At 69.3% G+C, this 112,327-nt stretch carries 108 protein-coding genes, 1 tRNA gene and 2 pseudogenes (1 of these 111 cut by a window edge); 34 read left to right on the top strand and 77 right to left on the bottom strand.

Features of this window, described 5'->3' with window-relative positions; translation table 11 throughout:
* Window positions 1–1,057 carry the 5' portion of a beta-ketoacyl synthase N-terminal-like domain-containing protein gene (locus ACRWNM_RS26120; RefSeq protein WP_431970731.1) on the bottom strand. 119 nt of this gene lie to the left of the window's left edge, so the window shows 1,057 of its 1,176 coding nt (coding positions 1–1,057); the start codon lies at window positions 1,055–1,057; the stop codon falls past the left edge of the window.
* A 261-nt stretch (window positions 1,058–1,318) separates the two neighbouring features.
* Between ACRWNM_RS26120 and ACRWNM_RS26115 the strand changes: the two genes are divergently transcribed.
* From ACRWNM_RS26115 to ACRWNM_RS26105, 3 genes are all read left to right on the top strand, one after another.
* Window positions 1,319–2,656: a diguanylate cyclase domain-containing protein gene (locus ACRWNM_RS26115; protein WP_431970730.1), complete on the top strand. Its 1,338-nt coding sequence runs from the start codon at window positions 1,319–1,321 to the stop codon at window positions 2,654–2,656.
* A 14-nt stretch (window positions 2,657–2,670) separates the two neighbouring features.
* The gene (locus tag ACRWNM_RS26110; protein WP_431970729.1) at window positions 2,671–3,018 is read left to right on the top strand and encodes an antibiotic biosynthesis monooxygenase family protein; all 348 of its coding nucleotides are present in this window, start codon (window positions 2,671–2,673) and stop codon (window positions 3,016–3,018) included.
* 76 nt (window positions 3,019–3,094) lie between these two features.
* Window positions 3,095–5,404 (top strand): HelD family protein, encoded by a 2,310-nt coding sequence (locus ACRWNM_RS26105; protein ID WP_431970728.1) that lies wholly within the window; start codon window positions 3,095–3,097, stop codon window positions 5,402–5,404.
* A 141-nt stretch (window positions 5,405–5,545) separates the two neighbouring features.
* Here ACRWNM_RS26105 and ACRWNM_RS26100 read toward each other — a convergent pair whose 3' ends face one another.
* Together ACRWNM_RS26100 and ACRWNM_RS26095 are read right to left on the bottom strand one after the other, a co-directional pair.
* On the bottom strand, window positions 5,546–5,998 hold the full coding sequence (locus tag ACRWNM_RS26100; protein WP_431970727.1) for a universal stress protein: 453 nt from the start codon (window positions 5,996–5,998) through the stop codon (window positions 5,546–5,548).
* Between the two features lie 535 nt (window positions 5,999–6,533).
* Window positions 6,534–7,394, bottom strand: coding sequence for a DUF6597 domain-containing transcriptional factor (locus ACRWNM_RS26095; RefSeq protein WP_431970726.1), 861 nt, complete (start codon window positions 7,392–7,394; stop codon window positions 6,534–6,536).
* A gap of 70 nt (window positions 7,395–7,464) precedes the next feature.
* Here ACRWNM_RS26095 and ACRWNM_RS26090 point away from each other — a divergent pair, with 70 nt between their 5' ends.
* Entirely contained in the window at window positions 7,465–7,935 is a 471-nt protein-coding gene (locus ACRWNM_RS26090; protein WP_431970725.1) for a VOC family protein, read from the top strand.
* 24 nt (window positions 7,936–7,959) lie between these two features.
* Here ACRWNM_RS26090 and uvrB read toward each other — a convergent pair whose 3' ends face one another.
* Window positions 7,960–10,125: an excinuclease ABC subunit UvrB gene (uvrB, locus tag ACRWNM_RS26085; RefSeq protein WP_431970724.1), complete on the bottom strand. Its 2,166-nt coding sequence runs from the start codon at window positions 10,123–10,125 to the stop codon at window positions 7,960–7,962.
* A gap of 410 nt (window positions 10,126–10,535) precedes the next feature.
* Between uvrB and ACRWNM_RS26080 the strand changes: the two genes are divergently transcribed.
* On the top strand, window positions 10,536–11,162 hold the full coding sequence (locus ACRWNM_RS26080) for a DUF402 domain-containing protein (protein ID WP_431970723.1): 627 nt from the start codon (window positions 10,536–10,538) through the stop codon (window positions 11,160–11,162).
* Between the two features lie 57 nt (window positions 11,163–11,219).
* Window positions 11,220–11,744 carry a DUF402 domain-containing protein gene (locus ACRWNM_RS26075; protein WP_431970722.1) on the top strand — a complete coding sequence of 175 codons (525 nt, stop codon included), beginning with the start codon at window positions 11,220–11,222 and terminating at the stop codon, window positions 11,742–11,744.
* A gap of 103 nt (window positions 11,745–11,847) precedes the next feature.
* Here the strand turns inward: ACRWNM_RS26075 and ACRWNM_RS26070 are convergent, their stop codons facing one another.
* Both ACRWNM_RS26070 and coaE read right to left on the bottom strand, forming a co-directional pair.
* On the bottom strand, window positions 11,848–12,129 hold the full coding sequence (locus tag ACRWNM_RS26070; protein WP_431970721.1) for a hypothetical protein: 282 nt from the start codon (window positions 12,127–12,129) through the stop codon (window positions 11,848–11,850).
* Window positions 12,130–12,304: 175 nt separating this feature from the next.
* Window positions 12,305–13,495, bottom strand: coding sequence for a dephospho-CoA kinase (coaE, locus tag ACRWNM_RS26065; RefSeq protein WP_431970720.1), 1,191 nt, complete (start codon window positions 13,493–13,495; stop codon window positions 12,305–12,307).
* 303 nt (window positions 13,496–13,798) lie between these two features.
* Between coaE and ACRWNM_RS26060 the strand changes: the two genes are divergently transcribed.
* On the top strand, window positions 13,799–14,011 hold the full coding sequence (locus ACRWNM_RS26060; RefSeq protein WP_431970829.1) for a hypothetical protein: 213 nt from the start codon (window positions 13,799–13,801) through the stop codon (window positions 14,009–14,011).
* 61 nt (window positions 14,012–14,072) lie between these two features.
* Here ACRWNM_RS26060 and ACRWNM_RS26055 read toward each other — a convergent pair whose 3' ends face one another.
* The 3 genes from ACRWNM_RS26055 to ACRWNM_RS26045 form a co-directional block, all read right to left on the bottom strand.
* Window positions 14,073–14,516, bottom strand: coding sequence for a MarR family winged helix-turn-helix transcriptional regulator (locus ACRWNM_RS26055; RefSeq protein ID WP_431970719.1), 444 nt, complete (start codon window positions 14,514–14,516; stop codon window positions 14,073–14,075).
* 49 nt (window positions 14,517–14,565) lie between these two features.
* Window positions 14,566–15,561: a zinc-binding dehydrogenase gene (locus ACRWNM_RS26050; protein WP_431970718.1), complete on the bottom strand. Its 996-nt coding sequence runs from the start codon at window positions 15,559–15,561 to the stop codon at window positions 14,566–14,568.
* A gap of 160 nt (window positions 15,562–15,721) precedes the next feature.
* Window positions 15,722–17,134 carry an SPFH domain-containing protein gene (locus tag ACRWNM_RS26045; RefSeq protein ID WP_431970717.1) on the bottom strand — a complete coding sequence of 471 codons (1,413 nt, stop codon included), beginning with the start codon at window positions 17,132–17,134 and terminating at the stop codon, window positions 15,722–15,724.
* A gap of 263 nt (window positions 17,135–17,397) precedes the next feature.
* On the opposite strand from ACRWNM_RS26045, the gene ACRWNM_RS26040 reads away from it, so the two are divergent.
* A complete protein-coding gene (locus ACRWNM_RS26040) occupies window positions 17,398–19,665 on the top strand; it encodes an MMPL family transporter (RefSeq protein ID WP_431970716.1) in 2,268 nt (755 codons plus the stop codon).
* Here the strand turns inward: ACRWNM_RS26040 and ACRWNM_RS26035 are convergent.
* Together ACRWNM_RS26035 and ACRWNM_RS26030 are read right to left on the bottom strand one after the other, a co-directional pair.
* Window positions 19,611–20,183, bottom strand: coding sequence for a TetR/AcrR family transcriptional regulator (locus ACRWNM_RS26035; protein ID WP_431970715.1), 573 nt, complete (start codon window positions 20,181–20,183; stop codon window positions 19,611–19,613). The genes ACRWNM_RS26040 and ACRWNM_RS26035 overlap by 55 nt on opposite strands.
* Before the next feature lie 56 nt (window positions 20,184–20,239).
* Window positions 20,240–20,938 (bottom strand): TetR/AcrR family transcriptional regulator, encoded by a 699-nt coding sequence (locus tag ACRWNM_RS26030; RefSeq protein ID WP_431970714.1) that lies wholly within the window; start codon window positions 20,936–20,938, stop codon window positions 20,240–20,242.
* 89 nt (window positions 20,939–21,027) lie between these two features.
* Between ACRWNM_RS26030 and ACRWNM_RS26025 the strand changes: the two genes are divergently transcribed.
* Window positions 21,028–21,708 (top strand): NAD(P)-dependent oxidoreductase, encoded by a 681-nt coding sequence (locus ACRWNM_RS26025; RefSeq protein ID WP_431970713.1) that lies wholly within the window; start codon window positions 21,028–21,030, stop codon window positions 21,706–21,708.
* Between the two features lie 186 nt (window positions 21,709–21,894).
* Here the strand turns inward: ACRWNM_RS26025 and rpsA are convergent, their stop codons facing one another.
* Window positions 21,895–23,361 (bottom strand): 30S ribosomal protein S1, encoded by a 1,467-nt coding sequence (gene rpsA, locus ACRWNM_RS26020; protein ID WP_067793196.1) that lies wholly within the window; start codon window positions 23,359–23,361, stop codon window positions 21,895–21,897.
* 313 nt (window positions 23,362–23,674) lie between these two features.
* On the opposite strand from rpsA, the gene ACRWNM_RS26015 reads away from it, so the two are divergent.
* The 3 genes and pseudogenes from ACRWNM_RS26015 to ACRWNM_RS26005 all read left to right on the top strand — a co-directional run bounded on the left by ACRWNM_RS26015 (window position 23,675) and on the right by ACRWNM_RS26005 (window position 26,433).
* A complete protein-coding gene (locus ACRWNM_RS26015; RefSeq protein WP_431970712.1) occupies window positions 23,675–24,529 on the top strand; it encodes a class I SAM-dependent methyltransferase in 855 nt (284 codons plus the stop codon).
* A 25-nt stretch (window positions 24,530–24,554) separates the two neighbouring features.
* Window positions 24,555–25,330: pseudogene (locus tag ACRWNM_RS26010) on the top strand (aspartyl/asparaginyl beta-hydroxylase domain-containing protein).
* Between the two features lie 56 nt (window positions 25,331–25,386).
* Entirely contained in the window at window positions 25,387–26,433 is a 1,047-nt protein-coding gene (locus ACRWNM_RS26005) for a LuxR family transcriptional regulator (protein WP_431970711.1), read from the top strand.
* A gap of 46 nt (window positions 26,434–26,479) precedes the next feature.
* Here ACRWNM_RS26005 and ACRWNM_RS26000 read toward each other — a convergent pair whose 3' ends face one another.
* Window positions 26,480–27,070, bottom strand: a complete 591-nt coding sequence (locus tag ACRWNM_RS26000; RefSeq protein WP_431970710.1) for a TetR family transcriptional regulator — start codon at window positions 27,068–27,070, stop codon at window positions 26,480–26,482.
* Between the two features lie 43 nt (window positions 27,071–27,113).
* Here ACRWNM_RS26000 and ACRWNM_RS25995 point away from each other — a divergent pair, with 43 nt between their 5' ends.
* The gene (locus tag ACRWNM_RS25995) at window positions 27,114–28,010 is read left to right on the top strand and encodes an SDR family NAD(P)-dependent oxidoreductase (RefSeq protein ID WP_431970709.1); all 897 of its coding nucleotides are present in this window, start codon (window positions 27,114–27,116) and stop codon (window positions 28,008–28,010) included.
* A gap of 55 nt (window positions 28,011–28,065) precedes the next feature.
* Here the strand turns inward: ACRWNM_RS25995 and ACRWNM_RS25990 are convergent, their stop codons facing one another.
* The 3 genes from ACRWNM_RS25990 to ACRWNM_RS25980 all read right to left on the bottom strand — a co-directional run bounded on the left by ACRWNM_RS25990 (window position 28,066) and on the right by ACRWNM_RS25980 (window position 30,577).
* Window positions 28,066–28,224: a toxin-antitoxin system HicB family antitoxin gene (locus ACRWNM_RS25990; RefSeq protein WP_141812733.1), complete on the bottom strand. Its 159-nt coding sequence runs from the start codon at window positions 28,222–28,224 to the stop codon at window positions 28,066–28,068.
* Between the two features lie 9 nt (window positions 28,225–28,233).
* Window positions 28,234–29,118, bottom strand: a complete 885-nt coding sequence (locus ACRWNM_RS25985) for an SPFH domain-containing protein (RefSeq protein ID WP_431970708.1) — start codon at window positions 29,116–29,118, stop codon at window positions 28,234–28,236.
* Between the two features lie 85 nt (window positions 29,119–29,203).
* Window positions 29,204–30,577 carry an FAD-binding oxidoreductase gene (locus ACRWNM_RS25980; protein ID WP_431970707.1) on the bottom strand — a complete coding sequence of 458 codons (1,374 nt, stop codon included), beginning with the start codon at window positions 30,575–30,577 and terminating at the stop codon, window positions 29,204–29,206.
* A gap of 71 nt (window positions 30,578–30,648) precedes the next feature.
* Between ACRWNM_RS25980 and ACRWNM_RS25975 the strand changes: the two genes are divergently transcribed.
* Window positions 30,649–31,560 carry a LysR family transcriptional regulator gene (locus ACRWNM_RS25975; RefSeq protein ID WP_431970706.1) on the top strand — a complete coding sequence of 304 codons (912 nt, stop codon included), beginning with the start codon at window positions 30,649–30,651 and terminating at the stop codon, window positions 31,558–31,560.
* Window positions 31,561–31,873: 313 nt separating this feature from the next.
* On the top strand, window positions 31,874–32,392 hold the full coding sequence (locus ACRWNM_RS25970; protein WP_431970705.1) for a hypothetical protein: 519 nt from the start codon (window positions 31,874–31,876) through the stop codon (window positions 32,390–32,392).
* 84 nt (window positions 32,393–32,476) lie between these two features.
* Here the strand turns inward: ACRWNM_RS25970 and ACRWNM_RS25965 are convergent, their stop codons facing one another.
* From ACRWNM_RS25965 to ACRWNM_RS25945, 5 genes are all read right to left on the bottom strand, one after another.
* Window positions 32,477–33,229: an amino acid ABC transporter ATP-binding protein gene (locus ACRWNM_RS25965; RefSeq protein WP_431970826.1), complete on the bottom strand. Its 753-nt coding sequence runs from the start codon at window positions 33,227–33,229 to the stop codon at window positions 32,477–32,479.
* Window positions 33,230–33,267: 38 nt separating this feature from the next.
* Window positions 33,268–34,227 (bottom strand): amino acid ABC transporter permease, encoded by a 960-nt coding sequence (locus ACRWNM_RS25960; protein ID WP_431970704.1) that lies wholly within the window; start codon window positions 34,225–34,227, stop codon window positions 33,268–33,270.
* 3 nt (window positions 34,228–34,230) lie between these two features.
* The gene (locus ACRWNM_RS25955) at window positions 34,231–35,094 is read right to left on the bottom strand and encodes an ABC transporter substrate-binding protein (RefSeq protein ID WP_431970825.1); all 864 of its coding nucleotides are present in this window, start codon (window positions 35,092–35,094) and stop codon (window positions 34,231–34,233) included.
* 565 nt (window positions 35,095–35,659) lie between these two features.
* Entirely contained in the window at window positions 35,660–38,107 is a 2,448-nt protein-coding gene (locus ACRWNM_RS25950) for a molybdopterin oxidoreductase family protein (protein WP_431970703.1), read from the bottom strand.
* A 79-nt stretch (window positions 38,108–38,186) separates the two neighbouring features.
* Window positions 38,187–39,026 carry a TetR/AcrR family transcriptional regulator gene (locus tag ACRWNM_RS25945; RefSeq protein WP_431970702.1) on the bottom strand — a complete coding sequence of 280 codons (840 nt, stop codon included), beginning with the start codon at window positions 39,024–39,026 and terminating at the stop codon, window positions 38,187–38,189.
* A 49-nt stretch (window positions 39,027–39,075) separates the two neighbouring features.
* On the opposite strand from ACRWNM_RS25945, the gene ACRWNM_RS25940 reads away from it, so the two are divergent.
* Window positions 39,076–39,411, top strand: coding sequence for a hypothetical protein (locus ACRWNM_RS25940; RefSeq protein ID WP_431970701.1), 336 nt, complete (start codon window positions 39,076–39,078; stop codon window positions 39,409–39,411).
* An 18-nt stretch (window positions 39,412–39,429) separates the two neighbouring features.
* On the opposite strand, the gene ACRWNM_RS25935 is transcribed toward ACRWNM_RS25940, so the two are convergent.
* Window positions 39,430–40,515, bottom strand: a complete 1,086-nt coding sequence (locus ACRWNM_RS25935) for an isocitrate/isopropylmalate dehydrogenase family protein (RefSeq protein WP_431970700.1) — start codon at window positions 40,513–40,515, stop codon at window positions 39,430–39,432.
* Window positions 40,516–40,594: 79 nt separating this feature from the next.
* Here ACRWNM_RS25935 and ACRWNM_RS25930 point away from each other — a divergent pair, with 79 nt between their 5' ends.
* Window positions 40,595–41,116, top strand: coding sequence for a 2'-5' RNA ligase family protein (locus ACRWNM_RS25930; RefSeq protein WP_431970699.1), 522 nt, complete (start codon window positions 40,595–40,597; stop codon window positions 41,114–41,116).
* Between the two features lie 49 nt (window positions 41,117–41,165).
* A complete protein-coding gene (gene trxA, locus ACRWNM_RS25925; protein ID WP_431970698.1) occupies window positions 41,166–41,537 on the top strand; it encodes a thioredoxin in 372 nt (123 codons plus the stop codon).
* Window positions 41,538–41,606: 69 nt separating this feature from the next.
* Here the strand turns inward: trxA and ACRWNM_RS25920 are convergent, their stop codons facing one another.
* The gene (locus tag ACRWNM_RS25920) at window positions 41,607–42,032 is read right to left on the bottom strand and encodes a 2-keto-3-deoxygluconate kinase (protein WP_431970697.1); all 426 of its coding nucleotides are present in this window, start codon (window positions 42,030–42,032) and stop codon (window positions 41,607–41,609) included.
* A gap of 413 nt (window positions 42,033–42,445) precedes the next feature.
* Here ACRWNM_RS25920 and ACRWNM_RS25915 point away from each other — a divergent pair, with 413 nt between their 5' ends.
* Window positions 42,446–42,760 carry a DUF6191 domain-containing protein gene (locus ACRWNM_RS25915; RefSeq protein WP_431970696.1) on the top strand — a complete coding sequence of 105 codons (315 nt, stop codon included), beginning with the start codon at window positions 42,446–42,448 and terminating at the stop codon, window positions 42,758–42,760.
* A gap of 968 nt (window positions 42,761–43,728) precedes the next feature.
* Here the strand turns inward: ACRWNM_RS25915 and ACRWNM_RS25910 are convergent.
* Window positions 43,729–45,033, bottom strand: coding sequence for a DUF3533 domain-containing protein (locus ACRWNM_RS25910; protein WP_431970695.1), 1,305 nt, complete (start codon window positions 45,031–45,033; stop codon window positions 43,729–43,731).
* A gap of 65 nt (window positions 45,034–45,098) precedes the next feature.
* On the opposite strand from ACRWNM_RS25910, the gene ACRWNM_RS25905 reads away from it, so the two are divergent.
* The gene (locus tag ACRWNM_RS25905; protein ID WP_431970694.1) at window positions 45,099–45,698 is read left to right on the top strand and encodes a TetR/AcrR family transcriptional regulator; all 600 of its coding nucleotides are present in this window, start codon (window positions 45,099–45,101) and stop codon (window positions 45,696–45,698) included.
* 90 nt (window positions 45,699–45,788) lie between these two features.
* On the opposite strand, the gene polA is transcribed toward ACRWNM_RS25905, so the two are convergent.
* The 9 genes and pseudogenes from polA to ACRWNM_RS25860 form a co-directional block, all read right to left on the bottom strand.
* A complete protein-coding gene (gene polA, locus ACRWNM_RS25900; protein WP_431970693.1) occupies window positions 45,789–48,515 on the bottom strand; it encodes a DNA polymerase I in 2,727 nt (908 codons plus the stop codon).
* 117 nt (window positions 48,516–48,632) lie between these two features.
* Entirely contained in the window at window positions 48,633–49,592 is a 960-nt protein-coding gene (locus ACRWNM_RS25895; protein ID WP_431970692.1) for a neutral zinc metallopeptidase, read from the bottom strand.
* Window positions 49,593–49,691: 99 nt separating this feature from the next.
* Window positions 49,692–51,362, bottom strand: a complete 1,671-nt coding sequence (locus ACRWNM_RS25890) for a DUF885 domain-containing protein (protein ID WP_431970691.1) — start codon at window positions 51,360–51,362, stop codon at window positions 49,692–49,694.
* Between the two features lie 504 nt (window positions 51,363–51,866).
* Window positions 51,867–52,562 carry an ABC transporter ATP-binding protein gene (locus ACRWNM_RS25885; RefSeq protein ID WP_431970824.1) on the bottom strand — a complete coding sequence of 232 codons (696 nt, stop codon included), beginning with the start codon at window positions 52,560–52,562 and terminating at the stop codon, window positions 51,867–51,869.
* Window positions 52,563–52,736: 174 nt separating this feature from the next.
* A pseudogene (locus ACRWNM_RS25880) lies at window positions 52,737–53,762 on the bottom strand (ABC transporter ATP-binding protein); the annotation flags it as partial.
* Window positions 53,759–55,162, bottom strand: a complete 1,404-nt coding sequence (locus ACRWNM_RS25875; protein WP_431970690.1) for a branched-chain amino acid ABC transporter permease — start codon at window positions 55,160–55,162, stop codon at window positions 53,759–53,761. The pseudogene ACRWNM_RS25880 and the gene ACRWNM_RS25875, both read right to left, overlap by 4 nt.
* Window positions 55,159–56,196: a branched-chain amino acid ABC transporter permease gene (locus ACRWNM_RS25870; RefSeq protein WP_431970689.1), complete on the bottom strand. Its 1,038-nt coding sequence runs from the start codon at window positions 56,194–56,196 to the stop codon at window positions 55,159–55,161. Before ACRWNM_RS25870 ends, ACRWNM_RS25875 begins: the two co-directional genes overlap by 4 nt.
* An 86-nt stretch (window positions 56,197–56,282) precedes the next feature.
* Entirely contained in the window at window positions 56,283–57,359 is a 1,077-nt protein-coding gene (locus ACRWNM_RS25865) for a branched-chain amino acid ABC transporter substrate-binding protein (protein ID WP_431970823.1), read from the bottom strand.
* A gap of 359 nt (window positions 57,360–57,718) precedes the next feature.
* Window positions 57,719–58,336, bottom strand: coding sequence for an ANTAR domain-containing response regulator (locus ACRWNM_RS25860; RefSeq protein WP_431970688.1), 618 nt, complete (start codon window positions 58,334–58,336; stop codon window positions 57,719–57,721).
* Between the two features lie 300 nt (window positions 58,337–58,636).
* On the opposite strand from ACRWNM_RS25860, the gene ACRWNM_RS25855 reads away from it, so the two are divergent.
* A tRNA-Leu gene (locus ACRWNM_RS25855) sits at window positions 58,637–58,723 on the top strand.
* Window positions 58,724–58,988: 265 nt separating this feature from the next.
* Here ACRWNM_RS25855 and ACRWNM_RS25850 read toward each other — a convergent pair.
* Window positions 58,989–59,345, bottom strand: a complete 357-nt coding sequence (locus ACRWNM_RS25850) for a hypothetical protein (protein ID WP_431970687.1) — start codon at window positions 59,343–59,345, stop codon at window positions 58,989–58,991.
* Window positions 59,346–59,923: 578 nt separating this feature from the next.
* On the opposite strand from ACRWNM_RS25850, the gene ACRWNM_RS25845 reads away from it, so the two are divergent.
* The 3 genes from ACRWNM_RS25845 (at window position 59,924) to ACRWNM_RS25835 (ending at window position 61,815) form a co-directional block, all read left to right on the top strand.
* On the top strand, window positions 59,924–60,436 hold the full coding sequence (locus ACRWNM_RS25845) for a monooxygenase family protein (RefSeq protein ID WP_431970686.1): 513 nt from the start codon (window positions 59,924–59,926) through the stop codon (window positions 60,434–60,436).
* A gap of 226 nt (window positions 60,437–60,662) precedes the next feature.
* Window positions 60,663–61,283, top strand: coding sequence for a low molecular weight phosphatase family protein (locus ACRWNM_RS25840; RefSeq protein ID WP_431970685.1), 621 nt, complete (start codon window positions 60,663–60,665; stop codon window positions 61,281–61,283).
* A gap of 124 nt (window positions 61,284–61,407) precedes the next feature.
* Entirely contained in the window at window positions 61,408–61,815 is a 408-nt protein-coding gene (locus tag ACRWNM_RS25835) for a hypothetical protein (protein ID WP_431970684.1), read from the top strand.
* A gap of 48 nt (window positions 61,816–61,863) precedes the next feature.
* Here ACRWNM_RS25835 and ACRWNM_RS25830 read toward each other — a convergent pair whose 3' ends face one another.
* The 11 genes from ACRWNM_RS25830 to ACRWNM_RS25780 all read right to left on the bottom strand — a co-directional run bounded on the left by ACRWNM_RS25830 (window position 61,864) and on the right by ACRWNM_RS25780 (window position 73,334).
* Window positions 61,864–62,676 carry an acyl-CoA thioesterase gene (locus ACRWNM_RS25830; RefSeq protein WP_431970822.1) on the bottom strand — a complete coding sequence of 271 codons (813 nt, stop codon included), beginning with the start codon at window positions 62,674–62,676 and terminating at the stop codon, window positions 61,864–61,866.
* Window positions 62,677–62,770: 94 nt separating this feature from the next.
* Window positions 62,771–64,192 carry a pyruvate kinase gene (gene pyk, locus ACRWNM_RS25825; RefSeq protein ID WP_431970683.1) on the bottom strand — a complete coding sequence of 474 codons (1,422 nt, stop codon included), beginning with the start codon at window positions 64,190–64,192 and terminating at the stop codon, window positions 62,771–62,773.
* A 70-nt stretch (window positions 64,193–64,262) separates the two neighbouring features.
* The gene (locus tag ACRWNM_RS25820) at window positions 64,263–64,931 is read right to left on the bottom strand and encodes an amino acid ABC transporter permease (RefSeq protein ID WP_431970682.1); all 669 of its coding nucleotides are present in this window, start codon (window positions 64,929–64,931) and stop codon (window positions 64,263–64,265) included.
* Between the two features lie 6 nt (window positions 64,932–64,937).
* A complete protein-coding gene (locus ACRWNM_RS25815; RefSeq protein ID WP_431970681.1) occupies window positions 64,938–65,693 on the bottom strand; it encodes an amino acid ABC transporter substrate-binding protein in 756 nt (251 codons plus the stop codon).
* Window positions 65,694–65,862: 169 nt separating this feature from the next.
* Window positions 65,863–66,324, bottom strand: a complete 462-nt coding sequence (locus ACRWNM_RS25810; RefSeq protein ID WP_357459972.1) for a TM2 domain-containing protein — start codon at window positions 66,322–66,324, stop codon at window positions 65,863–65,865.
* Window positions 66,325–66,553: 229 nt separating this feature from the next.
* A complete protein-coding gene (lgt, locus tag ACRWNM_RS25805) occupies window positions 66,554–67,771 on the bottom strand; it encodes a prolipoprotein diacylglyceryl transferase (protein ID WP_431970821.1) in 1,218 nt (405 codons plus the stop codon).
* Between the two features lie 94 nt (window positions 67,772–67,865).
* Window positions 67,866–68,666: a tryptophan synthase subunit alpha gene (trpA, locus tag ACRWNM_RS25800; RefSeq protein ID WP_431970680.1), complete on the bottom strand. Its 801-nt coding sequence runs from the start codon at window positions 68,664–68,666 to the stop codon at window positions 67,866–67,868.
* Complete coding sequence (gene trpB, locus ACRWNM_RS25795; protein ID WP_431970679.1) at window positions 68,663–69,925, bottom strand: tryptophan synthase subunit beta; 1,263 nt, start codon at window positions 69,923–69,925, stop codon at window positions 68,663–68,665. Before trpB ends, trpA begins: the two co-directional genes overlap by 4 nt.
* Window positions 69,925–70,743, bottom strand: a complete 819-nt coding sequence (gene trpC, locus ACRWNM_RS25790; RefSeq protein ID WP_431970678.1) for an indole-3-glycerol phosphate synthase TrpC — start codon at window positions 70,741–70,743, stop codon at window positions 69,925–69,927. The genes trpB and trpC overlap by 1 nt, the downstream gene beginning before the upstream one ends.
* A 183-nt stretch (window positions 70,744–70,926) precedes the next feature.
* A complete protein-coding gene (locus ACRWNM_RS25785; protein WP_431970677.1) occupies window positions 70,927–71,778 on the bottom strand; it encodes a TIGR02234 family membrane protein in 852 nt (283 codons plus the stop codon).
* Window positions 71,775–73,334 (bottom strand): anthranilate synthase component I, encoded by a 1,560-nt coding sequence (locus ACRWNM_RS25780; protein WP_431970676.1) that lies wholly within the window; start codon window positions 73,332–73,334, stop codon window positions 71,775–71,777. Before ACRWNM_RS25780 ends, ACRWNM_RS25785 begins: the two co-directional genes overlap by 4 nt.
* A gap of 133 nt (window positions 73,335–73,467) precedes the next feature.
* Here ACRWNM_RS25780 and ACRWNM_RS25775 point away from each other — a divergent pair, with 133 nt between their 5' ends.
* From ACRWNM_RS25775 to ACRWNM_RS25765, 3 genes are all read left to right on the top strand, one after another.
* The gene (locus tag ACRWNM_RS25775; protein WP_431970675.1) at window positions 73,468–73,929 is read left to right on the top strand and encodes a peroxiredoxin; all 462 of its coding nucleotides are present in this window, start codon (window positions 73,468–73,470) and stop codon (window positions 73,927–73,929) included.
* A gap of 96 nt (window positions 73,930–74,025) precedes the next feature.
* Window positions 74,026–74,622: a permease gene (locus tag ACRWNM_RS25770; RefSeq protein ID WP_431970674.1), complete on the top strand. Its 597-nt coding sequence runs from the start codon at window positions 74,026–74,028 to the stop codon at window positions 74,620–74,622.
* 202 nt (window positions 74,623–74,824) lie between these two features.
* Complete coding sequence (locus tag ACRWNM_RS25765; RefSeq protein ID WP_431970820.1) at window positions 74,825–75,274, top strand: MarR family winged helix-turn-helix transcriptional regulator; 450 nt, start codon at window positions 74,825–74,827, stop codon at window positions 75,272–75,274.
* 90 nt (window positions 75,275–75,364) lie between these two features.
* Here the strand turns inward: ACRWNM_RS25765 and hisI are convergent, their stop codons facing one another.
* The 6 genes from hisI to ACRWNM_RS25735 all read right to left on the bottom strand — a co-directional run bounded on the left by hisI (window position 75,365) and on the right by ACRWNM_RS25735 (window position 78,926).
* Window positions 75,365–75,709 (bottom strand): phosphoribosyl-AMP cyclohydrolase, encoded by a 345-nt coding sequence (hisI, locus tag ACRWNM_RS25760; protein ID WP_431970673.1) that lies wholly within the window; start codon window positions 75,707–75,709, stop codon window positions 75,365–75,367.
* Between the two features lie 7 nt (window positions 75,710–75,716).
* Window positions 75,717–75,971 (bottom strand): hypothetical protein, encoded by a 255-nt coding sequence (locus ACRWNM_RS25755; protein ID WP_431970672.1) that lies wholly within the window; start codon window positions 75,969–75,971, stop codon window positions 75,717–75,719.
* Window positions 75,972–76,061: 90 nt separating this feature from the next.
* Complete coding sequence (hisF, locus tag ACRWNM_RS25750) at window positions 76,062–76,835, bottom strand: imidazole glycerol phosphate synthase subunit HisF (protein WP_431970671.1); 774 nt, start codon at window positions 76,833–76,835, stop codon at window positions 76,062–76,064.
* 4 nt (window positions 76,836–76,839) lie between these two features.
* Window positions 76,840–77,667, bottom strand: coding sequence for an inositol monophosphatase family protein (locus ACRWNM_RS25745; protein WP_431970670.1), 828 nt, complete (start codon window positions 77,665–77,667; stop codon window positions 76,840–76,842).
* Between the two features lie 11 nt (window positions 77,668–77,678).
* Window positions 77,679–78,410 carry a bifunctional 1-(5-phosphoribosyl)-5-((5-phosphoribosylamino)methylideneamino)imidazole-4-carboxamide isomerase/phosphoribosylanthranilate isomerase PriA gene (gene priA / locus ACRWNM_RS25740; protein ID WP_431970669.1) on the bottom strand — a complete coding sequence of 244 codons (732 nt, stop codon included), beginning with the start codon at window positions 78,408–78,410 and terminating at the stop codon, window positions 77,679–77,681.
* A 63-nt stretch (window positions 78,411–78,473) separates the two neighbouring features.
* A complete protein-coding gene (locus ACRWNM_RS25735; protein WP_431970668.1) occupies window positions 78,474–78,926 on the bottom strand; it encodes a MarR family winged helix-turn-helix transcriptional regulator in 453 nt (150 codons plus the stop codon).
* Between the two features lie 101 nt (window positions 78,927–79,027).
* On the opposite strand from ACRWNM_RS25735, the gene ACRWNM_RS25730 reads away from it, so the two are divergent.
* Complete coding sequence (locus tag ACRWNM_RS25730; protein ID WP_431970667.1) at window positions 79,028–79,549, top strand: nuclear transport factor 2 family protein; 522 nt, start codon at window positions 79,028–79,030, stop codon at window positions 79,547–79,549.
* Window positions 79,550–79,711: 162 nt separating this feature from the next.
* On the opposite strand, the gene hisH is transcribed toward ACRWNM_RS25730, so the two are convergent.
* The 9 genes from hisH to ACRWNM_RS25685 all read right to left on the bottom strand — a co-directional run bounded on the left by hisH (window position 79,712) and on the right by ACRWNM_RS25685 (window position 89,134).
* Window positions 79,712–80,347 (bottom strand): imidazole glycerol phosphate synthase subunit HisH, encoded by a 636-nt coding sequence (gene hisH, locus ACRWNM_RS25725; protein WP_355004130.1) that lies wholly within the window; start codon window positions 80,345–80,347, stop codon window positions 79,712–79,714.
* A complete protein-coding gene (hisB, locus tag ACRWNM_RS25720; protein ID WP_431970666.1) occupies window positions 80,344–80,976 on the bottom strand; it encodes an imidazoleglycerol-phosphate dehydratase HisB in 633 nt (210 codons plus the stop codon). Before hisB ends, hisH begins: the two co-directional genes overlap by 4 nt.
* A gap of 20 nt (window positions 80,977–80,996) precedes the next feature.
* Window positions 80,997–82,130 carry a histidinol-phosphate transaminase gene (locus ACRWNM_RS25715; RefSeq protein ID WP_431970665.1) on the bottom strand — a complete coding sequence of 378 codons (1,134 nt, stop codon included), beginning with the start codon at window positions 82,128–82,130 and terminating at the stop codon, window positions 80,997–80,999.
* Entirely contained in the window at window positions 82,127–83,464 is a 1,338-nt protein-coding gene (gene hisD / locus ACRWNM_RS25710; protein ID WP_357410261.1) for a histidinol dehydrogenase, read from the bottom strand. The genes ACRWNM_RS25715 and hisD overlap by 4 nt, the downstream gene beginning before the upstream one ends.
* Before the next feature lie 108 nt (window positions 83,465–83,572).
* Entirely contained in the window at window positions 83,573–84,175 is a 603-nt protein-coding gene (locus tag ACRWNM_RS25705) for a maleylpyruvate isomerase family mycothiol-dependent enzyme (RefSeq protein ID WP_431970664.1), read from the bottom strand.
* A 74-nt stretch (window positions 84,176–84,249) separates the two neighbouring features.
* On the bottom strand, window positions 84,250–85,776 hold the full coding sequence (locus ACRWNM_RS25700) for a protein kinase domain-containing protein (protein ID WP_431970663.1): 1,527 nt from the start codon (window positions 85,774–85,776) through the stop codon (window positions 84,250–84,252).
* Window positions 85,777–86,011: 235 nt separating this feature from the next.
* Complete coding sequence (locus ACRWNM_RS25695; protein WP_431970662.1) at window positions 86,012–87,757, bottom strand: penicillin-binding transpeptidase domain-containing protein; 1,746 nt, start codon at window positions 87,755–87,757, stop codon at window positions 86,012–86,014.
* 60 nt (window positions 87,758–87,817) lie between these two features.
* Window positions 87,818–88,681 (bottom strand): arylamine N-acetyltransferase family protein, encoded by an 864-nt coding sequence (locus ACRWNM_RS25690; protein WP_431970661.1) that lies wholly within the window; start codon window positions 88,679–88,681, stop codon window positions 87,818–87,820.
* 72 nt (window positions 88,682–88,753) lie between these two features.
* The gene (locus ACRWNM_RS25685) at window positions 88,754–89,134 is read right to left on the bottom strand and encodes a hypothetical protein (RefSeq protein ID WP_431970660.1); all 381 of its coding nucleotides are present in this window, start codon (window positions 89,132–89,134) and stop codon (window positions 88,754–88,756) included.
* A 347-nt stretch (window positions 89,135–89,481) separates the two neighbouring features.
* Between ACRWNM_RS25685 and ACRWNM_RS25680 the strand changes: the two genes are divergently transcribed.
* Complete coding sequence (locus tag ACRWNM_RS25680; RefSeq protein WP_431970659.1) at window positions 89,482–89,976, top strand: tellurite resistance TerB family protein; 495 nt, start codon at window positions 89,482–89,484, stop codon at window positions 89,974–89,976.
* A 199-nt stretch (window positions 89,977–90,175) separates the two neighbouring features.
* Complete coding sequence (locus ACRWNM_RS25675) at window positions 90,176–91,354, top strand: winged helix DNA-binding domain-containing protein (protein ID WP_431970658.1); 1,179 nt, start codon at window positions 90,176–90,178, stop codon at window positions 91,352–91,354.
* A 357-nt stretch (window positions 91,355–91,711) separates the two neighbouring features.
* On the opposite strand, the gene ACRWNM_RS25670 is transcribed toward ACRWNM_RS25675, so the two are convergent.
* Window positions 91,712–93,346: a DHA2 family efflux MFS transporter permease subunit gene (locus ACRWNM_RS25670; protein WP_431970657.1), complete on the bottom strand. Its 1,635-nt coding sequence runs from the start codon at window positions 93,344–93,346 to the stop codon at window positions 91,712–91,714.
* 104 nt (window positions 93,347–93,450) lie between these two features.
* Here ACRWNM_RS25670 and ACRWNM_RS25665 point away from each other — a divergent pair, with 104 nt between their 5' ends.
* Window positions 93,451–93,900 carry a MarR family winged helix-turn-helix transcriptional regulator gene (locus tag ACRWNM_RS25665; protein WP_431970656.1) on the top strand — a complete coding sequence of 150 codons (450 nt, stop codon included), beginning with the start codon at window positions 93,451–93,453 and terminating at the stop codon, window positions 93,898–93,900.
* Between the two features lie 411 nt (window positions 93,901–94,311).
* Here ACRWNM_RS25665 and ACRWNM_RS25660 read toward each other — a convergent pair whose 3' ends face one another.
* The 4 genes from ACRWNM_RS25660 to nadA form a co-directional block, all read right to left on the bottom strand.
* A complete protein-coding gene (locus ACRWNM_RS25660) occupies window positions 94,312–94,809 on the bottom strand; it encodes an aminoacyl-tRNA deacylase (RefSeq protein ID WP_431970655.1) in 498 nt (165 codons plus the stop codon).
* A 185-nt stretch (window positions 94,810–94,994) separates the two neighbouring features.
* Complete coding sequence (gene nadC / locus ACRWNM_RS25655; protein WP_431970654.1) at window positions 94,995–95,855, bottom strand: carboxylating nicotinate-nucleotide diphosphorylase; 861 nt, start codon at window positions 95,853–95,855, stop codon at window positions 94,995–94,997.
* A 58-nt stretch (window positions 95,856–95,913) separates the two neighbouring features.
* Window positions 95,914–97,599, bottom strand: a complete 1,686-nt coding sequence (locus ACRWNM_RS25650) for an L-aspartate oxidase (RefSeq protein WP_431970653.1) — start codon at window positions 97,597–97,599, stop codon at window positions 95,914–95,916.
* 100 nt (window positions 97,600–97,699) lie between these two features.
* Window positions 97,700–98,776, bottom strand: coding sequence for a quinolinate synthase NadA (nadA, locus tag ACRWNM_RS25645; RefSeq protein WP_431970652.1), 1,077 nt, complete (start codon window positions 98,774–98,776; stop codon window positions 97,700–97,702).
* Window positions 98,777–98,852: 76 nt separating this feature from the next.
* On the opposite strand from nadA, the gene ACRWNM_RS25640 reads away from it, so the two are divergent.
* Together ACRWNM_RS25640 and ACRWNM_RS25635 are read left to right on the top strand one after the other, a co-directional pair.
* Entirely contained in the window at window positions 98,853–99,605 is a 753-nt protein-coding gene (locus ACRWNM_RS25640; protein WP_431970651.1) for an NUDIX hydrolase, read from the top strand.
* Window positions 99,606–100,035: 430 nt separating this feature from the next.
* Window positions 100,036–101,118, top strand: coding sequence for an ATP-binding protein (locus tag ACRWNM_RS25635; RefSeq protein ID WP_431970650.1), 1,083 nt, complete (start codon window positions 100,036–100,038; stop codon window positions 101,116–101,118).
* A gap of 212 nt (window positions 101,119–101,330) precedes the next feature.
* Here the strand turns inward: ACRWNM_RS25635 and ACRWNM_RS25630 are convergent, their stop codons facing one another.
* From ACRWNM_RS25630 to bioB, 5 genes are all read right to left on the bottom strand, one after another.
* A complete protein-coding gene (locus ACRWNM_RS25630; RefSeq protein ID WP_431970649.1) occupies window positions 101,331–101,513 on the bottom strand; it encodes a hypothetical protein in 183 nt (60 codons plus the stop codon).
* A gap of 114 nt (window positions 101,514–101,627) precedes the next feature.
* Window positions 101,628–102,161, bottom strand: coding sequence for a DUF1353 domain-containing protein (locus tag ACRWNM_RS25625; RefSeq protein WP_431970648.1), 534 nt, complete (start codon window positions 102,159–102,161; stop codon window positions 101,628–101,630).
* Between the two features lie 93 nt (window positions 102,162–102,254).
* Window positions 102,255–102,923, bottom strand: coding sequence for a DUF2567 domain-containing protein (locus ACRWNM_RS25620; RefSeq protein ID WP_431970647.1), 669 nt, complete (start codon window positions 102,921–102,923; stop codon window positions 102,255–102,257).
* The gene (locus tag ACRWNM_RS25615) at window positions 102,923–103,150 is read right to left on the bottom strand and encodes a hypothetical protein (protein WP_068068416.1); all 228 of its coding nucleotides are present in this window, start codon (window positions 103,148–103,150) and stop codon (window positions 102,923–102,925) included. Before ACRWNM_RS25615 ends, ACRWNM_RS25620 begins: the two co-directional genes overlap by 1 nt.
* A gap of 9 nt (window positions 103,151–103,159) precedes the next feature.
* Entirely contained in the window at window positions 103,160–104,173 is a 1,014-nt protein-coding gene (bioB, locus tag ACRWNM_RS25610; protein ID WP_431970646.1) for a biotin synthase BioB, read from the bottom strand.
* Window positions 104,174–104,305: 132 nt separating this feature from the next.
* Here bioB and ACRWNM_RS25605 point away from each other — a divergent pair, with 132 nt between their 5' ends.
* On the top strand, window positions 104,306–104,887 hold the full coding sequence (locus ACRWNM_RS25605; RefSeq protein ID WP_431970645.1) for a TetR/AcrR family transcriptional regulator C-terminal domain-containing protein: 582 nt from the start codon (window positions 104,306–104,308) through the stop codon (window positions 104,885–104,887).
* A gap of 51 nt (window positions 104,888–104,938) precedes the next feature.
* On the opposite strand, the gene ACRWNM_RS25600 is transcribed toward ACRWNM_RS25605, so the two are convergent.
* The 7 genes from ACRWNM_RS25600 to ACRWNM_RS25570 all read right to left on the bottom strand — a co-directional run bounded on the left by ACRWNM_RS25600 (window position 104,939) and on the right by ACRWNM_RS25570 (window position 112,278).
* Entirely contained in the window at window positions 104,939–106,189 is a 1,251-nt protein-coding gene (locus ACRWNM_RS25600; protein WP_431970644.1) for an MFS transporter, read from the bottom strand.
* Window positions 106,190–106,298: 109 nt separating this feature from the next.
* Window positions 106,299–107,651, bottom strand: coding sequence for an LLM class flavin-dependent oxidoreductase (locus ACRWNM_RS25595; RefSeq protein ID WP_431970643.1), 1,353 nt, complete (start codon window positions 107,649–107,651; stop codon window positions 106,299–106,301).
* Window positions 107,648–108,433, bottom strand: coding sequence for an ABC transporter ATP-binding protein (locus ACRWNM_RS25590; RefSeq protein WP_431970642.1), 786 nt, complete (start codon window positions 108,431–108,433; stop codon window positions 107,648–107,650). The genes ACRWNM_RS25595 and ACRWNM_RS25590 overlap by 4 nt, the downstream gene beginning before the upstream one ends.
* A complete protein-coding gene (locus ACRWNM_RS25585) occupies window positions 108,409–109,272 on the bottom strand; it encodes an ABC transporter permease (protein ID WP_431970641.1) in 864 nt (287 codons plus the stop codon). Before ACRWNM_RS25585 ends, ACRWNM_RS25590 begins: the two co-directional genes overlap by 25 nt.
* Window positions 109,272–110,363, bottom strand: coding sequence for an ABC transporter substrate-binding protein (locus tag ACRWNM_RS25580; protein ID WP_431970640.1), 1,092 nt, complete (start codon window positions 110,361–110,363; stop codon window positions 109,272–109,274). The genes ACRWNM_RS25585 and ACRWNM_RS25580 overlap by 1 nt, the downstream gene beginning before the upstream one ends.
* 66 nt (window positions 110,364–110,429) lie before the next feature.
* On the bottom strand, window positions 110,430–111,596 hold the full coding sequence (locus ACRWNM_RS25575) for an alpha/beta fold hydrolase (protein WP_431970639.1): 1,167 nt from the start codon (window positions 111,594–111,596) through the stop codon (window positions 110,430–110,432).
* 211 nt (window positions 111,597–111,807) lie between these two features.
* On the bottom strand, window positions 111,808–112,278 hold the full coding sequence (locus ACRWNM_RS25570) for an SRPBCC domain-containing protein (protein WP_431970638.1): 471 nt from the start codon (window positions 112,276–112,278) through the stop codon (window positions 111,808–111,810).
* Window positions 112,279–112,327: the final 49 nt, after the last annotated feature.

Raw genomic sequence — 112,327 nt, 5'->3', positions numbered from 1 at the left:
GACCGTCCAGCAGCCGCGGATGCGCCGGGGCCACGATCGGCGGTGCGGGCAGCACGCCGCGCTGGTAGGCCATCGCCGCGACGGCCACCTCCACGCCCGCCGCGGCGCCCTGGCTGTGTCCGGTGAGCGGCTTGAGCCCGTACACGTGCGGACGATCGCCCAACACCTGGGCGACCAGATCGCGCTCGGCCAGCTCGCACTGCCGCGTTCCGGTGCCGTGCGCGTTGAAGTACGCGATCTCGTCCGGGCTCACCCCGGCCTGGGCCAGGGCGCGGCGCGCGCAGTCGATGATCTGCGCGTGCTCCGGTTCCACCGAGACCACGTGGTAGCCGTCGTTGGTCATGCCGCCGCCGAGCACCGCCGCGTACGGCCGATCAACAGCGCGGGTCAGCACGAACGCCACCGAGGCCTCCGCGAAGCCGAAGCCGCGGCTGCCCTCCTGGAAGGGGCGGCACGCGTCGAGCGGTTCGGCGTCGGTGATCGCGGCGCCGAGCTGGACGAAGTGCTCGACCATGTCCGGCGTCGCCGACATGTCGGTGGCCACGCAGATCACGTCGTCGGCGATGCCGCTGTCCAGCCACAGTTCGGCGGTGACGATCGCGACGTTGGCCGAACTGCACGCCGCCGACACGTTCATCGACGGACCGTGGAAGCCGAACTCCTGCATCAGCACCGAGATCGGCGTGGACGGCAGCAGCCGCAGGTAGTCGCGGGAGCGGCGGTGGCCCTCGTCGATCTGGTAGAAATCGCGCCAGTTCACCACGTCGCCGAGCACGATCGCGTGCAGCAGGCCCACCGTGCGGCCGGGCCGCCAGCCACGCGCGCAGGCGTCGGCGATCGCCTCGCGCGCCGATTCGTGCATGGCGCGGCCGTAGCGACTGGGGCTGACGGCTTCGTCGCCGCCGTTCGGCACCAGCGTCACCCACGCGTGCTCGTCGCGGCCCGGCCCGTACCCGGGTTGCAGCTGCGCGGCGGACTTGCCGCTGAGCAGGCCCTGCCACAGCGACTCGCGCCCCCACCCGTAGCCGGTCACCGCACCGACCCCGGCGATGGACATATGATCTCGAGACCGATCTCTGTGCTCCGGAATGGCGCCCGGCATGGCATCGCTCCTTCACCGGATCCCCGGGCCGAACACCCTCGGTCGGGCCTGTTCCGGGAGGAACCGGAGTCTGTCATGATCACCGGATAGAGCCCGATGGAGTGCCCGAACCGTGATCGAAGCAAGTGCGTCGACGCTGAGAGCTCGCGCGCGTCGACACCAGAATAATCCCATGTTCCAATGGCCATAGGTCGGTCGACGATCGGGGGTTTGCGAGTGGGTGAGGAGACGACGGGCGTCACCGTCGACGCCGAGCAGCTGGCGCAGCGCTACCGGTCACTGGTCGAGCACACGCCGGACGGGATCTGCGTGCACGAGAACGGCGTCATCGTCTACGTCAACCAGGCCACCGTCCGGCTGCTCGACGCGCACAGCGCCGACGAGGTCGTCGGCCAGCCGCTCACCCGCTTCGTGCATCCCGACTCGATCCCGGCGATGCGCGAACGCATCGAACTGCTGACCAGCAAGGGCACCGCCTCCGTGCCGACCGAGATGCTGCTGATGCGCGCCAACGGCGAGACAGTACCGGTCGAGACGGTCTCGGTGCTCACCCCGTGGCACGACCACTTCGCCTACCAGGTGGTCATCCACGATCTGACCGCGCAGCGGGCCGCCGAGGACGCCCAGCGCCGCGCCGAACAGCACTTCACCACGGTGGTCTCCCAGCTGGAGGAGGGCGTGGTCGTCATCGACCGCGGCGGGCGCATCGAGTCGGCGAATCCGGCCGCCCGGCGCATCTTCGGCACCGACGAGCGGCACGACGACATCGTCGGCCGCACCATCGGCGAGCTGCCGATGGTGCTGCTCGACGCCAACGCCCAGCCGCTGCCGCCGAGCAGGCATCCGATGGCGCGCACGCTGGCCACCGGGGAGACGGTCACCGGCTACATCTTCGGCGTCGACCGCAGGGACGGTCAGCGCCGCTGGCTCTCCGGCAGCAGCAGGCTGCTCAACCCCGGCGACCCGGACTCCCCCGCGGTGTCCTCCTTCGCCGACATCACCGAATTCCGCGCCAGCCGACGCCAATTGGAGTACCAGGCGACGCACGACTCGCTGACCGGCCTGGCCAACCGCTCGCTCATCCTGTCCCAGCTGGCTGGCGCGCTGGCCACCAGCGCGGACCTGCCCTACTCGACGGTGCTGTTCATCGATCTCGACGGCTTCAAGTCCATCAACGACACGCTCGGCCACGCCATCGGCGACACCGTGCTGCAGATCGTGGCGCAGCGCCTGCAGCGCGCGCTGCGCGCCGACGACCTGGTCGGGCGGCTCGGCGGCGACGAGTTCCTGGTCCTGCTCTCCGGCCGCGGCCGCCACGTCGACGTGGACGGGCTGGTCCATCGGCTGCGCTCCACCATGTCCGAGCCGATCATCGCGCGCGGGCACCGGATCGCGGTGGACGCCTCCATCGGCGTCACCGAACTCGATCCCGGCGACCGCCGCACACCCGAAGCCGTACTGCACGACGCCGATGTCGCCATGTACCGCGCCAAGCCGCCCCATCGCGACACCGGTGTCGGCAAGGGCCGCACCAACAACACGCACGCGTCCTGAATGAAAGTCACCGCATGATCGTCGAACACGCCCTGCTGCCCGTCCGCCCGGAACTCGCCGCCGCCTTCGAGGCCGCCTTCGCCGAGGCGAGGCCGCTCATCGCGGGGATGCCCGGCTTCCGCTCGCTGTCACTCTCGCGCTGCGTCGAGTCGCCGGGCGTCTACCTGCTGCTGGTGGAATGGGAGCGGCTGAGCGACCACGTCGACGGGTTCCGCGGGTCACCGGAGTACCAGCAGTGGAAGGCGCTGCTGCACCACTTCTACGAACCGTTCCCGGTGGTCGAGCACTTCGAACCGATGCTCACCGACCCCACTTATGGGGCCCCACCTGCGGTTACGGCGGGCGTGCCGAACTCGCAGTAGACTCGACAACTCTGTTTTCCGACGCGCGCACGGGATCGGCGCGCGTTCGCCCCATCGCGGTGACAAGGAGTCCAGTTTGCCCGACCGCCTCGCCCACGACCGTGCCGTCACCGACGGCGCGGTCGCGCGGACCCGCGAAATCGAGAAGGAGCAGGCCTACCTGTCGGTGCTCTACGACCGGCTCGACGGAATGCGCGCATACGCCAAGAACCGGCTGCGCACCGTGTTGCTGGAGACCGGGGGCACCCCGCAGGCGCGCAGCGAGCGCGAGTCGTTCAGCCAGCTGTACTCCGAGGATCTGGCCAAATACGATGCCGCCGAACACGGTCTGTGTTTCGGCCGCATCGATCTCGACGGCGACGAACCGCGCTACATCGGCCGTCTCGGCATTCTGGACGAGAAGGACGACTACGCGACCCTGCTCCTGGACTGGCGCGCGCCCTTGGCCCGCCCGTTCTACCTGGCCACCACCGCCACGCCGGACGGTGTGAGCCGGCGCCGCCACATCCGCACCCGCAACCGCCGGGTCACCGCGGTCAACGACGAATACCTGAACCTGACGGCGGCCGAACAGGCGGGCAGGGTCGAGTCCGACGGCGGCGTCGGCAGCGAGAGCGCCCTGCTCGCGGCGCTCAACGCGGCCCGCACCGGTCACATGAACGACATCGTCGAGACCATCCAGAGCGAGCAGGACGCGATCATCCGCTCCGAGCACAAGAGCGTGCTGGTGGTGCAGGGCGGGCCTGGCACCGGCAAAACCGCCGTGGCACTGCACCGGGCCGCCTACCTGCTCTACACCTACCGCCAGCAGCTGGCCAAGAGCGGCGTGCTGATCATCGGCCCGAACGCGACCTTCCTCGACTACATCGGCCAGGTGCTGCCCTCGCTCGGCGAGACCGGCGTGCTGCTGTCCACCATCGGCAACCTGTACCCAGGAGTGAAGGCGACCCGCGAGGATTCGCTGCGCGCGGGTGAGATCAAGGGCGCGTTGAGCATTCTCGACGTGCTCAAGCAGGCCGTGCGCGACCGGCAGGAGGTGCCCGCCGAACCGGTCCGCCTGAGTTTCGACGGCTATCCGGTGACGCTGGACAAGAAGATCGCGACCAAGGCCCGCGGCCGGGCTCGCTCGTCGCGCCGCCCGCACAACCTGGCCAGGCCGATCTTCGCCAGTTCGGTGATCGACGCGCTCACCGACCAGCTGGCCCAGACCATGGGCGCCGATCTCTCCGGCGGTCCGAGCCTGCTCAGCCGCACCGATCTCGCCGAGATCCGCGACGAGATGAAGTCCGATCCCGGGGTGCAGGCGGCCATCGGGCGGCTCTGGCCGATCCTGACCCCGCAGGAGGTACTGGCCGATCTGCTGGCCGACCCACAGCGGCTGGACCGCGTGGCGGCGAGCCTGTCTCCCGAGGACCGTGCTGAGCTGGTCCGCCCCGACGACGGCGAGTTCAGCGCCGCCGACGCGCCCCTGCTCGACGAGCTGGCCGAGTTGCTCGGCGTCGACGACGCCGAGGAGCGGGAGCGTGCCCGCCGCCGCTGGCGCGCTCAGCTGGCCGAGGCGCAGGACGCGCTGGACATCCTCACCGGCTCGGCGCCGCAGGATCTCGAGGACGAGCTCGACCCCGAGATCCTGATGGCCTACGACCTGATCGACGCGAGCCAGCTGGCCGAGCGCCAGGACGTGCGCGCCAGGCAGACCACCGCCGAACGCGCCGCGGGCGACCGCACCTGGACCTACGGGCACGTCATCGTGGACGAGGCGCAGGAGCTCTCGGAGATGGCGTGGCGCATGGTGATGCGGCGCATTCCGAACCGGTGGATCACCGTGGTCGGCGACGTGGCCCAGACCGGTGACCCGGCGGGCGCGTCGTCCTGGCAGCGGATGCTGGAACCCTATGTGGCGCAACGGTGGAAGCGCACCGAGCTGACGGTGAACTACCGCACCCCGGCCGAGATCATGGCGGTGGCCGCCGAGGTGCTCGCCGTTATCGACCCGGAGGCCAAGGTGCCGCGCTCGGTGCGCGAGTCCGGGAATCCGCCGCGAGCCAAGCGAGTCGGCGCGGCCGAATTGCCCGGCGTGGTGGAGAGTTTGGTGGCCGCAGAGCAGGGACCGGGCACCACCGCGGTGATCGCGCCGCACCCACGGGTTGCCAAGCTGGCCGAACTGGCCGCGGAATCGGTGCGGGTGCTGACGGTGCACGACGTGAAGGGGCTGGAGTTCGACGCGGTGATCCTGGTGGAACCCGCACGGATTCTCGCGGAATCACCGCGCGGGATGAACGACCTGTACGTGGCGCTGACGCGGGCCACCCAGCGGCTCACGGTGGTGCACAGCGAGGACCTGCCCGAGGTGCTGGCGACGCTGGAGCGGTCGGTCCAAGGCTGATCGGCGCGGGCGGGTTTCGCGGGTCGTCGCCGGATCGGGAAGGGCGGCGACCGGCGGACCGCAACGCTTACGGCCTCGGCCGAATGCGCGAAAGCTCCGCATCGCGCCGGAGGGGCGATACGGAGCTCTCGCGAGGAATTCCTATCGGACGGTGTGCACGATCAGTACATCCGAGCGGGACTTGCGCGCCACGTCGGAAGGCACCGAGCCGAGCAGGCGACCCGCGAGGGTGTTCAGGCCGCGGTTACCGACGACCAGCAGGTCCGCCTGGGTCTCCTTGATCAGGCCCAGCAGCGACTCCACCGGCTCGCCGACAATGGCGCGCTCGACGATCTCCTCGGCGCCCGCGGCGGCCGCCTTGTCCCTGGCGGTGCGCAGGATCTCGTTGGTGGGGGCGGAGCCGCGCACCTGGTAGGCCTCGTCCTTGAGCACATCGGCCGCGGCCGCGACGTCGCGATCATCGGTCGGATAGTAGGCGCAGGCCACGATCAGGGTGGCGCCGGCATCGGCGGCCAACGACGCTGCCTTCTCGACGGCTACGTACGACGACTCCGATCCATCGGTACCGACGACAATGGTCCGGTAGGCGGTCATGCCTCCACCTCGCTAGCGCTCGGCGCCGGCATGGCCGGCTGTGGCGCTGTGTCTTTGGTTCGCTCGCTTCGCTCGCTCACGGTCTTTCCTCCAACTATGCGGGTCGGGTGCCTGCGTCCGGCGTCCCGGCATGTCGGGCACCGGCGCGGCGACTGCGCTCGACCATAGCCGCAATCACGGCGGAAACAGCAGAAATCGCAACACATCACACTCGCCGATGTCGGGCTTTCCGCCCAGCGTTCGCACATCGAATGTCGCAGGGCCTTACCGACCAGCGCGGATTCTATTTCGCGCCGGTAAACCTGTGATACGTCACAACAGCGGTGAACGTTCTTCTGTGCCTGGGATATTCATCACAAGATACCGTTCTCGGCGCGCCGCCGCGCCGCAACGCGGCGCCGCACGGGCGCGGCTACGGCTCTGATGAGCCCTTGACCAGTTGCGTTGCAGCCAGCCACGGTGGGCTCCCCGCCGTGGAGCCGATATCCGTCCGCGGCCCGGCACCTTCCGAATAACGACCGTTTATCGGCCGGATTCACCCGGCGGGCCCGGACGCCGCGACCAAATCGGACGCCGCACGCGAATGCCGCGCGTACTCCAGCGGCGCCATTCCGATCTCCGCGGTGAACTCGTGGGAGAAATGCGCCTGATCGAAATAGCCGAGTTCGACGGCCAGCGCGGCCAAATCCGCGTGCCGCCCGTTGGCGAGCAGTTCCGCGCCGTCCTGCAACCGGTAGCGGCGCAGCACCCACTTCGGCCCCGCGCCGACATAGCGCCGGAACATCCGCTGCAGGGTGCGGACAGGGACGCCGAATCGCTCGGTGACCTGATCCACCCGGGTGAGCGACCGGTCGTGCTCCATGTCGTGCACGATCTGCGTCACCAGCAGGAACGTGGGGTCGTGACCGCCGGCGCGCGGCGCGAGGAACTTCTCGACCAGAGCGCGGCGGTCCTCGGCGGACGCGGCGGCGAGCACCCGTTCGGCGAGGTCGGCGGCGTCCGGAAACACCTCGGCGAGCGGCAACGACCGGTCGCGCAGGGACGCGACGTCCAATCCGGTGAAGGCGCCGAACCCGCCCGTCCGAAACCGGGCGCCGAAGGTCATCCCGAGCCCCGCCAGCTCACGGGTGAATTTCGTGGTGCACACGCCGGTGACGAAGCCGCCGGTGCGCTGCTCGGACTGTTCGAAAGTGACGTTCACGCACGGAAAAGGCAGCACCTCCGCGACATACGGAGGGCAGCCGCGCAGATCCCAGCGCACCACCCAGTACCAATCCACGAACTCGCCGACCCCCGGCCCCGCCGTGAGCCGGGCCAGGCTCCGGTGCCGGGACTGCTCCCTCGGGTGCAGAATTCCCTTCTCGCTGTCGGGCGGTGTCCGTCCCTCAGTGGCCATCACGCCTTCTCCTCGACGGGTGTCGCTTTCTTACAAGATCGGGCGCGCCCGCCCTGACAGGGTGGAAGCCATGACGACATCGGTGAATCCCATCCCCTCCGGCTACCACTCGATCACCTGTTTCCTCGCGGTCGCCGACGCGAACAAGGCCATCGAGTTCTACTCCTCGGTCTTCGGCGCGAAGGTGGTCAGCCGCAGCGACCTGCCCGACGGCCAGCCCGCGCACGCCGAACTCGAGATCGGCGATTCGACACTGCAACTCGGTATGCCTATGCCCGCCAACGGGGTCCAGGCCCCGAACGGCGAGTGGGTGCACACCTCGATCGTGCATTACTGCCCCGACGTCGACGCCGTCATCCAGCGCGCGGTCGAGCACGGCGCCCGCAGCGCCGAGGAACCGCAGACCTTCGTCACCGGCGACCGCTTCGGCGTCGTGATCGACCCGTTCGGCCACCGCTGGGCGGTGATGACGCGGGTCGAGGACGTCTCGCGCGAGGAGGCCCAGCGCCGGGTCGACGAGTGGATGGCGACGCAGAGCTGAGGCCACGGCGGACGCCACCGCGACTCAGCTCAGTCCGGCGGCATCCATGCCGCGCAGTTCCTTCTTCAGGTCGGCGATCTCGTCGCGCAGCCTGCCCGCCAGCTCGAATTGGAGTTCGCGGGCCGCGTTCATCATCTGCGCGGTGAGTTCCTTGACCAGATCGGCGAGTTCGGCGCGCGGCATCGCCTTGATGTCGCGGCCCTCGTAGACGCCCGCGCTCACCGCGCGGCCCGGCTCGCCCTGGGCGCGGCGGCCGCGGCTGACGTTGCGGCCGGAGCCGCCGACCTCGACCTCGTCGGCCTCGCGGTACACCTGGTCCAGGATGTCGGCGATCTTCTTGCGCAACGGCTTCGGGTCGATGCCCATCTGCTCGTTGTAGGCGACTTGCTTGGCCCGGCGTCGCTCGGTCTCTTCGATCGCGTGGCGCATGGAGTCGGTGACTTTGTCGGCGTACATGTGCACTTCACCGGAGACGTTGCGCGCCGCGCGACCGATGGTCTGGATGAGGCTGGTGCTGCTGCGCAGGAAGCCTTCCTTGTCGGCGTCCAGGATGGCGACGAGGGAGACCTCGGGCAGGTCGAGGCCCTCGCGCAGCAGGTTGATGCCCACCAGCACGTCGTACTCGCCGAGGCGCAGCTGGCGCAGCAGCTCGACGCGGCGCAGCGTGTCGATCTCCGAGTGCAGGTACCGCACCCGCACGCCGAGCCCGAGCAGGTAATCGGTGAGATCCTCGGCCATCTTCTTGGTGAGCGTGGTGACCAGCACCCGCTCGTCGCGGTCGGTGCGCTGCCGGATCTCGTGCACCAGGTCATCGATCTGGCCCTTGGTCGGCTTCACCACCACCTGCGGGTCGACCAGGCCGGTCGGGCGGATGACCTGCTCGACCACCTCGCCGCCCGCCTGCCCCAGTTCGTACGGGCCGGGGGTCGCGGACAGGTAGACCGTCTGCCCGATGCGATCGGCGAATTCCTCCCAGGTCAGCGGGCGGTTGTCGACGGCGGACGGCAGCCGGAAGCCGTATTCCACGAGGTTCCGCTTGCGCGACATGTCGCCCTCGTACATGCCGCCGATCTGCGGCACGGTGACGTGCGACTCGTCGATGACGAGCAGGAAGTCCTCGGGGAAGTAGTCGAGCAGCGTCGCGGGGGCCGATCCGGCCGGGCGGCCGTCGATGTGGCGCGAGTAGTTCTCGATGCCGGAGCAGAATCCGACCTGCCTGATCATCTCCAGGTCGTACTGGGTGCGCATGCGCAGTCGCTGCGCCTCCAGCAGCTTGCCCTGACGCTCCAGCTCGGCGAGGCGCTCCTCGAGCTCCTGTTCGATGTCGCGGGTGGCGCGCTCCATACGTTCCTGGCCCGCCACATAGTGGGTCGCCGGGAAGATGCGCACCGTGTCCACCTGGCGCACCACGTCACCGGTCAGCGGGTGCAGATAGTAGAGCGCCTCGATCTCGTCGCCGAAGAACTCGATGCGCACCGCGAGCTCCTCGTAGGAGGGGATGATCTCGACGGTGTCGCCGCGTACCCGGAACGAGCCGCGGGTGAAGGCCATGTCGTTGCGGGTGTACTGCACGTCGACCAGCAGCCGAAGCAGTGCGTCGCGGTCGATCTCGGTGCCGACCTCGAGCTGCACCGAGCGGTCCAGGTAGGACTGCGGCGTGCCGAGGCCGTAGATGCACGACACCGAGGCGACCACCACCACGTCGCGCCGGGACAGCAGGCTCGAGGTCGCCGAGTGACGCAGCCGCTCCACGTCGTCGTTGATCGAGCTGTCCTTCTCGATGTAGGTGTCGGTCTGGGCGATGTACGCCTCGGGTTGGTAGTAGTCGTAGTACGAGACGAAGTACTCGACCGCGTTGTGCGGCAACATCTCACGCAGTTCGTTGGCCAGCTGCGCGGCGAGCGTCTTGTTCGGCGCCATCACCAGCGTCGGGCGCTGCAACTTCTCGATGAGCCAGGCCGTGGTGGCCGACTTGCCGGTGCCGGTGGCACCCAGCAGTACGACGTCGCGCTCGCCCACCTTGATCCGGTGCTCCAGTTCCGCGATGGCCGCGGGCTGGTCGCCCGCGGGCCGATGCTCGCTGACCACCTGGAAGCGCCCGTCGGCGCGCTCGATGGCGCCGACGGGACGGAACTCCGAATGCGCGAGGGGCGTCTCTCCCTCGGCGGGAATCTCGGTAGCGAAAGCCATGACAACCAGCGTAGGCGCAGGCACCGACAGATTTCGCGGCTCGGTGACGCGGCAGGCGGGACGGCCCTGCAAGTGGGGCCGAACTCCCCTCCTGCTCGGCCCCACTCCCGGCGGAGCGGAAACCGAACGGAACACTCGTGCCTGGGCCGCCGTCCAGAATATCGACAGCAGCTATCCATTGGCAAATCTTGTAATTTCAATTTTCAATTACCCGCCGACGGCCGACACGGCCGCTGGCGTGCCCCGCTCCACGAAGGCCGCGGACCGCGCCGCCGCCGGACCTGTCACCGATGTCCGAATTGCCCATTCCCGCAGGGTAATTGGGCATCGAACCGCAACTTTTCATGCCGAGCCGAGCCCGCGACCCGGGTGTAACCTGATCTGGCGCTGCACTAGGTAAGGACGTCGCCATGAGCACTTTGCTGCCGCTGTTCGTCGCCGCTCCCGCCGTCACGGGTATCGCCGGATACCTCGCTCGCGATCTGCGAGCGGCCGTGCCGGCCGCCACACCCGCCACGTCCACAGGAACCGCCGCGCCGCCGCCGCACCGGCCGCTGGTGGAGTACTTCAACCTCGCGGAGCTCACCGTCACCGACGCGAAAGGCTTCGTCCGGCCGGTCGAGCGCTTCCAAGTCGAGCCGTGGGGCCTGTACATGGCGCGCATGGTCGACGGGTCTCGTTATCTGCAGTCCTGGCTGCTGCCCGACCTGTCGGTACGGGCGACCGTGATCCACACGCGGGCCGGACAGCACCGCAGCCGCGATTACCTGCTCGATGTCGGCGAGTTCACCAAGATCGCGCCGCGGCGCTGGAAAGCCGTCGATCAGTACCTGGATGTCGTTGTCCGCCATCGTCGTTCGACGCGCCTGCGCGGCGTCGGCGACCTGCTCGCCGCGCACGCGGCGGGCCTGGTGGACACCGCGCAAGCGCACCGCGCTGTCGAGCGGGCCACCGCCGCGCTGGACGGACTCGCGGCGCACGACCACGACGTCGAGCTCTGGCTCGCCGCCCACGACATCACGTTGACCTGGATGTGACCACCGCACTTCTCGCCAGCGCTCGACGGAACGGCCGCGACGGTAGATTCTGACTGCATGACACAGGCACCAGCAGTGAACGTGCACCGACCCAAGGTCGAGTACTTCGACGTCGCGAGCCTGACCAACACGGATCCCAAGGGATACGTGCGGCCGGTCGAGCGCTATCGCGTCGAGCCGTGGGGCCTGTACATGGCGCGTACCGCCGACCACCCGCAGTTCCACTACGTGGAGTCCTGGCTGCTACCCGAACTCGGGCTGCGCACCACCGTTTTCCACTACAACCCGGCCCACCGCCGCGACCAGGACTACTATCTCGACCTCGGCGAATTCACCAGGGTCGAACCGAAGAAGTGGCGGTCGGTCGACCACTATCTCGACATCGTCGTGCGCTCCGAGCGCGAGACCGAGCTCCTCGACGTGGACGAACTGCTCGCCGCGCACGCCGCGGGCCTGATCGGCACGGCCGAGGCGCAGGCCGCCATCCACCACGCAACCGCCGCGATCGACGGGATCGCGGCGCACGGCCACTCCCTCGATCGCTGGCTCGCCACCCACGACATCGAGCTGACCTGGCTCTGACCGCGCAGACCCCGAAACGCCGATCGCCCGGCGGGAGTATTCCCGCCGGGCGATCGCCCTCGACTGTGCGTAATGCCGGTACGCAGCCCGGCAGCGGCGACGCTCAGCCCGCAAGACCGGGGAGCAGCCCGCCGAGTCCGCCGCCGCATCCGCCCGCGCTTCCGGTGCCGCCGCCGCGTTCGGCGACGTTCACCGTCACCGAGCCGCTGATCAGCAGCTGACTGGCCTCCCGTTTGTGCCTGCCCTCCGGCTGTGCCGCGCCGTTTGCGGCGCGCTTGCCCGCCCGTCGCCGGGGGCGCGATGCCGAGGTGGCGCGCTCACTTCGAGGAGAAATGCCGGAAATTCTGGGACGGCCGTTCGGTCGGCTGAGACGTGCACCGATCAAGATCGAAAGAATGGCGTCCGCCCATCGGAATCCGATACCGCACCGCGGCATCGATACCAACCAGCCACCCGATATGACGGCCGCCACTCTCCGATCCCGAAGCACGCCTCTCGGTATTCCGAAATATTTCCGGCGAAATCGTCCGAAATGGGTGGTTCGCGCCCAATCGGGCGGGTCAGTCGAGCACCCTCAGGTAGACCCCGTCGAACCACGGCTCCTTCACCGCGTAGTACGCCTCCGACGCGGCCTCTCCGGTGAGCCCGCTCGCCTTGGCCTCGGCCTCGCGCTTCACCGCGAGGTACTCCGCACGCGCCGCCGCGTCGCCGCGCAGCCAGTCGCGGAAGGCCAGCGCGAACCGCTGGCCGGGCGACCCGTCCACGCGGATGTGCACGTTGGCGAGACGGCCAGGGTCGGCGTTGCCGTGCAGCCGCTTGGCCCAGCGGGCCAGGTCGGTCCCGTCCGGGTCGCCCTCGGTCGGCTTCGGATTGTCGTGTGCGACAACGGCTTTCACCGGGAACCCGGCCGCGCCCAGCGCGTCGCGCAGCCCGTCGGCCGCCGCGAGATCGGCCACGGTGATCTGCAGATCCAGCACGTCCTTGGCGGGCAGGCCAGGCACCGCCGTGGAACCGATGTGGTCGATGCGGGAGGCCGCGGCGCCACAGGCCACCCACAGTCGCGCGATGAGCCGCTGCGCCTGCGCGACCCATTCCGGATCGTGCGGCGCCAGCCGCAGCTCCCGCGGACCCGCGGGCGTCCCGGTGCGCAGGTTGCGCTCGAACGGCCTCAGCCGCTCTTCCCACAGCCGGTGCACCGCGGCGTCGATCACGCCAGCGGGGCCGCTGTTGTCCAGCAGGACGTCGGCCACCGCGCGCCGCTGTTCGTCCGTCGCCTGCGCCGAAATTCGGGCCCGCGCATCGGATTCCGAAACGCCGCGAAATTCCGCGAGACGGCGAATTCGAGTTTCCGCGTCGACGTCGACGATCACCACCAGATTCATCAACGGCGCCAAGCCGTTTTCCACCAGCAGCGGAATATCCTGCACCACAATGGCGTCCGCCGGGGCCGCCGAAATCAATTCCGCGGTGCGCTTTCCGACGAGCGGGTGGGTAATGTAATTCAGGGTTGCGCGGGCTGCGTCGTCGGCGAACGCGACGGCGGCGAGCGCGGGCCGATCCAGGCTGCCGTCCGCGGCGAGTATGCCGGGGCCGAACGCCTCGACCAAGGCCGCGAGCCCCTCGGTGCCCGGTGCGACCACCTCCCTGGCGATCAGGTCGGAATCGATGATCACCCCGCCGCATTCGGCGAGGATCCGCGCCACCGTCGACTTGCCAGCTCCCATGCCTCCGGTGAGGCCGATCCGCAACATTCGTTCAGTTTCGCATCCGCCGCCCCCGGCCGGCCGCCCGCCCGGCCTCGGCTCCCGGGGTGGCGCGCCAATGCCATCGATTACCCACTCGCCCCTCGCATTCCACGCGCGACGGCCCCAATTGCCCGTTCCGTGACGCGGTCGAGACCAATTCGCAACATTTACAGTCGGACCGCACAGCGGCCCGACAAGTTTCCGACACGCCGAGGCAATTACTTCCGCAAAATACTGTGTTCGGCAGTTTCGTTCCGCTAATCTTCGCCGTGGCGATCCAGGCCAATACCAGCAAGCAAAGGAAGACCATTGGGCACCAGAATCAACCAAACGGGTCGCCACCGTTTGGGTATGGCGGGCGGCGTGCACTGCACCCAGATCCCCGCCGTCGCGGCCGCGCTCGCCGAGCACCGCCGTACATGGTTCACCGCACTGATCAGTCCCGCCCGGCACAGTTTCGCGGCCATGCGAAAACGCTCCACCATGGCCACGGCCTACTGGGTACCGGCGACCGCCGGCTGAGCTTGCCAGACGATAATGGCCCAGCCTCCCGGCTGGGCCATTATCGTGCGCCGGGCACGGCTCAGAGCTGGGCGCTCTCCACGACCGCGGTGAATTCCCGCACCTCGGCACGGAATCGGGCGAGGCCGTCCCGGTCGAGGCCGGTGGCGTCGGCCACTCGCCGCGGGACGTCCCGCGCGCGCTCGAGCAGCGCCGCACCCGCTTCGGTCGGTCGCACCAGCACCGACCGCTCGTCCTCCGCGGAGCGCACCCGGGTGATCAAACCCGTCGTCTCCAACCGTTTCAGCAACGGCGACAACGTCCCCGAGTCGAGGTCGAGCGCCTCGCCCAGCTCTTTCACCGTCACGGTTTCGCGCTCCCACAGCACCAGCATCACCAAGTACTGCGGATAGGTCAGCCCGAGGTCGTCCAACATCGGCCGATAGAGCCGCGTGAGCGCCCGCGAGGCGGCGTACAGCGCGAAGCACACCTGGTTGTCGAGCTGGAGCTCGGTCGTCTGTGTCATGGTCACCACCTCTTTTTCGAAGGTAGTAGCCGATTCAGTGGCCTGCAATTCACCCGGCGCGATCGGGTGCGGGCGCCAAGGCGATCTTGGCGTTGCGCCCGGGGCGTTCGCTGGCGGCCGCCGCCTCGGCCGCACGGTCGAGCGGGTGGACCGCCGCGACCGCCAGTCGCAGTTCGCCGCTCGCGGCCAGCTCCACCAGTTCGCGCAGCACCCGGATGCGCTCGGCGGCGCCGATCTCCTCGGCCCGCTTCGCTCCCCAAAAGCCCTTCACGACGGCTTGTTTGAAGATGAGCGTGCCCGGCGAGAGAGTCCACGGCTGACCGGAGAGCGCACCGAACGAGACCAGCTCGCCGTTCGGCGCGAGCAGCTCGAGCAGGTCCGCGCCCGCGCGTCCGCCGACCTGATCCACGGCGCGCACGATGGGCGCACCCGAGGTGGCCGCGGCTGCCTGTGCGAGCCAGTCGTCGGCCTCGGTGTCGACGACCGGTTCGTAGCCGAGATCACGCAGCGCCCGCACCGACGCCTGGCCGCGCACCAGATTCAGCACCCGCACGCCGCGCCGCCGGGCCAGCAGGTTCATCAGCCGTCCCACCGCGCCGTTCGCGGCGTTGATCACCAGCCAGTCCCCTGCCGCAACGCGCAGATCGTCCAGCAGCACCGCGGCGCTGAACGGCATCGCGAGCAACTGGGCCGCGGTCTCGTCGTCGACCGAGTCGGGCACCGGCAGCGCCTGCGCCGCCTTCGCCACGAAGTACTCGGCCCACACCGCAGTCGCGCCGGAGACCGCCACCCGCTGGCCCACCGCCCGGTCGGTCACGCCCGCGCCGACCGCGTCGATCCGCCCGACGCCTTCGGTGCCCGGGATGGCGGGCAGCGACGGCCGGTAGCCGTAGACGCCGCGGATGATCGCGAGATCGTGGTTGTGAATCGGGGACAGATCCAGGGCGATCCGCACCTCACCGGGTCCCGGTTCGGGCACCGGCCGATCCGCCGTGGTCAGCACGTCCTTCGGCTCTCCGAATTCCTCGATGACGACCGCTCGCATCATGCCTCCTCTGCTCGTTCGACGGCGATACCGCATCCAGAGTAGAACGCAACTGAATTGTGTCCAATCAAATTGGGCGTGCGTTATGTCACGCGCTCGTGACAGGTCCGCAGGCCGTGTCACCCGGGAGCCCGGCGCGGGTGACGCGACCGAAGACCGATCAGTCCGCGGCCGAATCCCCGGCGGCCCGGCGCGCGGTCCACGCGTCGACCACGCCGTTCAGCTGGGCCACCACGGACGCCAGTCCCGACAGATCGCCGCCGATCTGGTAGGACCGCAGCTCGGCGGGCGCGGGCAGTTTCTCGACGATCTCGGGCAGGCTGGCCACCAGGTTCGCCTGGATGCTCGCGTCGTTCTGCGCGTTGGCGGTGGCGACCCGTTCCCGCTCCAACTGCACGATCAGCAGCTCGCCCTCGTGCTCGGCCCGCTGCCGCGCCGTGGTCAGCGCCAGTTCGCCGTCCACCTCCTTGCTCCGCAGCTCTTGGCGCCTGCGCAGGTTCTCGAGCTGTTCGGCGTGCTGTTCGCGTTCCAAGCGCACGGCGTGCAGCGCGGTCTGCTGCGCCAGCTCGGCGACCGCGCGCTCGTCGTCGTGCTCGCGGGTGGTGCGCCGCATCCTCTCCGCCGTCTCGCGATCGAAGCGCTCCGCGTCGTTCCGGTCGCGCAGCTGCGCGAGTTCGCGCTCGTTCTCGATGCGGCGTTCCTCGCTCGACCGCTGCGCGGCGGCCTCCCTGGCCGAAATCGCTTCCTGCGCGGTGAGTTCCGCCAGCCGGGCGACCTGGTTCTGTTCGGTGCGGTAAGGCTTCTGCAGGTTCTCCCACAGCGTCGACGAGCTCACCACCGCCTCCTTGATCTGCACGGTGACGATGCGCAGCCCGAGACCGCGATCGGCGTCGCCGGTCCGCGCGTCGCCGCTACCCTCCGCGACCGCGCGCAACCGGGCGGTGAGTTCCTCGATGATCGGCTGTTTGTCGCTGAGCACATCGCGCACGCCCATCGTGGACACCTTGTCCTTGATGGCCGCCTCGGCCTGTTCGCGCAGCTGAATGTTGACCAGCCGCATGGGATCCTCATCGTCGGAGAAGTCGAGTTTGCGGTACGCGGTGCCGAAATCCTCGATGATCCACTGCACGTAGCCCTGCACCAGCACACCCTGCAATTCCCGGCAGATGCAGTACGCGTTGATCAGGATGGTCTGCATCGCGCCGGGCACCACGAGGTAGGAGTCGGTGGCCGGGTTGTACCGGAACGACACACCGAGCCCGATGTGCAGCGGTTGCGCGCGCCCGCGCCTGGTGTGCACCACGAAAGCGTTGGGCGGCACCAGAACCGTGCGCCACCGCCAGAAGCCGGTGACCCGGACTTCCACCGGTCCCGGCCCCTGCCCCTGCGCGCTCTGGCCGACTCGCTCGGCCCGTTTCGCCAGCGCGCCTCGAGGCAGCGGCGGAGCGCCCGGAGCCTGCGGCGCCGGGGCGGCCGCGGCGAGCGGCTTTCGCGTGCGCAGATCGTCCTCCAGCGCCGCCTGCTGGGCGACGACCTGATCGAGATAAGTGTTCTTGCCCGGATTGCTCCCCATGGCCGGGCACACTACCGGCGAATGCCGCCGCCCCCAACAGCTTTCGCCCGCGCGGAGCCGGGCTCGGCTCGCCGCGGACAGCGCCCTCCGGCGTGCGCTCGCCCACCGCACCGACGCACCGCCGGAAGCTGCGCTGGACCAGCGCCGGGTGCACGTGACCACCCCCACACCTGACAGTCACTTGCAGAAGCCGGTTGTAGGAACTTACAGTTGCAGACAGATCTGATAGTGACTTTCAGGTACTCGACGCCCCCGGAGGGGACATGACGCTACCGACCCTGACCAAGGAGCCGAGCCGCCCCGCCGCCCCGCCGCCGCCGCTGCGCACGCTCGGGCGCTGGGGCGCGACGATGGCGCGGCACCGCAGAATCGTGCTCGGCGTCTGGCTGCTGCTCGCGATACTCGGCGCCGCCGCCTATCCCCTGCTGCACGACCGGCTCGGCGCGCCTGACTACACCGTGCCGGGCTCGGCGTCGAGCGAGGTCGATCGCCTTGCGGCGCAACACTTCGCGCAGTTCGGCGCGGAACAGGAGTTGCTGGTCTTCCACTCGCAGCGCTTCACCGCCGACGCCCCTGAATTCCGCGCCGCCATCGATCGGGCGCTCGTCGCCACGCGCGAGACGTCGGGCGTCACCGGCGCGCTCGGACCGTTCCAAGGCAACGCCGCGGCGCAGATCTCCGCCGACCGGCACACCGCGTTCGGCATCGTCGGCCTCGAGGGCGACATGTCGGAACGGGTCGCCATCGCCACCCGGTTGCAGTCGGCCGTCACGGCGATCTCCGACGCCGACATCCGCGTCGCGGTCACCGGATACGGTGCGGCGCAAGCCGATCTCATGGACATCGAAACCGCCGACATGCAGCGAGCGGAAGCAATCGGCCTGCCGGTCGCCGCCGCCGTACTGGTCTTCGCCCTCGGCGCGGTGGCCGCGGCGACCCTGCCGATCACGATCACCGCCGCGGGCATCGCCCTCGCCGTCGGCGGCCTGTTCGGCCTGACCACCTTCCTGACCTTCGACTCGCTGGTGCTCTCGGTCGCCACCATGATCGCCACCGGCACCGCGATCGACTACGCCATGTTCATCGTCAGCCGGTTCAACGAGGAACTGACCCGGCGCGGGGTGCGAGACCGTTCGGCGCGCGCGGAGATCGATGCCGCGGTCGCCGTCGCGCTGGACACCACCGGGCGGACCGTGCTCGCCTCCGGCCTCATCGTGCTGATCTCGCTGTGTTCGCTGGCCGCCGTGGGTATTCCGATGCTCGACGGCGTCGCGATCGGCGTGGTGACGGCGGTGCTCGCCACACTCGGCGCGGCCGTCACGCTGCTGCCCGCCTTGCTGGCGACTCTCGGGCCCGCCGTGAACCGCGGAGCCTTGCCCGCGCGGTGGCGTCCCGCGGAGACGCGCTCGACCGCGGCGTCGAGCGCGTGGGCGCGCTGGGCGCACCTCGTCATGCGCAGGCCGGTCGTGTTCGGCTTGGTCGGCGTCGCCGTCCTCGCCGTCGCCGCGGCGCCGATCACCGGCATCCGGTACGGCATCGACATGGGTCTCGGTTCGCTCGGCGATCGGCCGAGCGGTGCGGCGACCCGCCTGGTGGAGGACAACTTCGGCCCCGGATTGCTCGCCCCGCTGTCGGTGCTCGCCACCGGGCCCGACGACGGGCCCCTGCTGAGCGCGGCGCAGTCGGAGGTGCGCGCGTTCGCGGACGAGATCTCCCACGACCCGCGCGTCGCGACGGTGCTGCCCCAGCAGTCCGAGGGGCGCATCATGATCGCCGTCGTGCCGCGGGAATCCTTCGACTCCACCGCCGTCTCCGAGCTCACCGACGAGATCCAGTCTCGCGCAGCGGAAGTCGAGGGCGCCGAGGTGCGCGTCGGCGGTACGCCCGCGACCTTCGCCGAGGTCTCCGAACGGATCACCGGCCGCTTTCCCTGGGTGGTCGCCCTGGTGCTCACCATCTCGCTGGCCTTCCTGATCCTGGCGTTCCGCAGCATCGTGCTCGCGGTCAAGGCGATCCTGCTGAACCTGCTGGCCACCGGTGCGGCAATGGGCATCACCGTGGCCGTATTCCAGGACGGCATCGGCGAATCCGTGCTCGGTTTCCAGAGCACCGGCTTTCTCCAGGTGTATCTGCCGATGCTGGTGTTCGCGGTGCTCTTCGGCCTCTCGATGGACTACGAGGTGTTCCTCATCCGGCGCATGAAGGAGGCGTGGGACCGTCACCCGGACAACGCCGCCGCGGTCGCCGAGGGATTGCAGCGCACCGCCCGCCCGATCACCGCCGCCGCGGCCATCATGGTCGCCGTGTTCGCGAGCTTCGTGACCGCGGAGGTGTTGGAGCTCAAGCAGATCGGGTTCGCGCTGGCGGTCGCCATCACCATCGACGCCCTCGTGGTGCGGCTGATCCTGGTGCCCGCCTTCATGCGGCTGTTCGGCCGGTGGAACTGGTGGCTGCCGCGGTGGCCTCGCGGCCCGCGTCAGCGGATGATCGCCTCCAGCGCGTCGATGATCGATTCCACCGCCGGGGCGTAGATCTCGCTCAGCCGTCCGGCGAAACCTTCTCCCGCCCAATGGTCGAGGACGGCCACCCCGCCCCAGATCGCGGTGGACGCGGCCATCCGCATCCGCAGATCGTTGGGCTCGCGCCCGCAGCGCTCGGCGAACAGCAGCCGGAACTGTTCCTCCAGCTCGCGCATCTGCCGGGTCTGGCCGTCTCGCACCTCGGGGAACGCGCGCACGTACCGGAGCCGTCGCGCGATGCGGCGTTCGGAGTCCGGGGTGACCAGGGCGGCGATCATCACCGGCACCAAGGGGCGTGCCACCGCGAGAAGCGCTGCGGGACCGAGGGTTTCGCGGTCACCGGCAGTGCGCAGCACCTCCAAGAGCTGCGGGTCGGCCTCGTCGTAGAGGACGAGCATCTCCTTCGTACCGAAATAGCGGTAGACCGAACTCGGCGACACCCCGGCCGCGGCGGCCACCCGCTCGACGGTCACCTCGCGATATCCGTGCTCGTCGAACAGATCCAGCGCCACCCGCTGGATCCGGCTCATGGCCTCGACTCTCCTTCGCTCCCAGACGGTGGCGGGAAGCCGGCCGTGCGTAGCTGTCACAAGCCCACCGCCCGCACCAGATCGAGCATCTCGATGCGGAAAAGCTTTGCCGGGTCCTGCGATTGAGGGCGCAGGTGGCCGTAGACCTCCAGCGCGATCGGGCCGTGCATGCGGCCCCACATGCGCAAGGCCAGGGCAAGCGCGGCGGGCGGCAAGTCGGGGAAGTCGGCGCGCACGTGCTCGACCAGTGCCGGGTCGAAGTCCGACCACGTCGAATCCCCGAGAGTCTGCGCCGCGGCGGCGCGGGGCCACGCGGCCGCGGCGAGTCCGACGAGTCCGTCGCAGGCGCGCAATTCCGCCTCGCGCGCCGGGCCTTCCGGCGGTGGCTGGTAACCGGGCACCGGGTCGCCGTAGATCAACCGGAACCCTTCGGGATTCGCGACGGCCCATTCCCGGACGGCCTCTCCCCAGGCGACGATGCGTCCGCCGGGGTCGTCTTCGGGCACCGTGTCCCGCGCGGCCTCCACTTGGTCGACCAGTCCGGTGTAGACGTCGGAGATGAGGGTGGTGATCAGCTCGTCGCGAGTGGCGAAATAGCCGTACAGCGCGCCCGCGGTCATGCCCATCTCGCGGGCGATGGCGCGCAGCGAGATCGCGTCCGGACCGCCCTCGGCGAGCAGGCGCAACGCGATGGCTTTGATCTCTTCCGTCGCCTCCTGGCGCAATCGTTCCCGACGGCTCTTCACCTCGACCACGGTTGACACTCTACAGCGTTTGACTACTATCGGCCGTGTCGTTACTGAACGGCGTGTAGTAAACGAACAGCGTTTAGAAGGTGGGCATCGTGAAGATCGGAATTTTCGGCGCGAGCGGCGTCATCGGCGGCCGGGTGGTTCAGGAAGCACGGCGGCGCGGGCACGACGTGACCGCGTTCGCGCGCGACTCCGCCCGCTTCCCCGCCGACCGGGGCGAGGTGCGCTGGGTGGTGGCGGACTGGCTCGACACCGACAGCATCGCCACGGCCATCGCGGGCCTGGACGTGGTGATCAGCGCGGTGAACGCCGGGCACGGCATCGCCGACACCATCGCCAACGCGAGTGACTTCGTCACTGGCGCGCACGCCATGGTGGGCGCGCTGCAACGGCACCCGGACATCCGGCTGCTCACGGTCGGCGGCGCGGGCAGCCTGGAGGTCGCGCCGGGTCGCCAACTCGTCGACACCGGAACGGAATTCACGCGCATCCTCACCGAGGACCTCGGCGTACCTGCCGAATACCGCGACGTGGTGCTGGCGCTCGGGGACGCGTTGAACGTCTATCGCGTCTCCAACCGCAACTGGACCTACCTCAGCCCGTCGTCGGGCTTGATCCAGCGCGGCGCGCGCACCGGCCGGTACCGCGTGGGCGGAGATCAACTCCTGATCGCCGACACCGACATCTCCGCCGAGGACCTGGCCGTCGCCCTCCTCGACGAAACGGAGAATCCGCGCTTCCCGCAGCGCCGCTTCACCGTCGCCGCCGCCTGAGTCGCGACCGGCGTCGGTCCCCGCGCGGTGGGAAACCACTCCCGCAGCAGATCGGCTGCGGTCTTGCCGCCGCGGCCGAATCCCTCGCACTCGTGCGCCCCCTTTGTTCGTCCGACGAACTTACCCCCAAAAGGGCGAAGGCCCCGGTCCGTGGGGACCGGGGCCTTCGCGCGTGCTCTACCCGAATCAGGCGTTGCCGGAGAGCTTCTCCCGCAGAGCCGCCAGCTGGGCGTCGCTGGCCAGCGAACCGCCAGCGGGCTCGGCCTGGCTGGAGGAGGACTGCGCACCGCTCTCGGAGGAGTAGTTCGACGCGCCGCCGCCGTTCGCGGCCTCGGCCGCGGCGTCGGCCGCCATCTTCTCCATCTGCGCGGTGTGCATCTTGTGGCGACGCTCCGCCTCGGCGTAGCGGCCTTCCCACTCCTCGCGCTGCTTGTCGAAGCCCTCGAGCCATTCGTTGGTCTCGGGGTCGAAGCCCTCGGGGAAGATGTAGTTGCCCTGCTCGTCGTAGCTGTCGGCCATGCCGTACTTCGACGGGTCGAACTCGGCGTGGTAGTCCTCGTTCGCCTGCTTCAGCGAGAGCGAGATCCGGCGACGCTCCAGGTCGATGTCGATGACCTTGACCATCGCGTCGTCGCCGACCGCGACAACCTGGTCCGGGACCTCGACGTGGCGCTCGGCCAGCTCGGAGATGTGCACCAGGCCCTCGATGCCCTCTTCGACGCGCACGAACGCACCGAACGGAACGAGCTTGGTGACCTTGCCCGGCACGATCTGGCCGATCGCGTGGGTGCGGGCGAACTGACGCCACGGGTCTTCCTGGGTCGCCTTGAGCGACAGCGAGACGCGCTCGCGGTCCAGGTCGACGTCGAGAACCTCGACGGTGACCTCGTTGCCGACCTCGACGACCTCGGACGGGTGGTCGATGTGCTTCCAGGACAGCTCGGAGACGTGCACCAGACCGTCCACGCCGCCCAGGTCGACGAAGGCGCCGAAGTTGACGATCGAGGAGACCACACCCTTGCGGACCTGGCCCTTCTGCAGCTGGTGCAGGAACTCGGAGCGCACCTCGGACTGGGTCTGCTCCAGCCACGCGCGGCGGGACAGAACCACGTTGTTGCGGTTCTTGTCCAGCTCGATGATCTTGGCCTCGATCTCCTTGCCGACGTACGGCTGGAGGTCGCGGACGCGACGCATCTCGACGAGCGAGGCGGGCAGGAAGCCGCGCAGGCCGATGTCGAGGATCAGGCCGCCCTTGACGACCTCGATGACGGTGCCCTTGACGGCCTCGTCCTTCTCCTTGAGCTCCTCGATGGTGCCCCACGCACGCTCGTACTGCGCCCGCTTCTTCGACAGGATCAGGCGGCCTTCCTTGTCCTCCTTGGTGAGAACGAGGGCCTCGACCTCATCGCCCACGGAAACGACCTCGTTCGGGTCGACATCGTGCTTGATGGAGAGTTCACGGGAGGGGATGACGCCTTCGGTCTTGTAACCGATGTCGAGCAGGACCTCGTCGCGGTCGACCTTGACAATGGTTCCTTCGACGATGTCGCCGTCGTTGAAGTACTTGATCGTGGCGTCGATGGCGGCGAGGAAGTCCTCGGCGGAGCCGATGTCGTTGACGGCTACCTGCGGCGAGGTGACGGTGGTGGGCATGTGTCGGTTTGCTCCGGACGGATTGTGGTCGGTTGCGGACATTGGAACTTTCGGTACGCTGCGAAATCACCGCGACGATGCGACGACGGACACAGAGGAACGTACCGCACTCATCCACTTGTGAAACTCAGCACGGGCGCTCTGTTATTTCAGTACGCTGATACGTCGGTAGATCGTTACTTCGGTACACCGGTACGTCAGTACAGCAGACACTCGCGCGTTCAGCGTACGCGACCTTGGTCCGCACGGGCAAACCGGTCTGCACGCCACGCCGGAGCGTTTCCGGTGCGCCGCAATCGTTAAGCTCACGCGCGTGTCGGAAGATCGCCATGCCCAAGCGAACGCCCTGCTCGGAACCGCCGGAACCACTCGAAGCCGGCTGAGTTCGGCCGACAGTCAACGCGCCAGCAGGCGCTGGTGGGACGCCGACGCCGATCAGTATCACCAGACCCACGCCGATTTCCTCGGCGTCGACTCCCCCGGCGGCGAGTTCGTGTGGTGCCCGGAGGGACTGCACGAGGGCGATATGCACTTCCTCGGCGAGGACCTGGCGGGCAAGCGCGTCCTGGAGATCGGCTGCGGTTCGGCCCCGTGCGCGCGCTGGCTGGCCGGGCAGGGCGCGCTGCCGGTCGGGCTCGATCTCTCGATGGGCATGCTGGAGCGCGGGCTGGCCGCGATGGCGCGCGGCGGGCCGCGGGTCCCGCTGGTGCAGGCGGGCGCCGAAGCGCTGCCGTTCGCGGACGCGTCCTTCGACCTGGCCTGCTCGGCGTTCGGCGCGGTGCCCTTCGTCGCCGACTCCGCGCTGCTGATGCGCGAGGTGGCCAGGGTGCTGCGGCCCGGCGGACGCTGGGTCTTCTCGGTGAATCATCCGATGCGCTGGATCTTCCCCGACGACCCCGGCCCGGCGGGCCTCACCGCGTCCATTCCCTATTTCGATCGCACCCCTTATGTAGAGGTGGACGCCGACGGCGCGGCGACCTACGTCGAGCACCACCGCACCATCGGCGACCGGGTCCGCGAGATCGTCGCCGCGGGATTGGTGCTGCGCGACATCGTCGAACCCGACTGGCCGGAGTGGCTGGACCGGGAATGGGGTCAGTGGAGCCCGCTGCGCGGCGAGCTGTTCCCCGGCACGGCCATCTTCGTCACCGAAAAGCCGGGGCCCTGACCTGCGCTTATCGTCGTGTCGGACCATGTCGGCGAGCGATTTCACTTCTATTCTCGCTGCCATGGCCAAGAGTCTTCGCGACCACACGTATGACGCCGCCATGCGGCTGCTGTCCCCGCTCGAGCGGGTCGTCGCTCATACGTCCCTCGTCAGTACGGAGCCGTTCCTCGATCCCGGCCAGTTCTCGTGGTCGCGTCTCCGGGAGGAGAACTGGCGGACCATCAGAGCGGAGATGGACGCTGTGCTGGTGCACTGCGACGACCTGCCCGCCTTTCACGAGATCTCCAGCGACGTCGCCTCGATCTCCGACGAACGCTGGCGCACCTTCTTCTTCTGCGGCTACGGCGTCCGGTCGGAGGCCAACCGGGCCCGCTGCCCCGAGACGGCGGCGCTGCTCGACCAGGTGCCGGGCTCGTCACGGCGATGTTCTCCATCCTGACGCCGGGCAAGCGCATCCCGCCGCACCGCGGGCTGTGGAACGGGGTGCTCCGCTACCACCTCGGGCTGCGCATCGGCGATCCGAAGCGGTGCGGCATCCGGGTCGGCGGGTTGACGCGGCATTGGCGCGAGGGCGAGAGCCTGCTGTTCGACGACTCCTACGAGCACAGCGCATGGAACGATTCCGACAGCACCCGCGTGGTGCTCTTCCTCGATGTGCTCCGGCCCTGCCGCTTCCCGGGGTCGTGGGTCAACAACGCTTTCGTCGGGGCGGCGTCGATCTCGCCGTTCGTCCTGGACGCCGGGCGCAAGCACCACGCCTGGGAACGCGGCTTCACCGCCGAGGTCGGCACCCCGAACTGAGGCTCCTACGCGCCGACACGTCCCGGAGCCAGGGGTTTTCGCCCTAGACTTGGCCGGTGCCCAGTGCGCGAGAGCTCCTCGATCGCGTCGAGCGCCACTGCCTTGCCGAACAGACGGCCAAGCGGCTGCGCGAAATGGTGCTCGCCGATCTCCGCACGGCCGTCTCCTTCGACGGGCACGTCTTCATGCTCACCGACCCGGTCACCAGGATCGGGACATCACCGGTGGCCGACCTGCCCGGTCTTCCCTGGTCACGGCTGCCCGAGCTGGTCCGGTTGCGGTATCTGACGGAGTTCACCCGCTGGAGCGATCTGCTCGAGCGGGGCACCGCGGCGACCTCCTTACGCATCGCCACCGGCGGCGATCCCGCGCGCTCGCGGGTGTGGCGCGAGGTGCAGCGCGAGCTCGGCGTCTTCGACACCGCCACCGTGGTATTCGGCGACCGCTACGGCTGCTGGGGCTTCCTGGAGCTCTTGCGCAGAATCCCGCGCGCCTTCGACCCCACCCAGCTCACCACCCTGGCCGCGCTGGCGGCGCCGATCGCGCGGGGGCTGCGGGCCGCGCTCGGCCGCACCTTCGTCGCGGAGGCGGGCGGGCTCGCCCCGGCCGGGCCCGCGACCGTGGTCCTCGGACCGGACCTTCGGATGCGCGGCCAGACCCCGGCCGCCGCGGCGGCGCTGCTCCGGCTGAATCCACCGCAGGAGGCGATGCCGCCGATCCCGAACTCGGTCTACAACGCGGGCGCCGCGCTGCTGGCCGCCGAGCACGGCACTCCGGTCGGACCGCCGTGGTCGCGCGTCCATCTCGGCGGCGCGCGCTGGCTCACCGTGCGGGCCGACCGGGTCGGCACCGAGGACATCGCGGTCTCGCTGACACCCAGCACCCCGGCCGAGCGTCTGGACCTGTTCGCACGGACGCACGCGCTCTCCGCCGGCGAGACCGAGGTGCTCGACCTGCTCGCCGCCGGCCTCGAATCACACCGCATGGCAGGCGATTTGGGGATCTCCGAGCCCGCGGTCCTTGATCGCGTCAAGGCGATACTTGCCAAATCCGGTGTGCGCACCCGGCAGGGGCTTCTCGATCGGGCGCTCGGAATCACCTGACCTCGTACTCGAAGCGAGCCCCATCGACGGACGGTCTGCTGACAGTTCAGCCGCGACCTGCGGCGCCGAGTTCGTCGACCAACGCGGCGCGCGCGGCGGTGACGTGGTCGGCGAGTTCCCCTCCGGTGCGCAGCCAGATCTCATAGCCCGCGAAGAAGCAGGCCATGCCGACCTTGGCCCACAGCAGCGGGCGCACGTCCGCGGCCGGGTCGACGCCCATCTGCCGGGCCAGGTGCTCGGCGAGCAGCGCCTCGATAGCGCTGCGCTTGGCGAGATCGCGGGCCTGTAGCGCCGGGTTGGCGGCGATCAGCGCGTCGCGGGTGCGCAACTCGTCGAGCCGGTCGGCGAAATGCACCACCATCGGCCCGATGAGGGTGGCCAGCGTCTGCTCCGGGTCCTCCCCCGCCGGGCGCTCGGCGAGCAGACGTGCGAGTTCGGCGCGGTGCTCGTCGTCGTCGGCGAAGAGCAGTTCGTCCTTGCCGCTGTAGTACCGGTGCAGCGTCCGGGTGCCCACGTCGGCCGCGGCGGCGATGTCGGCGATGGTCACCGCCTCGAACCCCCGCTCGGCGAACAACCGCAGCGCCGCCTCGGCGATCGCGCGCCGGGTGCGTTCCTTCTTCCGATCCCGCAACGACATGGAAGCATTGTCACGCATGGCACAAAGTGGCACACTGTGCCATATGACAATAAGTGACAGAACTGTGGTGATCACCGGCGGCACAAGCGGACTCGGCCGCGAATGCGCCAGGGCGCTGGCCGCCGATCCGCACTGGACGGTCGTCGTGACCGGCCGGGACGCCGAGCGCGCCGAGCGGGAAGCCGCCGCAGCCGGCGCCCGCGGCATGGCCCTGGACCTGGGCTCGCTCGCCTCGGTTCAGGACTTCGCGGCGGAACTGCGCGCGGCGGGCCTGCCTCCGCTGCGCGGCCTGGTCTGTAACGCGGGGCTGCAATTCACCCGCCGCGCCTACACGGCCGACGGCGTCGAGGCCACCTTCGGCGTCAACCACCTCGGCCACCTCGCGCTGGTGCAGGAGTTGCGCGCCGATCTGGTCGCGCCCGCACGGATCGTGTTCGTCACCTCGGGGACGCACGACCCGCGCCGCTTCACCGGCATGCCGCACCCGCTGACCGCCTCCGCGCGCGAACTCGCCCACCCGCCCGCCGCGACGGAACCGGCGCACCGCGACGGCCGCCGCCGCTACAGCACCTCGAAGCTCGCGAATCTGCACACCGCCTACGAGTTGGCGCGCAGGCTCGCCGACGACGGCGTCACGGTGAACGCGTTCGACCCCGGCCTGATGCCCGGCACGGGATTGGCAAGGGACGCGGGCAGATTCGCGCAGGCGCTGTGGGGCTCGGCGGCCAAGGCCCTGGTACTGCTGCCCGGTGTCCACACGCCTTCGAGGTCCGGCGCGGATCTCGCCCGCTTGATCACCGACTCGTCCCTCGCGGCGACCACCGGCCGCCACTTCGTCGGCCGCACCGAGCGCCCGTCCTCCGCGGCCTCCTACGATCGCGAGGCCCAGCGGGCGCTCTACGACGACAGCGTGCGCCTGATCGCCGAGCTCGTCCACTGACACACCGAAGCAGCGCCTCCCTCACGGAAGGCGCTGCATTCCAGGCGCTTTCGTCTCACTTGGACTTCGGTTTGCGGCCCGCCTGTTCGAGCGCAAGGCGCAATGCGTACTCGATCTGAGCGTTGATGCTGCGCAGATCGTCGGCCGCCCATTTGGCCAGCGCCTCGTGGACGGCCGGATCGAGGCGCAGCAGCAGCTTCTTGCGTTCGACCATGAGCGCGGCTCAGCTGTACAGCGTTCCGGCGTTGACCACGGGCTGGGTCGCGCGATCGCCGCACAGCACCACGAGCAGGTTGGACACCATCGCGGCCCGGCGTTCCTCGTCGAGTTCGACGACACCCTGCTGAGTCAGGCGATCGAGCGCCAGGCCGACCATGCCGACCGCGCCCTCCACGATCTGCGTGCGCGCGGCCACCACCTGCGCGGCCTGCTGGCGAACCAGCATGGCCTGGGCGATCTCCGGCGCGTAGGCGAGGTGGGTGATCCTGGCCTCGAGCACCTCGATGCCCGCCATCTCGGTGCGGTCCCGCAGTTCGACGGTCAGTTCCTCGGCGACCTCGGCGCCGTCACGCAGGCTGGTGCGTCCGGCGTCGTGCGCGTCGTAGGGATGCGTGGTGGCCAGGTGCCGCACCGCGGCCTCGGACTGGGTCTCCACGTACTCCTCGTAGTCGTCGACGGAGAACGCGGCCTTGAAGCTGTCCACCACCCGGTAGACGACCACCGCCGCGATCTCCACCGGGTTGCCGTCGGCGTCGTTGACCTTCAGCTTCTGCGTCTCGAAATTACGCACCCGCAGCGAGATGCTCTTGCGGTCGGTCAGCGGCACCACCGAGAAGAAGCCCGGCTCGCTCACCGAACCGATGTAGCGGCCGAAGAACTGCACCACCTTCGCCTCGTTCGGGTCGACGATCACCAACCCGGTGGTCGACAGCGCGAGCGCCACCACGACCACAGTCGCCGCGATCGCCGCGATCAGCGCGGGCGTGTTCCCGTCCTTGGCCGCCGCGACGTACCCCACGGCGGCCGCGCCACCGAAGACGAGGGTCAGCACCAACCAGGCCAACAGCACCAGAAAGCCGTTGACGTGGAATGCGGGCCTGAGCTTCATGACATCCTCCCGGTATCAGAGTGATATCACGAAGATAGCACCCGGGCGCCCACCGGCCAACCGCCGATGGGCGCACCGCACGCGCTCAGGCCGCGTGCCGGAGGTTGCGGTTGAAGCGGAACATGTTGTGCGGGTCGTACTTCGCCTTCAGCGCCGCGAGCCGCGCGTAGGTGTCCGGCGCGTATCCCGCGCGGGTCTGCGCGTCGTCCGCCCCGTCGCCCGCGCCGTAGAGGAAGGCCAGGCTGTGACCGATCGTCCACGGCGCCAACACCTCTCGTACCGCGACGTGCTCGGCGGGCACCCCCGCACCCGCCCCGGGCGCGGGCATGGTGATCACGCGGACCACGTACGCGGCCTCCCGCCGATCGACGGCGACACCGGCCGGGCCGGGCCTGCCGAGCGCGCCGCCGAGGTGACGGATGTCGACCACGGCCGGAATCGACCCGCCGGGACCGGTGGCGGCGGCCAGCGCGGCCAGCGCGTCGCCGGTGAGTTCGCCGAGGACGGCATTGGTCGCGGCGTAGGCGTGCGGGTGGTCGGGATCGCTGTGGATGGTGTGCGATTCGGTGTAGGGCAGCTCGCGCAGATCGTCGCGCAGCCGTGCGCCGACCGCGCGCAACGGGGCGACCAGACGCTCGCCTTCGTCGGCGGGACCGTCGAACGCGACGCGGATCGAGGCGACGTATCGGCCGCGCAGCATCTCCGGCACCTGCGGAATGTCGGGGTAGGTCAGCGTGGCGACGCTCGAGGTCAGCCGCTCGGGCACCGTCGCGGTCCACTGCCGCCAAGCCTCCAGCGCGGCGCCCGCCAGCGGCTCGTCGAACACCAGCTGCCCGCCGTAGACCGTCCGCACCGGAACCAGGTCGAGCTCCAGCGCCGTCACCACGCCGAAGTTGCCGCCGCTGCCGAGCACCGCGCCGAACAGTTCGTCGCCCGGGCGCAGCGTGCGCATCCTGCCGTCCGCGGTGACCAGTTCGATCATCCGCACGTGATCGGCCGCGTAGCCGAATTCCCTTGCCAGCAGGCCGAGTCCGCCGCCGAGCGTGTAGCCGATCACGCCGACGGACGGCGAGGAGCCGTTCAGCGGCGCCAGCCCGAACTGCGCGGCCGCCTCGACCAGCGCGCCCGCGCGCACCCCCGCGGCGACCCGCGCGGTCCGCGCCTCGGGGTCGATCCGAATGCCGGTCATGCGGGCGGTGCTGATCAGCACCCCGCCCTCGGCCGCCACCGAGAGCCCGTGCCCGGTCGCCTGCACGGCCACCGGAAGTCCGTGGCGCGCGGCGTATTCCACCGCGGCGCGCACATCCTCGCCGTGCGCGGCGACGACCACGAGCTCGGGCCGGTGGGTGTAGGCGGTCTGGAACCCGGCGATCTCCACCTCGTACCCGGACTCGCCCGGGCGGAAGACCGGGCCGGTGAAGACGGCGAAATCGGTGGTCTGCGTTGCGTTGTCTGCCATGCCATCGACGATGCCCGGCCCAGAATGATAAGTACAACAGATAGTTTCTATCGATACTAGAATCGCCAGTTATGGAACTGCGCCACCTGCGCTACTTCGTCGCCGTGGCGGAAGAAGCCAACTTCACCCGCGCCGCAGCGCGCCTGCACCTGACCCAGCCGGGACTGAGCGCCCAGATCCGGCAATTCGAACGGGAACTCGGCCAGCCGCTGCTGGACCGTGGCGGGCGCACGGTAACGCTCACCGAGGTAGGCGCGGCAGTATTGCCGCACGCCAAGGCTGCTTTGGCCGCGACCCAGCGCATCGTGGACACGGTGGACGAGTTCACCGGCCTGCTGCGCGGTCACGTGCGAGTCGGACTCATCTCCGGCGCGGCCCCCGAGGAATTCGACGTCGCGGCGGTCCTCGCCGATTTCCACAACGACCACCCGGAAGTCGGCATCAGCCTGACCGAGGACACCTCCGAACGCATGCTCGCCGCCCTCGGCCGCGGCGAACTCGACATCGCCCTGGTCGGGCTGAGCGGCGCGGGCCTCGATCCCGGGCTCGGCAAGCAGGTGGTGCTGGACACCGCGGTGGTCGCCGCGGTCGCCGCCGACGACCACTCCCATGGGGCGACCATCCCGCTCGCCGCGCTGCGCGACCATCCGCTGATCTGCCTGCCCTCGGGCACCGGACTGCGTGGCGTCCTCGAACGCGCCTGCGCCGCAGCCGGTTTCGAGCCGCGAGTGGCCTTCGAGGCGGCCGCACCGCCCCTGCTGCTGCGGCTCGCGGCACGCGGGCTCGGCGTCGCCGTCGTGCCCGCGCTCACCGAGGAGGAGGCCGCCGCCCACGACGTGCGCGCGTTGCCGATCGTCGAGCCGGAACTGCGCGGGCAACTCGCGCTGGTCTGGCGCACCGACCATCCCGCGGCGCCGGCCACCAAGGTGCTCCTCGGCCAGCTTCGAATCGCCCTCGGCGATCGTTCCGGCGCTCGCCCGTGATCGCAGGCGGAGTCCGAAGAATGGTGACCGGCAATTCTGCGAAGTGACCTGCGCGGGTGGCACACTCGCCATTCCTCCGACACTATCGACGGAAGTGCCCACTCCGGTCACGGCTTCCATCTACACTGGTCGACGCCCTTGTCAGGGCAAGCTGAACCTCGCACTTCCCGCATTACCCGTCAGTGAAAAACAAGCCGGGAACCCGAATAATGCGTCGGCACCCATCATATTTCTTATCCGGTGCCGTTCGCCGGGGGAACGTCAAAGGAAATCGGCAAGCACGGATTGGAGTCCAATGTTTATCAAGAAACTGGTGGCTACCACATTCATGGCCATCGCGGCCACCGGCGTAGCCACCGCTACCGGACACGGGGAGGCCGGTCTGGCGGACGTCAGCTTCAGCGGCACGGACGGCGCCGTCGGCTACACGGCGATACTCGCGGCCGACCACTCGAGCGCCGTGGTGAATCTCGCCTCCGGCAAGTTCGCCATCACACCCGACGCGGTCACGGTTCTCGCGGACGACGGCACGGTCGTCGGCGCCATCCCGACAACGTTCGGGCAGTTCGCCGTCGCGCCCGCGCTCAATGCCGCAGGCACCCAGCTGTCGCTGACCCCGATCGGCGGACCGACGACCGATGCGCTCCTCTCCCGGGATCTGCCGGGCGTACAGCAGGCCGTGGGCCCGATTTCGATCATCGTCGGCGCCACCATCGGCTGCCTGGTCGGTGCCGCGATCGGCATCTGGTTCTTCGTGGTCGGAGCCATTCCCGGATGCGCCATCGGCGCAGTGGCCGGTGCCGCCCTCGGCTTCTTCTCGCCGTTCCCGTGATCGTTCACCGAGCGGAAGTAGTCGATAGACACTGACACATCGGGCCGGGCGCCCCTCGGACGCCCGGCCCACTGCTGTCGCGGCTCAGAGCAACCGCGACAGGAATGCCTTGGTGCGTTCGTGTTTCGGGTTCGCGAGCACCTCGCGCGGCACGCCCGCCTCGACCACCACGCCGCCGTCCATGAACACCAGCTGGTCGGCGACCTCGCGGGCGAAGCCCATCTCGTGCGTCACCACCACCATGGTCATGCCGCTCTCGGCGAGCTCCCGCATCACCTGCAAGACCTCGCCGACCAGCTCCGGATCCAGCGCCGAGGTCGGCTCGTCGAACAACATCAGCTTCGGATCCATGGCCAGCGCCCTGGCGATCGCGACGCGCTGCTGCTGACCGCCGGACAGCTGAGCCGGGTAGGCATTGGCCTTGTCGCCCATGCCGACTCGATCGAGCAGTTCGTGCGCGCGGGCCACGGCGTCGGCCTTGCGCACCTTCTTGACCTGCGTCGGCGCCTCGATGATGTTCTCCAGCGCCGTCCGGTGCGGGAACAGGTTGAAGTGCTGGAACACCATGCCGATATCGCGGCGCTGCCTCGCCGCATCGCGCGGGTGCAGTTCGTAGAGCTTGTCGCCCTTCTGGCGGTACCCGACGAGTTCGCCGTCCACGTACAGCCTGCCCGCGTTCACCTGTTCGAGGTGGTTGATGCAGCGCAGGAAGGTGGACTTGCCGGAACCGGACGGGCCGATCAGGCACAGCACCTCACCGCGCGCCACCTCCAGCGAGATGCCTTTGAGCACCTGGAGCGCGCCGAAGTTCTTGCACACCCGGTCGGCGACGATCATTCGCGGCGCGGCCTGCTCGTCCTTGTTCGTGGAAACCGTCATTTCGCCTTCACCACGCTCTGTGCGTCGGCCAGTTCCTGTAGCTGCTTGGCGGTCAGCTGCCGGGACGCGCCGCGCGAGTAGTACCGCTCCAGATAGAACTGGCCCACCATCAGCACGCTGGTGATGGCCAGATACCAGGTCGCGGTGACGAGCAGCAGCGGGATCGGCTGGAAGTTCACGCCGTAGATGTCGCGGGCCCGTCCGAACAGGTCGGTGCTCAACGGGATCGCGGTGACCAGCGAGGTGGTCTTCAGCATGCCGATGAGTTCGTTGCCGGTGGGCGGGATGATCACCCGCATGGCCTGCGGCAGCACGGTGCGCCGCATGGTCTGGGTCCAGGACATGCCGAGCGCGACCGACGCCTCGCGCTGCCCTTCGCCCACGGAATTGATACCCGCGCGGACGATCTCGGCCATGTAGGCGGCCTCGTTGAGGCCCAGGCCGATGACGGCGAACGTGAACGCCGCCTGCAACTCCTGCACGTCGAGCTCGAAGAACTGCGGCCCGAATGGCACACCGAGATGGATCTGCTGGTATAGCGAGGGCACCAGGCCCCAGAACACCAGCTGCACGAAAATCGGTGTGCCGCGGAAGATCCAGAGATACACCCAGGCGGTCGAGCGCAGCACCGGGTTCGGCGAGAGGCGCATCACCGCGAGCACAGTGCCGAGGACGATCGCGATGGCCATCGCCAGCACCGTCAACTCGAGGGTGACGACCGCGCCCGCCACGATCCGGCTGTCGAACAGGTACTTCCAGTAGGTGCTCCACTGGTAGGCGTCATTGGTGGCGGCGCCGTAGACGAAAAGGCCGAGCAGCACGAGGATGACGGCCGCGGCGATCCATCGGCCCGGCCTGCGCAGCGGAACCGCTTTGATCGGCTCCGGCTCGGCAGGCGCGGGGACGCCGCCGGGCCCGGGATCGCCGGGCACGACGGTGGTGTCGTTGTCGGACATGGGTCAGCTCACGGCCCCGTTGACGACCGACTGGGTGATCGCGCCGTCCTGCACGCCCCAGTTCTCGGTGATCTGCTTGTACTGGCCGTTCTGGATCAGATGGTTGACCGCGGCCTGCAGCACCTTGGCCAGCGGCGAGCCCTTCGGCACCGCCCAGCCGTAGGGCGCGGAGTCGAACACCGGGCCCGCGGTCTCGATCTTGCCGCTGCTCTGCTTGATGGCGTAGGCGGTCACCGGCGAGTCGGCCGACATCGCGTCGACCTGGCCGAGCACCAGCGCGTTGGTCGCGGCGCTCTGCTCGTCGAACGGCTTGATGTCGATGGCGGGCTTGCCTTCCGCGACGCACTTGGCGCTCTTGGCGGGCACCTCGTCGGTGTGCTCGACGGTGGTGGCCTGTACGGCGACCTTCTTGCCGCAGGCATTGTTCGGGTCGACCGGCTTGCCGGTCTGCTGGGCCCACTGGATGCCCGCGCTGAAGTAGGTGGTGAAGTCGACCTGCTGCTCGCGTTCCTTCGAGTCGGTGATCGAGGACATGCCGACGTCGTAGGTGCCCGCCTGGATCGCCGGAATGATCTTCTCGAACGCCGACTCGACGTACTCGGCCTTGATCCCGAGCACGGAGGCGACCGCATCCATCATGTCGACGTCGAAGCCGACGATCTTGCCGCTGGCGTCCTTGTACTCGTTGGGCTGGTACGGCACGTTCACGCCGATGACCAGCTTGCCGGACTGCTTGACCTTGTCGGGCAGTTGATCGGCGATTTCGGTTACCTTGTCCACCTGCACCTTGGAGACCGCCGGTCCGGTTTCCTCGGTGTTGGTGGTACAGCCCGCCAGCACGAGTGCGGCGCCGGTGAGCGCGCACATCGCTCGCAGGGCACGCCTGCCAGGCTTGGATCGATCAGACACAGCAGCCCTCCACATTTCGGTTACGAGAAACCCGGGTGTCACCACCCGTTTGGCAATCTAAGCGACCGAGACGTTTCGTGCTGGACAGTAATGGAATTCCACATCGGCTCGTTGCGGACTCCACGCGGTACAGGCTGCCGGTGCGCCGACGGGACACCATACCCCCGCGCCGATTCGCCCACTCTTGTGGGTTGCCGCATGATTGCCATCCTGTCCAGGCAGTTGTCGTCCACGCTTCACTCCGGCGCACAAGCCGAAGCGAAGCGATGCCCACACCAGCACCGAAGCCGAGACGCGCGCCACGTCCCGTCGGGAGGTCGCGGGACCCGCTCTGACGAAACCGTCGCAGCGCGGCATCGCTGGGCATTAGCTACTCGACGCGGCATCATCGCTCGTCCGCCGCCCGGAGTCCGAGGCGCGCGCACCGTGCTCAGCGAGCCTCGCGGGACCCGAGCCGCTCCGACATCGCATGGAAAAGATTCCGGCACAGGAGATTTCGCACGCATCCTCGACGGCCTGCCGATCAGGTCGAGCCGCCATCGAACGATTCGAGTTCGTCGGCGAACGCCGCGGGACCACCGGTGGTGGCGGCCACGGAGTCATCGACCGGGGCGGACGCGGTCGTCGTCGGCGCGGGGGCCGGGTGGGCGCCATGCGCCACCCGCCGCAGGTTCGCCGCCGCGGTCTTGAAGAGCGGCTGTTTGGACGCCGGATCCCAGTCGGTCGGGGTCAACTCGTTCGCCGCCCGGTCGTGCGCGCCGTCGCCTCGGTCCCAGTAGCCGTAGTGGAACGGCAGGAAGAGCACGCCGGGGCGGATCCGGCCGATGCGGGCGCGGGCCCGCACCGACCCGCGCCGCGTCGAGACCTCCACCAGGTCGCCCTCGCCGATCTCCGCGCGTTCGGCGTCGGCGCGCGAGATCTCGACCCAGACCTCCGGCGCGGCCGCGTCCAGCTGCGGTACCCGTGCGGTCTTGGTCCTGGTGTGGAAGTGGTACAGCGTTCGCCCGGTGACCAGCGCGAACGGACGGTCGGCGGCGAGTTCCTCGTGCGGGTGGACGTAGTCGGCCGCTTTGATGATCGCCTTACCGTCCGGGTTCAGCGCGCGGTACTCGGCGAGCTCGACCGGCTTCCCGGAGACCAGATCCTTGCCGTAGGACTCGCAGTCGTCGGGCGCGGTCCAGAACCGTCCGTCGGTGTAGAGGCGCTCCGTACCGTCCGGATGCGCACTGTCGCAAGGCCATTGGATGCCCGAGCCCGCACTCAACCTCGCGTGGGTCAGGCCGCTGTAGTCGCACGGGCGTCCGGCCGAGCACGCCTTCCACGCCTCGAACGCCGACTCCGGATCGCGCCAGTGGATCAGCGGGCCGCCGTCCCGGTCGCGAAAATCCATGCGGCGGGCGTAGTCCAGGAAGATGTCGAGGTCGGACTTGGCCTCACCGGGCGGGTCGACGGCCCGCTCCGAGAGGTGCACGGTGCGGTCGGCGTTGGTGAAGGCGCCGGTCTTCTCGCCCCACGCCGCGGCGGGCAGTACGACATCGGCCATGGCCGCGGTCTCGGTCGGGAAGATGTCCTGCACCACGAGGAACAGGTCCTCGCGCGCGAGGATCGACCGGACGCGCGCCAGCTCCGGCAGCGACACCGCCGGGTTGGTGGCGCTCACCCACAGCATCCGAATGTCGCCCTGCTCGGCGAGCCGGATCATCCGCATGACGTGGGTCGGCGGCCCGGAGTGCGGGATCCGCTCGGGCTCGACCTGCCACCGCTCGGCCAGCTCGGCGACGTGCGCGTCGTTGGCCCAGTTGCGAAAGCCGGCCATCTCGCCGTCGGCGCCGCATTCGCGCGTGTTCTGCGCCGTCGGCTGACCGTTCATCTGCAATACCCCGCAGCCGGGCCGCCCGAGCATTCCCCGGATCAGGTGGACGTTGTTGACCTGCACCGCCGCCGCGGTCGCCTGATGGGATTGGTAGAAGCCTTGCAGCACCGTGGACAACAGACGCGCGGCGGTGCCGAGCAGCCGGGCCGCCTCGCGAATGTCCTCGACCGCGACACCGCAGATCCTGGCCGCCCGCTCCGGGAAGAATTCGCTGACCTGAGAGCGCAATTCGTCGAAGCCGACGGTGTGCTCGTGAATGTAGTCCAGATCCACCCAGTTGTTGGCGACGATCTCGTGCAGCAGCGCGTTCATCAGCGCCACATTGGTGCCGGGCAGGGGCGCGAGGTGGACGGTGGCGTGCGCGGCGACCGGGGTGTAGCGCGGGTCGACGCACACGATCGCGGGCGGGTTCGGCCCGGCCAGCCGGTCCAGGATCCGCGTCCACAGCACCGACTGCGTCTCGGCGACGTTGTGCCCGAACAACGCGATGACGTCGGCGTGGTCGACGTCGGTGTACGAGCCCGGCTGACCGTCGCAGCCGAAGGACTCCTTCAGCGCTTGGGCGGCCGTCGCCGTGCAGAGCCGGGTGTTCCCGTCGACGTGGTTGGTGCCGATGCCCGCGTGGGCGAGCACGCTCAGCGTGTAGTACTCCTCCAGGAACAGCTGGCCCGAGGTGTAGAACCCGATCGACTCGGGACCGTGCCGCTCGAGCAGCGCCTTGCTGTGCCGCACGACGCGGTCCATGGCGGTGTCCCAATCGGTCTCGACGAGCTCGCCGTCCTGGCGGACGAGCGGGCGGGTCAGCCGGTCCGGCGAGGCGTTGGCCTGCCAGCCGAACAGATCCTTCGGGCCGAGCCTGCCGCGATTCACCCGGTCCACGGCGCGGCCGCGGACACCGACCATCCGGCCGTCCACGACCGCGATGTCGAACGCGTCGCCGTTGGAGCTCAATATCGAGGCCGACGGCACCCACCGCTGCACGTCCTCGGGCTCGACCCCCGCCACCAGATACATGTCCACCCGTTCGGGCCACCGCTGTCCCGGCCCGTACGCGAGCCTGCGACCCCAGGGTTCCGCTATTCGATCTTGCCTCTCCATACCGCCCGCGTACCCGTCGCCCGGCGCGGCAACCCGGCCTGCGCTGCGGTTTTATCCGGCGGTCGCGACCGGCCCGCGGCTACCCGCGGCCTCGGCGCGCTCGGGCGCGGGGCGGGTCGATGCGGAGCAGTGCGCCGCAAACGATCCCGGCGGCTGCCTCGATGCCCGCGGACGCGCGCAGATGCGGTGTCGCCGCGATGTCGTTGACGGCGCCGAGCGCCGCGTGCACGCGGATGCGCGCTTCCGTCGGATCCATCTCCGGGTGGTGCCCGCGCACGAGTCCCCCCCATTCGGCGACGTACCCGTGCTGTGTCCCGCGCAATCGATGGCTCTCCTCGGGCCCGAGCTGGTCGGCTTCGGAGGTGATGAGCAGCCGGATCAGGGCCGGGTTCTCCAGCGAGTACGCGGTGTAGCTGCCGATCAACCGGTGCAGCGCGTCCGCGGCGCTGGTCGCGCGGGCGAGGTCGCGTTGCAGATCGGCTTGCAGGATGAGGTTCGCGCGGGCGAACAGTTCGACGAGGATCTCGGCCTTGCTGGAGAAGCGGTTGTAGACGCTGGGGCCCGCGATGCCGACGGCGGCGCCGATGTCCTCGATGCCGACCCCGGCGAAGCCGTACCGATCGAACAGCCGGGTCGCCTGGTCGAGAATCGCGGCGCGCCGCGACGGATACCACCGGTCGGTCGCATCGACGGCGCCGACCGCGCCGCGTCTCAGCGCCGGGATCTCGGCATCGGACACCGCCGTCATCATCTCGGCGAGCAGCTGGCGGAAGCGGTCGCCGGGCAGCCGCAGCCGGTGGAAGGAGACGCTGGTCGCCACCGCCAGGGTCGACCAGGCGAGCAGGTCGGCCCTGGACGGATCCAGGTCGGGGCGGCGCACCCGCAGCAGCGCGGCCAGCTGGGCGCCGACGGCGCGCAACCGTTCCCGCAGCTCGCCGGAGATGTCCGAATCCCCCTACACTGGGCGCGTGCGTGTTCGACGGCTGATCATCCTGTCTTCTGTGGCCCTGCTCGCCCCGCTCGGCGCGGCCGCCTGCACCGTGGAGGGGGCGGGTACCAAGTCCGAATGCAATGTCGGCGGGTGCACCGTGACCTTCGACCGCGGCGTGGACGCCAAGGCGAACATTCTCGGCGTCGACGCGGAACTCGTCGCCGTGAACGGGAACACGGTCACCCTGAGGGTCGGCGGTCAGCAGGTCGACGTCCCGGTCGGCGAGACCCAGCCCGCCGACGGCCTCAACGTGACAGTGCAAGAGGTCACCAACGAGAAGGTCGTCGTCAAGCTCGCCACCGGACTGTCCTGAACCGCGGACCGAGCCGATTCAGCGCCGGTGCACCCTGGCGCACACCTGCTCGGTGAACTCGCCGGTCGAGGCCTGACCGCCCAGATCGGCGGTCGCGATGCCCGCCGCGAAGGTCGCCGCCACCGCCCGATCGATGCGATCCGCCGCGCCGTGCAGCGCGGTATCCGCGTCGCGAGTTCCCAACCAGCGCAGCAACATCGCCGCCGACAGCTGCAATGCGACCGGATTGGCGCGGTTGTGCCCGGCCAGGGTCGGCGCGGCGCCGTGCACCGCCTGCGCCATCGCGCGGGTCGCCGAGCAGTTCAACGAGGCGGCCATGCCGAGCGAACCGCTCAATTCGCCCGCCAGATCGGACAGGATGTCGCCGAACAGATTCTCGGTGACCAGCACGTCGAAATCGCCTGCGGCGCGGACCAGATGCGCGGCCGTCGCGTCCACGTGCTCGTCGTCCACCTCGACGCCCGGGTACGCGCGCGCCACCTCGTAGCAGACATCGCGAAACAGACCCATGGTCATCGGCAGCACATTCGCCTTGTGCACGATGGTGACCCGCTTGCGACGCGCCGAGGCCAGGCGGAAGGCCTCGTGCGCGATCAGCTCGCAGGCGCGCCGAGTCACCACGCCGACAGACATCGCCATGTCGCGGGTCGGCTGGAACTCCCCCGAGCCGGCGAACATATTGCGATCGGCGTAGAACCCTTCGCTGTTCTCGCGCACGATCACCAGGTCGATGTCCGACGCGGCAGAGCGGACGCCCGGGAACGCGCGGGCCGGGCGAATGTTCGCGTACAGGCCGAACTGCTTGCGGATCGCGCCACCGGGCGCCACCGCGCCGCGGTGCTCGGCCGGATAGGACGCGTTGTCATGCGGCCCGAGGATCCAGGCGTCGAGTTCCTCGAGCCCGCGCAGCGTGTGTTCCGGCAGCGCGGTGCCGAACTCCTCGATGGCGCGATGCCCCATCGGCAACGGCACCCACTTCACCGCGGCCGCGCCCGCCGCGGCCAGCGCCTCGTCGACGACCGTCTTGGTCGCGCGCACCACCTCGGGACCGATCCCGTCACCCTCGATCAGCCCCAGTCGCACCGCTGTCCTCACCTCGTTCACCGGGCAATCCTCTCGCCGACGCCTCGCCGCACCGGAACCGGCCCGCCATCCCCGGCCGTGCGGCTACGTTGAGAAGATCATGGTGCAGTCGGTCGAATTGCTGGTGGACGACGCGGCCGAGGCCGAGATTCGGCGGCAGTGGACGCTGCTCGCCGAGGCCGGGCTGCCCAGTGTCACGGCCAAGGCGATCGAAACCCACCGCCCGCACATCACGATCGCGGTGGCCAGACAGATCTGGCCGCGCATCGACCACGCCCTCGACGAGCTGATCTTCCGCCCGTTCCCGGTGCGGCTCGGCGGCGTCCTGGTGTTCGGCGCACGACACCCGATCCTGGTCCGGCTGGTCGTACCCTCCGAACAGCTGCTCACGCTGCAGAGGCGGGTATACGACATCGTGTCGCCGTGTCCTGGCGCGCCCGCCAACCTGCGTCCGGACGCCTGGACGCCGCATATCACGCTGGCCCGCCGGGTACCGGTCCGTCTGCTCGGTGACGCGGTGCATTCCGTGGCGGCCGATCGTGATTTCCCCGCCACGATCGCGGGTATCCGTCGGTGGGACGGCGACCAGCGGCGCGAGTGGCCGGTGGGCCGTGGAAGATAAGAGCCGAGCCCGGCGTTACAGCTGGCAACATTCGATACGAGAGGACGTCATGGCCACCCAGACGCTGACCGAGCAGAATTTCGACGAGGTAGTCACCGGAAACGACGTGGTACTCGTCGATTTCTGGGCCGATTGGTGCGGCCCGTGCAAGAGCTTCGCGCCGACCTTCGAGGCCTCCTCGGCCAAGCACCCCGACGTCGTGCACGGCAAGGTCGACACCGAAGCCCAGCAGGGCCTCGCCGCCGCCGCGAACATCCGTTCCATCCCGACCATCATGGCGTTCCGCGAAGGCGTTCTGGTGTTCGCGCAGCCGGGCGCGCTGCCGCCGGCCGCGCTCGAGGACCTGGTCACCCAGGTGAAGGCCCTCGACATGGACGAGGTCCGCAAGCAGCTCGCCGAGCAGCAGTCGGCTTCGGAATAAGACGCACACACGTCGGGCCGGGCACCCCGCTGGGGCCCGGCCCGACGTGCGTTTCAGGAACGGCGCGATTCAGGAACCGAGTCGGTTGATCCCGGAAAGCATTGCGCGAACGATGGATTCGGCGCCGTCGTCGGCGAACGCCGCGCCCCATCCGCGCTTGCCGTCGAGCTCGCACCGGACGAAGGTCGCGGTGCCGCCCGCGGTGCGGCGCTGGTGGAACTGCAGGATCTCCACCGGATAACCCTCCTCGTAGAGGGCCGAGGTGAGGGCCGCGACCGGGCTGCCGGTGGTGGCCACCGTGCGGAGGTGGTCGGCGAACTCGAGCGTCGCGGTGCACTCGGCGTTGCGGTGACCGGCGGCGAATTCGCTGAGCCGGATCGGACCGGCGTGCCCGCAGTAGTGGTCGTAGAATTCCGCCGGGCTCATCCCGGCGGCTTCCGCGCGCAGCCCCTTGGGCGCGGCGGCGATGAATGTCTGAGTATCAAGAGTCAGCATGGTCATTGTGGGGTAGGTCTTCCCGAAAAATGTCGGCGGAGGGGACCAGCGTCAACACATTCAACAGCCCGCAGCGAGGGGGCCGGTCCGAATCAGACCCCGCTACGGCGGGTTACTACGAGAAGTCGCGCCTGCGCCACCACCGCGGTAAGCGGAATTAGCCCGGTGCGCACCTCAGGCCCGGAGGCGGTAGCCTGCGTAACCACGGAGGACCCGGTGTGCACCGAGTTCAACCCAGCGCGGTCGCGGTCTGCGACACGAAGCGCTGCGCTGTGGTGGTCGGCGGGATTCGGCACGGCATCGAGGATAGGCATTCCGTGGCCCGATAGCAACCTTTTCGCACCTACGTTTCGTCTACTCGCGGGTATCATCGCCGCAGCTCACACCGCCCGTGCCGCGGGTAACGTCGTGGCATGGGTCTCCTCGCCATGACCATCCCCGGACTCGCCCTGCTGCTGATCCTCCTCGCGTTCGCCGAAGTCCTCTGGAACCGCCTCACCGGCAGTCGTTTCCTGCCCTGGACCAAACGCCGCTCCGGTCACCCGGTCGCGGCCACCGGCTTCGAAGAGGTGACCGCGGCCTTCCAAGGCTCCAAGCACTACGAGTTCGAACAGCGCCAGACCACCCTCATGCATCGGGAGACGAAGTCCGACGGCGCGCCGCCGCGGGACGAGGTGGATCTGATCACCGGCGCGGCGCGATTGGTCCGCCGGTCACCGTCGCACTGACCCGTTCGATCCTCGGTGCAGCCGATCCTGCCCCGCAGCAGCGGCTTCCAGCGATGTTGCGGCTCGAACCCCCGAGTTGTCAGTGGCACAACATGTTTCGTCGCACCGCACGGCACGGCCGGGGCCTCGGTGATCCGTTCAGGGGAGCTATGGCCACGAGCGACAGAAAGCACTGCGATTCGGACCACTCAGCCGGAGCAAACAGCGCAGACTTGAAACATCCACGCTGCGACAGGTGATGGCGACAGCGCGTCCAGTGTGCGGCGGGGTGCCGAAAGGGGATCTCGATGTCGCTGGTGTACCGGGCCATCTGGCAGGACGATCGAGATGAGTTGTGCGCACACGCATTGACCGACATGCGTACCTGGATTTCGGAGAAGTGCCACGATCAGATCGACGTTCCAGAGACGGGCTACGTCGCAGCCACCATTCGAGAGGGAGCGTCGGACTGCTCGGTCGACATCATGGTCGAACAAGCCGGCGCGCACGATGCTTCGATCACGGCGCTGCGAACCGCCATGGCGGAAGTCAGGTCGGACGGAGTGCGCTGGAAGATAACGCTCCGAGTTTGGCAGGAGCCCGCGACCGGTACTGGTTTCGTATGGACCGACCTCTCTGCCGTCGGCGACAACCCCAATCTGCGAACTCTCGCTCCGGCGGCGCCGCGGCTCGTGCGGAAAATGCTGTCCACCGCGACGAACCCTCGGGTAGGGAGCCAACCGTCGTGGTCCGCAGGTCGATCAGAACGAGATGCTGCACCAACTGGAATTGGCAACCGAGAACGCTCAGTATCTGCAACGGAAAGTCGAGTACTACGAACAACTGCAAGGCGGTGTACTCAACGCCGTGCCCGCACCCGGCGCGACTGCCGAAATTCCCTCCATCGCGGCCAACCCAACCGACGCGGTCCGCAAAGCGGTCGCTCACCCCGATGGTCGGGGTCCGCGGCCGCCGTGCACGCCTCGGTCTCAGCCCGCCGCGACAGGGATCGCGACCGGAGACGGAGCCGCCACCGGCGACAGATCCGAGGCGGTGGCGCGGTCCAGGCCGCGACGGTCGTAGAGGTGGGTGGCGAGGACGCCGAGGATCAGGCCGATGGCCAGGCCGAGCAAGGTCATCCAGAGGCCATGGCCGAGGCCCGCGGAGGCGCGGGCGTCGAAGAAGAGGATGGCGCGCACGGCCAGGTAGATCTGGTGCATGGGTTCGAAGGCCGCCAGATTCGAGATGTAGGAGGGCGTGGCCTCCAGCGGGACGGTGGCGGCCGACGAGGGCAGGCCGAGCACCACGAACAGGATCAGGTTGACCAGCAGGCCCGCGGTGCCGAAGGCGGCGAGCACCGCGAGCGCGGTGATGCCGACGGCGATGATGGCCAGGGTCCCGTACAGCCACAGCAGCGGCCCGTTACCGAGCGGGATGCCCAATGCCGTTGCGACGCCGAGGAACATCGCGGACAGGATGGGCGCCGCCGTGGCGATGACGCCCCACTTGATCAGCAGGGTGCGCAGGCGCGAGACGCCCGTGGCGGGCGGCTGCACGAACCAGGGGCCGTACTCGGTCGGCGTGAAGCCGAGCACCGAATCGATGAGCGTGTGGATCATCATGGCGCCGGTGAATCCGGCGAGCAGCAGGATCAGCGTGTAGAAGAAGGCGACGAGACCCTGCCCCGCGCCGTCGTCCATCGGCCGGTAGGGAGCCGTGACGATCTGCACCGGGTCGGTCAGCTGAAGCCTTGCGGCGCCGCTCATCTCGACGGGAGCGCCGTTCGCGAGCGCGGCGTTCACCTGATCGGTGAGATTCTTGCCGACGGTCTCGTTCACGCGCGTCAGCGCGCGGTCGGCGATGCGCTGCATGATGCCGGTGGTGTAGGGCCCGATGCGCGGATTCGTCTGCACCGTGATGACCGGTCGCTCGATCTCGCCGGGCACCACCGCGGCCGCGCCGAGAATGGCGAGGCGCTTGGTGAAGTCCGACGGGATCACGATGGCGCCGTACACCTCACCGTTCTGCAGCTGGTTGCGCGCCTCGGCGATGCCGACGACGCGCAGATCGACGGTGTCCGAGGGGATTCCGGCCACCAGCGCGTCGGTGACCTGAGCGCCGATGTTCGCGGGCTTGCCGTCGCGGGTGTCGCCGACGTCCTGGTTGACCAGCGCGACGGGAAAGTCGTGCAGGTTCTTCTCGGTATTGCTGGCGTAGCCGAGGTACATGGTGGCGAGCAGCCCCGCGAACACCATCAACACGGCGATCGGGGCGGTGAAGGTCCGAACCGTCATACCGAAAAATGTAGGCAGTGCCTACAAAGTAGTCAATGCCTACATTTTGTTATCCTGCATACACCATGCCGAGAACCCGAACACGCGCCTACCATCACGGCGACCTGCGCGCCGAGTTGCTGCAGCGCGCCGAGACCACGCTGCGGGAGTCCGGCGTCGACGGCCTGTCGCTGCGGCAATTGGCGCGCGACATCGGCGTCAGCCACGCGGCGCCGACCAGGCATTTCAAGGACAAGCAGGCGCTGCTCGACGCACTCGCGGTGTCGGGGTTTCAGCAGCTCGGCACCGCGCTCGAGACGACCGCGGTCTGCGATTCGGTCGGCGGCCCGATCCGCGACATGGCGCGGACCTACCTGCGCTTCGCCACCGAGAACTCGGCCCTGCTCGCGCTGATGTTCGCCCGCAGGCACAGCCCGGCCGCGGGCGACGCGATGTCCGAGGCGGTGGACCGGGCCTTCGCCGCGCCGGTCGCGCTCATCGCGAACGCACAGGCGCGCGGCGAGGTGATCGCGGGCGAACCCCGGCGCATCGCCCTGTCCGCCGTCGCCATCCTGCAAGGTTTGGCCACGTTCGTCGGCTCCGGTGTGATCGCCGCCGACGCCGCCGACGAACTACTGGACGAGATGACCAGCCACATGCTGGACGGGCTGCGCCCGCGACGGTGACCCGGTCGGACCGGCTTTCCACACACCCCTCGCACGCTTCACACAGTCAATGCCTCTGTGCGGCGGGCGGGAGATGTGTGGGGCCGACGATCAGTGCGCGGCGGAATCCCAGCTGCGCCCGGTGCCGACCGACACATCCAGCGGTACCGAGAGATCGATCGCGCTGGACATCTGCTCGCGGGCCAGCCGCTCCAGCGCCTCCCGCTCCCCCTCGGCGACCTCGAAGACGAGCTCGTCGTGGATCTGCAGCAGCATCCGCGAGCGCAGGCCCGCGTCGCGAATCGCGCTGTGCACGTTGATCATCGCCACCTTGATGATGTCGGCGGCGGTGCCCTGGATGGGCGCGTTGAGCGCCATCCGCTCGGCGGCCTCGCGGCGCTGCCGGTTGCTGGAATCCAGGTCGGGCAGGTAGCGGCGGCGGCCGAAGAGCGTCTCGGTGTAGCCGACCTTGCGCGCCTGCTCGACGACCTCGTACAGGTAGTCGCGGATGCGGCCGAAGCGGGAGAAGTAGATGTCCATCTGCTCCTTCGCCTCGGTGGTGCTGATCTTCAGCTGCGCCGAGAGACCATAGGAGCTCAGCCCGTAGGCGAGGCCGTACGACATGGCCTTGATGCGCCTGCGCAGTTCCGGGCTGACCTCGGAGATGGGGATGTCGAAAGCCTTGGACGCGACGAAGCTGTGCAGGTCCTCCCCGGAGTTGAACGCCTCGATCAGGCCCTCGTCGCCCGACAGGTGCGCCATGATCCGCATCTCGATCTGGCTGTAGTCGGCGGTCATCAGCTCCGCGTACCCGGCGCCGACCACGAAGGTGTCGCGGATCTGGCGTCCGGTGTCGGTGCGGATGGGGATGTTCTGCAGGTTCGGCTCGGTCGAGGAGAGGCGTCCGGTGGCCGCGATGGTCTGATTGAACGTGGTGTGGATGCGCCCGTCCTCGGCGACGGACTTCAGTAGCCCGTCCACCGTCACCTTCAGCCGGGTGGCGTCGCGGTGCGCGAGCAGGTGCTCGAGGAACGGGTGCTCGGTCTTCTCGAACAGCGATTCCAGCGCGTCGGCGTCGGTGGTGTAGCCGGTCTTGGTGCGCTTGGTCTTGGGCATGTCGAGCTCGTCGAACAGCACCACCTGCAGCTGCTTGGGCGAGCCGAGGTTGATCTGCTTGCCGATCACGCCGTAGGCCGCCTCGGCCGCCTCGCTCACCTTGTCGGCGAACCGGCGCTGCAACGTCTCCAACAGCTCGACGTCGACCGCGATGCCGGCGTCCTCCAGGGTGGACAGCACGCCGAGCAGCGGCAGCTCCATGTCGGTGAGCAGCGCGGTGGACTCGATCTGCTCGAGTTCCTGGTCGAGTGCGGCGGCCAGGTCGAGCACCGCGCGGGCGCGCAGCATCTCGGCCTGCGCCAATTCGGCGTCGACGGTGTCCTCGTCGTCGAGCAGCGAGAGCTGCGGCGTCACATCGGTCTCCGCGCGCAGCTCGCGGTGCAGGTAACGCAGCGAGAGGTCGTCGAGGTTGAAGCTGCGCTGGCCGGGACGGACCAGGTAGGCCGCCAGCGCGGTGTCGCTGGTCAGTCCGGCCAGGGTCCAGCCGCGTCCGCGCAGCGCGTGCCCGGCCGACTTGGCCTCGTGCAGAGCCTTGAACACCGTGGCATCGGCGAGCCAGGCGCCGAGCGCGGCCTCGTCCTCGGGGGCCAGCACGGTGACATCGATGTAGCCGCCCTCGCCGTCGGCGGCCGCGATCGCGATCGCCTTCACGTCGCCGTTGCCGGGCGCTCCCGTGCCGACCACCGAAACACCGTGCCGGACACCGGCTTTCGCGTGCTCAGTGAGCCACTCGCCGACCGCGCCGACGGCCAGCGCGCCGCCGGAGATCTCGAAACCGGATTCGGCCTCCGGCTCCGGCGGGGCCAGGGTCTCGAACAGCCGGTCGCGCAGCACTCGGAATTCGAGGTCGTCGAACAGCTGGTGGATCTTCTCCCGGTCCCACGGCGCCTGCGCCAGCTGGTCGGGGGTGTAGGGCAGCGGCACGTCCTTGACCATCTCGGTGAGCTGCCGGTTGAGCACCACGCTGCTGAGATTGGCGCGCAGCGCGTCGCCCACCTTGCCCTTCACCTGGTCCACCTTCTCGACCAGGCTGGCCAGATCGCCGTATTCGCGGATCCACTTGGCGGCGGTCTTCTCTCCCACGCCGGGGATGCCGGGCAGGTTGTCGCTCGGGTCACCGCGCAGCGCCGCGTAGTCCGGGTACTGGATCGGGGTGAGGCCGTATTTGGCCATCACCTCGTCCGGGGTGAACCGGGTCAGGTCGGAGACGCCCTTGCGCGGATACAGCACGGTGACCTCGTCGTTCACCAGCTGGATCGAGTCGCGGTCACCGGTGACGATGAGGACCCGGAAGCCCTCGGCCTGCGCCTGGGTGGTGATGGTGGCGATCACGTCGTCGGCCTCGAAGCCGTCGATCGCCATCACCGGGATGCCGAGCGCGCCGAGCACGTCCTTGGTGAGCTCCACCTGGCCGCGGAACTCGTCCGGCGTCTGGCTGCGGTTGGCCTTGTACTCCGGGTACGCCTCGGTGCGGAAGGTCTTGCGGGACACATCGAAGGCCGCGGCGACGTGGCTCGGCTTCTCGTCGCGCAGCAGATTGATGAGCATCGCGGTGAACCCGTACACCGCGTTGGTGGTCTGCCCCGTCACCGTCTTGAAGTTCTCCGCGGGTAGCGCGAAGAAGGCGCGATAGGCGAGCGAATGCCCGTCCAGCAACAGCAGTGTCGGCCGGTCGCCGGGGGCGGCGGCGGTGGGACGCGAGGCAGTCGTGGGTGAGCTCACGCCCCAGAGTCTAGGGACCGGCACCGACAAGCCGATACGCCGACACCGGGACACGCGCCGCACCGGCGCGGGGAGGCATGACGAGGCCGCAGCGGCGCGGACCTATTCGACGTTCTTCTACTCGGCGTACCAGGTGTTGCACTCCCAGGTGTCGCCTTTGTCGGAGCCCCACTTCCACCAGCCCCACACGTTGTGGCCCGCGCCGCGCACCCGGGTTGCGCCGGGGCGATCGCCCGCGGCGCGCGCCCGGTCGGCTGCCTCGTCCCAGGTCTGCTGATCGATGTCGCCGCGGCCGTGGCTGATGCCGAAGAACATGCCCGCGAAGCACCCGGCTTGCAGCTCGAGCCGCCTGCTCAGTTCCAGGCCCGCCGCGGTCTGCCAGCCCGCTTCGGTACGCCGGTCGGTGTAGGCGCGCAGGACGCCGACCACCTGCTGGATGTGGTGGCCGTACTCGTGGGCGAGCAGCGCCAGCTGCGCGCCGCGGCGCGAACGCGCGGTAGCGGCTCCCGCGGCGTCGTACGGGATGACGATCGTCTCGTCGGTATCGCAGTACGACGCGGGCCGCCCGTCCTGCGGGCAGGGGCTGCGCACCGCGTCGACGGTCGCGGGCGCGTCCAGCCGGGCCGGGCGGAACGGCAGTCCGGCGCCGCGCAGCGTCGGCTCCCACGCCGCGTCGAGACAGCGGACCGCGGCGCGATAGAACACCCGCGCCGCCTCGGGCTCGTCGCGCCATTCGGGCAGTTCGCAGTCGACCCGTCCGAGCCCGACGTGCTGGGCGAACAGCGGATGGTCCGTCAGCGCGTATACCGGGCGGCTCACCGAGACGTGCGAGCCCGCCAGCGGCAGCCCGGCCAGCGGTGCGGGCGCGATCGGCGGCGCGGCGTCGCGCGCCGGATTCGTCTCCTCGCCGACCGATCCGGCGAAACCGGGGCCGGTCGAGACCGATGATTTCCCGGTCCGCAGCTCGCCCGCGTCCGCGGGCGAACCGCTCACCGCGGCGATACTCGCCGCCGCGCCGAGGACGACCGCACCGCAGAGCAGCGCGATCAGGATCCGTCTTCGGATTCGAGTTGCCAAGAGCCGGTTCATCGTCCCCCCTGACCGTGCTTCGTCAACGCACCTTCATGGAACCGGACGCGACGGCCACCCGCAACTCGAGTGTTCCGAGCCGAGCGCTCACAGCGTGCCGGCCAGCTCCCTGAGCACCGGCAGGCTCACCGAGCCCGAGCCGAGCACCACATCGTGAAACGCCTTGATGTCGAAGCGCTCCCCCAGCCGTTCGGCGGCCAGCGCCCGCTGCTTCCGGATCTCCAGCTGGCCCACCTTGTAGGACACCGCCTGGCCGGGAATCGCGATGTAGCGATCGATCTCGACGGTGATCTCGGTCAACCCCACCGGTGCGTTGGCCACCATGAAGTCGATGGCCCGCTGCCTGCTCCAGCCCTTCGCGTGGATGCCGGTGTCCACCACCAGGCGGCAGGAGCGCCACGAATCGCCCGCCAGCATGCCGAGCCGGTCGAGATCGTCGGCGTACAAACCCATCTCGTCGGCGAGCCGCTCGGTGTAGAGCGCCCAGCCCTCCACGAACGCGGTGTTGGCGAAGGACTGCCGCTGGAAGCGCGGCAGGTGTTCGAGCTCGTTGGCGATGGTGAGCTGCAAGTGGTGTCCCGGGATCGCCTCGTGGTAGGCCACCGCGGCGGTCTCGAAGCGTCCACGCCCCTGCGGCTCGTGCTGGTTGACGAAATACGTTCCCGGCCGGGAACCGTCCGCGGCGGGCGGGAAGTAGTACGCCGTCGGGGCGTCGGCGGCCAGGAAGTCCGGCACCGGCACGATGTCGCAGGACTGGCGGGGCAGCCTGCCGAACCAGTTCCCCATCTCGGCGGTCGCGGCGTCGAGGCAGCGTTTGGCGTCGATCATGATCTGCTCGCCGTCGCGGTAACACAGCTCGGGATCGTCGCGCAGCTTGCCGAAGATCTCCGCGAGATCCGACGTGCCCCACAGCCGCGCGCCGACCCGCGCGTATTCCTCACGCAACAAAGCCAATTCGGAAAGACCCAGTTCGTGGATCTCCTCCGCGCCCAGATCGGGCAGCGTGGTGTGGTGGTGCAGCAGGCTGCGGTAGATCTCGGCGCCGTCGTCGCCGAGCCAGCACAGACCGCTGCGCTCGTCGGGCCTGGCGGCGGGCAACAGCTCGTCGGCCAGCGCGTCGCGGTACCGCCGGAACGCGGGCCGGATCACGTCACCGGCGACCTGCGCCAGGTCGGCGCGCCACTGGGCCTCGCCGTCCCAGTCCTGCGGTCCGGCGAAGGTGACGAACGGATCGCGCGCCGGATCGGAGGCCAGGTAGCCGTCCAGCTGGTTGAGCGAGCGCTCGATGGTGATCCTGGCGGGCGCGCGGCCCGCGGCCAGACCGTCGCGGAAACGGTCCACCGCCTGGCTCAGCATGTCGCCGAGCTGTTCGTGCCGCCGCAGCAGCGCCCGCGCGTGCTCGGGTTGCGGCGCGTTGATCTGCGGCGCCGTGGTGAGCAACGCCGCGTGCACGCCGTCCATCTGATCGGAGGCCATCTCCAACGGCCGCCAGCCCAGATGATCCACCGCCGTGGCCAATTCCGCGCGCAACAGACTGCGGGTCACCCGGTTGGTGGGCGAGAGCTGGGCCGGGTCGAGCGCGTCGACCCGGCCGAGCAGATCGCGCAAGGAATCGAGCCGACGCTGTTCGGCGTCGAGCGAGAGATCCTCGATGCGATCGTCGAAACGGTGGTCACCCAGCAGCGTCGCCAGGGTGGGCGCCGCCGCCAACGTCTCGTCCCAATACCGGTCGGCCAGCCCGAGCAGCTCCTCGTCCATGAACGCACTGTATCTTTGGCGCGCTGGCGCGCGCGGGTGTTCGCGGCCCTTATGTCTCGCTTCCGAGCGATCGAGACTCGCGACTTCGTCGCATGCGCTTCGATCGCTCGGAAGCGAGACGGCCGCGAACGGGCTCGTAAGACTCGCCCTCGGAGTGGCTGGAAATGCGGGGTCGGCCCGTTTGTCCCCAGATATGGCAGCCAGTGCGCGCAGCGCTTTGCAGTCGCCTTCGTATCGCTTGCCAACGATCGAGACTCGCGACTTCGTCGCATGCGCTTCGATCGCTCGGAAGCGAGACGGCCGCGAACGGGCTCGTAAGACTCGCCCTCGGGGTGGTTGGGAGTGCGTGGATGTGCGGGCCAGCTGGATGAAGTCCGCCGGAGTCCGTAGTGCGGACGAGCCGCGCCAATTGGCCACGGCCAGCGAGCCGACCAGATCCGACCGGCTGGAGTGCGGGACGGCACCCTCGGGGAAACCGCGGGTGCCGTCGCAGGCGGTGCGCCTTTATCCGACTCCGAGGTAAGCCGACTTCACCGCGGGGTCGGTGAGCAGCTGGCTGCCGCTTCCGGTCTTGGTGACGCCGCCGGTCTCCAGGATGTAGGCGCGGTCGCTGCGGGCCAGCGCCTGCTGGGCGTTCTGCTCGACGAGCAGCACCGTGGTGCCCTGCCGGTTGATCTCCCCGATGATGCGGAAGATCTGCTGAATCACCATGGGCGCCAAGCCCATGGACGGTTCGTCCAGCAGCAGCAGGCGCGGTCGCGCCATCAGCGAGCGGCCGATGGCCAGCATCTGCTGCTCGCCGCCGGAGAGCGTGCCGCCGACCTGTTTGCGCCGCTCCAGCAGCCGGGGAAACAGGTCGAACACCCAGTCCAGGGTCTGCTGGTATTCGGCCTTCTGCGCGAAAGTGCGCCCGTAGCAGCCCATGTCGAGGTTTTCCTGCACCGTCATGCCGGGGAAAACGCCTCGGCCTTCCGGCGCCTGGATCAACCCGCCGACCACCCGTTCGTGCGCCTTCATCGTGGTGATGTCGCGGCCCTCGAACCTGATCCGCCCACGCGTCAGGGGCAGCAGTCCCGACAGCGCGCGCATGGTGGTGGTCTTGCCCGCGCCGTTCGCGCCGAGCAGGGTGACCAGCTCGCCCTCCGCGACTCGCAGCGACACGCCGTGCAGCGCTTGGATTCTGCCGTAGTTGACGACCATGTCGTCGACCTCGAGCAACGCGGGCGCGTCGCTGAAATCGCGCTCGGGTGGAGTCTGCTCTCCCTCCGCCCCCGGCTCCTTCCGTACGCTCACCGACGGCCCGCCCGGCGGCGTGATCGGCAGCTTCCTGGTCGGTTCGTCCGCCGACTCCGTTGCGCCGGAGCCCCATTCGCCTTCGCCCTCCGAACCGGGTGCGCCAGGGCCGGAGGCGCCCTCGTCCGCCGAGGACGCAGGCTTCGATTCCGCCTCCGCATCGGGCACGCCGAGGTATGCCGCGATGACCCCGGGATCATCACGGATCTCGCCGGGCAGCCCGTCGGCGATCTTGCGGCCGAACTCCAGCACCACGATCCGGTCGGTCACGCCCATGACCAGTCGCATGTCGTGCTCGATCAACAGCACGGTGAACCCGTCGTCGCGGATCTTGCGGATCAGATCCATCAGCGCCGACTTCTCGCTGGGGTTGAAGCCCGCGGCGGGCTCGTCCAGGCACAGCAGTTTCGGTTCGGTGGCCAACGCGCGGGCGATCTCCAGCCGACGCTGATCGCCGTAGGACAGGTTGCGCGCCTTCTCCACCGCGCGCGGCGCGATACCGACGAACTCGAGCAGCGCCATTCCGCGCTCGATGGCGTCGCGCTCCTCGCGGCGGTGCCGCGGGCTGCGGAACACCGCGCCGGGCACCGAGGTCTTGTGCCTGGCGTCGGTGCCGACCACCACGTTCTCCAACGCGGTCATCTCGCCGAAGAGCCGCACGTTCTGGAAGGTCCGGGCGATGCCGAGCCGGGTGATGGCGTTGCGCTTGGTCTTGGTGAGCGGCTGGCCGTCGAAATACACCAGACCGGAGGCGGGCTTGTACACGCCGGTGATCGCGTTGAAACAGGTGGTCTTGCCCGCGCCGTTGGGACCGATGAGCCCGAGGATCTCGCCGCGGCGGATCTCGAAACTCACCTTGTCCAGCGCGGTGAGTCCGCCGAACTTGACGGTCAGTTCCTCGGTCTTCAACAGCGGCGCGCCGACCTCGGTCTCGATCGTGCGGTGCGGCGCGACCACCTCGGCGACGGTCTCCTTGTCGCCGAGTTCCGGAATCACCGCGGTGACGTCGACCTCGCCCGCGCTCTTCGCTTCCTGCGGTGGCGCGGCGTAGCCCGCCGCCATGTCCTCGTTGTCGAACAGCGCGTCGCCCGCGCCGGGCCCGGTCATTTCGCCGCTCCGATCGGCTCGCCCACCGTGGGTCTGCGCACGGCCTGGTACACCTGTCTACCGTAGGTGAGCAGCTTCTGCCGGACCGGGAACAGACCCTGCGGCCGCAGAATCATCATCACCACCAACGCGATTCCGAAATACAGATACTTGAGGTCGCCGAGCGACTGGGCGCCGCCCTTGCGGAACAGCAGCACACTGCCCAGCAGCAGCGCCGCCATGACGCCGGTGAACACCATGCCGGTGATCAATCCGCGGCGCGGCCAGGCACCGAACTCGCGACCCTTGTACCGCCACAGCACCAGCAGGCCGACGAACAGCGCCACATCGGCGATCAGCAGCACGTAGCCGGTCGACTCGTCGTCCACCAGTTGCACCGAGGTCAACCGCTTGGGCAGGTAGGCGATGATGAACGCGCCGAAGATCACTCCGAGCTTGTTGCCCTGGCCACCGATCACCACGGCGCAGAGGAACAGCATCGAGTTGATGATGTTGAACCCGGTCGGGTTGATGAACTGCACCTGGCCCGCGTACATCGCGCCGGACAGCCCGCCGACCGCGGCGCCGATCAGGAACGCCCACAGCTTGAACTTGAACGTCGGCACGCCCATGATCTCGGCGGCGTCCTCGTCCTCGCGGATGGCCACCCAGGCGCGGCCGACCCGGCTGCGCTCCAGGTTGCCGACGATCAGCAGCACGATGATGACGAGCACCATGCCGAGCCAGAACCAGTAGGTACCGTAGCTGGCCCGGTCGAGCAGGTTGGCGCTGTCCGGATCGCCGGTGTTGCCCGCGGAGAACACGCCGTTGGGCTTCTCCGCCGACTCGCCCACGTGCGGGTACGCCACCCCCGACAGCCCGAGGCTGCCGTTGGTCAGCTCGTGCAGGTTGTCGGCGAGCAGTCGGACGATCTCACCGAAGCCGAGCGTGACGATCGCCAGGTAGTCCCCGCGCAGCCGCAGCGTCGGCGAGCCGAGGATGAGACCCGAGAGCGCGGTCACCGCGACCGCGATCGGCAGACAGGCGAGCCACGCCCACTCCGGATCGAGCCAGCCGCCGTCGGTCTGGTTCCACGGACTGTTCGGACTGGTCAGCAGGCCCACCGTGTAGGCGCCGATGGCGTAGAAGCCGACGTAGCCGAGGTCGAGCAGACCCGCCTGTCCGACAACGACGTTCAGGCCGATGGCGATCAGCGCGAACATCGCGAACTCGGCCATGACGAGGCCGAAGTTGTAGGCGGGGGTGTCCAGAATCGGCGGCGGGAAGAGCGGAAGCAGCGCGAGGGCGAAGATCGCGGGGACGCCGACGGCCCATTGCGCGGGCCGCGACAGCCCCTCCCACCAGGTGCGGAGCGCGTCGCCGACGCCCTGCCTCGGCGCCGTCTTGGTCAGGTCGGTCATGCGCGGGCCCTCCCGAGGCTCTCACCGAGGATGCCGGTCGGCCGGACCATCAGCACCACCACCAGCACGACGAACGCGACCACGTCGCGCCATTCGATGCCGAACAGGATCTGCCCGTACTGCTCCACGACCCCGAGCAGCAGACCGCCGAGCAGCGCGCCGCGCAGATTGCCGATGCCGCCGAGCACCGCGGCGCTGAACGCCTTGATGCCGAGGATGAAGCCGCCCGAGTAGATGATCGCCGGTGGGATCTTGATCGCGTACAGCGTCGCTGCCGCACCCGCGAGGACGCCGCCGATGAGGAAGGTCAGCATGATGACGCGTTCACGGGAGACGCCCATCAGCGTCGCGGTGTCCGGGTCCTGCGCCACGGCGCGGATGCCGCGGCCGAATTTCGTTCTGTTGATGAGCATTTCGGTGGCGATCGCGAGCACCACGGCGGACACCACGATCAGGATCGCGATATTGGTGACGTCGGCGCCGCCGAAGCTCAACTGCACCGTCGGCTCGACGAGCTGCACCGGCTGCTGGGCGTTGGTGCCGCCCAGATCGGGATTGATCTTCGGCAGGATGAAGTGCACGAACTCCTGGATCACGAACGACATGCCGATCGCGGTGATCAGGAACGACAGCGGTTTGGCCCCGCGTTTGCGCAGCGGGCGATAGGCGACCCGCTCCAGTCCGACCGCCGCGCCGCCGGACACCAGCATGCCGACGATCATCGCCAAACCGATGTAGACGACCGTCAGTAGCACGCCCTGGTTGTAGACATCGGGGCTGGCGGCGAAACCGAACAGCATCAGTCCGATCAACTGACCGAACATGCCCAACATGAATATTTCCGAATGGGCGAAATTGATGAGCCGAAGTACGCCGTAGACCAGGGTATAGCCCACCGCGACCAAGGCGTAGATGGATCCGTAGGTAACTCCGTCGACGGTCAGTCGCCAGAATTGATCGATCACTCCCTGATAGTTGAAGTCGATCGAGCCGTCGGCGAGGTATGCCACGCCGGCCAGTGCTGATGCTGTCATTCGAATAGTGCCCTCACCCGTGCCCCTCATGACACAGCACGTACGGGGGCGTTACGGGCACCCCCGTACGTGCTGGGTTCGCGGTCTTACTTGACTTCGTAGATCCAGATCTGGGCGTTGGCCAACTCGCCGTTCTGGCTCCACTTGTAGTTACGGGCCAGGCCGGGGCCGTCGTAGGAGCGCACGAACTCGAGCAGATCGGGGCGGGTGACCTTGCCGCCATCGATGCCCTTGGCCAGGATCGCGGTCAGGTCGTAGGCCTCCACCGAGTACACGCCGGGCGCCTGTCCGTTGAGCGCCTCGTAATCCTTGGCGAACTTCTCCGGAGCCGGACCACACGGGCAGGTGAGGCTCGCACCCTTGGCGGCACTGCCCGCCTGCGAGATGAACTGCGGGTCGTTGACGCCGTCCGGGCCGACGAACACGGCCTTCACGCCACCGGACTTCAGCTGCTGCGCCAGCGGCGCGCCCTCGGCGTAGTAGCCCGAGTAGAAGACCGCGTCCGGCGCCGCCGCCGCGATCTTGGTGACGGTGGCCGAGAAGTCCTTGTCACCCTTCTTGATGCTGGCCGAGCACGCCGGATCGGCGGCGGCGCCGAGGCCCTCGGTGACGCTCTTGGCCAGGCCGACACCGTAGTCGGTGTTGTCCTGCACCACGCACACCTTCTTGTAGCTCGCGGTGTTCACCAGGTACTTCGCCACCGAAGGACCCTGCACGTCGTCGTTGGCCAGGCCGCGGAAGAAGGTGGTCCAACCGTTCTGGGTCAGCGTCGCGTTGGTCGCCGACGAGGTCACCGACACCAGGCCCGCGTCGCTCAGAATCTGGCCGGTCGCCTTGGTCTCACCGGAGAACGCCGGGCCGACCAGGCCGATGATCGACCGATCGTTGACGATCTGCGGGATCACCTGGGTCGCCTTCTGCGGATCGCCCTCGGTGTCGAACTGCTTCAGCTCGATCTTGCAGCCCGGATTCGCCTTGTTGTGCTGATCCAGCGCCAGCTTCACACCGTTCACGATGTTGATGCCCAGCGCCGCATCCGGGCCGGTGAGCGCACCCGCCATGGCGATGGAGGTACCGGGAGCACAGGTGGCCTTGCCGTCACCCGCCGGATCGGCCGCCTTCGCGGGATCCGTCTTCGGCACTTCCTTACCGGCGGTGTCCACCTGCATGACCGGCTGAATGGACAGGCCCCCCGAACCGGTACCGGTCGCGCCCGAGCCGCTGTCGGTGGATTTGTCGCTACACCCGGTCAATGCGAGCGCGGCGGCAGCGCCGATCACCAATACGCTGCGCGTCGAACGACTGCGCCATGTCGAACTAAGCACGTCTCACCTCTACGTCCTGTGCTCCCCCGGCAATCCGAGGAGGCCGACCACGTCAGCCCGGTCAGAACATAGCGTTGGCACGTTAGATCCGCATCACATTCGCATCATGCAGATGACTTCGTGTCGAATTCTTTTTGGCGATCGTGTTTCCGGTGCGTAAATCTTTCCAGCCGACACCGGCCCGAGGGTGCGGCGCATCACTTCGGCGCCAGGTTCTCCAGCACCACCTCGGCAACGGCCTTCATCGTAGTCCGGCGATCCATCGCGGTCCGCTGAATCCACTTGAAAGCCTGCGGCTCGGACAAACCCTGGGTCTGCATCAGCACGCCCTTGGCCCGCTCCACCAGCTTGCGCGTCTCCAACCGATCGGCCAGATTCGCGACCTCGCTCTCCAGCGCGGTGATCTCGTGGAAACGGCTCGCCGCCAGCTCGATCGCAGGCACCAGATCCGACTTCGTGAACGGCTTCACCAGATACGCCATCGCGCCCGCGTCGCGCGCCCGCTCCACCAGGTCACGCTGGCTGAACGCGGTCAGAATCACCACCGGCGCAACACGTTTCGACGCGATCTCGGCGGCCGCGTCGATGCCGTCACGGCGCGGCATCTTCACATCCATGATCACCAGATCCGGCCGGTGCTCCACCGCGAGATCCACCGCCTGCTGCCCGTCCCCCGCCTCGCCGACCACCTGGTAGCCCTCTTCGGTCAGCATCTCGACCAGATCCATCCGGATGAGCGCCTCGTCCTCGGCAACGACGACCCGCTTCGCCCCCGCGTCCTTCTTCGTGGCGCCCCCGGCCGCAGTGCCGCTCATGCCTCCACCTCGCTGGTGCTCGGTTCCGGCATGCGCACATCGCGCTGGCACAGGATTCGCTCGCTGCGCTCACTCATAGGTAAGACCCCTCTGGTTCCGATGCCTGTCCCGACACGCACGAACAGGCCGAGGCCCACACGAACCCTGGCCTCGCCCCACCTGCATGCTGTCGAGTGATGTAAAGAGTACCTTTCAGTTCAGCCGACAACGCATATACCCTGCGTAAAGACGAAACTGTGGCGTACATGGCAACCCGTTCGCGGAAAGCCACACCGACCCGCTATAGTTCACACCCGGTGCGCCGGGTTGGCGGAACTGGCAGACGCGACGGTCTCAAAAACCGTTGTCCGAAAGGACGTGTGGGTTCGAGTCCCACACTCGGCACCAATGCTGGGTGAGCCCTGCTTGCGCGCTTCGCGGCTGCGCTGGGGCATTGGTGTTCGTGTTCATCTGGGGGTGCAACCCCCAGACCCCGCCCGGCGGGGCTGAGCCCCCCGGACCCCCCTTTCAGTGGTTACGTTCAGTGCGCCGGAGTCGGTGGTCGGTGGGTTGCGCTCGAAGGGGTGAGATCGGCGTTCGTAGGCGGGTCTCGGCTGGATGGGCGGATTCGCCGCCAGCCGCCCGGTTCACCGGCTGTGGTCCCGCTGTGCTGTCAGGAGTTCGTCACTAGCTCTCCGGCCCCCAGGAAAATCCAAGCCAACAGCAGCCACGGTGAAAGCGCCGCTGCGAGTGCGAGGGGTATCGACATACCTACCCCGAACGCGATCGCACCCTGCCATATCGTTGTCGCAGCTGTGACGATCCCGATGATCCAGGTCACCACTGGCACGGCGGCGAGTGCGAGCAACCAAAGTTGATAGCCGGTGAGGATCGTCTCGCGCCCGACCAGCCGGACCATGCGCTTGCCGGTCAGCACCGCGAGCGGGCCACCGAACTGGAAGCCGAGACCCGCCAGCACGAGCAGCAGTGGGACAGCGCTCACCAGTAATCCCACCCCGAAATCCCTCATCCTCCGAGAATTACACGTGCCGCCGCGTACGTCGAGGTGCGTGCTCTCGAATACCCGGCTGCTCATACGGCTAGGCGCTGCGTTCGCCGCACGGCTCGGTGTCACCGGAGTGTCACAAGTACCGCAAACCCTTCCGGACAACCGGATACCGAATCACCACGTCACGAGTTCGGGTGCAGGCCAGGGCGAATATCCCGGAGCGGTCTCGGAAAGTGTGGTGGCGTTGGGGATTTCCGTCCTTCACGTTCGAATCGGACCTCGAGTGAAAATCCAAACCTGTTGTCCTGCGCGGATTCTCGGCGGTGCGGCAGAAGGGTGCGCTATTGGCGTTGGTGCTTGCCTGCCGATCGGAAAGGGGAACCACGACTTCGCCGCGTGACGATCGCGTACCGACGATCTGTCATTGGCCGCCAACGCTTTGGCGAGGACTGCGCGTCGGGATCGGCGGGCCGGGATGCTGTCCGCCGCGACCGCGGCGGGTCCATAGGACATGCAGCCTGCCTTGCTGAACCGAAGGTCGGGCTGGAACGTACTTCGTAGGTGGGCGCAATCGTGCGCGCCGGTGCGGAGGTTTCTGTATGCGGGTGAACAGGACGACCGTCGACCTGTCCGGCTATCCGGATCTCGTGGTCATCTACCTCGGGATGCGGGTGCGCAGGCCGCGGGGCATGGTGCGGCTGCTCGGGCTGGGTCCCAAGCTCTATCGCTCGCATCGGGACCGGCCAGAGGGACTGCTGCTGCACGAGGACGTGGTGTGGGGGTTGTTTCCGCCGCACTGGGGAGCGCGGCAGTACTGGCGCGATCTGGACAGCCTGGAGCGGTGGACGCGGTCGGAGCCGCACCAGGACTGGTGGGCGAAATTCCTGAAGGACTCCGGCGGGACGGGATTCTGGCACGAGGCGTACTTCGCGCGCGGCGGCATCGACGCGATGTACGACGACATGGCGCCCGCCACCGGGATGGCCAGGTTCGCGCCGGTGATCGCCTCCCGCGGCCCGATGTTCTCCACCCGCGGACGGGTGTACGGCGAAAACGCCGAAGTGGCGCCGGTGATCACCGAAAACACTTATTACCGAAACGAATCCGAGTGAGTAGTCACACAATCGTCAACGGCAAGTGGATGATTGAAGGTCGAAACAGCTGGGTAAGTTCTGCGTTAAGCCCGGCGCTCGATCGTGACGTGCATCGAGAATCCGCCTGAATACCCGGGTGAGCTTTGTGTACGGCGCGCGACAGCCAGATGAATATGTGTCTGCGCACCTGTGATTCCGGCACGGCCGACTTCTGGTTCGCGACCGGCCGAATTACCGTAGCCACATGCACGTCCTGTTCGTCTGCAACGGCAATGTGTGCCGTTCGGTGATCGCCGAGCGGCTCACCCGCGCGCTCGCCGTCGAACACAACTTCGCCGGCCTCACCGCCGAAAGCGCGGGCACCCGTGCGCTTGTCGGCTTCCCCATCGAACCGCTCACCGCGCAAACCATTTCCGGTCTCGGCGCGGACCCCGACGGCTTCCGTGCGCGCAAACTGAAGCCGGAACTGATCGACCGCGCCGACCTCGTGCTAGCGATGACCGAACAGATCAGGGACCAAGCCGCCGACATGGCCTTCGGCGCCGCCTCCCGCACCTTCACGCTGCTGGAAGCGCACCGGATCGCCAAGGTCACCGGTGCACGCACGGTCGCCGACTTGCACCTGGCTCGCAACGATCTCTCCATCGTCGGCCGGGAGAACATCGGCGACCCGGTCGGCCTGTCCGAGGCCGCCTACTGCGAGGTCGGCGATCGCATCGCCGAGGCGTTGGTGCCGCTGATGCTGACGCTGGCGCCGCACGCCCAGACCCGTCCCGACGACGACCAACGCACCGGTCTGGTGGTGCAACCGGGCGCCGCACCCGCGCCGCTCTCGGCATTCCTGGCGGCGCAGCGCATCCGGTGACCGCCGCGCAACCGGGACGTGGCGGACAAACCGCGCCCGGCTATGTCGCCCATGCCCACCGAGGGATTACACTCCCCGCGGACAGCATTCGCCGTTGATGGTTCGACACAGACAGGAATCAGACATGCCGAGAATCTCGGATGTTTCGCTTCATGTTTATGTGACGCCGGAGACCCTCGAACGCGTCGTCGAGACGGTGCGCGCGGTGGTGGACGACCACCTGCACGACCGCGACGTCTTCGCGTGGCGTTTCACGTTGCCGGTCGAGCCGGAGGACCCGGCCCACGTTCTGCTCGAAACCCAATGGCGCGTAGACCATCCCGGCCAGGAGCCGGACGCGCGCCGCACCTACGAGATCGCGCTCAGCCTGGTCGGTGCGCCGCGCGATCTGACCGCCCCCGGCCTGGCCGCCCTGGAACGCCGCCTGATGATCGAAACATCCTGCGGCATAGATGATCCGGACGTGCCGCGCACGATCAGCACGCAGCGCAGGGACAGTTTCGATTTCGAGATCGAGCGGGAGATCCTGTAGCGCCCAGGCTGTTTCGGCGTGGGCGCTCGCTTCGTCGGCGGACGGGGTTCAGCCGCGCGACGGGAAGTGGCGGATGACGCCCTCCTGCACCGTGGTGGCGAGGAGTTCACCGCTACGCGAATAGAACCGACCGGTGGCCAGGCCGCGCGAGCCCGCGGCGACCGGGGACTCGGTGGCGTACAGGGCCCAGTCGTCGAAGCGGAACGGACGGTGGAACCAGATGGAGTGGTTCACCGTGGCCGCGATGATCCGGTCCAGTCCCCAGGAGAGCCCGTGCGTGGTGATGATCGAGTCGAGCACCGTCGTATCGGACGAATAGCCCAGCGTCGCGACGTGGATCAGCGGATCGTCGGGCAGCGTGCCGTCGGCGCGCATCCACACCCGGTTGTGGTTGAGCCGCTCCCCTGTGCCCTTCATGATCCAGGCGGGATCGTTGGTGTAGCGCATGTCGATCGGATGCGGCGCGTTGACGAACATCTCCAGCTTGTCCTCCAAGCCTTCGAAGCTCTCCTCGATGCGCGGCAGCTGCTCGGGGTCCGGCACCTCGGGATGAGGGTGGGCATGCTCGAGGCCCTTGCCCCAGTCCTGGAAGGCGGCCAGCATGACGAACAGCTCCTGATCGTCCTGCACGGCGGTGACCGTGCGGTTGGCGAAGGAGCGGCCGTCGCGGTGCCGGTCCACCCGGTACTCGATCGGCTGTTTCGGATCGCCGCCGCGCACGAAATGCGCGTTCACGGCGTGCACGGGCCGGTCGCCCACGGTGCGACCGGCCGCCATGATCGCCTGCGCGACCAGCTGTCCACCGAAGGTCCGGCTCCAGACCTTCTCCGGATGGTGGCCGACGAAGACGTCGGTGTCCATCTGCTCGAGATCGAGCAGACCGAGCAGCACATCCAGATCGGACCGCTTCGTCGGCTCTTGGGTGCCGACGGGGCCGCCTAGCGAAGCACTCACGCTAATGGTCCTCCTCACCGATACGGTGCACGTGGATCAGGTTGGTGGAACCGACAGTACCGGGCGGGGAGCCCGCCACGATGACGACCAGGTCGCCTTTCTTGTAACGGTCCATCGACAGCAGCGACTGGTCCACCTGGTGGATCATCGCGTCGGTGGTCTTCACCGTCGGGACGATGAAGGTCTCGGTGCCCCAGGTCAGCGCGAGCTGGCTGCGCACCTCGGGCAGCGGGGTGAAGGCGAGCAGCGGCAGCGGCGTGTGCAGCCGGGCCAGCCTGCGCACGGTGTCGCCGGACTGGGTGAACGCCACCAGCGCCTTGGCGTTGAGCCGCTCGCCGATGTCGCGCGCCGCGTAGGAGATGACACCGCGCTTGGTGCGCGGCACGTGGGTCAGCGGCGGCACCCGGGTGGAGGACTCGGCCTCGACCGCGTGCACGATGCGGGCCATCGTCCGGACCGTCTCGATCGGGTACGCGCCGACGGAGGTCTCACCGGACAGCATCACCGCGTCCGCGCCGTCGAGCACCGCGTTGGCCACGTCGGAGGCCTCGGCGCGGGTCGGGCGCGAGTTCTCGATCATCGACTCCAGCATCTGGGTCGCGACGATGACCGGCTTGGCGTTCTCCCTGGCCATCTGGATGGCCCGTTTCTGCACCAGCGGCACCTGCTCCAGCGGCAGCTCGACGCCGAGATCGCCCCGCGCGACCATGATCGCGTCGAAGGCCAGCACGATCGCCTCGAGGTTGTCGATGGCCTCGGGCTTCTCCAGCTTGCCGATCACCGGAACGCGACGGCCCATCCGGTCCATCACGTCGTGCACCAGCTCGACGTCGGAGGGCGAGCGCACGAACGAGAGCGCGATGAAGTCCACGCCCAGCTTCAGCGCGAACTCCAGGTCCTCGATGTCCTTCTCGGAGAGCGCGGGCACCGACACGTCCATGCCGGGCAGCGAGACGCCCTTGTTGTTGGAGACCGGTCCGCCCTCGGTCACCCGGCAGACCACGTCGTTGCCCTCGACGCTGGTGACCGTCAGGCCGACCTTGCCGTCGTCGACGAGCAGGCGGTCGCCGGGCTTGGCGTCCTTGGACAGCTCCTTGTACGTGGTCGAGACCCGGTCGTGAGTGCCGTCGATGTCATCGACGGTGATGCGCACTTCCTCCCCGGTCGCCCACACCGTGCGGCCCTCGATGAACCGGCCGAGCCGGATCTTGGGACCCTGTAGATCGGCCAGAATGCCAACCGCTCGGCCGACGTGGTCCGAGGCCTGGCGCACCTTCTTGTAGTTCTCGGCATGGTCGGAGTGCTCGCCATGGCTGAAATTCAGGCGAGCTACGTCCATACCGCTCTCGACGAGTTCGCGGATACGGTCCTCGGTGGCAGTGGCCGGGCCGAGCGTGCACACAATCTTCGTCCGTCGCATCACGAGTAGAGCGTAGTCCTGCTCAGTGGTACGGGCCTGTCGTGGTGTCGGTGAAGACTTGGTGAACGGGTCCTCACCGGGCGACGTGGCGGGAAAGGCGCGTCTCCAGGCGTGTCTGGCCGAAGCCGAGGATCAGGCAGATCACCCAGTAGTAGAGCGCCGCGACCCCGTAGAGGGCGAAGAAGTCGAAGGTCGGCGCGGCCGCAAGCTGCGCGGTGCGCAACAGTTCGGTTACCAGGATGGTCGAGGCCAGCGAGGTGTCCTTGACGAGCGAGATGAGCGTGTTCGACAGCGGCGGCACCGCGATCCGCGCGGCCTGCGGCAGGATGATCAGCCGCAGCATCATCGGATACGACATGCCGAGCGCCTGCGCCGCCTCCCACTGCCCGTGCGCGACCGACAGGATCGCGGCGCGCACCACCTCGGCCGCGTAGCCACCGACGTTCAGGCTGAACGCGATCACCGCCGCGGGGAACGGATCGATCACGATGTCGAACTGCGGCAGCGCGTAGAACACGATGAACAGCTGCACCAGCAGCGGCGTGCCGCGGATGATCGAGATGTAGAAGCGCGCGGGCGCGGACAGCAGCCGGCTCGGCGACATCCGCGCCAGCGCGACGAACAGCGCGAGCGCCAGCCCGATCACGAAGCTGATGGCGGTGAGCGGGATGGTCTTGGTGACGGTGGCCTCCAGCATCGGCCACAGGTTGTGCCAGATCAGCTCCCTGGTCGCGGCGTCCACGAGCGGTTATTTGCTGACGTCGACGCCGAAGTACTTGTCCGAGATCTGCCCCAGCCTGCCCTCGGCGCGCAGCTCGTCCAGCGCCCGGTTCACCTCGGCGATCAACGGATCGCCCTTGCGCGCGGCGAAGCCCATCCTGCTGGTCTCGCCGGTCTGGGCGGCGATCCTGACCGACTTGTCGCCCGAGGTCTTGGTGTACTCGTTGAACACCAGGTTGTCGTTGATCGTGCAGTCGACGCGGCCGTTCTTCAGCAACTGGATGGCCTGCACCCAGCCCTCGACGGCCTCCACCTTCGCGCCCGCGCCCGTGGCGACCGCGCCCCAGTTGCTGGTGGCGGACTGCGCTGAGGTCTTGCCCGTGAGATCGGCAAGCGAGCTGATGGCGGTGTTGTCGGCGCGAGTGACGATCACGCCCTCAGAGGTGGTGTACGGCTGGGAGAGCTCGTACTTGTTCTTGCGTTCCTCGGTGATCGAGACCTGGTTGGCGACCAAGGCAAAACGGTTGGATTCCAGGCCTGCGAAGATCGCGTCCCACGGCGTCTGCACGAATTCGACCTTGCGGCCGAGCTTCTCGGCGACGGCGCGGACCACCTCGACGTCGTAGCCGGTGAGCGCGCCGTCGGCGCCCTGATAGCTGAACGGCGAGTAGGTCCCCTCGGTGCCGACTTTCAGTACGTTCGGGTCGTCGCCGCTGCCGCAGGCGGTGAGGCCGGTGGCGGCGACGATGGCGAGCATGACGACGGAGAACAGCTTGCGACGCACGAAATCCCTCTCTCCGGTGCGGAGAATGCCCACACACGACACACAGATCAGGCCAAAATTACGCCCGTTGCGGGCTGCTGCACAGTATTCCGCTCACCGTGCGCGAAAGGATCGCATCGCGAAAACGCGAAGGGCGCCGCCTGTTCGGCGACGCCCTTCGGAGCGTGGGTCAGTCCCGCAGCGGTCGCCCGTTGGCGTCGGGGACCTTGCCGGTCAGGATCATGATCCCGTCGATGAGCGACCAGATGCCGCAGCCACCGCAGGTCACGATCTGCAAGATGCCGATGGTCGTGTAGCCCAGGTAGAAGCGACCGATACCGAGGGTGCCGACCAGCAGCTGCAGAATGCCCGCGATCATCTTCTGCTTGTCGGACAGCGGCACGCCGAAAGCGTCACGGCCGTACGGTGCGTCCGGATCGGCCGGGTTGTAGCCCTGCGGCTGCGGCTGGCCGTACGGCGCCGCGGGCGGGTAGCCACCGGGCTGCTGTCCGAACTGCTGCTGGCCGTACTGGTCGGCGGGCTGGCCGTACTGCTGCTGGCCCGACGCGTCCTTGTTCAGGTCCGGACCCGTACCCGGCGGGCCGTACTGCGGGCCGCCGAAGCCCTGGTTGTTCTGGTAAGGGTCGGTCACTTATGTCCTCCTCATCAAGTGGGCACCCATTGCTGGCCCCCGGTTCGTCGATCGCCTCGACGGGCACGCCCGCGACGATCACCGGACATTCTTGCCGCAATCGACCGGTTTTGTCGCCCCGGCGCTTCTAGGCGCGGAGTCCGAAGAACGGAATTCTTCGGACTCCGCATCGTTATCGCGCGCGGTGGCGGATGTGTTGCCGTCGCGCGCGGTCGATTTCGCGCGGCGGCTACTTGCCCTTGTCCGCCGTGGTCTTCTCGGCCGCTACGCCGGACTTAGGTTCCTCGGCGGAGTCGTCGTCCGCGTCCGGCGAATCTTTCGCCGCCGCCGTGGACTTCGGCTCCGCCTCCGCGGTGTCGGATTCCTCCCCCGCGCTCGCGGCGGACTTCTCCGGGGGCACCGTCACTGCCTTGTCGGAATCGTCGTCGACGGATTTCTCCGACGCCGCCTTCTCGGATCGATCCGACTCGTCCGCCGAGTCTGCCTCGTCCGCCGGGTCTTTCGCGGACACCTCGCTCTTGTCCAGCGTCACCGCGGTCGCGGTCGACGCACCCGCGGCGCGCAGTGCGCCGATCTGCCACGGCCACGGGCGCTTCATCGCGCCGGGCTGCAATTGCTCGGCGGTCTCGCGGCCCTTGGTGGCGAACACGAAGTAGGCGATGGCCGCGAGGAAGACCAGCGCCGAGGTGAACGAGTTGATGCGGATGCCCGCGATCTTGGTGGCCTCGTCGTCGCGCATCAGTTCGACGAAGAACCGGCCGAAGCTGTAACCCGCCACGTAGAGCGCGAACAGGCGACCGTGGCCGATCCGCCAGCGCCGGTCGATCTGCACCAGCAGCACGACGACCACCAGGTTCCAGACCAGCTCGTAGAGGAACGTGGGATGCACGATCTTCTCGACGACGCCGTTGGAGATGCCGTTCATCGGGTCGGGATCACCGTTGGAGTCGAACCGCGGGTAGATCTCCAGACCCCAGGGCACGGTGGTCTCCCGGCCGTAGAGCTCCTGGTTGAAGTAGTTGCCGAGGCGGCCGATCGCCTGGGCGAGCAGGATCGGCGGCGCGATGGCGTCGCCGAAGGCGGGCAGCGGGACTTTGTACACGCGGCAGCCGATCCAGGCGCCGATGCCGCCGAGGAACACCGCGCCCCAGATGCCGAGGCCGCCCTGCCAGATGTAGAGCGCCTCGATCGGGTTGGCGCCCGCGCCGAAGTACTTCTTCCAGTCCGTCGCCACGTGGTAGAGGCGACCGCCGATCAGACCGAACGGCACCGCGAACATGGCGACATCCAGCACCGTGCCCGCTTGACCGCCGCGCTCCTGCCAGCGCCGCTCGCCCCACCAGATGGCGACGACGATGCCGAGGATGATGCACAGGGCGTAGGCCCGCAGCGGGATCGGCCCGAGTTGCCACACGCCTTGCGGGGGGCTGGGGATATAGGCCAGCACATCGCTTCGTAACGTCACGGGGCCACCGTAGCCGAGGGCACTCGCGCGCTCTTGACGGACTCCGCCCGACAGCGCCTTCCGACGCCGGGAGGTGCTACGAGACGACGGTCGCCGAGCGCACGCCTTCGGCGAGTTCCCTCGTCAGCGCGCGCACCGCGTCCAACCCGTCGGCCGCGGCGGTGACCAGCGCCGAACCCACGATCACGCCGTCGGAGTAACTCGCGATCTCGGCGGCCTGGACGCCGTTGCGGACGCCGAGACCGACGCCGATCGGTATGTCGGAATGAGCACGGATGCGGGCGCACAGCGCGGGCGCCGCGGCCGACACCACGTCGCGCGCGCCGGTGACGCCCATGGTCGAGGACGCGTAGATGAAACCGCGGGACGCCTCGAGCGTCTTCACCAAGCGCTCTTCGGTGGAGGACGGCGCGACGAGGAAGATGCGGTCCAGATCGTGCGCGGCCGAGGCGACGAACCAGTCGTCGGCCTCCTCTGGAATCAGGTTCGGGGTGATGATGCCCGCACCGCCGGCAGCGGTCAGGTCGCGCGCGAAGCGGTCGACGCCGTACTGGAGCACCGGGTTCCAGTAGCTCATCACCACGGCCTTGCCGCCCGCCTCGGCGATCGCCTCGACCACCGTGAACACGTCACGCACCCGCACGCCGCCGCGCAGCGCCTGCTCGGCGGCGGCCTGGATGGTCGGGCCGTCCATCACCGGATCGGAGTAGGCGACGCCGACCTCGATGATGTCGCAACCGGATTCGACCATCGCGCGGCACACCTCGATGGAACCGGCCAGATCGGGGTAGCCCGCGGGCAGGTAGCCGATCAGCGCGGCCCTGTTCTCCGCGCGCGCCGCGGCGAAGGTGTTGGCGAGGCGGGACTGCTGGCTCACGACTCGGTCTCCTGCGGTGCGTCGAACAGCCCGAACCAGCGGGCCGCGGTGTCCATGTCCTTGTCGCCGCGGCCGGACAGGTTGACCAGGATGATCGCGCCGGGGCCGAGTTCCTCGCCCAGCGTCAGCGCGCCCGCCACGGCGTGCGCGGACTCGATCGCCGGGATGATGCCTTCGGCGCGGCTGAGCAGCAGCAGCGCGTCCATGGCCTCGGTGTCGGTGATCGGCAGGTACTCGGCGCGGCCGATGTCCTTGAGGTAGGCGTGCTCGGGGCCGACGCCCGGGTAGTCCAGGCCCGCGGAGATCGAGTGCGATTCGATGGTCTGGCCGTCCTCGTCCTGCAACAGGTACGAGTAGGCGCCCTGGAACGCGCCCGGCGTGCCGCCGGTGAACGTCGCGGCGTGCCTGCCGGTGTCGACGCCGTCGCCCGCCGCCTCGTAGCCGATCAGCCGGACGGCCGGATCATCGAGGAAGGCGTGGAAGATGCCGATCGCGTTGGAGCCGCCGCCGACGCAGGCGGTCACCGCGTCGGGCAGCCTGCCAGTCAGCTCCTGCACCTGCTGGCGCGCCTCGAGGCCGACGACGCGCTGGAGGTCGCGCACCATGAGCGGGAACGGGTGCGGGCCCGCCGCGGTGCCGAAGCAGTAGTAGGTCTGCTCGGCGTTGGTGACCCAGTCGCGCAGCGCCTCGTTGATGGCGTCCTTGAGCGTCTGCGAACCGGTGGTCACCGAGATGACCTCGGCGCCGAGCAGCCGCATGCGGGCCACGTTCAGCGCCTGGCGGGCGGTGTCGACCGCGCCCATGTAGATCACGCAGTCGAGACCGAGCAGCGCGCACGCGGTGGCGGTGGCGACGCCGTGCTGGCCGGCGCCGGTCTCCGCGATGACGCGGGTCTTGCCCATCCGCTTGGCGAGCAGCGCTTGGCCGAGCACGTTGTTGATCTTGTGCGAGCCGGTGTGGTTCAGGTCCTCGCGCTTGAGCAGGATGCGGGCGCCGCCCGCGTGCTCGGCGAGCCGCTTGCACTCGAACAGCGGCGACGGGCGTCCGGTGTAGTCGCGCTGCAACCGGTCCAGCTCGTCGAGGAAGGTGTGGTCGGCGCGGCACTTCTCGTACTCGGCGGTGACCTCCTCGATCACCGCCATCAGCGCCTCCGGCACGTGCCTGCCGCCGTAGACGCCGAAGTGACCGCCGAGATCCGGTTCGTGCGCGCTCGGGTGAGCGACGCCCGCACTGGCCTGGGGTAGCGCGTTCACCGCCATCACCGGCCCCGCCGAGCCGGCTTGGGGCAGGACGGGTGGGTGCCGGCGGTCACCAGCTCGGACACCGCGGCGCGCGGGTCGCCGCTGGTCACCAGGCCCTCGCCGACCAGGACCGCGTCCGCGCCCGCGCCGGCATAGGCCAGCAGGTCGGCGGTGCCGCGAATGCCGGACTCGGCGATCCGGATGACCTCGGTGGGCAGGCCGGGGGCGATGCGGGCGAACACGTCGCGGTCCACCTCGAGCGTCTTGAGGTTGCGGGCGTTCACGCCGATCACCGACGCGCCCGCGGACAGCGCGCGGTCGGCCTCCTCCTCGGTGTGCACCTCGACCAGCGCGGTCATGCCGAGCGATTCGGTGCGGTCGATGAGCGCGGACAGCACGTCCTGTTCGAGCGCGGCGACGATCAGCAGAATGACGTCGGCGCCGTGCGCGCGCGCCTCGTGGATCTGGTAGGGACCGACCACGAAATCCTTGCGCAGGATCGGGATGTTCACGGTGGCGCGCACCGCGTCCAGGTCGTCGAGCGAACCCCCGAAGCGGCGTCCCTCGGTGAGCACGCTGATGATGCGGGCGCCGCCGTCCTCGTAGGCCTTGGCCAGGCTCGCGGGGTCCGGGATGTCGGCCAGCGGTCCCTTGGACGGGCTGGCCCGCTTGACCTCGGCGATGACGCCGATGCCGTCTTCCAGGAGCGCGGCGCGCGCGTCGAGCGGGGCGGGCGCTGCGGCGGCTGCGGCCTTGATGGCCGGGAAGTCCACCAGGGCTTCCCGAGCGGCCACATCCGCGCGGACCCCGTCGAGAATCGAGTCGAGTACCGTCATCTGGCTCGAATCCTTTCTGGGGAGACGGACTTGCTGCCTGAGAATCCCCCCAGGCGCTGTCTCACCGATGCTGACAAAGAATAAATGGCTGTACCTCTTGTCTTGCGGCCGGGGTTCAGCTCAGCGGCCGACCGGCGGTCACGCCGCGCGGGGAACCCACGGGGCGCGGTGTGGGCGGTCACGTCAGCCCGCACCACCGTCCACCGCCCGGTCATGTGAGTTCGACTCGCCGGAATCGGGCTCGGCTCCGTCGCCCGCGGCAGGCCTCGTGCCGTTCCGCGAATCCGGCACCCTGCCGTTATGGGAATTCGATACCGCGCCCGGCGTGTCGTCGGTCGGGTCGGTACCCGCGTCCAGCGCGTCCCACAGCACCCGTTCCGAGAGTTGCCCCGAGGTGTCCGCGGCGCGTTGTTTGGTCACTTCCTCGGTGGCGGCCTCGCGGCGCACCACCGGGCTCTCGTACTTGCCGGAGAGCCTGCCCGACTCCCTCGGCATCCGCGCCAGCAACACGCCCGCCGCGAACGCGGCGAGTGCCGCGGCCATCGTGAGGACCGCGGGCAACGGCGCGGTGGTCACCTCGGTGACCGTGGCGCGGCCCGGCAGCTCGGCCAGCGCGGCGGCGCGTTCCTCGGTCGCGCCCTGACCGGTGAGCAGCGCGAAGGCGGGCACCGCGGTCACCGCCGCGACGAGCGTGACGAGCACGCCGACCATCCGCCGCAGCCATCCCTTGGTGGCCAGCAGCGCGGCGATGGCCGCCAGCAGCACCAGCGCCAGCGGGGTGAGCGCGCCGAACCAGACGCCGCCGTTCAGTTCGTCGGTGCGCGGTTCGGTGAGTCCGTCCGAGGACGACACCGTCACCCAGGTCAGTCGCGAGGAGCCCCACATCAGCGCCGCGGCCAGCGCCAGCAGCACGATGGCCCCGATCGGATACCTGCGCCCCTCGGCGCGGCGAACGGGCGCGACCGCCTCGGCGGCCGGGGACTCGCCGGTCTCCGCCGAGGCGCGCTGATCTCGTTCCGATTCCGCGCCGGTCATCGGACGCCGCCCGGATCCGCCGATAGGTCGGCGCCGTAGGCGCGCACGGTCTGGGCGGCGGCGACGGCCTTCAGCACCGCCATCGCCTTGTTGCGCGATTCCACGTCCTCGTAGTCCGGATCGGAATCGGCGACCACGCCCGCGCCCGCTTGGACGTAGGCGATGCCGTCCTTGAGCAGGGCGGTGCGAATGGCGATCGCGGTGTCGGCGTCGCCCGCGAAGTCGAGGTAGCCCACGACGCCGCCGTAGACGCCGCGCCGGGTCTGCTCCAGTTCCTCGATGAGCTCCATCGCCCGGACCTTCGGCGCGCCCGACAGGGTCCCCGCGGGGAAGCACGCGCTCACCGCGTCCAAGGCGACCTTGCCCGGCTTCAGCCGTCCCGACACCGTGGACACCAGGTGCATGACATGGCTGTAGCGCTCGATGTGCCGGTACTCGGTGACGCGCACCGTGCCCGGCTGGCAGACCCGCCCGAGGTCGTTGCGGCCGAGGTCGACGAGCATCAGGTGCTCGGCGTTTTCCTTCTCGTCGGCCAGCAGCCCCTTCTCCAGCAGCAGGTCGTCCTCCTCGGTGGCGCCGCGCCAGCGGGTGCCCGCGATCGGGTGCGTGGTGGCCACGCCTTCCTTCACGGTCACCAGCGATTCCGGGCTGGAGCCGACGATCGAGAAGGCCGTGCCGCCCTCGCCGTCGGGGACGTGGATCAGGTACATGTACGGGCTCGGGTTGGAGGCCCGCAGCATCCGGTACAGGTCGATCGCCTCGCCGCGATAGTCCATCTCGAACCGCTGGGAGAGCACGACCTGGAACGCCTCGCCCGCCTCGATCTCCTTGACCAGCCTGCGTACGCCGGCGCCGAACTCGTCGGAGGTGCGCTGCCTGCGGTACTGCGGCTCGGGCTGGTCGAAGACCGAGACGGTGGACGCGGCAGGAGCGGCCAGCGCTTCGGTCATCCGGTCCAGGCGGGCGACCGCGTCGTCGTAGGCCTCGTCGACGCGGTCGGACGTGCCGTTCCAGTTCACGGCGTTGGCGATCAGCGTGATGGCGCCCTCGTGGTGATCGAAGGCGGCCAGATCGGTCGCGAGCAGCAGCACCATCTCGGGCAGCTGGAGATCGTCGACGGCCGAGGAGGGCAGGCGCTCGATCCGGCGCACCGCGTCGTAGCCGAGATAACCGACCATGCCGCCGGTGAGGGGCGGCAGGCCCGGCAACCGCTCGGTCTGCAGCAGCTGCAACGTCTCGCGCAGCGCGACCAGCGGATCGCCGCCCGACGGGGCGTCTACGGGGATGTGGCCGAGCCACGCCGCCTCGCCGTCGACCACGGTGAGCGCCGACGGGCTGCCCGCGCCGATGAACGACCAGCGCGACCAGGACCGTCCGGTCTCGGCGGACTCGAACAAGAAGGTGCCAGCCCGATCGGCGGCCAGCTTGCGATAGGCCGACAGCGGAGTTTCGGAGTCCGCCAGCACCTTTCGGGTCACGGGGACCACCCGATGCTCCGCGGCGAGCAGATGGAACTGTTCGCGGGTCGTGGTGGTGGGAGTGGACGCGCCAGGCATTACTCCATCATCCCAGGGCGGACACCCGCGCTGCGCCCGGCCCGGTGCAAGGCCGCCTCGGGCCCGGTCGGCAAGCGCGCAGCGTCCGATCGGACGGTACCGAGCGTCCAGTACGCCCGGTACTGTCCCTGCTATGCAGAAAGGCCAGAGCGCCCCGCAGTTCGAGCTCCCCGACCAGTCCGGCACCCTCCGCTCCCTCGACGAGTTGCTCGCCGACGGACCACTGGTGCTGTTCTTCTACCCGGGTGCGAACACCCCGATATGCACCGCCGAGGCCTGCCACTTCCGGGACCTGTCCGCGGAGTTCGCCGCGCTCGGCGCCTCCTGCGTCGGCATCAGCACCGACGCGGTGGACACCCAGGCGGGTTTCGCCGCCAAACAGGGCCTCGGTTATCCGCTGCTCTCCGACACCGACGGCGCGGTCGCCGCGCAGTTCGGGGTCAAGCGCGGCCTGCTCGGCAAGCTCGCGCCGGTGAAGCGGCAGACCTTTGTCATCGACACCGACCGCACCGTGCTCGCGGTGATCGCCAGCGAGTTGCGGGCCAACGCGCACGCCGACGAGGCGCTGAGCTTCCTGCGCGAACGGGTCCGCTAGGCGAAACCCCGCTCCGCCTCGTCGGGAAGCGCTGACGAGGCGAAACGCCGACCGCGCTGCGGTACCGAGACCGTCCGGTCGACCTACGCTGAAACCATGACTTCGAGCGAGGTTCGGCCGGACGGCAAATCCAGCGCGACAGTCTGGCGCAATCGGATCATCGGCGGCGTGGTGCTCGTCGTGGTCCTCTTCGTCACCTATCTGGTCCTGGCCGCGTTCATTCCGCGCTGGTGGGCGCAGCGGATCGCCGAAATGGTGAGCGGCAGCTTCAGCAAGGGCATCGGCTGGGGATTCTTCTTCGGCGCGGTGTGCACCATCGTTCCGCTGTTGCTGTTGCTTTTCGCGGTGCTGATGTGGCGCAAACGGGCGGGCAAGTTCCTGGCGGGCGCCGCGGTGGTACTTGCCGTGCTGCTGGCGATACCGAATCTGATGACGCTGTCCATCGTGCTCGGCAACAGCAGCGCCGCGCACGCGGGCGAGCGCGTCCTCGACGTGGACGCGCCTGCGTTCCGCGGCGCCTGTCTCGCCGGCGCGATCATTGCGGCGCTGGTCTTCTCCGGTGTGGTGTTCTTCGTGGTGCGCCGACAGATGCGCCGCAAGAAGGCCGCCCAGCAGATCGCCTCCGCGCCACCCGCCGCCGCCCCGACGCCCGCCGCGCGGGACACGACATCGACACGCCACCACCATTTGTGAATGAACTCACGACATCGAGGATCCGTATGACCGCCGAGCGAAGTCGTGGCAAACTCGTTGCACGCGAGTGACTGTGAATTTGCTTTTTCACTGATCAATAGGCTCCCTAACTACCCACGTCACTTGGCTCGAAAGAAGGCGCATAGTGACGAAGTGGCTGGATCCCGTGGAACAACGGGCATGGCGTGCGGTCGTGGCGCTGATGACGCGGCTGCCGAGCGCCTTGGACACCCAATTGCAGCGTGAATCCGGGGTCACGCATTTCGAGTACTGGGTTTTGACCTTGCTTTCCGAGGAACCGGGGCATCGACTCCAAATGAGTGAGCTTGCCCACAAAGCAAATGCATCGCTATCACGCTTGTCGCACGTGGTGTCGAAGCTGGAGCGGCTGGGCTGGGCCCAGCGCTCGGCAACGGTGGGCCGGCGCGGCGTGCAGGCGGTGCTCACCGACGACGGTTACCTCAAGGTCGTCGAGGCGGCGCCGGGATATCTGGACGCGGTGCGGCGCTTGGTGTTCGACGAACTGGACGCCACCCAGAAGGACCAACTGGCCGACCTCAGCGAGATCCTCGCCCAGCGCCTCCCCGAGGCGGTGAGCCGGCTCGCGCCGAGCGTCGACGGCGCCGCGCGAGGCGACCGGTCGAGCGACTGAGCGCGCGTCCGGCCGTGCCGATCAGGGCGTACCTCCGCCTTCGCTCCGGCCATGCGCGGTCTTCGGACGGACTACGTCCGGCAGCGTCGTTCAGGGTTCGCCGAGCAGCAGGTCGGAATCGAAGCAGGTGTGGGTCCCGGTGTGGCACGCCGCGCCCTCCTGGTCCACGACGAGCAGCACGGTGTCGCCGTCGCAATCCAGCCGCACCTCGTGCACGTACTGGGTGTGGCCGGAGGTCTCGCCCTTGACCCAGTACTGCTGCCGCGAGCGCGAATAGTAGGTCGCCTTGCGGGATTCCAGCGTGCGGGCCAGGGCTTCGTCGTCCATCCAGGCGACCATCAGCACATCGCCGGTGCCGCGTTCCTGCGCGACGGCGGCCACCAGACCCGCGTCGTTGCGCTTGAGACGGGCGGCGATGGCGGGGTCGAGTGTCATGCCACCGTTATAACAGGGCCGTCGCCGCGTCGGTCCGGCGCGTGCGGCGCAGCGCTCCGAGGACCTCCCAGGTGCGCCGCTGGTCCTCCGGCGTGGTCAGATCCGTCTGCGTGAAGATCACGTCGGTCGCGCCTGCGTCGAAGTATTCCGCGACGCGCGAAGCGATCACGGCCTCGTCGCCGATGACGACCAGATCCGCCGCACGCCGCGCCCCGGACAGTTCGACGATCCGCCGATAGGACGGAATGTCGTCGTGCCACACCGATGCTCATGGCTCGGCCAACCCACGCGGCCGCGAGGCGATTCCGGCCCGGCCGATTCCCGCCAGCACCCGATCGGCGTGGCCGCGGAATCAGCGAACGACGATGTTCTCCGCGCGCATGGCATCCTTGACCTGTCCGATGGTGAGGTCGCCGAAGTGGAAGACGCTCGCCGCGAGCACGGCGTCGGCGCCCGCCTGCACCGCGGGGGCGAAGTGCTCGACGGCCCCGGCGCCGCCGCTGGCGATCACGGGAACCGAGACGGCGGCCCGGACCGCGCGGATCATCGGCAGGTCGAAACCGGTCTTGGTGCCGTCGGCGTCCATCGAGTTCAACAGGATCTCGCCGACGCCCAATTCGGCGCCGCGCATCGCCCATTCGATGGCGTCGATGCCGGTGCCCCGCTTGCCGCCGTGCGTGGTGACCTCCCAGCCGGAGGTGGTGTCGGGCTCGCCGTCGGGCACGGTCCTCGCGTCCACCGAGAGCACGATGCACTGCGAACCGAATCGCTCGGACATCTCCCGCAGCACCTCGGGACGGGCGATCGCCGCGGTGTTCACCGAGACCTTGTCCGCGCCCGCGCGCAGCAGCCGGTCCACGTCCTCGACGGTGCGCACGCCGCCGCCGACGGTGAGCGGGATGAAGATCTGCTCGGCGGTGCGGGTCACCACGTCGATCATGGTGCCGCGGTCGCCGGTGGAGGCGGTGACGTCGAGGAACGTCAGTTCGTCGGCGCCCTGGGCGTCGTAGGTCGCGGCCAGCTCGACGGGATCGCCCGCGTCGCGCAGGTTCTCGAAGTTGACGCCCTTGACCACCCGGCCCGCGTCCACGTCGAGACACGGAATCACGCGTACGGCCAACGTCATCGGCTCATCCTTCCTCGGCGGTCGACGGATCGGCGACCGTGCAGATCATCTCGAGCAGTTCTTCGTGCACCCCCGGCGCCGCCGCGAGCACCGACCCGGAGGTGATGGTCCACGGCTCGCCCGCCAGGTCGGTCACCACGCCGCCCGCGGCGCGGACCAGCGCGACGCCCGCCGCGTTGTCCCACGCATGGTGGCCGAACACGATCGCGCCGCCCAGCACCCCGGCGGCGGTGAAGGCCAGGTCGATGCCGGTGGACCCGTGCATCCGCACCCGGGAGGAGAGCCTGCTCAGCGGACCGAGCAGATCGAATCGGAAGCGGCCGGGGATGCGGCCCGCGGAATCGACGTTGAACGCGCCGAATCCGATCATCGAGTCGGCCAGTTTCGCGGGCGGCAGCGGCGCCAGCGGTTTGCCATTGAGCAGCACCGGCCCGCCGCGCACCGCGGCGTAGCGCTGGCCGAGGATCGGCAACCAGGTCAGCCCGAGCACCGGTTCGCCGTCGCGCACCAGCGCGAGCAGCATGCCCGAGAGCGGATGACCCGAGGAGTAGTTGAAGGTGCCGTCGATCGGGTCGAGCACCCACGCCGTGCCCGAGGTGAGCTGCGGACCGCCGAATTCCTCGCCGTGCACCTCGATTCCGGTGCGCGAGGCCAGGCCCTCGGAGATGGTGCGTTCCAGCTCCAAGTCGAGTTCGGTGGCGAAATCGTTGCGGCCCTTGGTGACCGCGCTCGGCGCGCCGAGACCCTCGACGAAACGCGCACTGGAGTCGTCGAGGATCTCGCTCGCGACGGCGAGCAGCTCGGGAAGCTCTGCGATCGGGTTGGCAGCCATCGGTTTCGGTATCAGCGCACCGCGGCCAGCGCCTCGGGGAGGGTGAACCGGCCCGCGTACAGCGCCTTGCCGACGATCGCGCCCTCGACGCCCTCGGGAACCAGCCCGGAGATGGCGACCAGGTCCTCGACGGTGGACACGCCACCGGAGGCGATCACCGGCGCGTCGGTGGCCGCGCACACGTCACGAAGCAGGTCCAGGTTCGGGCCGGTCAGCGTGCCGTCCTTGGTGACGTCGGTGACCACGTAGCGCGAGCAGCCGTCGCGCTCCAGGCGCTCGAGCACCTCCCACAGGTCGCCGCCGTCGCTGACCCAACCGCGGCCGCGCAGCCGGTGTTCGCCGTCGATGATGCGCACGTCGAGGCCGACCGCGATGCGCTCGCCGTGCTTGGCGATGGCGCGGGCGCACCACACCGGGTCCTCCATCGCGGCGGTGCCCAGGTTGACGCGGGCGCAGCCGGTGGCAAGCGCCGCCTCGAGGGAGTCGTCGTCACGGATGCCGCCGGACAGCTCGACCTGCACGTCGAGTTCGCCGATCACCTCGGCGAGCAGTTCACGGTTGGAGCCGCGGCCGAACGCCGCGTCCAGATCGACCAGGTGCACCCACTCGGCGCCCGCCTCCTGCCAAGCCAGTGCGGCGTCGCGAGGCGAGCCGTAGCTGGTCTCACTGCCCGCCTCCCCCTGCACCAGGCGCACGGCCTCTCCATTGGCGACATCGACGGCAGGTAGTAGCACAAGACTCACTCCGAGCAGCATAGTCGCCCGCTCCCCGCGCCCCACCTCCGGCCTGCGGAAACGCGGTGCGGGTCAGGATCGCGAGTGATCATCCAGTATGCGAGCGAGCAGACCGACCAGCTGGCGGCGCTCGGCGGCGGAGAGCGCGGCGAGCAGCTCGTCCTGGGCGGTGTCCAGGCGCACGTCCAGATCGTCGAGATGGCGCGCGCCGGGGCGGGTGAGGGTGACGATGTTGCGGCGGCGATCGCCCGGGTCGGGGCTGCGTTCCACGAAACCGCGGTCGGCCAGGTCGTTGAGGGCCGCGACGATGTCGCTGCGGTCGATGCGGGTGCGGCGGCCGAGATCGGCTTGGCTCGCGGGACCGAACTCGCGCAGCGTCGCGAGCAGGGCGTAGTGGTGCCTGCGCGATCCGGTGTCCTCCAGTGCCCGTTCCGTCGCCCGGTCGGCCACCAGGGCCACCTGGTTGATCAGCCGGGTGGGCAGTGCGCGCAGCCTGCCCGCGGCGCCGTCGTGCGCGATCTCCATGGCACCAATCTAGCAACCCACTTGTTGGCGCGACCCACGTTTGTTATCGTTGGCTTCACCAACGTTGGAGAGACCAACATATAGTTCGAAAGGCCATTGCCATGAAGAAGATCCGCCTCGTCCTCCCGCTCGCCCTGCTGCCGATCGCGGCGCTGGCCGCTTGCTCGTCCACCGCCGCCGCCGACGACGTCGAGCGGCGGGAAATCCGAGAACTGGTGGACCGCAACCAGATCAGCGCGCTGGTCGACCGCCTCGGCCGCACCCTGGACGACGGGACCTTCGAGGACTTCCGGGAGATCTACACCGCCGACGCCAGCGCCACCACGCCCGGCGGCACCGCACAGGGCGTCGCCGCGATGATCGCGCAGGCCGGGCGAAGTCACTCCGCCGACAAGAAGATTCAGCACTTCATCAGCAACGTGATCGTCGACCTGCGCGGCGACGCCGCCGCCGTACGCGCCAACCTGCTGGCCACCTTCGCGCCGGTGGTCGAGGGCACGCTCACCGAGCCGAAATACACGCTCGGCGAGATCTACCAGTTCGACGCTGTGCGGACTGCGGAGGGGTGGAGGCTCTCCCGGGTCCAGAGCACACCGCAGTGGGCGATCGGCACTCGCTTCTAGGCCATTCGACTACCGTCGATCTGGCTCGACCACCGTTCGACTATCGACGGAGAGAAATGGTGGCCGGGAAGTCGACAGGCCGGGGTTTCGCTGAGAATTGCACGCCCAGCGCCGATCGGACCGCATGCCGGAGGGCACGCGGTCCGATCGGCCGGGCGTGGTTCAGAGGGAGTCGATCCAGTTGCGCAGGAGGTGGGCGCCCGCGTCGCCGGACTTCTCCGGGTGGAACTGGGTGGCGGACAGGGCGCCGTTCTCGACCGCGGCGAGGAACGGGACGCCGTGCTCGGCCCAGGTGAGCTTCGGGGAGGCGAAGTGCTCGCTCGGGGGGAGATCCCAGGTCTGTGCGGCGTAGGAGTGGACGAAGTAGAACCGGGTGTCTGCGTCCATGCCCTTGAACAGCACGCTGTCGGACGGGGCCGACACGGTGTTCCAGCCCATGTGCGGCAGCACCGGCGCGGACAACCGCTCCACCACGCCGGGCCATTCGGCGCACCCGTCGGTCTCCACGCCGAACTCGACGCCGCGCTCGAACAGGATCTGCATGCCGACGCAGATGCCGAGCACCGGACGACCACCCGCCAGGCGCTGGCCGATGATGCGCTCGCCACGCACTTCGCGCAGTCCCGCCATGCAGGCCGCGAACGCCCCGACACCGGGCACCACGAGACCGTCTGCGGCCAGCGCGATCTGCGGGTCGGCGGTCACCTCGACGCGCGCCCCCGCCCGGACCAGCGCCCGCTCGGCGGAGTGCAGGTTGCCGGAGCCGTAGTCGAGCAGGGCGACGGATTTCGTTGTCACAGCGTTCCCTTCGTCGACGGCACGCCGCTCACCCGGGGGTCGAGTTCGACGGCGGCCCGCAGCGCCCGCGCCACGGCCTTGAACTCGGCCTCGGTGATGTGGTGCTGATCGCGGCCGTAGAGCACCCGCACATGCAGCGCAATGCGGGCGTTGAGCGCGATCGACTCGAAGACATGCCGGTTGAGCACGGTCGAATACGGCGCGCCCGGTTCCGAGCGGCCGCGCACGGGACTGCCCGGAATCACCGCGTGCAGCAGGTGTTCCGGTTCGCCGGTGTGCACGCAGTACGGCCGCCCCGACACGTCGACCGCCGCGTGCGCGAGGGTCTCGTCCATCGGGATGAAGGCGTCGCCGAAGCGCCGGATGCCGGACTTGTCGCCCAGCGCCTTGCCGAGCGCCTGCCCGAACACGATGGCGGTGTCCTCCACCGTGTGGTGCGCCTCGATCTCGATATCGCCCTCGGCGCGCACGGTCAGGTCGAAGCTGGCGTGCGCGCCCAGCGCGGTGAGCATGTGGTCGTAGAACGGGACGCCGGTGGAGATCTCGGTCTTGCCGGTGCCGTCCAGATCCAGTTCGACGACGATGCTGGATTCCTTGGTGATGCGCTCGACCCGCGCGGTCCTGTTCATCGGTGCTTCCTCCACGGGGTTCATCGGGGCGTGAGCTCGGTGCCGACCAATTCCCTGCTGACGCGCAGGAACTCGTCGTTCTCGGCGGCCAAGCCGATGGTCGCGCGCAGATAGCCGGGAATGCCGACGTCGCGGATGAGCACGCCGCGGTCCAGGTACCGCTGCCAGGCGTGCGCGGCGTCGGCGAACCGGCCGAACAGCACGAAGTTGGCGTCGCTCGGCACCACGTCGAAGCCCATCTCGCGCAACGCGGACGCGACCCGGTCGCGCTGGGCCGCCAATTCCGCGACGCTGCCGAGGGTTTCGTCCGCGTGCCGCAGGGCCGCGCGCGCGGCGGCCTGGGTGACCACCGACAGGTGGTAGGGCAGCCGCACCAGCAACATGGCGTCGATCACCGCGGGCGCGGCGACCAGGTAGCCGAGGCGGCCACCGGCGAAGGCGAACGCCTTGCTCATGGTGCGGCTCACCACCAGCTTGGCCGGGAACCGGTCGATCAGCGCGATCGCGCTCGGCGCCGCGGAGAATTCGCCGTACGCCTCGTCGACCACCACGATGCCGGGCGCCGCGTCGAGGATCCGGACCAGGTCGTCCTGCGGGATGCTGTGTCCGGTGGGGTTGTTCGGGCTGGTCACGAAGACCACGTCCGGCTTGCGTTCGGCGATCGCCGCCAGCGCGTAGTCGATGTCGAGCGAGAAATCGGCATTGCGCTCGGCCTCGACCCACTCGGTGTCGATGCCCTCGGAGATGATCGGGTGCATCGAGTAGGAGGGCACGAAACCCAGTGCGCTGCGGCCGGGTCCGCCGAAGGCCTGTAACAGCTGCTGCAGGATCTCGTTGGAACCGTTGGCGGCCCAGACGTTCGCGGTGTCGACCGCGAACCCGGTCTGGCGGCTGAGGTAGGCCGCCAGGTCGGTGCGCAACGCCACCGCGTCACGGTCCGGGTAGCGGTGCAGGTCGGCGGCGGCGGCGCGAATGGACTCGGCGACGTCGTCGACGAGCGCGCGGCTCGGCGGATGCGGGTTCTCGTTGGTGTTCAGCTGCACCGGAACGTTCAATTGCGGTGCGCCGTAAGGCTTCTTGCCGCGCAGATTCTCGCGCAGCGGCAGGTCGTCCAGCCCGATGGACGACCCGGGCGCGGTGAGCTGACCGGTCATGACAGCGTCTCGAATCGCACCGTGACGGCCTGGCCGTGCGCGGGCAGATCCTCGGCGTTGGCGAGCGCGACCACGTGCCCGGCCACATCCTTCAGCGCCGCCTCGGTGTACTCGACGACGTGGATGCCGCGCAGGAAGGTCTGCACGCTCAGACCGGAGGAGTGGCGCGCGCAGCCCGCGGTGGGCAGCACGTGATTCGAGCCCGCGCAGTAGTCGCCGAGGCTGACCGGCGCGTACGGCCCGACGAACACCGCGCCCGCGCTGCGCACCCGGCCCGCGACCGCGGCCGCGTCGGCGGTCTGGATCTCCAGGTGCTCGGCCGCGTAGGCGTTCACCACGCGCAGGCCCTGCTCGATGTCGTCGACGAGGACGGTGCCGGACTGCTTGCCGGTCAACGCCTCTCGCACCCGGTGCGCGTGCTTGACCACGGTCATCTGGGCGCTCAGCGCGGCGTCCACCGCGTCGGCCAGCTCGGCGCTGTCGGTGACGAGCACGCTGGCCGCGAGCACGTCGTGCTCGGCCTGGCTGATCAGGTCGGCCGCCACGTGCGCCGGATCGGCGGTGGCGTCGGCCAGGATGGCGATCTCGGTGGGACCGGCCTCGGCGTCGATGCCGACCAGGCCGCGGCACAGCCGCTTGGCGGCGGTCACGTAGATGTTGCCGGGACCGGTGATCAGGTCCACCGGCTCGAGCTCCGCGCCGTCGGTGTCGACGCCGCCATAGGTGAGCAGCGCGACAGCCTGCGCGCCGCCGACCGCCCACACCTCCTCGACGCCGAGCAGCTGCGCGGCCGCCAGGATGGTCGGGTGCGGCAGCCCGCCGAACTGGGCCTGCGGCGGCGAGGCCACCACCAGCGAACCGACGCCCGCGGTCTGGGCGGGCACCACGTTCATCACCACGCTGGACGGGTAGACGGCGTTGCCGCCGGGCACGTACAACCCGACCCGCTCCACGGGCACCCAGCGTTCGGTGACGGTGCCGCCGGGCACCACCTGGGTCGTGGTGTCGGTGCGGCGCTGATCGGCGTGCACCGCGCGGGCCCGCGCGATCGACTCCTCCAGCGCGGCGCGCACCGCGGGATCCAGCTCGTCGAGCGCCTTCACCAGTTCGGCGGCGGGGACGCGCACGGTCGCGGGAATCACACCGTCGAACCGCTCGCCGAACTCGAGCGCCGCCGAGACACCATGTTCCCGGACCGCCTCCACCACCGGCCGCACCTGATGCAGCACCGAGTCCACGTCGACTCCCCCGCGCGGCAGCGCGGAGCGCAGCTCGGCAGCGGAAGGAGTACGACCGCGCAAATCGACGCGGGCGAGCTCGATGCGGGATGTCATGTCGGTGTCGATCCTTGTCTCCAGCTGGTCACAACAGGAAAGTTGCCGCTACCAGCCTAGTGGACGCCGCCGGACGTCTTCTTCCCGCACACGCGGACGGTCCAGTGATCACCCGCAGCGGCGGCGCAGCTCGGCGACTCCCTCGCCTTCGAGTTCGTCGAGCACCTGCGTGCGTCCGACGACGGCGAGCGCCAGCGCCTCGGCGCGACCGCGCACCTCGGGCCCGCTGCCACTGGCCCAGTCCAGGTCCGTGGCCACGAGCCGCAGTCCGTTGCTGCGGTGTCCCGGACGGACGAACGGGTCGGGGTGTTCGAGCGCGCGGCGCAACCGGTCGGCCGGGATCGTGCGGGGGCGGCCGAGCGGGCGGCGAATGTCCTGCTGGTGCACGAACAGGTCGGCCAGCACCAGGGCGGGGCCGAATCGCGACAACGTCCCGGCGGCGTTCTCGAACATGTCGATCAGCTGGGCGGTGGACAGCGCCCGCGCCTTGTCGACCAGTCGGCCGTTCACCCGATCGATGGAGAACCCGCACCGGACGACGACGCCACCGTAGGTCAGCGGGGCGATCGTGTCGTACAGCAGATGCCCGACCACATCACGGACCGACCACCCCGCGCACAGCGACGGCGTCTCCCAGTCCTCCGCGCGCAGGTCGCGCAGCAACTCGACGAGCTCGGCGCGTTCCGCGGCCAGCATCCCCCTGATCTCCATGACGAAAGACTAACGGCGGCACTGCCGCCGTGGCCATTGCGACTCCTCGCGGCGACTCCGACGCCGCCCGCGGCTCAGCGGGTTTCGCTGTCGATCAGCAGGCGACCGCCGCCGTCGACGACCCGCAGCACCAGCCCCTTGGACTCGCCCTCCACCGTGAGATTGGCCAGCCGCATGTCCACCGAGCCGTCGGGATTGTTGGAGCCGGAGGCGGCGTTGATGCCGGAGAACGTGTCGACGATGCGCGAACCCCAGTACTCGCGGAACGCCTGTTCCCCGCCGTAGGCCTTCTGCGCCGCCGGGGTGAGCAGCGACCAGGACCCGCCCGGGTTGTTGTAGAAGTTCACGATCAGCTGACCGGCCGGTCCCCATTCGACGGTGCCCGCGCTCGGCGTGCGGCCCAGCGCCGGGGCCGTCGTGGTGGCGCCGCCGGTGGCCGTGGCGCTCGCCGATGGCGGAGTCGCCTGCGCCGAGGGCGAGTTCGACTCCGACTGGTTCAGGCTGCCGATCAGCAGCGCGGCCACGGCGACCACCGCGCCGACGACACCGCCGATGAGCACCGCGCGCCGCTTGCCGCCCGAGGAGGACGCCGGACGCGGCTGGGCCGCGGTCCTGGGGTGCGCGGCCGTGTTCGGGTGCGCGGCGGCGTGCTGCGGCGGCGGCAGCGGGCGGACGTGCCGTTCGGTCGGCTGGTACGTGGGCTGGGGCACCGGGGTGCGCAGCGCCCGCGTCGCCGCATCCGAAGCGGACTGGCGCGCGAAAGCCTCACTGGCCGGGACGAATCCGGCGGGCACCGCGGCGGAGTCGGCGAAGGCGGCCAGCGTGTCGCGCGCGACGCGCATGCTCGGCCGTTCCTGGGGGTCCGGATTCAGCAGCGCGAGCAGGAAGTCGGTGGCCTGCCCCGCGTTTCGCGGCTCGCTGACCTGACCGTTGGCCGCGGCGTAGAGCACCGCGAGCGGATTCGCGCTCGCGCCGTAGGGCGGTTCGCCCTCCAGCGCGTGAAACAGCGTGGCGCCGAGGGAGAACACGTCGGCGGCCGGGGTCGGGTCGGAGCCGCGGGCCACCTCGGGAGCGAGGTAGGCGGCGGTACCGCAGATCAAGCCGGTCTCGGTGAGCGTGACGTCGCCTGCGGCGCGGGAGATGCCGAAATCGGTGATTTTGACCGTGCCGTGGTCGTCGAGCAATATGTTGCCCGGCTTCACGTCGCGGTGCACGATGCTCGCCTGATGCGCGGCGATCAGCGCCGAGGCGACCTGCTCGCCGATGCGTGCGACCTGAGTCAGCGGCAGCGTGCCCTGCGCGGAGAGCACCGCGGCCAGACTGCGCGACTTCAGGTACTCCATCACCAGGCACGGGTCGCCCTCGTGTTCGGTGATGTCGAACACCACGATCGCGTTCGGGTGCTGGAACCGCGCGGCGTTGCGGGCCTCGCGGATCGCGCGCTGGCGCGTGACTTCGCGTTCGGCCTCCGGCAGGCTCGCTTTAATGTGGATCTGCTTGATCGCCACGGAACGCCGGAGTCGCTCGTCGGTGGCACGCCAGACGACACCTGTGCCGCCGCTACCAATCCGCTCGACCAGGCGGTAATGCTCCGCGATCAACTGACCGGTATCGATGGCGCCTACTCCGAACCTTCTCGAAATCGTGACATCCCGCATATTGACCGCTGACGCGGCCCGCCGACGAGTGTAGCGGGCGTGCGGAGCGCGGTCCGCGCCAGCCGGGATATATCCGCCGCCCAAATCGCCGGAACCGGTCGATAGTACGGGCGCAGGCAGTTTCGCGCACGCCGGAGCGACGGCGGAGCGGCGCGTATGGTGCGAGAACGCCGAAAGATCACCGCGCGCGCAACATCCGTCCCGCGGCGTTCACCGCGGGGGCCGAGCTGCCCGCGTCGCTGACGAACACCGCGAACGCCAGGTCACCGTCGATGCTGACGAACCAGCCGTGCGCGTGGGTGTCGTCGATGTACTCCGCGGTGCCGGTCTTGCCGAGCAGCCCGGGGATGTCACGCAGCTGGGTGGCGGTGCCGCCGGTGACGGTCTCGCGCATCATGGCTTTCAGCTGGTCGTCGACGGTGCCGGGCAGCGGCTCCGGCTGCCGGTCGGCCGTCCCCGGCCTGCCCTGCACCAGGGTCGGCGCGGGCGCCGACCCGTGCGCGATGGAGGCGGCCACCAGCGCCATCCCGAACGGCGAGGCCGTCACCTGCCCTTGACCGATGCTGGACTCGACGCGCTCGGCCGCGGTGTCGGCAGCGGGCACCTGGCCGGTGACCGTGGTCAGGCCGGGTGTGACGTAGTCGATGCCGAGGCCGAGTTGCGCGGCCGCGTTCGTCAGCCCGTCCGGCGGTAGCTTCACGCCCAGCATGCCCATGGTGGTGTTGCAAGAGCGGGCGAAGGCGGTGTGCAGCGGGACCCGGCCGAGGTCGAACTTGTCGTCGTTGGGAATCCGGCGGCCCTCGATGTCCGCGGTGCCTGGGCACGGGAGCACGCTGTCCGGCGTCGCGTCGCCCGCCTGCAGCGCGGCCGAGACGGTCACCGTCTTGAAGGTCGAACCCGGCGGGTAGAGGCCGGTCAGCGCGATCGGTCCCTGCGCGTCGGCGGCGGCGTTCTGTGCCATGGCCAGCACATTGCCGGTGGACGGTTGCAGCGCGACGATCGCGGCGGGCTGCCCGATCGGAGCCAGGGCGTCCTCTGCGGCGCGCTGTAATCCGACGTCGAGCGTGGTGGCGATGTCGGTGGTCTGGCGCGGGTCCTGTCCCGCGATGCGTTCGGTGCCGTTGGGCGTCTTTGCCCGCACGGCCCAGCCCGCCGCCGCGTCCGCGTTCTGCTGCCACAGTTCGGTGAGGCCGGACAGGGTGGGCGAGGACAGGGCCTTGTCGGTGGTCAGCAGCCGGGTCTGCGGGGCGAGGGTGACGCCGGGCACCGCGGCCAGCGCGTCGTTGATCGGGGCGATGTCGGCGGCGCGCAGCGTGATCGCGGTGATCGGTTTGCCCTGCGCGGCGGCCAGTTCCGCCCGCAGGGACTGCGCGGTGATGCCCGGCGCGAGCGGGCCGACCAGGGCTGCGACGGCCGCCGTGTCCGCGCCGGGCGCGAGGTTCACCAGGGTGACGATCTGCTCGGTCATCAGGTTGCCGCCCGCCCCGTCGAGGACCCGGGCGGGTTCGGCGTAGGCGGGTCCGTAGGTCAGCGGGCCCGCGGCGAGGCCGGGTGCCACGGTGGCCGGATCCCAGCGGATCTTCCAGTCGCCGTTCTCGGTCGCCTCACCGACGGTGGTGTAACTCCACTCGTCCTTGCCGCCTTTGCCCAGCCGCCAGGTGGCGGCCAAGGTGAAACGGTTCTCGTCGGTCGAGCGCACCTCGAAAACGACGTCCTTGCCGAGGCCGTCGTAGAGCTGGTTCAGCGTGTCGGCCGCCTTGCCGGGATCGTCGGTCAGCGCGGCGGCCGCGGCGACGTCGTCGCTGTTCAGCGCATCGGCGAACTGCCCGGCCACGGTGTCCGGCTGCTCAGGCCCGGAACTGCACCCGGCCAGGACGAGCACGGGTGCCGCGGACAGGAACAGGAGCCTCCGGTGGATGCGCACCCCGCCGACGGTACCGAAATCGTCCGTCGGCGCGGCGTATCCGCGGAGCCGGTGTCGCGGTCAGCGGTCGAGCCAGGGCGCGGCGCTCACCGCGATGACGTCGGCCGGGTCGAGCTCGATGTCGAAGACCTTCGACAGGATCTTGGGCAGTTCGCTCGGCTCCAGTTCACGGGTCTCGCTCGATCCGTCGGGACGTTCGGTGATCAGGGTCAGGCCGTCGAGCACGTGGTGCACGTCGGGCAGGAAGCGCTGGACGAACGGGCGCGTGGTGAACGGCGAGCGCGGCGAGGTGGAGACGAAGTGGTTGCCCACCTCGAAATCGATGCGGTACTGCGGTTCGGTCGTGAAGGTGTAGCGGTCGATCCAGCCGTCGCGCCCGAACTGGTGCAGCACCCACACGTCGGCGTCCAGCTCGCCCGTCGTGCGTTCCAGCCGGAATCGCCACTGCCCCAAGGAGAACTCCGCCTCCCGCTCGACCAGTTCGTAGGGCTCGAGCGGACCGGAGCCGAATCCGACGTCGCAGATCCAGACGCGCTCGTCGTCCGCGGTCGTCACCCGCAGCAGGGCGTGCGTCGAGGGACGCAACCCGCCGGACCCCATGGTCACCCGGCCGCTGAGTCCGGTCACGCCGAAACCGAGTCGTTCCAGCGCGGCGGCGAAGAGCCCGACGTTCTCATAGCAGTAGCCGCCGCGGCGCCCGCGCACCAGCTTGTCCTGCAGGGTGGCCAGGTCCAGCGGGATCGGGCGGCCGAGCACCGGCTCCAGGTTCTCGAACGGAATGGAGGTGGTGTGCAGGCGAACGAGCTCGCGCAGTGTCGCGAGGGTGGGGGCGCGTTCACCGTCGAAGCCGATCCGCGCCAGGTAGGCGTCCAGATCCAGGTCCGCTCCGTTCCAGTGGTACGCCGGCTCCGCTGGCTTGCTCATCTCACGCCTCTCTTGTCGATGTCGTTCCGAACAACTGGATCGAGGCGGGAACTGTTCCGGCAGGCCGCGATCTCAGGCGGCGCAGGTGGCGTTCGCGGGCGCGGGCGGCGCGGTCACGATGCCGCGCGCCACGTCGACGACATAGTCGCGGTCCGGCCCCTCCACCGGTTCCGCGCGATACCACTGGGTCGCGGCCACCAGGTCGCGCCAGCCCGCCCACAGGTTCCATTCCCCGGTGCGCCACACACTGGTGGCGCTGCGCAAGTTCATGGACAGGAAGGGCGCGCCGGTGCGGCAGGCGATGGCGGTGAGGTAGTCGGCGTGGTCGGCCGAGGAGCCGTCGTGGCCGTGCATCGCGACGACCAGGTCGCGTGGCGGCAGATCGCCGGGCACGCAGCGATACGGCTCTTGGACCCGGCCGGTGGCCTCCTCACCGTCCACTGGCAGCGCCACTGCGCGCACATCGATTCCGCCCCGGCAGCCGGGTTCGGCCGAAACCGACGGCGGCGCAAGGACCGTCGCGCCCCACAGCAGGCAGCACACCGCAAGCACTCCGTATCCGCGCCTCGTCTTCGGAATGATGCCACGCCGCTGGGCGCGACACCGCTGTGCGTCAGGTCGTGACCGGCGGCCTGCGCGATGCCCACACCCGGCGCAGGACCCGCGAACGACCGGCGACCGAACAACTTTCGGAAGGGCGTCCTCCCGCCGCGGGGTCTGCTACGGTGCCGATCGTTCCAGTCGGAGTTCGGCGCCGCGCGGGTCCGCGGCGGCCGGGCCCTCTTTCCGGGAGTTCGTCCATGTCCTTCATCAACAAGCTGATCTCCAACGCGCACACCGTCAGTCGGCTGATGGACGTGGTGGACAAGGCCCCGCAGTGGCGAAAGCAGCTGCTGGCCAAGAAGAACGAACTGCGCGGCGGCTCCTTCCGCGACGCGGCGATGGGCATGTGTGCTCTGGTCGCCGCCGCCGACGGGACCATCGATCCGGACGAGCGGATGCGGGTCGCGGGGCTCATCTGCGCCGATCCGGTGTTGAACAACTTCCCCGCCGACGAGCTGCGCGCGCTCTTCGACGACAACTGCCATCGACTCACCGCCGATCCGGCCTTCGGCCGCGCCCACGTCATGCAACAGATCGGCAAGGCGGCGGGCAAGCAGACCGAGGCCGAGGCCGTGGTGCAGATCGGCATCATGATCGGCAATGCCGACGGGTCCTTCGACCAGGCCGAGATCGCGGCGGTGCGGGAGGCCTGCCAGGCGCTGCGAGTGGATCCGAGCCGGTTCGGGCTCTGAGGCTCTGTCCTCGCGATTCGGCCGCGCGACGGTCGCAGCGGCCTGTGCGCTGTCGGAATCGGCGCTGCGCCGCGCGACGCCGACACCGGCCGAGCCCGCTCTATCGGTTGGCGCCGCGGCGCCGGGTGAGGCCGTGACGGCATCGGCCACCATGTCGTCGCGACGGTCGGATGTCGGAGCCGGTGGCTAGTATTCGCCTATGCGTTCGATAGATGCCGCCGAGCGGCGCGCGCGACTGGGGGTGCGGCACCGGCTGGCGGACACGCACCGCACCGACGACGTCACGAGTATCGCCAGGTCGCTGGTGGTCTTGCACGCCACCGACCCGGCGACGGTGTTCCTCTCCCTCGGCGCGCGCAGCCACCGGGCGACGCCCGCGGACGTGGAGCGGGAACTGTACGAGCACCGGACGCTGCTGCGCATGCTGGCGATGCGCCGGACGATGTTCGTCGCGCCCGTCGAACTGGTTCCGGTGCTCCAGGCCTCCTGCGCGAACGCGTTGGCGGACAAGCAGCGCCGCACCTACGGACGCTTCCTCGAACAGGCCGGATTCGGGGACGGGAAGGTCGCGGACTGGTGGGCCGAGGTCGAAGAGGAGACCCATCGCGCGCTGCTGGCCCGTGGCGCCGCCACCGGCGCGCAGCTCGGCAAGGACGTGCCGCGGCTGCGCACCCAGGTGAATCCCGCACCGGACAAGGCGTATTCGAAGCCGACCAACATCACCACCTGGGTGCTGGTCACCCTGGGCTGCGAAGGCCGCATCGTGCGCGGCCGACCCAACGGCAGCTGGGCCAGTAGCCAGTACCTGTGGTCGCCGGTGGAGTCCTGGCTGCCCGACGGCGTGGCGGAGCTGCCCGCCGACGAGGCGCGCGCCGAACTGGTGCGCCAGTGGCTGGCCGCCTTCGGTCCGGCCCCGCTCACCGACCTCAAATGGTGGACCGGCTGGACCCTCGCCGAGGTCCGCAAGGCGCTGGCTCGTCTAGACATCGCCGAGGTCGACTTGGACGGCTCCCCCGGCCTCGTCCTCGCCGACGACCTCGAACCCGTTGCGGCGCCCGAGGATTGGGCCGCCTTCCTGCCCGCCCTTGACCCGACGCCGATGGGCTGGCAGTCCCGCGACTGGTACCTCGGCCCGCACGCCCCTGCCCTGTTCGACCGCAACGGCAATATCGGCCCCACCATCTGGTGGAACGGCCGCATCGTCGGCGGCTGGGCTCAGCGCAAAGACGGCGAGATCGTCTGGCGACTCCTGGAAGACATCGGCGCCGAAGCCGAAGCCCGCATCGAAGCCGAAGCCGCCCGCACGACCACCTGGTTCGGCGACATCCGCACCATCCCCCGCTTCCGCACCCCCCTGGAACGCGAACTCACCGCCTGACCACCACATCCCGAAACAACCCCACCCGGGGCAACACACACCTTCCACACGCCTCGAACAGGCCGCTGCCACACACCCCGCCTACGCCTCACAAAGGCGTCGCGCAGCGCAGGCAAAGTGTGTGGCAGCTCAGCCAGGGCGGTGGGCTCCGTCGTCGACTCAGCGGGTTTCAGGCAGCTCAGCCAAACGGTGCGGCAGGGTTTCATTGACGCTCAGCGAGTCTCCGACCGGTCGAGCCCAACCCCGCTGGAACAGCCCATGCCACACACCGTGCCTACACCTCACAGAGGCGACGAGCCTGTGCTGCGGATGGAAAATGTGTGGCAGCTCAGCCAGGGCGGTGGGCAGCCGAACTCGCTAGCGTCGGTCAGCGGGTACTTCGGCCTGTCCACTGCTGCCCCGGACTCGTTCGTCTACCGCGACGCGCGGGGCGAGACCCGCGGAGCGTCGCTGGATGGACGCGGTGGTGGCCAGGGCCAGTATCAGTAGTCCCGCGCAGACGTAAGCCGCGGCCGCGAGGCCGGAGGTCATGGCCGCGCGGGCGGCCTCGGCGACCGAGGCGGTGGTGGGGTCGCCCGCGAGCGCCGGGATCGCCGATCCGGCGCTGGCCGTGACGGCGGCGGTCAGCTCGTCGGCGCCGGGTGTGCCCGCGAGCCGGTCGCGCAGTTCGGCGCCGAGCACGCTGAAGAAGAGCGTGGTGAGCAGTGCTATGCCGAGGGCGGAGCCGAGTTCCCTTGCCGCGCTCTGGATCCCCGAGCCTTGTCCGGCGTGTTCGGCGGGCACGTCGGCGAGCACCACGTTCGTCACCTGCGCGGTGGCGAAGCCGACGCCGACGCCGTAGACGAACAGGGCGAGCACGATGGCCCACCAGGGCGTGTCCGCCGCCGCGACGAGCGCGAGCAGCGCCAGCCCCGCCGCCTCCAGCAGCAGGCCGATCCGCACCTGCGCCATCGCCGACGCGGTCATCGAGAAACTCGCCCCGCTGGCGCAGAAACTGCCGACCGCCAGCGCGGCCAGGGCCAGCCCGGTCTGGAAAGCGGTGTAGCCGAGGGTGAATTGCAGCCACAGCGGCAGCACCGCGATGATCCCGAACTCGCCGACGCCGACGACGATCGTGACGACATTGCTGTTGCGGAACGAGGGAACGGCGAACAAGCGCACGTCCAGCAGAGGATCGCCGCCCGTCCGCACCAAGCGCCGCTGCCTGCGCCAGCACAGCGCCAGCGCGCCGATCGCGCCGAGCAGGGCGACGAGCACCGGCGACGGCCCGCCACGCCAGGACACCTCACCGATCACCAGCGGCTCGATCGTGCGCACCCACCCGTAGTGGCGCCCCTCGATCAACGCGAACGACAGCAACCCGAGCCCGAGCACCGACAGCGCCGCGCCACGCAGGTCGACGCCCCCGCGGACGCGCGGCGAGGCGGGCAGGAAGCGCAGCACCGCCGCGACGATCACCAGCACCAGCGGGATGTTGATCCCGAAGGCCCACCGCCAGGAGAAGTCCGCCAGCCAGCCGCCCAGCAGCGGGCCGACCGCGGCCGCCGCGCCGATGGTCGAACCCCAGATCGCGAACGCCTTGGCGCGTGCCTCCCCCGCGAAGCCCCAGTTCACCAACGCCAGCGAGGTCGGCAGGATCATGGCGCCGCCGACGCCCTGCAGGAAGCGGGCCGCGATGAGCGCGACCCCGGTCGGCGAGGCGGCGGCCAGCAGGCTGGTCACCCCGAAGATCGCCAGCCCGATGACGAAAAGCCTTCGCGCACCGTACAGATCGGCGAGACGCCCGGTGAGCAGCAGCAGCGCCGCGAACACGATGGCGTAGGACTCCTGGATCCACTGCGCCTCGATCGAGGTGATGCCGAGGTCGTCGATGATCGGCGCGATGATCACGTTGACGATGGTCAGGTCGACGACGATCAGGGCGACACCCAAGGCGACGGCGATCAGCCCCAGCCAGCGCCGGGCGGAAGGTGTCTCGGTTTCGGTCGGCAATTTACCTCCATCATCAAGTTACTTTATGATGAAGCTATTCCGCCGCGGGGTAAGTTGTCAATCCGTGCGGGCACGGGCAAGTGCCCATCGAGAAAGGAGTGCCGGTGCCGAACGACCCTGCGGCGCAACGCGAACGGCTCGCCGACGGCCTGCTGTCCTACGGCGCGAGCTTCGCCGAGCTCGGCCGCCGCTTCGCCGCGGACCTCGGCGTGCACTCCACCGACGCGTTCGCCCTGCTGGAGATCACCTCCGCCGAGGTGCTCGGCACGCCGATCTCGCCCGCCCAGCTGAGCAAGCGCATCGCGTTGACCTCGGGCGCGATGAGTTCGCTGCTCAACCGGCTGGAAGACGCGGGCTACCTCACCCGCACACGCGAGCACACCGACCGGCGCGTGGTGACGCTGCGCACCAGCGCACAGGTCAAGGAACGGGCCGACGAGTTCTTCCGCCCGTGCAACGAACGCCAGGACGCGATCCTGGCCGAGTACCCGCCCGAGATCCTGGAGCAGTTCGAGACGCTGCTGCGCCGATTGACGGCGAGCTTGGAAGGCTGACGCGCACCGGCCGGGTCGGCGCGAAGCTGCGCCGCCTGCCGACCGCGGGCGAGTTCACCGACCCGCGCCGGCCCTCGCACCTGCACATCGGACGTGGCCGAGGAGGGCAGGGGCACCGGCGCGGCGGACGCGCTGATGGCTCGATTCCTCGAGCACGCCGCGGCCGCTGGCTCCCCCGGCTGCCACCGGCAGGCCCCCGGTCGAGAACACCCGCGCCGTACGGTTTTTCGAGCGGAGGGGCTTCGCCACACACGGCAAGGAACCGCTGGTGCCCGGTCTGCGCTATCGGGGCGCGCGCGTGCATCAGCGAACCATGGTGCGCACCCTCTGATCAGGGCGCGTGTCTTCCGCTCCGGGGCGAAGGCGCCGCGCTCACGACATCGATCCGTGGTGCGGCCGCTCGACCCGGTGTCACACCGCGGGTTCCTCGGTGCTGCTCTTCCCGCTCTTCGAGAAGTGCGCCTTCTCCGCTCGCTCCATCAACCGCATGAACTGATCCGTGCGCAGGTGGACCAGCGCCTCGTGATCGCCCGCCTCGAAATAGACGTCGGGCACCGTGGTGAGGCTTTCGTCCATCAGCGTCCGCACCCCGTACGCGGTGCAGACGGCCGGGATCGCACCGACCTCGCAGTCCTTGAAGACCTCGCGGAGCTCGGACTCCTTGGCCAGCACCAGATGGCGTCCGGTTTGCGACCAGAGCTTCGACAGCCGCAGGTGATGGGTGGATGGCAGCACCGCGCCGACGTAGCCCTGCTCGTCTTCGAGCACGATCGTCTTGGCGAGACGATCACCGGGGATGTTGGCCACCGACGCGGTGTGTGCGCTGGTGTAACTGTGCGGATGACGCACGACTTCGTATTCGACGCCTGCTTCGCGCAGGCATGCTTCCACCGTCGATGACATGGACATTGCGGACCTCCACTCGTTAGCCGGCGCGCCACCGTGTCCCGGTGACAATGGGCAGTCGGATGCACAGCGTCAAGCCGTCCTACGAAACAGTCTGCGCCTTTTGCCGACGAATGCCGACCCCCTTCCCGATCGGATCACCGACGAGAACGAGGCCGGACGCGCCGTGGTGGGCTCGGCCGCGGTGCTTACATGTCCAGGCCCAGATCCAGCACCCGCACCGAGTGGGTCAGCGCGCCGACCGCGAGATAGTCCACGCCCGTGCGCGCGTAATCCGCCGCCATCTCCAGGCTCAGGCCGCCCGACGACTCCAGCTCGGTCTCCGGCGCCACGGCATTGCGCCGCTGCACGGCCGCCTGGGTCTGCCAGAGCGGAAAGTTGTCCAGCAGTACCAGTTCCACGTTCTCGGCGAGCACGGCGTCGAGCTGTTCCAGACTGTCGACCTCCACCTCGCACGGCACCTCGGGAGCGAGCTCGCGCACCGCGCGCAGCGCGTCGACTACCGAGCCCGCCGCCACGACGTGGTTGTCCTTGATCAGCGCCGCGTCGCCGAGTCCCATCCGGTGGTTCACGCCGCCGCCGACCCGGACCGCGTACTTCTGCAGACCGCGCAGGCCGGGCAGCGTCTTGCGGCTGTCGCGGATCCGGCAGCCGGTGCCCTCGACCTCGTCCACCCAGGCCGCGGTGGCGGTCGCGATGCCGGACAGGTGGCACAGCAGGTTCAGCATGGTGCGCTCAGCGGTGAGCAGACCGCGGGTCGGCGCGACCACGCCGAGCACGACGTCGCCCGCGTGCACCCGCGTCCCGTCGGCCACCCGCTCGGTGATCTCGTAGGCGTCCGGCCCGATCACCTCGTCGAGCACGAGCAGCCCCACGTCGATGCCTGCCACGGTGCCCGGCTGCCGGGACACCACCGAGGCCTTCACCGCCGCGTCGGCGGGCACGGTCGCCATCGTGGTGACGTCCGGTCCGTAGCGCAGGTCTTCGTCCAGCGCGGTGCGAATGAGCGCGAGCACCTCGTCGCGCTCGAGTGCGGCGTCCAGCGCCATCAGTGCACTCCTCCTCTGTCGGCCCGCGGCGAGCGCGAGCGGAAGTCGATATCGGGCCTCACGGCACCGCCACGGTGAGCGCCGGGGCCTCGGGGTCGTCGGCCAGGCGGGAGGCCAGCGGCTCCCCCTCGGGCGAGCCGCCGACCAGCAGCACATCGGGGCGGCCGTCGGCGTCCAAGCGGATCGGAATGCTGTGCCGCAGCGCCTCGTCCGGCTCGGGACGATCGGATCGCGTATGGCAGCCACGGCTTTCGGTGCGGGCGGCCGCGGCGAGCAGCAGCACGCGGGCGGTCAGCGTCAGCGCGCCGTCCTCCAGTTCCGCGATCCGGCGGGCGGCCAGATCGTCCGGCGCGGGCGGCACCACGGTTCCGGAATCGGCGAACCGGCTCGACATGCCGCGCAGCACCGCGCGTTCCAGCGTCGCCGCCGCACCCGCGAGCCCGTCCCTGTCGCGTACCACCGCGGCGTGCGCGGTCATGACCTGTTGCAGCGCGGCGCGCGGAGCCCGTGGCATGGTCCGCGGGCGCACGTCGGTGACCTCCGCGGGCGCCCCGAGGCGCTCCACGGCCGCGGCACCCGCCCGCTCGCCGACGACCAGGCCTTCCAGCAAGCTGTTGGACGCCAACCGATTCGCGCCGTGCAACCCGGTCCGCGCCACCTCGCCCGCGGCGTACAGCCCGGGCACGCCGGTGCGGCCGTGCGGATCGGTGACCACGCCGCCGCACTGATAGTGCGCCGCGGGCGCGACGGGAATCAGGCTCTCCTGCGGATCGATGCCCGCCGCGAGGCAGGACGCGGTGATCGTCGGAAAACGCTGGGCGAAACCGTCGATCGCGCGGCCGTCGAGGAAGACGTGATCGGTGCCGAGCTCGCGCATCCGCGCGGCGATGGCGCGGGAGACGACGTCGCGCGGCGCGAGATCGCCGCGCGGATGCACCCCCGCTGTCACCGATTTGCCCTCGGCGTCGACCAGAGTCGCGCCCTCGCCACGCACCGCCTCGCTGATCAGCGGCCGTCGGCCCAAACCGCCCGGCGTGTACAGCACCGTCGGGTGGAACTGCACGAATTCCAGGTCCGCCACGGCCGCACCCGCCCACAGCGCCAGCGCGATGCCGTCGGCGGTCGCGCCCGGCGGGTTGGTGCTCAGCGCGTAGAGCTGGCCGAGCCCGCCGGTGGCGAGCAGCACGGCAGGGGTGTGCACCACGCCGAAACCCTTGTCCGACACCGCGATCACGCCCTGCACCCCGCTGGGCCCGGTGACCACCTCGCAGGCCGCCGCTCCGAACAGCACAGGAAGTCCTGCCGTGTTCAGCGCGCGCTGCACCTCGGCGCCGGTCGCGTCGCCGCCCGCGTGGATGATGCGGCGCGTGCTGTGCCCGCCCTCCCTGGTGCGCGAGATCTGACCGTCACGGCCGAGATCGAACACCGCGCCGAGGTCGGTGAGGGCCGCCACGGCCGCCTGCCCGCCCTCGACGATCGCGCGCACCGCGGTCGTCTCGCACAGTCCGGCCCCCGCCTCCACGGTGTCCCGCACGTGCGACTCGATCGAATCACCGTGCGGCGCGACGACGGCGATGCCGCCTTGCGCGTACTGGGTGGAGGTGTCGATCGGCCCGCCCTTGCTGAGCGTGAGCACCCGCAGCCCGCGCAGTGACGCGGTGCGCGCCGCCGTCAATCCGGCGACGCCGCCGCCGACCACCACCAGGTCGGCCGAGGCCTCCCACTCGATTACCGGAGCATTCATCTCCGCCAGCCTCTCGTTCCGAGCTCGGGCGCGGATGCCACCGCGCCCGCCGAAGTCGTGCGACGGCGCTACGCGACCGCCGCACGTCGACGGCGTCGGCTCACTCGCCGCCGCCCGGATTGCCGATCGCGATCATCCGCTGCACCGAATTGCGGCCCAGGGCCGCGGTTTCCGGGTCGACGTGCACCTCGTCGGCGCCCTCCACCAGGCAGCGCAGCAGCGCGGCGGGGGTGATCATCTTCATGTACTTGCAGGAGGCGCGGTCGTTGACGGCCTGGAAGTCGATGCCGGGGGCGGCCTTGCGCAGCTGGTGCAGCATGCCGACCTCGGTCGCGACCAGAACCTGAGTCGCTGTGCCCTTTCCTCCGCTCCGCGAGCTCCGCTCCGCGGCCGCCTTGGCGGCGTCGATCATGCCGCCGGTGGACAGGATGTGCACCCGGTCGGCCGGGAACGCGCCCTCGCCGGCGAGGTACAGCGCCGAAGTGGCGCAACCGCACTCGGGGTGCACGAACAGCTCGGCGTCCGGGTGGCTGCGCGCCTGCTCGGTGAGCTCGTCGCCGTTGATGCCCGCGTGCACGTGGCATTCGCCCGCCCAGATGTGCATGTTCTCGCGGCCGGTGACCCGCTTGACGTGCGCGCCGAGGAACTGGTCCGGCAGGAACAGCACCTCGCGGTCGGGGTCGATGGAGGCGACCACGTCGACGGCGTTGGACGAGGTGCAGCAGATGTCGGTGAGCGCCTTCACCTCGGCGGTGGTGTTCACGTAGGACACCACGACCGCGTTCGGGTGCTCGGCCTTCCATGCCCGCAGCTCGGCGGCGCTGATCGAGTCCGCCAGCGAGCAGCCCGCGCGCTGGTCCGGGATCAGCACGGTCTTCTCCGGGCTGAGGATCTTCGCGGTCTCGGCCATGAAGTGCACGCCGCAGAACACGATGGTGTCCTCGGGAGCCTCGGCCGCGATCCGCGAGAGCGCCAGCGAGTCGCCGACGTGGTCGGCCACGTCCTGGATCTCGGGCAACTGGTAGTTGTGCGCGAGAATGGTCGCGTTGCGCTCCCTCGCCAGCCGCTTGACCTCCTGCGCCCACTCGGGCGTCGCCGCGACACCCGCGTAGCCGGAGGGTCCGTCGAATACCTGCCCCATCAGCGGAGGCGCCAGTTTCGCACCCGTCGTCGCCATGATGGCTCCCTTCCTCGTGCGCCCGGCAACCCCGCCGATTCACACCAAACCAGGTTTTCGTCTTACAATCGAAAACGTGCCCCATAGTAGCACCATCCACGAATCGCTCACCGCGGTGTTCCAGGTTCGCCGCTTCCCTACCGGCAAAACCGCTGGCCAGGGCGTCGCGAACGGCGTATCGGGGCCGTGCCCGCCCGGCCAGCGCACCGAACTGGCCGTGTTGCTGTGGGAGCGCGCGCTCGACCCACAGAAGGGCACCTGGTCGCTCCCCGGCGGACGGCTGGGCGACGGCGAGAACCTGGACGCGTCGGCACGCAGGCAGCTCGCCGAGAAGGTCGACGTGCGCGAGCTGACCCACCTCGAGCAGCTCTCGGTCTTCAGCGACCCCGACCGCGTGCCGGGTCCGCGCCGGATCGCTTCGGCCTACCTCGGGCTGGTCCCGCTGACCGCCGAACCGGAACTGCCCGGCGACACCGCGTGGCACCCGGTCTCCGCGCTGCCCGCCATGTCCTTCGACCACGGCACGGTCGTCGATCACGCCCGCACCCGGCTGGCCGCCAAACTCTCCTACACCAACATCGCCTTCGCGCTCGCCCCGTCCACCTTCACCATGTCGACTCTGCGCGAAATCTACTGCGCGGCACTGGGTTACGAAGTCGACACCACCAACCTCCAGCGCGTCCTCGCGCGCCGCAAGGTGATCACCCCCACCGGCGCCACCGCCGCCCCCGGCCGCGCGGGCGGCCGCCCCGCCGCCGTCTACCGCTTCAGCGACTCCGGCCTCCGCGTCACCGACGAATTCGCCGCCCTCCGCCCCCGCGCCGAGTGAATCGTCCCGCCCAGCTGCCTCACTACTAAGTTAGAATCCATCTAAGTAATATTCGATCTATGTTTAGCGCGGAGGGTGGATGGATTTCACAGGCAGGGCCGCTGACCTGGACATTCTCGGCCGACAGCGCACCCTGGTCGCTGAGAAAGCGGGACCGACACGAGGTCGAGCGGTCATCCTGACCGGTCGCCGACGGGTCGGAAAGTCACGACTCGTCCAGGAGTTCTGTGATCGGTCGGGTCTTGCCTACCTCGTCTTCCAGGCCACCCGTGGGCGCAACCCGGTCGCGGAACGAGCGGACTTCCTCACCACCGTCGCCCATTCCCCCCTGGGCGGGGCGGATCTGGTGGCGGGCCTACATGCCGCTGATTGGAACCAGGCGCTGCGGGCTCTGGCCATCGCGATCCCGGACGACTCGCCCACCATCGCGGTGATCGACGAGGTGCCGTGGCTGGTCGAGCAAGACGGCGAATTCGAGGGCGCACTACAGACCGTGTGGGATCGCCATTTGTCAGCCAAACCCGTCCTCCTGATTCTGGTAGGCAGCGACATTTCGGTGATGGAGGCGCTGCAGTCCCGCGAACGTCCGTTTTTCGGACGCGCCGCCAAAATGACGGTCGAACCCCTCCATCTGGCCGATGTTCAGGCGATGACGGGTCTCGACGCGGCCGCCGCTGTCGATGCACTACTGATCACCGGCGGTTTCCCGGAGATCGTGCAGTCGTGGCGGCCCGGTATGAGCCGAACCGACTTTCTCCGTGCTTCGACCGAGAATCCGTTGTCGCCGCTGTTGGTAGCGGGGGAACTGACGCTGCTCGGCGAGTTCCCGGAAGCGTCGCGATCGCGCGCGGTGCTCGAAGCAGTGGGCAGCGGCGAGCGGACATTCAGCACCATCGCAGCCCAGGCTGGTGGCGTGGGCGCTTTACCCGCAGGAACCTTGACGCCCCTGCTGAACACATTGCAGTCGAAACGAATTGTCGCCGCGGACCTTCCGCTGTCCACCAAACCCGACAGCAAGAACAAGCGTTATCGCATCGCCGATTCCTACCTTCGATTCTGGCTCGCCTTCCTACAGCGCGGAATTCCACTGATCGAACGAGGGCGCGGCGATCTCGCCCGCACACGTATCGAACGATCCTGGACAGCCTGGCGTGGGCGGGCTGTCGAACCGCTCATCCGCGAATCACTACTCCGCCTGCTGCCCGATGAGCGGTGGCCCGATACCGAGGCGATCGGCGGGTGGTGGAACCGGCAGAACAATCCGGAGATCGATCTCGTCGGCGCCGATCGCGCGCCAATCGCCGGCGCGGTCCACTTCCTCGGCTCGATCAAGTGGCTGGAGGACCGCCCCTTCGATCGCCACGACTATGACGCCCTCGCCCGAGCGATGCTCTCGGCGCCGGGTACCGACACTCACACGCCACTCGTCGCCGTATCCCGCGCAGGCGTCGGGACCGATCTCCCGCTGGCAATGCATTGGGGCCCTGCGGAACTCGTCGATGCCTGGCGCTGATTCGGGGGTGGTGGTGCAATCCGGCGCTGAGCCGCACTGGAGCCGCCTGCGGGTCGAGACCGGTCGATTCCACTGCGCCACCGCGTTGGCCACTGCCCATGCTCGCGCCAACGCCGTGTGGGCGCCCATGCTGGCGGTGGCGATCACCGAGACCTGCAGGTCGCTGTGGGGCGCGCATCGAAGTCGTCACGAAGACCCCGCCCGCAGGCGAATCACGCGTCGTGGGAACGGTTTCGGTGTTTCGCGGCGCGACGGTAGCGCTGCTTGCCGGGGATGGGCTGGGCCGCGTTGGAGCGGCGGAGTTCGTGGCGGCGGCGCCAGGCGGTGAGATCGGGGCGTTCCGAAGGGGGTCGGGACAGGTCGGGTTGTGCCGTGGTGTGCGGAGGGGCGTGCATGGTCGTTCACCTCCTCCCCTGGGCTCGCCCGATTGCTTGCCGAGTCACGGTACCGACCGGGAGCGGACCGCTCCACCGATTTTCCGGCGCGACGGTCGGCGACCAGAAATTCGTTCAGGCCGTTTTCATCTGGGGCTTCGGAGGCGGTGCGGCCGTGTGGGCGACAAGGCGGCCCGCGACCCAGAACACCAGCTCCACCAACCAGAACAACCACAGGCACAGCGTCACCACGACGACCGGTATCGCGAGGAAGAGCACCGAGGGCACCGCGACGAGCAGAAACAAGGCCAGCTCTCGCGCGTTCGCGCCGGCCAACCGGTTCGCCAAGCGCACCGCCGCCCACATCATCCAGCGGCGCGGCACCGAGACACCGAATTCCCGCAGACAGCGCCGGAACAGGCCATCGGCGTCCGCGGTGCTCACCAGGTGTGAGTGCAGCAGGTAGTCGTGCAGGATGGCGGCGCGGGTGTACGCGCCGTAGCGGGGAATAAGCCAGACCAGCGCGCGCGGCACCGACGCGAAGTCGGTACGGAAGCCCGCGGGCACGATGAACTCCTGCACATCACCCTGATAGACGAGCGGCTCCGACAACCGCCAGAATTTTGCGTCGATCTCCTCGACGACCGGACCGCCACCGATGAACGCCACGCCCCCGTTCCTCTCCGAACGCAACGGTTTTCCACCATTTTACGTGGTAGAGGCACGAAAACAGCGCCGCGAAGGCAACGGTTGGGCGACGGGTCAGCGAGCCGGACGCGACACCGATCCCGATCCGTCCTCGGTCGCCGGATCGTAACCGCCATAGACGCTTCCGTACGGTGCGCGCGGCACCGCGGCGTCGAATCCGATCGGCTCGAACTCCGCGGTCCGGCGCGAACGACCGAATGCGCTGCCGTAGCCGGTGCCGAGATCCTCGGACGGACTGAGCGCCGCGAGGAACAGCAGCACCAGCGATGCAACCAGCGGCTGCACGATGAAAGCGAGCGCGGTGCCGACTTGCGTTGGCAGCTTGACGATCTGGCCGACCGATGGGTCGTCGGGACGCGGATGCAGCGACTCGGCGACCGACTCCCCCACCCACGCCATCAGATACGCGCCGATCAGCGATCCGGACAGCAACCCGACCTGCAACAGCGGACCACGTATCGTGCGCAGCCGCCAAGCCGCCACGGCGGTGAGCAATCCGGTCACCGCGCCCGCGCAGACGAACAGCGCGACCGCGTCGAACTGATGCGTACTCTCGCCGGTCAGCGGCGCACCGCGTCCGGGCTCGGTGACCAGCAACTGCTCGGTCGGCGCCAGCCAACCCCACAGCACGCCGACGAGCGCACTGCCCACCGCCACCGCCGCCAGGACGAGCAGCGCCGCTCCCGCCTCGCTCCGGACGCCGTCCGCCCGCACCGTCGCCACTAGCGGTGTTCCAGACTCTTCGAGTCGATCACGCCGTGCCGCGAGCACTTGGCCCACCAGCCATCGGGACTCACCTGCACGATCATGCGCCGCCCGCACTGCTCGCAGAAGCGCGGCGGCTCCAGGCCCAACGCGGCCGCGGTCGGCACCGCGTCGTCGAGACCTGGCACGATCCGTTTGCCGGTGAACGGGTTGTAGCGCTCGTCCATATCCATGACAGTACTCATGGCCGCGCCCTACAGCGTTTCGTTGAGCGCCTTGATCGGCATCTTGAGCTCGCCGAGCAGATCGAGGTCCGCCTCGGCGGGGCGACCGAGGGTGGTCAGATAGTTGCCGACGATGACGGCGTTGATGCCGCCCAGGATGCCCTGCTTGGCGCCGAGATCGCCGAGGGTGATCTCACGGCCGCCCGCGAAGCGGAGGATGGTGCGCGGCAACGCCAGGCGGAACGCGGCGACGGCGCGCAGCGCGTCGGCGGCGGGCAGCACCTCGAGGTCGCCGAACGGGGTGCCGGGGCGCGGGTTGAGGAAGTTCAGCGGCACCTCGTCGGGCTCCAATTCGGACAGCTGCGCGGCGAATTCGGCGCGCTGCTCCAGGGTCTCGCCCATGCCGAGGATGCCGCCGCAGCACACCTCCATACCCGCCTCGCGCACCATGCGCAGCGTGTCCCAGCGCTCCTCCCAGGTGTGCGTCGTGACGACCTGCGGGAAGTGCGACTTGGCGGTCTCCAGGTTGTGGTTGTAGCGGTGCACGCCCATCGCGGCCAGCTGATCGACCTGCTCCTGGGTCAGCATGCCCAGCGAGCACGCGACCTGGATGTCGACCTCGTTGCGGATGGCCTCGACGCCCGCGGCGACCTGAGCCATCAGCCGCTCGTCCGGTCCGCGCACCGCGGCGACGATGCAGAACTCGGTGGCGCCGGTCTTGGCGGTCTGCTTGGCGGCCTCGACCAGGCTCGGGATGTCGAGCCACGCGGCGCGCACGGGCGACTGGAACAGGCCGGACTGCGAGCAGAAATGGCAGTCCTCGGGGCAGCCGCCGGTCTTGAGGCTGATGATGCCCTCGACCTCGACCTCGGGGCCGCACCACTTCATGCGCACCTCGTGGGCCAGGGCCAGGAGTTCCTCCAGCCGGTCGTCGCCGAGCCGCAGCACCTCGAGGGTCTGCTCCTGAGTCAGACCCTCGCCGCGCTCGAGCACCTGCTCGCGGGCGATCGCCAAAACATCGGTGTCAACGGGTGCCTGGGTCACTGCACGAATCCCTTCGGCTGGTCTGCCTGTCGGCGACGGCACCTCGCGTTCGAGGTGGCCGTGCAACTTGAACGGTGTTCAGGCTAGGGTAGCGGTAGGAGTGAGTCAAAACACGACGGGGAAGGAATTCGGGTGCAGCTGCACAGGGCGGACGTGGTCGACGGCGCCATCGCCATTCTCGACCAGTACGGCCTCGCCGACCTGACCATGCGCAGGCTGGCGAGCTCGCTTCAGGTGCAGCCCGGCGCGCTGTACTGGCACTTCCCCAACAAGCAGGCGCTGCTCGGCGCCGTCGCCGACCGCATCCTCGCGCCGATGGAGGACCCGGTGACCGCCGAAGAGTGGTCCGGCCAGATCACCGAACTCGCGCACCGGCTGCGCGACTGCCTGCTCGCCTACCGCGACGGCGCCGAGCTGGTCTCGTCGACCTACGCCTCCCGCCTGACCACGAGCAAGGGCCGCGAACGCCTGGCGAGCGCGGCCATCCGCGCGGGAATGCCGCGGCACGAGGCGGAGCTGGCCGCGTTCACCCTGCTGTACTACGTGCTCGGCCAGACCGTCGACGAACAGTCCCGGATGCAGATGGATTCGGCGGGCGCGCTGCCCGAGGACACTCCGATCGACGAAACACCGGACGCGACAGCCCGTTTCGACTTCGGCCTGCAACTGTTCGTCGCGGGCGTGCGCCACCTCCTCGGCAGCCGCATCCGCTGAACGCGCCACGGCCTGAGCGAGGAGTTCCGCGGGTAGTGGCGGCGGCTTGGTTCAGGCGGCAGCCGAACCTGTCTCTGGTGGAACCGCGCTCGCGCGATCGAGATGACTGCCCACTCCGACGACGCCCGGGAACCAGCGATACATCGCCACCGCACCCGCTGCGGCGGACACCGCGAGCGCGAAGGCGGCCGCGCCGAGCACCGCGACCGAGCTGATCACGCCCACCGCGATGGGCCCGGCGAACATGCCGACATCGTGGGTGAGCCGCCACGCGCCGAGGAATTCCGCGCGCCGGTCCTCCGGCGCGACGTCCGCGCCGACCGTCATGATCAGCCCGTTGCTGATCCCGTTGGCCAGTCCGAGCAGCACCGCCGCGAGACCCATGGTGACCGCCGTGCCCGTCCACGGCAGCACCGCGTATCCGGCCGCGAAGCAGATCATCGAGGGCACGCCCGTCGCGCGGCGGCCGCGCCGGTCCAGCCAGACACCTGCCGGATACGACATGAGCACGTCCACCGCGCCGGAGACGCCGAAGATGAGACTGGTCGCCGTGGGACTCAGGCCGATGTGCGCGGCCCACAGCGGCAGCAGCGCCTGCCGCGACGCCCGTGCCGCGCCCGTGAGCAACGCCGCCGATCCCAAAGTGCCCAGCAGCCTGCGGTTTTCGACAACCACCGAGCGCAGCGTGTGCCCGCCGGACGCGGCGTCGTCGATATCACGAATGGCGACCATCGCGAACCCGGCGAGCACCGTCGTCACGCACTGCAACCACAGCGCACCGTTCGGCCCCATGCCGTGCACCAGACCCGCACCGAGGAACGGTCCGCAGAAGAACCCGAGCCGGTGCGCACCCGCCAGCGTCGACAGCGCCCGGCCCCGATCGGCGGGCGGCACCACCGCGACGATGTAGGTCTGCCGCGCCAGACCCCACACCGCGCCCGCCGCGCCGTTGAGCAGCATTCCCGCCGCGAGCACACCGAGATTCGGCGCGAGGATCGCGGCCAGGATGCCGACGAGTCCGAGCAGCGAACCCAGTCCTATCGCACCGCGCTCCCCGATCCGAGCCACGATGCGGCCCGCGGGCAGATCGGTGAGCACCATGCCGAGCCCGCCGAGCGCGACGATCACACCGGCCAGGCCGACCGACGCCCCGAGGTCGAGCGCGCGCAGCGCGTACATGGGCGCGGCCGCACCGGCCCCGGTGCCGTACAACCCCATCGGCACGAACACCGACCAGGTGAGGCTGCGCAGGCGCACCGGAGCGTCGGCTAGCGCGGGCTTCTCGACGGTATTCCCGCTCACCGCCCCGACCGCCGACCGAACGACCTCGCGGCGCAGCGATTCTGGGTCACCCGACGGACCTGAGGCGTCCGCCGCGCGACGAGTCGCGAACAGTTGCCGTCCGCCCCGCTCACCGGGCCAGCGCCGGGCGTCGGGCGAACTGGCTCTCCGGCCGCGCGAGACCGAAGTGGTCGCGCAGCGTGGTCCCGGTGTATTCGGTGCGGAACAGGCCGCGCTCCTGCAGAATCGGCACGACGGTCGAGGTGAAGACCTCGAGCCCGCCCGGGTAGTACGGCGGCATCACGTTGAAACCGTCCGCGCCGCCGTTGCGGAACCATTCCTCGATGGTGTCGGCGACCTGCTCGGGGGTGCCCGCGAAGACCCGATGCCCACGCGCGCCCGCCAATCGGTGCAGCAGCCCGCGCAGCGTCGGACGGTCGCGCTGCACGATGCCCGCCACCACCTGCAGCCGGGAACGCTGGTTGTCGGTGACATCGCCCGCGCCGTCGAACTCCTCGGCGGGGACGAGCTCGTCCAGCGACAGGTGCCGCAGGCTCTTGCCCGCGATGCTCTCCAGCTGGGCCAGACCGTACTCCGGCACGGTGAGCTCGTTGAACTCGCGCTCCAGCCGCTTGGCGTCGGCCTCGGTGTCGCCGAGGAACGGGCTGATGCCGGGCAAGATCTTCACCTGGTCGGCGTCGCGGCCGAATTCCTTCGCCTTCGCCTTGATGTCGGCATAGAAGGCCTGGGCGTCGGACAGCCGCTGATGCGCGGTGAAGATCGCCTCGGCGTAGCGCCCGGCGAAGGAACGACCCTCATTGGAGGCGCCCGCCTGCACCAGCACCGGATAACCCTGCGGCGTACGCGCCGAGTTGAACGGCCCACGCACCTTGAGGTATTCGCCCTCGAAATCGATGCGGTGGATCTTGTCCGGATCGGCGTAGACGCCCGCGGCCTGGTCGAGCAGGATCGCGTCGTCCTCCCAGCTGTCCCACAGCGCGACCACGGCGTCCACGAATTCGCGTGCGCGGGCATAACGTTCGGCGTGATCGGGGTGCCGGTCGAGGCCGAAGTTGGCCGCCGCCACGTCGGTTCCGGTAGTGACGATGTTCCAGCCCGCGCGCCCGCCCGAGATGTGGTCCAGGCTGGAGAAGAGCCTGGCCAGGTTGTAGGGCTCGTAGTACGTGGTGGACGCGGTCGCGATCAGGCCGAGATGCGTGGTGGCCGCGGCGATCGCGGTGAGTAGCGTGATCGGTTCCAGGCCGGGCGCCGCGTTGTGCTCGACGTTGGTGCGCAGCGCGGGCCCGTCGGCGAAGAACACCGCGTCGAGTTTCGCGGCCTCGGCGGTGCGGCCGATCTCCTGGTAGTAGGTGACGTCGTAGATACGATCGGGACGGCTCTGCGGGTGCCGCCAGGCCGCCTCGTGGTGGCCGGACGGATAGATGAACGCGTTGAGGCTCAGCTGCCTCGGTCGCTCGGTCATGACGCTCGCTTCTCTTCTTCGCGATGATGATGGGGGGCGGCCGCGTCACCGGCCGCGCTGACAAGGGGGTCGACGCCGAGTCCGGCCAGCAGCCGCTCGCGCGCCGCGATGAACTCCGGATCGCTGTGGCGGCGCGGACGTTCCAGGTCGAGGCGCAGGTCGATGGCGATGCGGCCCTCGTCGAGGACCAGCACACGGTCGGCGAGCAGTACGACCTCGTCGACATCGTGGGTGACCAGCAGCACCGCGGGCCTGTGCTCGGCGCACAGTTCCTGCAACAGCGCGTGCATCCGGATCCTGGTCAGCGCGTCCAGCGCGCCGAACGGTTCGTCCGCGAGCAGCAGCTCGGGTTCACGCACCAGCGAGCGGGCCAGCGCCACGCGCTGCTGCTCGCCGCCGGAAAGTTCCTTGGGCCATGCCTTCTCACGACCGGCGAGACCGACTTCGGCGAGCGCCGCGCGGCCGCGTTCGGCCGAGCCCGCACCGCTCAGGCCGAGCGTCACGTTGTCGAGCACCCGCACCCACGGCAGCAGGCGCGAATCCTGGAACACCACGGCGCGTTCCGACGGCACCGCGAGATCGCCGGAACCCGGTACGTCGTCGTCCAATTCGGCCAGCGCGCGCAGCAGGGTGCTCTTGCCCGAGCCGCTACGGCCGAGCAGCGCGACGAATTCGCCGCGGGCGATGTCGAGGTCGATGCCGCGCAACACCACCCGATCGCCGAACCCGCGGCTCAGATTGCGAGCGCGGACCACGTTCAGTCCGCGAGTGTCTGGCGCCATGCCAGCGCCCTCCTTTCCAGCGCGCGCACGGCGATGTCGCCGAACAGTCCGAGCAGGCCGTAGATCACCAGACCGACCACGATGACGTCGATCTGGCCGTAGGTGCGCGCCTGCGTCATCAGGTAGCCGATGCCGCTGGTGGCGTTGACCTGTTCCACCACGACCAGCGCCAGCCACGAGATCGTCACGGCCAGGCGCAGACCGATGAAGAAGCCGGGGAGCGAACCGGGCAACGCGATGCGGCGGATGAAGCCCCAGCGCGAAAGCTGCACCGTCTCGGCGAGTTCCACATAGCGGGCGTCCACGCTGCGCAGGTGGGCGTGCGTGTTGATGTACACGGGGACGAACACGCTGGTGGTGATGACGATGAGCTTCATCTCCTCGCCGATGCCGAACCAGACGATGAACAGCGGGATCAGCGCCAGCGTCGGAATAGCCCGCTTGATCTGAACCGGTCCGTCCAGCAACGCTTCTCCGACCCGGCTCAACCCGGCGGCCAGCGCGAGCAGCACGCCGATGGCCACGCCGAGACCGAGACCGATGCCCGCGCGCTGCACCGAGGTCAGCAGGTTGGACTGCAAACGTCCGTCGGCGATCAGATCACCCGCGGTCTGCGCGACAGTCCACGGGGCGGGCAGTGTCTCCGGATCGATGGCGCCCGCGGCGGATCCGATCACCCAGGCCGCCACCAGCAGCGTCGGACCGAGCGCGATGCCGAACGGAATCGGCTTGCCCGGTCCGAGCCTGCGTCGCGTCACCTTGCCCCTGGCTTGCAGCTCGGCGGGTGCGGCGCCCGTCCTGCCGAATCGGCCGAGTACTCCGGCGTCCAGGGTGGCCATCACCGCTCCTTCGGTTCGTGCGAGGCGCCGGATTCGGTGACCGCGCGCGTCACGACGGCGTCGTAGCGCAGGTCGAAACCGTTGGCGGCGCTGACTATCTTGGGCAGTTCGCCCGCGGCCGCGATCGCGTCGATGGTGGACTGCTGCCGGTCGACGAGCTTCTGGTCCAGATGCGGGAAGGTGTAGGTGCCGAGCGAATCCACGATGCGCCGGGCATCCTCGGGACTGACCTTCTGGCTGTCCACGTAGTACTTCTGCGCCCACTCCTCGCGGTGGGTGTTGACCCACTGGTAGGCCCGGACGTAGGCCCCGACGAGTGCGCCGACCGCCGCCGACTTGGCCGGGTCCTGCGTCACCGCGCGCCGCGCGTACAGGTAGGCCAGGCCGCCGTAGATGCCCGCGGTCTCGGAGTCCGGGATCAGCGAGGTGCCGGGCGTACGCAGCAGCCGGGTCACGTTCGGCTCGATCAGCGGGGCAATGTCGACCTGGCCGGTGCGCACCGCGTCCAGGAACTCGGCCAGCTGCAGCCGGACCAGTTGCACGTCGCCGGTTTTCAGCCCGGCCTTGTCCAGCGCGCGCAGCACCGCGGCCTGCTGCGCGGTGCCCTCGGCGTAGGCGATCTTCTTACCCTCGAGATCCGCCAGCGTGGTGGCGGTGCGGCCGGGTGCGACCGCCAATTTCAGTGCGGCAGGACTGGTTTGCTGTGCGCCGACGATCGGCACGTCCTGCCCTGCGGCCAGCGCGTGGATCGGCGGCACGTCGCCGACCGGCGCCACATCCGCGGCGCCTGCGCGGAACGCCTCCAGGATGGCGGGCCCGCCGACGAAGTTGGCGAACTCCACCTTGAACGGCAACTTGTCCAGTTCACCGGACGCGCGCAGCACGCTCTGCAGGCGCTCCTGCTGGTCGGCGACGATCAGCTTGATGCCCGCGGGCACCTCCGTCGGCAACGGAGTGTTGGCGGTGTCGACGACCGGTGTGTCGTCCTTCGCGCATCCGGTCAACCCGAGGGTCGCAGCGGTCGCCAAAACGAGCAAGGCGGCGGTGGTGCGGCCGCGGAGGCCGGGCAGGAACGTACTCGGTCGAAACATACCGGGTAGTCAAGCAGGACGGAACGAGCCCGAACACGGTTAACGACAGCCTGATTCGAACCGGTGTCAGGGCGGCGCTGCGGCACTGCGGACCCCGCGTACCTGATCCAGATACCGCTGCACGAACGGCAGCACCTGCTGGTCGATGACCTTGTTGTACTCCGCGGGCGCCTGCCTCGGGTTGGCGTGGCCGGTGCCGCGCGGCAGCACGACCAGCAGGCTGCCGTCCACTCCGCCCACCCGTTCGATCAGCACCTGGTGCGAGTACGCGACGTCGACGACGCGGTCCCGTTCGGCTTCGCGCGGCCGGATGTAGACGATGGCCGGGCGCGGTTTGCCGTTCACCGGGCGGGAGAGGGCGCGCAGATTGTCGATCGCGCCGCCGCCGACGATGGCCAGGAACTGGGATTCGATCAGGCCGTTGCTCGCCGCGTTGCGCGACATCACCTTCTCGGTCGCGACGTCGACGAGCACTTGGCCGAGTTCGGCGAATCGGATCGTGGGCACGGGATCGGCGGCGCGATCGACGAACCGGTCCCGCCGCGCATAGGTCTCCACGGCCATGCGCAGCGTGCGGCTCTCGCGCGCCCCCGGCAGCCATCCCATCCAGCGCAGCATGTCCTCGCCCCGGCCGCGGCTCTCCGGGCGCACCGCGTTCAAATCGACGGGCGTGCAGTCCAGTAGCACGCCGGCCAGCCGCCGATCGCTGTCCAAGTGGATGTGCTGGCCGACCTCCAGCGCGATCACACCGCCCATGCTGTGCCCGACGAGCACGATGTTCCGCACGCCCGACATCTGGGCGGCGCGGACCACGAGATCGGCGATCACCTTGCTGTCGATGCCCTCGTTGTCGTATTTGATGGCCCAGACCACGCCCATCCGTCGTAGCGCGGGCAGCGCGGACGCCGTGTCGGAGGCGTTCAGTCCGCCGAGACCTACCAGGTCGACGACCGCGGTGTCCCAGTTCTCCTCTCGCGCGGGAGTCGCCACCGGCAGCAGCGCGGGCTCGGTCAGCGCGAGTCTGGCGCGCTCGGGGGCGACATCGTGCACCCAGTACTGGGTGAACACGATGAGTACGAGTATCAGTAGTGCGGCGACCCGCAGTAGTGCCAACCTGGTGCGGCGCAACGTCGTCCACCGGTGCCCGAGGCGGGTCTCCCGGAGTCGAGCCTTACGTCGCGCATCATCCCAGTCGGTGACGGTGGACGGGTGCCGATCGTCCAACGGCGACATCCCTTCACGGTAACGACGGATGTGCTCGGCTGCCACGTGGTCGCCGTGTGGCGGACGGCCCGGCACGACCTCTCGACCGCTCCGTCAGCAGCTGGAGCGGTGAAACATGCTGTGGCCCTGTCCGATCGAGCCCCGGTGAGAAAGCCGCCTGCGCGAACCACGCACCGCGCTGAATTCGCACGCCAGAATGCTCGATCCGGCTCGGCTCCGCTCAGTCGAGCGTGCCGGTCTCCGCAAGCGTGGCCAGTTTGGCGAGCGCGAGGCGCCAGCCCAGTTCGTTGTCCTCCGGTTTCACCGCGCTCGGCACGCCCTCGTGGATCGCCACGAGATCGGTTCCACCGTCCTCCGCGTCGGAAAGGGTGATGGCGATGGTCATCTCGCCGCGTGCGGCCGGATCGTCGGTCTCGAATTCGACCATTTCCACGACCTGTTCGTCGGGAATCAGGGTGACGAAGCGCCCCTGATAGGTGTCGGACTGCGCGGTCGTCTTACCCGCGTCGGTCGGATCGTCGTAGGTGAGGGTGATGCGGAAGCAACCGCCCTCGCGCGGCTCGAATGCGTGGACGTGGCTGGTCATCCCGGTGGGCACGCGCCATTGCGCGATCGCTTCGGCATCCAGCAACAGGCCGTAGACGGTCGCCCGTGGCGCGCGAATGTGTTTGCCGATTCTGGTGCTGGACATGGCACCACGGTAGCCCGATCCGCCCACGCGGGAGACACGGAAAGTCCAT

Source organism: Nocardia sp. bgisy134, from assembly GCF_965341865.1.
In the GTDB taxonomy this organism is placed as follows: domain Bacteria; phylum Actinomycetota; class Actinomycetes; order Mycobacteriales; family Mycobacteriaceae; genus Nocardia.
The sequence above is the reverse complement of the archived record's forward strand: the minus strand, read 5'-3'. Positions and strand labels throughout refer to the sequence as shown.

What these genes read in the sequence shown, in the direction of transcription:
- ACRWNM_RS25735 (WP_431970668.1), bottom strand. Translation starts at nt 78,926, where the DNA reads ATGGAGATCGCGCACGACGGCGCCGCGGGCAGGCTGCGCGCACTGCCC.
- ACRWNM_RS26100 (WP_431970727.1), bottom strand. Translation starts at nt 5,998, where the DNA reads ATGACCGCCTACCGGACCATTGTCGTCGGTACCGATGGATCGGAGTCG.
- ACRWNM_RS25965 (WP_431970826.1), bottom strand. Translation starts at nt 33,229, where the DNA reads ATGATCGTCGCCGACCGGGTGTGCAAGAACTTCGGCGCGCTCCAGGTG.
- ACRWNM_RS26050 (WP_431970718.1), bottom strand. Translation starts at nt 15,561, where the DNA reads ATGCGAGCGGTCGTCATCGAGGAATTCGGAGAGCCGAAGGACGTGCTG.
- ACRWNM_RS25920 (WP_431970697.1), bottom strand. Translation starts at nt 42,032, where the DNA reads ATGCTGACTCTTGATACTCAGACATTCATCGCCGCCGCGCCCAAGGGG.
- ACRWNM_RS25705 (WP_431970664.1), bottom strand. Translation starts at nt 84,175, where the DNA reads ATGGAGATCAGGGGGATGCTGGCCGCGGAACGCGCCGAGCTCGTCGAG.
- ACRWNM_RS25840 (WP_431970685.1), top strand. Translation starts at nt 60,663, where the DNA reads ATGCACGTCCTGTTCGTCTGCAACGGCAATGTGTGCCGTTCGGTGATC.
- ACRWNM_RS26055 (WP_431970719.1), bottom strand. Translation starts at nt 14,516, where the DNA reads ATGACACAGACGACCGAGCTCCAGCTCGACAACCAGGTGTGCTTCGCG.
- rpsA (WP_067793196.1), bottom strand. Translation starts at nt 23,361, where the DNA reads ATGCCCACCACCGTCACCTCGCCGCAGGTAGCCGTCAACGACATCGGC.
- ACRWNM_RS26040 (WP_431970716.1), top strand. Translation starts at nt 17,398, where the DNA reads ATGACGCTACCGACCCTGACCAAGGAGCCGAGCCGCCCCGCCGCCCCG.
- ACRWNM_RS25775 (WP_431970675.1), top strand. Translation starts at nt 73,468, where the DNA reads ATGCAGAAAGGCCAGAGCGCCCCGCAGTTCGAGCTCCCCGACCAGTCC.
- nadC (WP_431970654.1), bottom strand. Translation starts at nt 95,855, where the DNA reads ATGGCGCTGGACGCCGCACTCGAGCGCGACGAGGTGCTCGCGCTCATT.
- hisB (WP_431970666.1), bottom strand. Translation starts at nt 80,976, where the DNA reads ATGAACAGGACCGCGCGGGTCGAGCGCATCACCAAGGAATCCAGCATC.
- nadA (WP_431970652.1), bottom strand. Translation starts at nt 98,776, where the DNA reads ATGGCGACGACGGGTGCGAAACTGGCGCCTCCGCTGATGGGGCAGGTA.
- ACRWNM_RS25980 (WP_431970707.1), bottom strand. Translation starts at nt 30,577, where the DNA reads ATGGCAGACAACGCAACGCAGACCACCGATTTCGCCGTCTTCACCGGC.
- ACRWNM_RS25850 (WP_431970687.1), bottom strand. Translation starts at nt 59,345, where the DNA reads ATGAGGGATTTCGGGGTGGGATTACTGGTGAGCGCTGTCCCACTGCTG.
- ACRWNM_RS25575 (WP_431970639.1), bottom strand. Translation starts at nt 111,596, where the DNA reads ATGTCGCCGTTGGACGATCGGCACCCGTCCACCGTCACCGACTGGGAT.
- ACRWNM_RS25630 (WP_431970649.1), bottom strand. Translation starts at nt 101,513, where the DNA reads ATGCACGCCCCTCCGCACACCACGGCACAACCCGACCTGTCCCGACCC.
- ACRWNM_RS25960 (WP_431970704.1), bottom strand. Translation starts at nt 34,227, where the DNA reads ATGTCCGACAACGACACCACCGTCGTGCCCGGCGATCCCGGGCCCGGC.
- hisD (WP_357410261.1), bottom strand. Translation starts at nt 83,464, where the DNA reads ATGACATCCCGCATCGAGCTCGCCCGCGTCGATTTGCGCGGTCGTACT.
- ACRWNM_RS25905 (WP_431970694.1), top strand. Translation starts at nt 45,099, where the DNA reads ATGCCGAGAACCCGAACACGCGCCTACCATCACGGCGACCTGCGCGCC.
- ACRWNM_RS25780 (WP_431970676.1), bottom strand. Translation starts at nt 73,334, where the DNA reads ATGCCTGGCGCGTCCACTCCCACCACCACGACCCGCGAACAGTTCCAT.
- ACRWNM_RS25830 (WP_431970822.1), bottom strand. Translation starts at nt 62,676, where the DNA reads ATGGACACCGACGTCTTCGTCGGCCACCATCCGGAGAAGGTCTGGAGC.
- ACRWNM_RS25845 (WP_431970686.1), top strand. Translation starts at nt 59,924, where the DNA reads ATGCGGGTGAACAGGACGACCGTCGACCTGTCCGGCTATCCGGATCTC.
- ACRWNM_RS25835 (WP_431970684.1), top strand. Translation starts at nt 61,408, where the DNA reads ATGCCGAGAATCTCGGATGTTTCGCTTCATGTTTATGTGACGCCGGAG.
- ACRWNM_RS25770 (WP_431970674.1), top strand. Translation starts at nt 74,026, where the DNA reads ATGACTTCGAGCGAGGTTCGGCCGGACGGCAAATCCAGCGCGACAGTC.
- ACRWNM_RS25870 (WP_431970689.1), bottom strand. Translation starts at nt 56,196, where the DNA reads ATGACAGCATCAGCACTGGCCGGCGTGGCATACCTCGCCGACGGCTCG.
- ACRWNM_RS26110 (WP_431970729.1), top strand. Translation starts at nt 2,671, where the DNA reads ATGATCGTCGAACACGCCCTGCTGCCCGTCCGCCCGGAACTCGCCGCC.
- trxA (WP_431970698.1), top strand. Translation starts at nt 41,166, where the DNA reads ATGGCCACCCAGACGCTGACCGAGCAGAATTTCGACGAGGTAGTCACC.
- ACRWNM_RS25715 (WP_431970665.1), bottom strand. Translation starts at nt 82,130, where the DNA reads ATGACCGGTCAGCTCACCGCGCCCGGGTCGTCCATCGGGCTGGACGAC.
- ACRWNM_RS25975 (WP_431970706.1), top strand. Translation starts at nt 30,649, where the DNA reads ATGGAACTGCGCCACCTGCGCTACTTCGTCGCCGTGGCGGAAGAAGCC.
- hisF (WP_431970671.1), bottom strand. Translation starts at nt 76,835, where the DNA reads ATGACGTTGGCCGTACGCGTGATTCCGTGTCTCGACGTGGACGCGGGC.
- ACRWNM_RS25590 (WP_431970642.1), bottom strand. Translation starts at nt 108,433, where the DNA reads ATGGCGCCAGACACTCGCGGACTGAACGTGGTCCGCGCTCGCAATCTG.
- ACRWNM_RS25570 (WP_431970638.1), bottom strand. Translation starts at nt 112,278, where the DNA reads ATGTCCAGCACCAGAATCGGCAAACACATTCGCGCGCCACGGGCGACC.
- ACRWNM_RS26095 (WP_431970726.1), bottom strand. Translation starts at nt 7,394, where the DNA reads ATGGCCACTGAGGGACGGACACCGCCCGACAGCGAGAAGGGAATTCTG.
- ACRWNM_RS26090 (WP_431970725.1), top strand. Translation starts at nt 7,465, where the DNA reads ATGACGACATCGGTGAATCCCATCCCCTCCGGCTACCACTCGATCACC.
- ACRWNM_RS25675 (WP_431970658.1), top strand. Translation starts at nt 90,176, where the DNA reads ATGCGTTCGATAGATGCCGCCGAGCGGCGCGCGCGACTGGGGGTGCGG.
- ACRWNM_RS25985 (WP_431970708.1), bottom strand. Translation starts at nt 29,118, where the DNA reads ATGAAGCTCAGGCCCGCATTCCACGTCAACGGCTTTCTGGTGCTGTTG.
- ACRWNM_RS26045 (WP_431970717.1), bottom strand. Translation starts at nt 17,134, where the DNA reads ATGGGGAGCAATCCGGGCAAGAACACTTATCTCGATCAGGTCGTCGCC.
- uvrB (WP_431970724.1), bottom strand. Translation starts at nt 10,125, where the DNA reads ATGGCTTTCGCTACCGAGATTCCCGCCGAGGGAGAGACGCCCCTCGCG.
- ACRWNM_RS26000 (WP_431970710.1), bottom strand. Translation starts at nt 27,070, where the DNA reads ATGTCGTTGCGGGATCGGAAGAAGGAACGCACCCGGCGCGCGATCGCC.
- coaE (WP_431970720.1), bottom strand. Translation starts at nt 13,495, where the DNA reads ATGTTGCGGATCGGCCTCACCGGAGGCATGGGAGCTGGCAAGTCGACG.
- ACRWNM_RS25765 (WP_431970820.1), top strand. Translation starts at nt 74,825, where the DNA reads ATGACGCGGCTGCCGAGCGCCTTGGACACCCAATTGCAGCGTGAATCC.
- ACRWNM_RS25580 (WP_431970640.1), bottom strand. Translation starts at nt 110,363, where the DNA reads ATGTTTCGACCGAGTACGTTCCTGCCCGGCCTCCGCGGCCGCACCACC.
- trpC (WP_431970678.1), bottom strand. Translation starts at nt 70,743, where the DNA reads ATGACGGTACTCGACTCGATTCTCGACGGGGTCCGCGCGGATGTGGCC.
- ACRWNM_RS25745 (WP_431970670.1), bottom strand. Translation starts at nt 77,667, where the DNA reads ATGGCTGCCAACCCGATCGCAGAGCTTCCCGAGCTGCTCGCCGTCGCG.
- ACRWNM_RS25910 (WP_431970695.1), bottom strand. Translation starts at nt 45,033, where the DNA reads ATGACGGTTCGGACCTTCACCGCCCCGATCGCCGTGTTGATGGTGTTC.
- ACRWNM_RS25860 (WP_431970688.1), bottom strand. Translation starts at nt 58,336, where the DNA reads ATGAGCGGCACTGCGGCCGGGGGCGCCACGAAGAAGGACGCGGGGGCG.
- ACRWNM_RS25660 (WP_431970655.1), bottom strand. Translation starts at nt 94,809, where the DNA reads ATGTCCATGTCATCGACGGTGGAAGCATGCCTGCGCGAAGCAGGCGTC.
- ACRWNM_RS25950 (WP_431970703.1), bottom strand. Translation starts at nt 38,107, where the DNA reads ATGGAGAGGCAAGATCGAATAGCGGAACCCTGGGGTCGCAGGCTCGCG.
- ACRWNM_RS26035 (WP_431970715.1), bottom strand. Translation starts at nt 20,183, where the DNA reads ATGAGCCGGATCCAGCGGGTGGCGCTGGATCTGTTCGACGAGCACGGA.
- ACRWNM_RS26080 (WP_431970723.1), top strand. Translation starts at nt 10,536, where the DNA reads ATGAGCACTTTGCTGCCGCTGTTCGTCGCCGCTCCCGCCGTCACGGGT.
- ACRWNM_RS25585 (WP_431970641.1), bottom strand. Translation starts at nt 109,272, where the DNA reads ATGGCCACCCTGGACGCCGGAGTACTCGGCCGATTCGGCAGGACGGGC.
- ACRWNM_RS25990 (WP_141812733.1), bottom strand. Translation starts at nt 28,224, where the DNA reads ATGGTCGAACGCAAGAAGCTGCTGCTGCGCCTCGATCCGGCCGTCCAC.
- ACRWNM_RS25595 (WP_431970643.1), bottom strand. Translation starts at nt 107,651, where the DNA reads ATGACCGAGCGACCGAGGCAGCTGAGCCTCAACGCGTTCATCTATCCG.
- ACRWNM_RS25885 (WP_431970824.1), bottom strand. Translation starts at nt 52,562, where the DNA reads ATGGTCGTCAACTACGGCAGAATCCAAGCGCTGCACGGCGTGTCGCTG.
- ACRWNM_RS25730 (WP_431970667.1), top strand. Translation starts at nt 79,028, where the DNA reads ATGAAGAAGATCCGCCTCGTCCTCCCGCTCGCCCTGCTGCCGATCGCG.
- hisI (WP_431970673.1), bottom strand. Translation starts at nt 75,709, where the DNA reads ATGACACTCGACCCCGCCATCGCCGCCCGTCTCAAGCGCAACGACGCG.
- ACRWNM_RS25785 (WP_431970677.1), bottom strand. Translation starts at nt 71,778, where the DNA reads ATGACCGGCGCGGAATCGGAACGAGATCAGCGCGCCTCGGCGGAGACC.
- ACRWNM_RS25680 (WP_431970659.1), top strand. Translation starts at nt 89,482, where the DNA reads ATGTCCTTCATCAACAAGCTGATCTCCAACGCGCACACCGTCAGTCGG.
- ACRWNM_RS26075 (WP_431970722.1), top strand. Translation starts at nt 11,220, where the DNA reads ATGACACAGGCACCAGCAGTGAACGTGCACCGACCCAAGGTCGAGTAC.
- ACRWNM_RS25650 (WP_431970653.1), bottom strand. Translation starts at nt 97,599, where the DNA reads ATGAATGCTCCGGTAATCGAGTGGGAGGCCTCGGCCGACCTGGTGGTG.
- ACRWNM_RS25615 (WP_068068416.1), bottom strand. Translation starts at nt 103,150, where the DNA reads ATGAGTACTGTCATGGATATGGACGAGCGCTACAACCCGTTCACCGGC.
- ACRWNM_RS25875 (WP_431970690.1), bottom strand. Translation starts at nt 55,162, where the DNA reads ATGACCGACCTGACCAAGACGGCGCCGAGGCAGGGCGTCGGCGACGCG.
- ACRWNM_RS25690 (WP_431970661.1), bottom strand. Translation starts at nt 88,681, where the DNA reads ATGAGCAAGCCAGCGGAGCCGGCGTACCACTGGAACGGAGCGGACCTG.
- trpB (WP_431970679.1), bottom strand. Translation starts at nt 69,925, where the DNA reads ATGGCGGTGAACGCGCTACCCCAGGCCAGTGCGGGCGTCGCTCACCCG.
- ACRWNM_RS25955 (WP_431970825.1), bottom strand. Translation starts at nt 35,094, where the DNA reads ATGTGCGCGCTCACCGGCGCCGCACTCGTGCTGGCGGGCTGTACCACC.
- ACRWNM_RS25930 (WP_431970699.1), top strand. Translation starts at nt 40,595, where the DNA reads ATGGTGCAGTCGGTCGAATTGCTGGTGGACGACGCGGCCGAGGCCGAG.
- ACRWNM_RS25915 (WP_431970696.1), top strand. Translation starts at nt 42,446, where the DNA reads ATGGGTCTCCTCGCCATGACCATCCCCGGACTCGCCCTGCTGCTGATC.
- ACRWNM_RS25995 (WP_431970709.1), top strand. Translation starts at nt 27,114, where the DNA reads ATGACAATAAGTGACAGAACTGTGGTGATCACCGGCGGCACAAGCGGA.
- ACRWNM_RS25890 (WP_431970691.1), bottom strand. Translation starts at nt 51,362, where the DNA reads ATGGACGAGGAGCTGCTCGGGCTGGCCGACCGGTATTGGGACGAGACG.